Raw genomic sequence first — 115108 nt, 5'->3', positions numbered from 1 at the left:
TCATTCATCATAGGGCTCCCTTATTCATCTGCCGTTATTGTAGCGATTTATTGCTCACGGCATAAGGCTACGGTGTCCTCTATCAGGCGGCGCGCCACGGTGCCGGGTGGCGGCAACAGCGGCAACTGGTCATAACGGTACCAGCCGGCGTTCAGCAGCTCTTTCGGATCGTGACGAATCTCACCGCGGTGGTAATCGGCCATAAAGGCCATCATCAGCGAATGCGGGAACGGCCAAGGTTGAGAAGTCACATAACGCAGGTTTTTGATTTCAATGTTACTTTCTTCCATCACCTCGCGCGCGGCCGCCTGCTCCAGCGTTTCGCCGACCTCGACAAAACCGGCCAGCACAGTATGAATGCCGCCGCGATGACGCACATGCTGCGCCAGCAGGATCTCATCGTCGCGCCGAATAGCGACGATCACGCAAGGTGCAATCTGCGGGTAGTAACGCTCCCGACAGTGACCGCACAGACAGGCGCTCTCGGTACGGCTGAGGTGCATCTCATGGCCGCAATAACCGCAGAAGCGATGAGAGCGGTAAAAGTCGGCCAGTTGCACGCCGCGCCCGGCAAGCTGAAACAACCCGCGATCGAGCTCGAGCAGTTGGCGCACCGAGCCCATATCCTGCGGCATCGTCTGGCGCACCAGCCACACCGGCAGCCCTTCCCATTCACCAATGGTGCGCGCCATTCGCCCCAGCAGGGAAAACGACGCCGCCGAACCGAACGGCAATTCACCGTGCGGTAACCAAAGCTTGCTTTCATGGCTGACGATCCACCAGCCATTTTCATTACCCGTTAATGCAAGTTCCATATCGTTGTTGCACAACCTCAGCTTCACTGGCACTCTACAAATCGGCCTTGTTACATTTTAATAACTTACTGTTACTTTTTATTACTTACGGAGTCAAACATGCTCAACCGTTTGGAAAGCCTGACTCAGCGCGTTGGTGGTAGTAATGAATTAGTTGATCAATGGCTTCAGGCGCGCAAGCAGTTGCTCGTCGCCTATTGCACCCTCGTGGGCATCAAACCGAACAAAGAAAAGCATACGCCGCTGAATGAAAAAGCGCTGGAGAACTTTTGCCATAATTTGGTGGATTATCTCTCTGCCGGGCATTTTCATATCTATGACAGAATTATCAAACAAGTGGAAGCCGCACCGAGTCCGAAAATGGCGCTATCGGTGAACATCTATCCCAAACTTTGGGTCAATACCGAGCAGATCATGGCTTTCCACGATCGCTATACCGAAGTGGATATCGATCAGGACGTGTGCATCGAATTCCACCAGGCGCTGTCGGATATCGGTGAAACACTTGCGGCACGTTTTGCCCTGGAAGATAAGCTGATCCAACTGGCGACCGAAGCCTCGCAGCAACCGCTGCCGGATAAAGCGCTGGATCAGACGCGTTAGAATTTTGTAGTTTTTTTTATTATCCCTCCTATACTGGAGGGCATCTTGTCGGAGTGCCTAGCGCTGATTTGCTCATCAAATTGGCCAGGCTGAGACCGTTAATTCGGGATCCGCGGAACCTGATCGGGTTAATACCCGCGAAGGGAACAAGAGTAATCTATCGCCACTGGCAGGGCTTCCCGAACGGGGATACTCCGCCTTGCCGGCCAGTATCATTACTCCCTCCGAGCTCCAGACAAGCAATTTTCCCCACTCATTACACTGGTAGGAATTTGCTATGTCTAACGTTAAAAAACCGCGCGCCCGTAAAGAACAGCGCGAAGAAGCCCAGCAGTTTATCGACACTCTGCAAGGCGTATCCTTTCCCAATTCACACCGCATCTATCTGCAAGGCTCACGCAGCGATGTGCTGGTCCCGATGCGTGAAATCCAGCTCAGCCCGACGCTGATTGGCGGTGACAAAGACAACCCGCAATACGAGCAGAACGAAGCTATCCCGGTATATGACACCGCCGGCCCGTACGGCGATCCGCAATCCGAGCTCGATGTGCATCGCGGCCTGGCGAAACTGCGCGCCGGCTGGATCGAAGAACGTGGCGATACCGAAGCCCTCACAGGCGTCAGTTCCGGATTCACTCAGCAGCGCCTGGCGGACGAAGGGTTGGATCATCTGCGCTTCGAACATCTGCCGCTGCCGCGCAAGGCGCAACCGGGCAAATGCGTCACCCAGTTGCACTACGCTCGCGCCGGCATCGTCACCCCGGAAATGGAATTCATCGCCATCCGCGAAAACATGGGCCGTGAGCGTATCCGCGGCGAAGTACTGCGCCACCAGCATCCAGGTCAAAGCTGGGGCGCCAATCTGCCGCAAAACATCACGCCGGAATTCGTTCGCCAGGAAGTGGCCGCCGGCCGCGCCATCATTCCCGCTAACATCAACCACCCGGAATCCGAACCGATGATCATCGGCCGTAACTTCCTGGTGAAGGTCAACGCCAATATCGGTAATTCGGCAGTGACTTCGTCAATCGAAGAAGAAGTGGAGAAGCTGGTGTGGTCCACCCGCTGGGGTGCGGACACCGTGATGGATTTGTCCACCGGCCGTTATATCCACGAAACCCGTGAATGGATCCTGCGTAACAGCCCGGTGCCGATCGGCACGGTACCTATCTATCAGGCGCTGGAAAAAGTGAACGGCGTGGCCGAGAGTCTGACCTGGGAAATGTTCCGCGATACGCTGCTGGAGCAGGCGGAGCAAGGCGTCGACTACTTCACCATCCACGCCGGTGTGCTGCTGCGTTATGTGCCGATGACCGCCAAACGCCTGACCGGCATCGTCTCTCGTGGCGGTTCGATCATGGCCAAGTGGTGCCTGTCGCATCATCAGGAAAACTTCCTGTATCAACACTTCCGCGAAATTTGTGAAATCTGCGCCACCTACGACGTATCGCTGTCGCTGGGTGACGGCCTGCGGCCCGGCTCGATTCAGGACGCCAACGACGAAGCACAGTTCGCTGAGCTGCACACGCTGGGAGAACTGACAAAAATCGCTTGGGAATATGACGTGCAAGTGATGATCGAAGGCCCAGGCCACGTGCCGATGCAGATGATCCGCCGCAACATGACCGAAGAGCTGGAACACTGTCACGAAGCGCCGTTCTATACCTTAGGCCCGTTGACCACCGATATCGCACCCGGTTATGACCACTTCACCTCCGGCATAGGGGCCGCGATGATCGGCTGGTTCGGCTGCGCTATGCTGTGTTACGTCACACCGAAGGAACACCTCGGCCTGCCAAACAAAGAAGACGTGAAGCAGGGATTGATCACCTATAAGATCGCCGCCCATGCTGCTGACCTGGCCAAAGGCCACCCAGGTGCGCAAATCCGTGATAACGCCATGTCCAAAGCTCGCTTCGAATTCCGCTGGGAAGATCAGTTCAATCTGGCGCTCGATCCCGCCACCGCCCGTGCCTATCACGACGAAACCCTGCCGCAGGAGTCCGGCAAAATCGCCCATTTCTGCTCAATGTGCGGGCCGAAGTTCTGCTCGATGAAGATCTCGCAAGAGGTCCGCGACTACGCCGCCGCGCAGGAAGCGGCCAAGCCGATAGAGGTGCAGCTGACCGGTATGGAAAAGATGTCGGCCGAGTTCCGTTCACGGGGTAGCGAGCTGTACCACAGCGCCGGTAACCTTCAGGGGGAGATGAGCAATGAATGATATCATCACGCCTTTCCCCGCCACGCCGCACAGGCTGGGGTTATACCCGGTCGTCGACAGCGTTGAATGGATTGCCCGCCTGCTGGAGGCAGGCGTGACCACGATCCAACTGCGCATCAAGGATTTGCCGGATGAGCAAGTCGAGGATGATATCGCCGCCGCCATAGCCCTCGGCAAGCAATATCACGCCCGGCTGTTTATCAACGACTACTGGCAACTGGCGATTAAGCACGGCGCCTATGGCGTACACCTCGGTCAGGAAGATTTGGATACCACCGATCTGGCGGCGATCCATCGGGCAGGATTACGGCTTGGCGTTTCCACCCATGACGATGCCGAATTAGCCCGGGCAATCGCAGTCAAACCCTCTTATATCGCGCTGGGACATATCTTCCCAACCCAAACCAAAGAGATGCCTTCCGCACCTCAAGGCCTGGCTGAGCTGAAACGCCATGTCGCCGAACTGGATGACTATCCAACGGTGGCGATCGGCGGGATCGGGATTGATCGCGTGGCGGCAGTGCTGGATTGCGGCGTCGGTAGCGTAGCCGTAGTCAGCGCTATCACCAAAGCCCCGGACTGGCGTGTGGCCACCGTGCAGCTTTTGCAATTGATCGAAGGCAAGGAGTGATTCGATGCTTAACGATCAAGAATTTCTGCGCTACAGCCGCCAGCTGCTGCTGGAGGACGTAGGTCCGCAAGGCCAGGAAAAGCTTAAACAGGCATCGGTTTTGCTGGTCGGGCTGGGGGGATTAGGCTCCCCCGCAGCACTCTATCTGGCCGCTGCCGGCGTCGGCACGCTGCTGTTGGCCGATGACGATACGCTGCACATCACCAATCTGCAGCGTCAGATCCTCTACCGCAGTACCGACGTTTCCAAAAGCAAAGCCGCTCTGGCGCAGCGTCAATTGCAAGCGCTGAACCCGCAGGTGGAATCCATCGCGCTGGAACAACGTCTGCAAGGAAAAACCTTGCAAGACGCCGTGGAGCGCGCCGATCTTATCCTGGATTGCAGCGATAACATGACCACCCGCCATGAGGTGAACGCCGCCTGTATCGCCGCCGGCAAACCGCTGATAAGCGGCAGCGCGGTGGGCTTCAGCGGCCAGTTGCTGGTGATTGAACCGCCCTATGCCCACGGTTGCTATGCCTGTCTGTACCCTGAGCAAACCGAGCCGCAACGCAACTGCCGCACCGCAGGCGTGCTCGGCCCGGTAGTTGGCGTCATTGGCACCTTGCAGGCACTCGAGGCGATAAAAATGCTGGCGGGCATGCCCTCGTCACTCAGCGGCAAGTTGCGGCTATTCGACGGCAAACAGCAAAGCTGGAGTACGTTGCAGCTCAGCCAGGCCAGCACCTGCCCGGTATGCGGAGGCGCGGCATGAAAATCCGGCTGAATGACCAACCGCTGGAACTGGCGCAACCACTGAGCGTCACCGCCCTGCTTGAGCAGTTGGAACGCCACCAGCCAGGCACTGCACTGGCTATTAACCAAACTATCATCCCGCGCGCCGACTGGGCTAACCACCAGGTGCAGGACGGTGATGACATCCTGCTGTTTCAAGCGATTGCCGGAGGCTGACATGCTGCAAATCGCCGATACCACCTTTACTTCACGCCTGTTTACCGGCACCGGAAAATTCGCCACCCCTGGGCTGATGCTGGACGCGCTGCAAGCCTCCGGCTCACAGTTAGTGACCATGGCGATGAGACGCGTTGACCTGCGCGGCGGCAATGATGCCATTCTTGCGCCACTTCAACAGTTGGGCGTGCGCCTGTTACCCAATACCTCTGGCGCCAAAACCGCGGCTGAAGCCGTGTTTGCCGCCCGACTGGCGCGTGAGGCGCTTGGCACCCATTGGGTAAAACTGGAAATTCATCCCGACGTGAAATATCTGCTGCCGGACCCGATTGAAACCTTGAAAGCGGCTGAAACGCTGGTTAAAGAGGGCTTTGTGGTGTTGCCCTACTGCGGCGCCGATCCGGTGTTGTGTAAACGGCTGGAAGAGGTGGGCTGCGCAGCGGTGATGCCGCTCGGCGCACCGATAGGATCCAATCGCGGGCTGCGGACCCGCGACTTCCTGGAAATCATTATAGAACAGGCCAAAGTGCCGGTGGTGGTCGATGCCGGCATCGGTGCGCCAAGCCATGCACTGGAGGCGATGGAACTGGGTGCCGATGCGGTGCTGGTGAATACCGCAATCGCCGTGGCGCGCGACCCGGTACAAATGGCGCGTGCGTTTCGTTTGGCACTGGAAGCCGGTGAACTGGCTCGTCAGGCCGGGTTGGGTGGCCGCAGCCGCAATGCAGTAGCCTCCAGCCCACTGACCGCCTTCCTTAGCCAACCTGGGGAGGCGTTATGATGGCAGAGGATTTCAGTAGCCGCTGGCAACAGCTCGATTGGGACGATATCTCACTGCGCATCAACGGTAAAACTGCGCTGGATGTCGAACGGGCGCTCAATGCGGAAAAATTGACGCGTGAAGACTTTATGGCGTTGATCTCGCCCGCAGCTGCGCCCTACCTGGAGCCGCTGGCACAACGTGCACAACAGCTGACGCGCCAACGCTTTGGCAACGTGGTCGGCTTCTACGTGCCACTGTACCTGTCCAACCTGTGCGCCAACGATTGCACCTATTGCGGTTTCTCGATGAGTAACCACATCAAACGCAAAACGCTCAATGCTACCGAGATCGAGCGCGAGTGCCTGGCGATTAAGGCGTTGGGTTTCGAGCACCTGTTGCTGGTCACCGGCGAGCACCAGACCAAGGTCGGCATGAAGTATTTCCGCGAGCATATTCCGGCGATCCGCACCCACTTCAGTTCGCTGATGATGGAAGTGCAGCCGTTGGCGCAGGAGGAATATGCCGAGCTGAAAACGCTGGGGCTGGACGGGGTACTGGTGTACCAGGAAACCTATCACCCTTCCACTTACCAGCAACATCACCTGCGCGGCCAGAAACAGGACTTTCACTGGCGGCTGGCCACGCCGGATCGTCTCGGCCGAGCGGGGATCGACAAGATCGGCCTTGGCGCGCTAATCGGGCTTTCCAATAGCTGGCGCACCGATTGCTATATGCTGGCCGAACACCTGTTCTATCTCCAGCAAACTTACTGGCAGAGCCGCTACTCAATTTCATTCCCACGGCTGCGTCCCTGCGCCGGCGGCATCGAACCGGCATCAATCATGAGCGAACCGCAGCTCGTACAGTTAATCTGCGCCTTTCGCCTTTTCGCTCCTGACGTAGAGCTTTCTCTGTCGACACGCGAGTCACCGTTCTTCCGCGATCATATGATCCCGGTAGCGATCAACAGCGTCAGCGCCGGCTCCAAAACCCAACCCGGCGGCTATGCCGACGATGTGCCGCCTGAACTGGAACAGTTCGAACCACACGACGGCCGCACACCGCAGCAGGTGTCGCAAGCTATCAGCGACGCCGGTTTGCAGCCTGTGTGGAAAGACTGGGACGGATATCTGGGGCGTAGCGCGCAGTAATTTGCAATCTTTGCAGCACCTTTGGAAAAGCCATGGAAGCACAGCGCAAAGCCTGCAGAGGCTACTGGTATGGGAAATCAGCGCGACTATAGTGGCGATGCTGGCTTCCGAATCCGGCACCAGCCGGAGCCGCTATTTTCTCAACGGCTCTGCTTACCAACCCCCGGATCGCGCCGGACACCTTCCCGCGCGACTCCGGGACCTCCTAATGTTTGACTCCTCCCGCATTCATCTCGCCGGCCTTTTGACAAACCAAACTGGTTGGACCACAGTTAAAGTCCGATCGCTGAAGCGGTCTGATAACTCTGCGAGATAACCACTATGAATCTGTACCTGCGACTGATCTGGGTTTTACTCTCATCGTGCTGGAAGCCACGCATGTCGATGGATGCCTTGACCAACCAACTGACGACCCGAGTTTGGCTGAATGATATCGATCTCAATTTGCATATGAACAACGGCCGTTACATGACGGTATGCGACCTAAACCGGGTCGATTTGTTTATCCGCACCGGCCTGATGGCGTTAATGCTTAAACGACACTGGTCACCGATCATCAGCCAGCACACCATGGATTACAAAAAGGCGCTACAGCCGTTCCAGCGCTATCAGGTCAGCATGAGCATTACCCACTGGGACGAACGCTATTTCTATGCCACCCATACTTTCAGCGTTGGCGATCGGATCGTCGCTCAGGGCACATCGCGGGCGGTGATTTTAGGGCGGGAAGGTGTGGTCGCACCGGACGTGGTGATAGCAAGCGTTCGGCAATATCAGCAACGTCGCAGTGATGCAGTGAGTCCCTGATGCTGTAATGGCACTGGTGTTGGCCGTGTATCTTTTTACTGCCTGCACTCGTCTTGGAGGCGAGTGCAGGCAGCTTATTTTGTGAGACTGGCAGCCCCCCCAGGAACGCAAATCACACGTATGAGTGCTAATTAATCATATCAACGGTAAAATGTGAATGCTTTTTGAGTGTCTTTTAATGAAAAATTGAGTTCTTTTTGAGTTTAATTAATAAAATCAAACGGATATAGCCGCAGTCATCCTGACATCATCTATAATCGAGCCAACAGATAGCCTCGGGACACAAAATGCTCGTGGTCAACGTCAGGAAAATCGAGGTGATCATGAAGAAAACGCTAAATTACGCAGATGCAATCAGTACGCTGCTGGCCCAGAAAGGGGTTGGAGACAGAAAGCACGCATCAACGATGGCGAGCATACTGAACCTCCAGTACAACAGCGCCAAGCAGAAACTGGACGGTAAAAGAGGCATCACTCTCGACGAGATAAAGAAGATATTTCAATACTTCAACGAATCGTTTGGAGGGCGCAGAGCCCATAACTGCGTCTTTATCATGAACAACATACATAAACGATGCAATATTGAGGTTGACGACAAGCCGGTAGATCACATTGAGGATACGGAAACCTATGCGTTCAGAAAAAACGATCTTTTTATTATTAACACCGACAGAGATAAAAGCGTGGGTGCAGAGCTGTATAAGGTCAGAAAAATAGACTTTTTGCCCACACCAAGGATAGCCATACTCGACAACGATCAAGACATACTGGAGTTGCTGAAGAAAATCACCACCCGCTACGGGATTGAAACAGATACCTTCCCAACGGCGACGGCGATCATCGATGGCCTGGAGCAGCACACCTACGAGGCCTTTATCCTTGATTGGCTGTTAGACTTCGGCGAGACGTCCGAAAAGGTCGTAGAAAAGATAAAAGACCTGATGCTCCCTCCTGCGCAGATCATCATCCTGACCGGCCAGTTAAACCACTATGAGAAAAACATAGGCGATATGATATTAAACTACGACGTGCATTTGGTTGAGAAGCCGGCCAAGCCGCTCATTATCTCTTCGCTGTTGCTTTCCCATTTATTCTTCAACTGATTTTATTGGCAGGCAAATGAGGAATGACGACCCTTTGCCCACGGCTGATTTCACTCTGATGGTGCCTTTCATCCTGGTCACATAGTTCTTTATAATGGTTAGCCCCAAGCCCAGCCCCTGACGCGTCTCCCTTTCCAATCCCTGATTGAATGCCTTATATAATCTGTCAATATTTTTCACGTCAAAGCCGATGCCGTTATCCTTCACCAGAAGATAAAGGCGGCTATTACAGACCTTCACATTCACGATAACCAAGCCGCCATGCGTATATTTATCGGCATTGCCCAACAGGTTGACGAGTATTCGATATAGTTTGTACTTATCGGCATGGATTTTCCCTGCATAAGACGAATGTCGGATAATAAATTGATTGCGACCTTCCCCGCTCACCGCGGCGACGGCATCGTCAACCACTTCATTGAGTGAAAACAGGGAATCATTTACCTTTACCTCCCCCATTTCAAGCCGTGAGTAATCCATCACCTCGCGCGTTTGCTCTGCAATTTTATTGCCATGGTGCGAGATGAGCCTGGCTTCTTTCTTCAACTCATCCTGAACCAGCTCGTGCTCCATGATGTCTGCCGCAATCACGATAGCCTGCGTTGAGCCAGCGATCTCATGGTAGATGGAAGAAATAAATATGTTCTTATTCTTAACTATCTCCTTCAGTGAAAACGCGTTCTTCAAGATAAGAAACATCATCAAGAAAATCAGCACCAGCGAGAACATGGCAAATAGCTCGGCTTTACCTGAATTGTCTTTGATGATGTCTTTAACCTCGGTGAAGTTCCTTATCTGTATTTTGTAAATCATCTCTTGAATATCGACCAGGGTGATTTCCATCTCTTCCATAAAAGAGAGTATATCGGCTCTGGTTTTGGTGCCATTGCGCAGCTCGACGCCAAGTTGATCCAGCTCGGCATATTGGCGCTTCAAAACCGCCACTGTTTTTATAAATTCATCGTCATAATAAAAAGAGTCGCTGAACGTAGAACGGCTTTCAAGAATGGCAATCTTTGAGGCAAATATTTTCTTCTTGAGCATAAAACTATCGTAGTTATCCTCGTCGCCCAGCAGTAGTGCAGTTTTCGTCCGTTCGAAGGATAAAAAGAGAATTTCAGCAACAGAGTAGTTATCGAGATTGGGTTCAATCTGCTTGTATCGATCTTTCACATTACCGAAATTTACGGCAATCAATAAAATCAACAGCACCAGCACCGCAACCAGGGAGATAAGGGTCCCGATAAATTTCTTGCTCATTTCACTTAACCTCTAGCATTTTTATTTGCCAAACGGTTTTTGCGTTCACATCAATGTTGTTCAACTCTGGGTAGCTATCGCGAGGATAGATAATCGCAAACGGCCCCAACTCCGAAACATCCATGAGCTCACCATTTTTCTTATAAGCGATAATGACTTTATATTTAGATAGCTCGGCGGCTGGCATTGAATATGAATAATCATCCCATGCAAAAGCGCGAACATTGTTTCCCGTCAGCCCATATTCTTTTGCCAACGAGGTGAACTCAACACCGGTAAAAACGGCCTCAGGTGTGAAGTTGGTCGAGGTTTTAATCGAAGAGGATGGCATCGCCTCTAACGCCTGCAGCGTAATCTTGACCTTCTTGCCATCGCTCTTTTTAAGATAAAAATAGTCAACGCCCGCATAAAGCGGAACGCTAAAAAGAGAAGTCAGAAATAATGCTATCAGTCCTTTGATTTTCATTATTTATCGCCTTTATGTTTAACCAGCTCTGCCTGCCCAAATTCATCCTTGCCAATGGCAACCCAGCCACGCCGCTGATAAAACGCCTCAGCCTTGGAACCAGGATCTGTGGTTAGGTGGATTTCGTCTGCGCCATTATCGAACATCCACCCGGTCACAAAACTCAGCAACTGGGAGCCAATACCTTTCGACTGATATTCCGGTTTAACAAACAACCCACCTATCAGTGGATCCGGAATAAAAAGACCTAAACCAACACCAGCATAATCGCTACCGTACTTACAAATCCATCCTCCTCCCTGATTGATATCTTCCAACGCCTGTTTTCGCTGGAGGTATTGAATTTGGTGCGGGTGAAGAAGATTCTCTTCGACAGAGAATCTGATCTCATAAAGATAAGGCAGGTGTTTCTCGGTGAGTTTTTCGAAGGTGAGAAGGCTGTCCATATTTTCACTATCCTTAGCAGGTTAGACACATAAGCAATTTACTCATTATGTATACTTTTTCCATAGTTGCAAAACTTGTCAGCCTTTGTAGCAAGTAAAAAAAAACCGCCCCCGAAGGAGCGGTTTATCTGGCAAGGGTCCGGCATACCGGCCCCCAGGGCATATCAACGATTACTCGTCGTTACCGCCCAGGTTACCTGCGTTCAGCAATTCAGCCAGGTTAGCTGTCGCTTCTTCCGCGCTTACCTGCGGAACAACCGGCACTTCACCCTGTGCTTTACGGCGCATACGATCCTGGTGATAAGCGTAACCGGTACCGGCTGGGATCAGACGGCCCACGATGACGTTCTCTTTCAGGCCGCGCAGTTCATCACGCTTACCGGCAACAGCCGCTTCGGTCAGAACGCGCGTCGTTTCCTGGAACGATGCTGCGGAGATGAAGGACTCGGTCGCCAAGGAAGCCTTGGTGATACCCAGCAGATCGCGTGAGAAGGTTGCCTCGATTTTGCCTGCAGCAGCAAGTTGACGGTTGGCAATCTTAACGCGAGACACTTCAGCCTGCTCGCCTTCCAGGAACTCGGTGCTACCAGCACTAACGATGGTGCCTTTACGCAACATCTGACGAACGATAACTTCGATGTGTTTATCGTTAATCTTAACGCCTTGCAGACGGTAAACTTCCTGCACTTCGTTGGTGATGTAGCGGGTAACCGCATGCACACCACGCAGACGCAGAATGTCGTGCGGAGACTCTGGGCCGTCAGAAACAACGTCGCCACGCTCCACAATTTCGCCTTCAAACACGTTGAGCTGACGCCATTTTGGAATCATCTCTTCGTATGCGTCGCTGCCGTCCAGCGGAGAGATTACCAGGCGACGTTTGCCTTTGGTCTCTTTACCGAACGAGATAATCCCGCTGATTTCAGCCAGGATTGCCGGCTCTTTCGGACGACGAGCTTCGAACAGATCCGCAACGCGTGGCAGACCACCGGTAATATCCTTGGTACCGCCGGATTCCTGAGGAATACGCGCCAGGGTATCACCCGCACCGATCTGAATGCCGTCTTCCAACTGCACAATCGCTTTACCTGGCAGGAAGTATTGAGCAGGCATATCAGTACCTGGGATCAATACGTCGTCGCCTTTGGCATCAACGATTTTCAGTGCCGGACGCAGGTCTTTACCGCTACCGGTACGCTCTGCGCTGTCCAGAACTACCAGAGAAGACAAACCAGTCAGTTCGTCGGTCTGGCGAGTAATGGTCTGGCCGTCAACCATATCAGCGAAGCGGATGAAACCACTCACTTCGGTGATAACTGGCATGGTGTGCGGATCCCAGTTAGCAACGGTCTCGCCGCCGTTAACTTCTGCACCGTCACCTTTGCCCATGACAGAACCGTAAGGCACTTTATAGCGTTCTTTGGTACGGCCGAATTCGTCGATCAACTTCAGTTCGGTGTTACGAGAGGTAATCACCAGCTTGCCTGTGGCGTTCATAACGAACTTCACATTGCTCAGCTTCAGAGTACCCTTGTTTTTCACCTGGATGCTGGATTCAGCAGCCGCACGAGATGCCGCACCACCGATGTGGAACGTACGCATCGTCAGCTGTGTACCCGGCTCACCGATTGACTGTGCCGCGATAACGCCGATAGCTTCGCCTTTGTTGATGATGTGACCACGTGCCAGGTCGCGACCATAGCAGTTTGCACACACACCAAAGTCGGTTTCACAGCTAACTACGGAACGGACTTTAACGCTGTCGACAGAGTTCTCTTCCAACAGGTCACAGGTCTTCTCATGCAACAGCGTGTTGCGTGGAACCAGAATGTCCGCCGTACCCGGCTTGATGACATCTTCTGCAGTTACACGACCCAGAACGCGTTCACGCAGTGGCTCTTTAACGTCGCCACCTTCGATAACCGGAGTCATCGTGATGCCGTTGTGAGTACCACAGTCGTCTTCGGTAACCACCAGATCCTGCGCCACGTCAACCAGACGACGGGTCAGATAACCGGAGTTAGCCGTTTTCAGTGCGGTATCCGCCAAACCTTTACGAGCACCGTGAGTAGAGATGAAGTACTGGAGTACGTTCAGACCTTCACGGAAGTTCGCGGTGATTGGCGTTTCGATGATGGAACCGTCCGGCTTCGCCATCAGACCACGCATACCGGCCAACTGACGAATCTGAGCGGCGGAACCACGCGCACCGGAGTCGGCCATCATAAAGATGCTGTTGAAGGAAACTTGCTGTTCCACAACGCCGTCACGGTTAACCACGTCTTCAACCGACAGGTTTTCCATCATCGCTTTAGCAACACGTTCGTTTGCCGCAGCCCAGATATCGATCACTTTGTTGTAACGTTCACCGGCGGTGACCAGACCAGACTGGAACTGCTCCTGGATCTCGGCAACTTCGGTTTCCGCTTCTTCGATGATCTCCGCTTTCTTGGCCGGGATAACCATGTCATCGATACCTACTGAAGCGCCTGAACGGGCTGCATAGGCAAAACCGGTATACATGATCTGGTCAGCAAAGATAACGGTCGGCTTCAGGCCCAGGATGCGGTAACAAGTGTTCAGCATCTTGGAGATCGCTTTCTTGCCCAAAGGCTGGTTAACGATCGCGTACGGCAGACCTTTTGGCACGATCATCCACAGGATGGCGCGACCAACGGTAGTGTCGATGATCGAAGTCTGATGTACAGACTCACCTTCGGTGTTTTTGATCTCTTCAGTGATACGCACTTTGACACGCGCATGCAGAGAGGCCAGACCGGCGCGGTAAATACGTTCCGCTTCTTTCGGGCCGCTCAGCACCATGCCTTCGCCTTTGGCGTTAACACAGTCACGGGTCATGTAGTACAGACCCAGTACAACGTCCTGAGAAGGAACGATGATTGGCTCGCCGTTCGCAGGTGACAGGATGTTGTTGGTAGACATCATCAACGCACGCGCTTCCAACTGGGCTTCCAGTGTCAGCGGTACGTGTACAGCCATTTGGTCACCATCGAAGTCGGCGTTGTATGCCGCACAAACCAGCGGGTGCAGCTGGATTGCCTTGCCTTCGATCAGAACCGGTTCAAACGCCTGGATACCCAAACGGTGCAGAGTTGGTGCACGGTTCAGCAGTACCGGGTGTTCGCGGATAACTTCGTCCAGGATGTCCCAAACGACAGCTTCTTCGCGCTCAACCATTTTCTTGGCAGCTTTGATGGTCGTGGCCAGGCCACGCAGTTCCAGCTTGCCGTAGATGAACGGTTTGAACAGCTCCAGCGCCATTTTCTTAGGCAGACCGCACTGATGCAGACGCAGGTATGGACCTACGGTGATTACAGAACGACCGGAGTAGTCAACACGTTTACCCAACAGGTTCTGACGGAAACGACCCTGCTTACCTTTGATCATGTCGGCCAAAGATTTCAGAGGACGTTTGTTGGAACCGGTGATCGCACGACCGCGACGGCCGTTATCCAGCAGGGCATCTACCGCTTCTTGCAGCATACGCTTTTCGTTGCGCACGATGATGTCAGGCGCGGCCAGATCCAGCAGGCGTTTCAGACGGTTGTTACGGTTGATAACGCGGCGGTACAGATCGTTCAGATCTGAAGTCGCGAAACGACCACCATCCAGCGGAACCAGAGGACGCAGATCCGGCGGCAGTACCGGCAGCACGGTCAGGATCATCCACTCTGGCTTGTTGCCAGACTGCACGAACGCTTCCAGCAGCTTGATACGCTTGGTCAGCTTCTTACGCTTGGTTTCGGAGTTGGTTTCGTTCAGCTCTTCACGCAGCTGCTCGCATTCCGCTTCCAGATCCATGTTTTTCAACAGGGCCTGAATGGCTTCCGCACCCATCTTGGCGTCGAATTCGTCACCGAACTCTTCCAGCGCGTCCAGATACTGCTCTTCAGTCAGGATCTGACGACGCTCGAGGTTGGTCATACCGCCTTCAACAACCACATAGGATTCGAAGTACAGTACACGTTCGATGTCACGCAGCGGCATATCCAGCAGCAAACCGATGCGCGAAGGCAGCGATTTCAGGAACCAGATGTGCGCAGTCGGTGAAGCCAGCTCGATGTGGCCCATGCGCTCACGGCGCACTTTGGTCTGGGTCACTTCAACGCCGCACTTCTCACAGATCACGCCGCGGTGTTTTAAGCGCTTGTACTTACCGCACAGGCACTCATAGTCTTTTACCGGCCCAAAGATACGGGCGCAGAAAAGGCCGTCACGTTCAGGTTTGAACGTACGGTAGTTAATGGTTTCCGGCTTCTTAACTTCACCGAACGACCACGAACGGATCATATCTGGCGATGCCAGAGCAATCTTGATCGCATCAAACTCTTCGGTCTTAGTTTGCGCTTTCAGAAACTTCAATAAGTCTTTCACGGATTGGCTCCTGTCGGAGTTAAACCTGTTGGGCGCACGCTGACAAATCGCGCGCCCGTGTGACCTGAACAACCACCCTCAGGCTCCCTAAGGCCGGGAGCCTGAGCCGGAAAAACGATTACTCGTCTTCCAGTTCGATGTTGATACCGAGCGAGCGGATTTCTTTCAACAGTACGTTGAAGGACTCCGGCATGCCTGGTTCCATGCGGTGATCGCCATCCACGATGTTTTTGTACATCTTGGTACGGCCGTTAACGTCATCCGACTTAACGGTGAGCATTTCCTGCAGGGTATAAGCTGCGCCGTATGCTTCCAGTGCCCACACTTCCATCTCACCGAAGCGTTGACCACCGAACTGCGCCTTACCACCCAGCGGCTGCTGAGTAACCAAGCTGTACGAACCGGTTGAACGGGCGTGCATTTTATCGTCAACCAAGTGGTTCAGTTTCAGCATGTACATATAGCCAACGGTAACCTGGCGCTCGAACTGCTCACCGGTACGGCCATCGAACAGCGTAATCTGACCAGAAGTTGGGATTCCGCCCATTTCCAGCAGTTGCTTGATTTCACTCTCTTTCGCACCATCAAACACCGGCGTGGCGATTGGCATACCTTTTTTCAGGTTCTCTGCCAGACGCAGTACTTCGTCGTCGGTGAAAGTGTTCAGGTCAACTTTCTGGCAGACATCGTCGCCCAGATCGTAAGCCTTCTGAATGAACTCACGCAGCTTGGCCACTTCCTGATGCTGCTTCAGCATTTGGTTGATCTTCTCACCAATGCCTTTCGCAGCCATACCCAGGTGGGTTTCCAGGATCTGACCGATGTTCATACGTGATGGTACGCCCAGCGGGTTCAGTACGATGTCAACCGGCGTGCCGTTTTCATCGTAAGGCATATCTTCGATCGGGTTGATCTTGGAGATAACACCCTTGTTACCGTGGCGGCCTGCCATCTTGTCACCCGGTTGAATCTGACGCTTAACGGCCAGATAAACCTTAACGATTTTCAGCACGCCTGGTGCCAGATCGTCGCCTTGGGTGATCTTACGACGCTTGGCGTCCAGCTTCTTCTCGAAGTCGGATTTCAGCTCGTCGTACTGCTCTGCCAGCTGTTCCAGCTGGTTTTGCTTCTCTTCGTCGGTCAGGCCCAGTTCCAGCCAGCGATCGCGTGGCAGCTTGCTCAGCTTCTCAGCTTCAACGCCGCCGGCAACCAACACCGCATGGATACGTGCAAACAGGCCAGCTTCCAGGATCTGCAGTTCTTCAGTCAGGTCTTTCTTCGCCTGCTTCAGCTGCATTTCTTCGATTTCCAACGCACGCTTGTCTTTGTCCACGCCATCACGGGTGAAGACCTGCACGTCGATAACCGTACCGGAAACGCCGTTTGGTACACGCAGAGAAGAGTCTTTAACGTCAGACGCTTTCTCACCGAAGATCGCGCGCAGCAGCTTCTCTTCTGGCGTCAGCTGGGTTTCACCTTTCGGCGTTACCTTACCCACCAGAATGTCGCCACCGGTCACTTCAGCACCGATATATACGATACCGGATTCATCCAGTTTGGAGAGCGCAGCTTCACCCACGTTAGGGATATCGGCAGTGATCTCTTCAGGCCCCAACTTGGTGTCGCGAGACACGCACGCCAGTTCCTGAATGTGGATGGTCGTGAAGCGATCTTCCTGAACCACACGCTCGGACACCAAGATGGAGTCTTCGAAGTTGTAGCCGTTCCACGGCATGAACGCCACGCGCATGTTCTGGCCCAGCGCCAATTCACCCAGGTCCGTGGACGGGCCATCTGCCAGCACGTCGCCGCGCTCGATTGGCTCACCCAGGTTCACACACGGCATCTGGTTGATGCAGGTGTTCTGGTTAGAACGGGTGTACTTGGTCAGGTTATAAATATCGATACCTGCTTCGCCCGCGAGCATCTCGTCTTCGTTAACTTTGATAACGATACGGGAAGCATCCACGTACTGGATCACGCCGCCACGTTTGGCTACGGCAGTAACACCGGAGTCAACCGCAACCGCACGTTCCATACCGGTACCAACCAGCGGCTTGTCAGCACGCAGAGTCGGAACCGCCTGACGTTGCATGTTCGCACCCATCAATGCACGGTTGGCGTCATCGTGTTCCAGGAATGGAATCAGTGAAGCACCAACGGAGACAACCTGCTGGGTTGATACGTCCATATAGTCAACCTGATCGCGGCTAAACAGGCTCGATTCGCCTTTGCTACGACAGGTGACCAGGTCTTCTTCGAAGCGGCCGTCATCATCCAGGTTGGAGTTCGCCTGAGCGATAACGAAGTTGCCTTCTTCAATAGCAGACAGGTAGTTGATTTCATCGGTAACCAGACCGTCACGCACGCGGCGGTACGGGGTTTCCAGGAAGCCATACTCGTTGGTCTGTGCGTACACGGACAAGGAGTTGATCAGACCGATGTTTGGACCTTCCGGCGTTTCGATTGGACACACGCGACCATAGTGAGTCGGGTGTACGTCTCGAACTTCGAAGCCGGCGCGTTCACGGGTCAGACCGCCTGGGCCCAATGCAGAGATACGACGTTTGTGCGTAATCTCGGACAACGGGTTGTTCTGGTCCATAAATTGAGACAGCTGGCTGGAGCCGAAGAACTCTTTCACCGCAGCCGAAATCGGCTTGGCGTTGATCATGTCCTGAGGCATCAGGGTGTCCAGATCGCCCAGGGACAGACGTTCTTTAACCGCACGCTCAACACGCACCAGGCCTACACGGAACTGGTTCTCAGCCATTTCGCCGACGGAACGGATACGACGGTTGCCCAAATGGTCGATATCGTCCACTTCGCCTTTACCGTTACGGATATCGATGAGCTTCTTCATCACTTCAATGATGTCGTCTTTGCTCAGGATACCCGAACCTTCGATCTCGTCGCGCAGCAGGGAACGGTTGAACTTCATACGACCAACCGCAGACAAATCGTAGCGGTCTTCAGAGAAGAACAGGTTCTCGAACAGGCTTTCGGCAGCTTCGCGCGTTGGCGGCTCACCAGGGCGCATCATGCGGTAGATTTCTACCAGTGCGCTCAGACGATCGCTGGTTGGGTCGACACGTATAGTCTCAGAGATATACGCACCGTGATCCAGATCGTTGGTGAACAGCGTTTCGATACGCTTGTGGCCTGACTGGCTCAGTTTAGCCAGCAAATCCAGCGACAGCTCCATGTTGGCTGCGCAGATCAGCTCGCCGGTATTGGTATCGATATAGTCCTTCGCGACCACTTTGCCCGCAATGTACTCAACCGGTACTTCAATACTCTGAATTTCGTCTTTTTCGAGCTGACGGATATGACGAGCGGTGATACGACGGCCTTTCTCAATGTAGATCTTGCCGTTGGCTTCGATATCAAACGAAGCAGTTTCACCACGCAGACGCTCTGGAACCAGCTCCATCTGCAGCTTGTTATCACGGATCTCGAACACAACTTTCGCAAAGAACAGGTCAAGGATCTGCTCAGTGGTGAATTGCAGCGCGCGCAGAATGATGGTCGCAGGCAGTTTACGGCGACGGTCAATACGCACGAACAGGTTGTCTTTCGGGTCAAACTCGAAATCCAACCATGAACCGCGGTAAGGGATGATACGTGCGTTGTACAGCACTTTACCCGAGGAGTGGGTTTTACCCTTATCGCTGTCAAAGAATACGCCAGGACTACGGTGAAGCTGAGATACGATAACCCTCTCAGTACCGTTGATCACAAAGGTACCGTTTTCGGTCATGAGCGGAATTTCGCCCATATAGACTTCTTGTTCCTTGATGTCTTTGACCGTACCTTCCGGAGCTTCGCGCTCATAGATTACCAGGCGCAGTTTTACGCGCAGCGGTGCAGAATACGTCACACCACGGATCTGGCACTCTTTGACGTCGAACACCGGCTCACCAAGACGGTAGCTAACGTATTGCAGCTCCGAATTGCCACTGTAGCTCTGGATAGGGAAAACAGAACGGAATGCGGCTTCAAGGCCGTACTGCCCTTCTGGGTCTTGCTCGATAAACTTCTGGAACGAGTCAAGCTGGATAGAAAGGAGATATGGTATGTCCAGAACTTGTGGACGCTTACCAAAATCCTTACGAATACGTTTTTTCTCGGTATAGGAGTAAACCATAGGGTTCCTCAGCTCGCTGATCAGTGACCCAATCTGTCCGTCCGGATAGAGGACGGTTCATGCAACACCATTTTGTGGATCGGAAAGCGGGAACACTTTCCGCAATACTCGTTTCTATCACGCTTAAATCATTTCATCGCGCTATGCGGCAGATTCGGCTGCGGCAGGGAGGGCAATATATTAAGTCGTCGATAGAAAGAAATATTGGGGTTAGCCAGTAGCCAAACAGTGTGAAACTCTACTGACGCCCTACAGCGCAAAAAGGCTGGCGACCAAAAAGTCACCAGCCATCAGTCTGTTAAGTCAGACTGCACTCTGAGAAGTTAAACTTACTTAACTTCAACAGAAGCGCCAGCTTCTTCCAGAGCTTTTTTCAGTGCTTCAGCGTCGTCTTTGCTGATGCCTTCTTTCAGTACTGCTGGAGCAGATTCTACCAGGTCTTTGGCTTCTTTCAGGCCCAGACCGGTTGCGCCACGTACTGCTTTGATAACTGCAACCTTGTTGCCGCCGATAGCAGACAGAACAACGTCGAATTCAGTTTTTTCTTCAACAACTTCAGCAGCAGCAGCAGGACCTGCAGCTACAGCAGCAGCAGAAACACCGAACTTCTCTTCCATAGCGGCGATCAGTTCAACGATTTCCATTACAGACAGAGCTGCAACGCCTTCGATAATTTGGTCTTTAGTGATAGACATAACAAAAGTTCCTAAAATTCAGAAATAGTTTAAATACGTAAGCAACGGATAAGAGAGAGGGCTTATGCCGCTTCTTTCTGATCGCGCAGTGCAGCCAGAGTGCGAACCAATTTGCCAGCAGCGGCTTCTTTCATGGTTGCCATCAGGCGTGCGATTGCTTCATCGTAAGTAGGCAGAGTTGCCAAGCGGTCAATTTGTGCCGCAGGGATCAGCTCACCTTCAAAGGCCGCAGCTTTAATCTCGAACTTTGCATTCGCTTTCGCGAAATCTTTGAACAGACGAGCAGCAGCGCCCGGGTGTTCATGAGAAAATGCAATCAAGGTAGGACCGACAAACGTGTCTTTCAGGCATTCGAACGGAGTGCCTTCAACTACGCGACGCATCAGGGTGTTACGAACAACACGCATGTAAACGCCAGCTTCACGACCTGCTTTACGCAGTTCAGTCATTTTATCAACGGTAACGCCACGGGAATCCGCAACAACCGCAGACAGCGCGCCTTTGGCTACTTCGTTGACTTCAGCAACAATCGCTTGTTTGTCTTGAAGATTTAATGCCATTAGCTTTTTGCTCCTGGATTTAGCCGGGGGAAATCCCCGGCACTCACATCACTCAGCACCTGGTGATAAATCACGCGGTGAGAGCGTTCAAACACGGTGAGCAGAATCCAGCAAAGACAATTTAAAATTTTCTTTAGGCTCTGTCACCGTCTACGCAGGAAGGATTAAGTACCTTTCGATACACCTGCGGTCTTGGACGGAGGCCTGGATAGGCCAGGCTCCAACCGAAAAATCTTTGTTCCGCTGATGGCTATGACCAATAGCGAAACCTTGGGGGATAAGATTCTAGACAAATCTTAGCCCCAAGTCAAAGCGATAATCGCAAGGCGATTAGTTCGCTACAGCAGTCAGGCCGCTTTGATCGATAGCAACGCCAGCACCCATGGTGGTGGAGAGGCTAACTTTCTTGATGTACACGCCTTTAGCCTGAGATGGTTTTGCCTTTTTCAGCGCAACCAGCAGAGCTTCCAGGTTTTCTTTCAGCTTGTCTGACTCGAAATCAACCTTACCGATAGTGGTATGGATGATGCCGTTTTTGTCGTTACGGTAACGAACCTGGCCTGCTTTAGCGTTTTTCACTGCTTCAGCAACGTTCGGAGTAACGGTACCCACTTTCGGGTTTGGCATCAGGCCACGTGGACCCAGGATCTGGCCCAGTTGACCAACAACGCGCATTGCATCTGGAGATGCAATAACAACGTCGAAGTTCATTTCGCCTTTCTTGATCTGGTCTGCCAGATCTTCCATACCTACCAGCTCTGCGCCAGCAGCTTTAGCTGCTTCAGCGTTAGGGCCTTGGGCAAATACGGCAACGCGAACGGAACGACCGGTGCCGTTTGGCAGAACGGTAGCGCCACGAACGTTTTGGTCAGATTTACGAGCGTCGATGCCGAGGTTAACAGCAACGTCAACGCTTTCTACGAATTTAGCAGTGGCCAGCTCTTTCAGCAGAGCAACAGCTTCGGTGATGTCATACTGTTTAGTAGCATCAACTTTGTCACGGATCACGCGCATGCGCTTGGTCAGCTTAGCCATTTCTTAATCCTCCACTACCAGGCCCATGGAACGAGCAGTACCTTCGATGGAGCGAGTCATCGCTTCAACGTTAGAACCAGTCATGTCCGCAGCTTTGGTTTCTGCGATTTCACGTACCTGAGCACTAGTCACTTTACCTACTTTGTCTTTGTTCGGCTTGCCTGAACCAGACTTGATACCAGCCGCTTTTTTCAGCAGAACTGCTGCTGGCGGGGTTTTGGTAACGAAAGTGAAGGAGCGGTCAGAATAAACAGTAATAACAACCGGAATCGGCAGACCTTTCTCAACGCTGTCAGTCTTAGCATTGAACGCCTTACAGAATTCCATGATGTTAACGCCTTGCTGACCCAGAGCTGGACCAACTGGCGGACTTGGGTTCGCCATACCGGCTGCAACTTGCAGCTTAACGTAGGCTTGTACTTTCTTGGCCATTTACAATTCCTCGGTTTGGGTAATAACGCCTCAAAAGAGGCTCCCCGTGTTTCACCCCGCTCAACGAGCAAGGCCTATAAAAACAAAAGGCGCGAAATTATAGTTCAATTTCGCGCCTCTGACAAGCGGCAAAAGCCACTTATTGCTGATTAATTGATCAGCCTTTTTCAACCTGAGCAAAATCCAGTTCCACCGGCGTTGCACGCCCAAAGATGGAGACAGAAACTTTCAGGCGACTCTTCTCGTAATCCACTTCTTCGACAACACCGTTGAAGTCAGCGAATGGACCATCGTTAACGCGGACCAGTTCACCCGGTTCGAACAGCGTTTTAGGACGCGGCTTATCACCAACCTGCTGCAGGCGGTTCATAATCGCATCGACTTCTTTATCGCTGATCGGTGCCGGACGGTCAGAGGTACCGCCGATGAAACCCATTACGCGTGGAACGCTGCGCACCAAGTGCCAGCTAGCGTCATTCATCACCATCTGAACCAGCACATAGCCCGGGAAGAATTTGCGCTCGCTTTTACGGCGTTGGCCACCACGGATTTCAACAACTTCTTCCGTAGGAACCATCACTTCGCCGAACAGCTCTTCCATATCGTGCAGTTTGATATGTTCACGCAGCGATTGCGCAACGCGACCTTCAAAACCGGAAAACGCCTGAACGACGTACCAACGTTTTTTTGGAGCTTCAGACATTTTAGAACCTCAGGCCAGTAATAAACGATACCAGACGGACCAGAATACCATCCAGCCCCCACAGAATCAGCGACATCACGGCAGTTACCGCGGCAACGATCAACGTGGTATGTAGCGTTTCCTGACGAGTTGGCCAAATCACTTTGCGCACTTCAGTACGCGCTTCGCGCGCAAACGCAACGGTAGCTTTGCCTTTGGTGGTCATCAGCGCTACTGCGCCTGCAACGGCGATAACTACTACAACAGCCAGCGCACGTAATGGCAGGCTGAAATCACGGTAGTAATAATTACCGACAATAGCCACAACCAACAGAACGGCGACGATCAGCCACTTAGCCGCTTCCAGGCCGCGCCCGCTCCCTTGAGCCTCGGTATTCGCACTCATAAACCAACCTGTCACAATGAATTCAGAACAGACAACTTTGCCTCACACCGCGAGGCAAACCAAACCGATCAGATGCTGCTTCGGCAGCATTTCGGTGTTTTACGCTATGACGTATCTCAGTCAATACGGTTTAAGAGCCCATCTCACCAATGATTATGACTGCAAAATCGCTGATGAGATAGGTTCTAGTTCACAGCGTAGAAAAAGGGCATCAAATGATGCCCTTTTACCGCGTGTCGCGTCAAATGTTATCAGCGATTAAGCGATAACTTTAGCAACAACACCAGCGCCAACAGTACGGCCGCCTTCACGGATTGCGAAACGCAGGCCGTCGTCCATCGCGATTGGGTGGATCAGGGTAACAACCATGTTCACGTTGTCACCTGGCATTACCATCTCTACGCCTTCTGGCAGTTCGATGGTACCGGTCACGTCAGTTGTACGGAAGTAGAACTGTGGACGGTAGCCTTTGAAGAATGGAGTATGACGACCACCTTCTTCTTTGCTCAGGATGTACACTTCTGAGTCAAACTTGGTGTGTGGCTTGATTGAACCTGGTTTAGCCAGGACCTGACCACGTTCGATATCTTCGCGCTTGATACCACGCAGCAGAACACCCACGTTCTCACCAGCACGGCCTTCGTCCAGCAGTTTGCGGAACATTTCAACGCCGGTACAGGTAGACTTAACGGTGTCTTTGATACCCACGATTTCAACTTCTTCGCCAACTTTAACGATACCGCGCTCAACACGACCGGTAACAACGGTACCACGACCGGAGATGGAGAATACGTCTTCGATTGGCAGCAGGAACGGCTTGTCGATAGCACGCTCTGGTTCTGGGATGTAAGAATCCAGGAAACCGGCCAACTCGATGATTTTAGCTTCCCACTCAGGTTCGCCTTCCAGTGCTTTCAGCGCTGAACCACGAACAACCGGCAGGTCATCACCAGGGAAGTCGTAAGCAGACAGAAGTTCACGAACTTCCATTTCTACCAGTTCCAGCAGCTCTTCATCATCAACCATGTCGCATTTGTTCATGAATACGATGATGAAAGGAACGCCAACCTGACGACCCAGCAGGATGTGCTCACGGGTCTGAGGCATTGGGCCGTCAGTCGCAGCAACAACCAGGATTGCGCCGTCCATCTGAGCAGCACCGGTGATCATGTTTTTAACGTAGTCGGCGTGCCCTGGGCAGTCAACGTGCGCGTAGTGACGGCTTGGGGTGTCATATTCAACGTGAGAAGTGTTGATGGTGATACCACGAGCTTTTTCTTCTGGCGCGTTATCGATCTGGTCGAAAGCACGTGCAGAACCGCCGTAGGTTTTAGCCAGAACGGTGGTGATTGCTGCAGTCAGGGTAGTTTTACCGTGGTCAACGTGGCCGATAGTACCGACGTTAACGTGCGGTTTTGAACGTTCAAACTTTTCTTTAGACATCGATTGTCCCTCTAAGACACGGATAAATCGGTGGTATCACCACATCAACCAAGCATTTGCTTGTTGAATCCAGAACAGAAAGAAAATCAGGGGGCGAGATAATAAGAAGTGGTGCTGATAGGCAGATTCGAACTGCCGACCTCACCCTTACCAAGGGTGCGCTCTACCAACTGAGCTATATCAGCACATCTTGGAGCGGGCAGTGGGAATCGAACCCACATCATCAGCTTGGAAGGCTGAGGTAATAGCCATTATACGATGCCCGCATCCTGGAACTCGGCTACCTGACTTTTCTGTAGAATTTTTAGGTGGGAGAAGGATTGTTCGTCGCTTAACTCTCACCCTTCGAGCCTGCTGCGCTTTGCACTGCACAACTCGAACCTTGCTGAAGACTTTCGCCTTCCCCTTCCGCACATTAACTGTTGCGAGTTATCCGCTGGTCAGTCAACTGCCGAAGGCAAGATTTGGTGGTGGGGGAAGGATTCGAACCTTCGAAGTCTGTGACGGCAGATTTACAGTCTGCTCCCTTTGGCCACTCGGGAACCCCACCAGATTTTAACTACTGTGACTTGATTGGTGCCGGCTACCGGAATCGAACTGGTGACCTACTGATTACAAGTCAGTTGCTCTACCAACTGAGCTAAGCCGGCATCAAGTGCAGCGCATTCTAGGTAGAGCGAGCGACCTATGCAACAAAAAAATTGCGTTCCGCGCACTTTCGCTCACAAATCACCCAATTTTGCATACTACCGGGCAATTCGCACCGCACGACGTGCAAACATTCATCAATCGCAAGCATCATTCTGCAAAAATCTATTGGATTTTTACAAGTGTTGACTCGGTATTTCTCCGTACTGGCAATCTCAAACCGATCGTTCGAATTTTGGCAAACCCTGAGCCAAGCCGATGCACCACAAAGAGGATACTGCCCTATGCGGATGCATAAACTGCGCTCAGACTTCATCGGCCTAGCCATCAATGCGCCCTTACCGCTTTGGCGCAGTTATTGCTTCTTTTCATTACCCCCGCCCAGGAGGAATGACCAATGAAACTTGTTTTGATTAATGCAGCCACGTTACCTATTTACCGCGATGAGCTGGCCCGTCTATTAACCGATGCGGTCGCTCACGGCGCTTCTGTCGACTATGACACGTTGATTCCCCATGAAGATGCCGAGAGCTATTTCCATAGCCTGCGCCCGGCACTGGCCAAAGGAGAGCTGCTGCTGTGGATCGCCAGGGATGACAGTGGCGTCATCGGCACCGTGCAACTCGAGTTCTGCCAAAAACCGAATGGCCGCAATCGCGCTGAGGTACAAAAACTGTTGGTGCACAGCCGCGCACAGCGTAACGGTGTTGGGCACGCCTTAATGAAGGCATTAGAGAAGAGCGCCCTGCAGCAGCATCGAGGCTTGTTGTATCTAGATACTCAGACCGGCTCAGCTGCAGAAGCCTTGTATCGTTCTCTTGGTTATCGCTTCCTGGGTGAGCTGCCGGATTATGCCGCCGCGCCAGATGGCAGTTACCATCCCACGGTGATTTATTACAAACGCCTGTTTGCCGTAAATCAGCCTTTTCGCGCAATCGCCAGCTAGCATGAAAGCGGTATCATCACCGGGTGATACCGCTTTGCGGCCCCTATCAATCAACTGCGCGCCGCCTCGCACAATTGACATAAACTCCTACTAATCGCCAACTTTTGCGAAAAAAGTCTACGCCAAAAACCAAGCTGTCTATAATATGCAGCTTGTTTATTATCTGGACTTGGCGTCTGGCGCCTTTCCCAACCTGCGTTAACAGGCAGAATTTGGCTTATGATAAAAAGAGATCAATCTTTAGCGACGCCTTACCTTCAGTTCGATCGTACCCAGTGGGCTGCGTTGCGAGATTCGGTGCCGCTGACGCTGTCAGAAGAAGAGATCGTTAAACTAAAAGGGATTAACGAAGATCTCTCTTTGGAAGAGGTAGCACAGATTTATCTGCCGCTATCGCGTCTGCTGAATTTTTATATCAGTTCCAACCTTCGTCGTCAGGCCGTACTTGAACAATTTCTCGGTACCGATGGCCAGAAAATTCCCTATGTCATCGGCATTGCCGGCAGCGTTGCCGTAGGTAAAAGTACTACCGCACGTTTACTCCAGGCATTACTCAGCAGTTGGCCGGAGCATCGGAGTGTTGAACTGATCACCACCGACGGTTTCCTGCACCCTAATAAGGTGCTGAACGAACGGGGGTTGATGAAGAAAAAAGGATTCCCGCAGTCTTACGATATGCACAGCTTGGTGAAATTCGTTTCTGAGGTGAAATCCGGCGCCAAACGCGTGACGGCACCCGTATATTCCCACCTGATCTATGACGTCGTTCCGGATGGCAATAAAGTTATTGAGCAACCAGATATTCTTATTCTGGAAGGACTAAACGTATTACAGAGCGGAATGGATTACCCTCACGATCCACATCACGTATTTGTTTCTGACTTCGTTGATTTCTCAATATATGTCGATGCACCGGAGCAATTGCTGCAAACCTGGTATATCAATCGGTTCCTGAAATTTCGTCAGGGTGCATTTTCTAATCCTGACTCTTATTTCCATAACTACGCAAAGCTGCCAGAGCCGGAGGCCATTAACATTGCCACCCAACTATGGAACGAGATTAATGGATTGAATTTACAGCAAAATATTCTTCCAACCCGTGAGCGAGCCAGCCTGATAATGACGAAAAGCGCTAATCATGCGGTCGAACATGTGCGATTGAGGAAATAATGCTATAAAACAGATGGGGACAATCTTGGTCCCCTATCAATAATTGTTATTCGGCGCTACGTAGAGATATTTCCCCCCCGATAAATGGCTTTATCGCACCATTCTGTTCGAGCAGTAATGCCCCTTGCTGATCAATACCACGCGCAATACCAAAAATTTGTTGTTCGCCTATTAGCAGTTTAACAGGCCGATCAATAAAGTTATCCAAAGCACGCCATCGCGAAATAAAGGGTGCCAGTCCATCAATCTCAAACTGCTGCAAAGATTGGCGCAACTCATTCAGCAAGGTTGCTGCCAGCTCATTGCGATCTATGCTAATCCCTGCTTCCTGCAGATTTATCCAACCCTGATTGATAGCATTGGCATTGCTTTCACGCATCGCCAAATTGATACCAGCGCCCATCACCAACTGCGCAGCATCACCGGTTTTTCCTGTTAATTCAACCAAGATACCAGCCAGTTTACGATCGTTGAGGTATAAATCATTAGGCCATTTAACCCTGACCTCCTCAGCGCCAAGGCGTTGCAACACCTCCGCCATCACTATACCAATCACCAGGCTCAGACCCATTGCCGCTGCCGGTCCCTGCTCCAGACGCCAAAACATCGAAAGATACAGATTAGCACCAAACGGCGATATCCATTGCCGCCCGCGTCGGCCACGCCCCGCCTGCTGATACTCAGCGACACAGGCATCACCCGATTGTAACTCAGTGATGCGGTCCAGCAGATATTGGTTGGTGGAGTCTACTACCGATAACACAGTTACACGCTTATCTGCCAGTTGGCCAAGAATACGTTTTGAATCTAGCAGTTGGATGGGAGCAGGCAGACTGTATCCTTTTCCCGGCACGGTAAATACATCCAGACCCCACTCACGAATTGTCTGGATATGTTTATTAATCGCTGCGCGACTCATCCCGAGATACTCGCCCAGATGCTCTCCTGAATGGAAACTCCCATCAGCCAATAGCGCAATTATCTTTAGTGGGACTTTAGAGTCTTTCATGAGAGAACTTCCACAGCATTACGTTCACCCGTCGCACCGATAAAACGAACTTCAGGCTCCAACCACACATCGAACTTCTTCGCTACCGTATTACGTACATGGCGAGCCAAAGCGACTACGTCCTGGCTACAGGCATCACCCAGGTTAACCAGAACAAGCGCCTGTTGACGATGTACCGCTGCACCGCCAATTTGATAACCCTTCAGCTCACACTGGTCGATCAACCAGCCGGCAGCCAGCTTCACCTGGCCATCCTGTTGCGGATAATGTGGCATACCCGGATAAAGAGCAACCAGCTCAGCGCCCTTCTGCTCACTGACCAGCGGATTCTTGAAGAAACTACCTGCATTACCGGTAACCGCGGGATCAGGCAACTTGCTGCGGCGCATGGCGCATACCGACTCAAATATCTGACGTGGCGTCACCGTTTCCGGATCCAGTTTCGTCAGATCGCCATAATTCAGCATCGGGCTCCACTGTTTGCTCAATCGCAAGCCTACGCCGACAATGATATGGCCGGTCTGAAAATCATGCTTGAAAATGCTTTCACGATAACCGAATCCGCACTCTGATGTCGGGATACGATCGATGGCACCAGTATTAAAGTCCAGTAAATCAACGTAGTCGCATACACTTTTCAGTTCGATACCGTAGGCACCAATATTTTGAATAGGCGCAGAACCGACCAGACCCGGAATCAAAGCCAGGTTTTCCAGCCCAGGAATACCGTTATCCAACGTATTGCAGACCAAACCATGCCAGTTTTCGCCGGCACCAACATGAAGGTACCAGGCATCTGTCTCTTCTCTGATATCGATGCCTTTGAATTGATTGATCATAACCGTACCGGCAAAATCCTCAAGAAACAGGACATTACTTCCTTCACCGAGCACCAACAATGGCTCTTGACGCTTTTGCGTTTTCTGCCAAACCTTGATCATTAGTTCGATTCTATCTGCAATGACCAGCTGCGCTGCGTTAACCGGGAGCGCAAAGGTATTGTGTGTTTTTAAAGACGCACGTTCAGTAGACATAACGTTAAATACCTATACGGAAATAAACTTTTACCTAGTCTACTAGATTCGACGCGCTAGGCTAATATTTGTTTTTATTGTTTTTAATTTAGCCAAGTAATCATCCGCATGGAATATATTTCTAATTGTTTTATAAGGAAATATTTATATAAATAGATGAGGTAATGTAATGAAGATAATGAGCGGCGTGATTAATAAAGGTATTATCTTAATTTGACGCCTATGGTCACGCAGCACAATGCCTACTATTTATCGCTCTTTATATGTATGAAATTATTTATCATTTTTAAACATCGCTCCCACTTATGGTTATAAGTATAATTTAAGCAGTATTTTATTCGTGAAGTGGCGGTAAATTGAGCTGCGTCTGGTATTTCCTGACCGCAAAGCAAAAAGCCCCATGCTTTCGCATGAGGCTTTCGACTTTGTTTGATGCCTGGCAGTGTCCTACTCTCGCATGGGGAGACCCCACACTACCATCGGCGCTACGGCGTTTCACTTCTGAGTTCGGCATGGAGTCAGGTGGGACCACCGCGCTATTGCCGCCAGGCAAATTCTGTTTCATTCCAACCGCTTCACTCTCGTGTCGCCATTGAAACCAATCTCGGAACTTCGCTGAAAATCTACACTAATCTCTCTAAAACACCTTCGGTGTTGTAAGGTTAAGCCTCACGGATCATTAGTACTGGTTAGCTCAATGCATCGCTGCACTTACACACCCAGCCTATCAACGTCTTAGTCTTAAACGTTCCTTCAGGGGCCTTAAAGGCCCAGGGAAGACTCATCTCGAGGCAAGTTTCGCGCTTAGATGCTTTCAGCGCTTATCTTTTCCGCACTTAGCTACCGGGCAATGCCATTGGCATGACAACCCGAACACCAGTGGTGCGTTCACTCCGGTCCTCTCGTACTAGGAGCAACCCCTCTCAATCTTCCAACGCCCACGGCAGATAGGGACCGAACTGTCTCACGACGTTCTAAACCCAGCTCGCGTACCACTTTAAATGGCGAACAGCCATACCCTTGGGACCTACTTCAGCCCCAGGATGTGATGAGCCGACATCGAGGTGCCAAACACCGCCGTCGATATGAACTCTTGGGCGGTATCAGCCTGTTATCCCCGGAGTACCTTTTTATCCGTTGAGCGATGGCCCTTCCATTCAGAACCACCGGATCACTAAGACCTACTTTCGTACCTGCTCGAGCCGTCACTCTCGCAGTCAAGCTAGCTTATGCCTTTGCACTAACCTCACGATGTCCGACCGTGATTAGCTAACCTTCGTGCTCCTCCGTTACTCTTTGGGAGGAGACCGCCCCAGTCAAACTACCCACCAGACACTGTCCTCACCCCGGATTACGGGGCCGAGTTAGAACATCAAACATTAAAGGGTGGTATTTCAAGGTTGGCTCCACGCAGACTGGCGTCCACGCTTCAAAGCCTCCCACCTATCCTACACATCAAGGCTCAATGTTCAGTGTCAAGCTATAGTAAAGGTTCACGGGGTCTTTCCGTCTTGCCGCGGGTACACTGCATCTTCACAGCGAGTTCAATTTCACTGAGTCTCGGGTGGAGACAGCCTGGCCATCATTACGCCATTCGTGCAGGTCGGAACTTACCCGACAAGGAATTTCGCTACCTTAGGACCGTTATAGTTACGGCCGCCGTTTACTGGGGCTTCGATCAAGAGCTTCGCCTTGCGGCTGACCCCATCAATTAACCTTCCAGCACCGGGCAGGCGTCACACCGTATACGTCCACTTTCGTGTTTGCACAGTGCTGTGTTTTTATTAAACAGTTGCAGCCAGCTGGTATCTGCGACTGGCTTCGGCTCCGAGAGCAAGTCTCTTCACCTACGCGCCAGCGTGCCTTCTCCCGAAGTTACGGCACCATTTTGCCTAGTTCCTTCACCCGAGTTCTCTCAAGCGCCTTGGTATTCTCTACCTGACCACCTGTGTCGGTTTGGGGTACGATTCTGTGTTACCTGATGCTTAGAGGCTTTTCCTGGAAGCTTGGCATCAACTACTTCTGCACCGTAGTGCATCGTCATCACGCCTCAGGGTTGAATAAGAGAACGGATTTACCAATTCTCTCCCCCTACACGCTTAAACCGGGACAACCGTCGCCCGGCTAGCCTAGCCTTCTCCGTCCCCCCTTCGCAGTAACACCGAGTACAGGAATATTAACCTGTTTCCCATCGACTACGCCTTTCGGCCTCGCCTTAGGGGTCGACTCACCCTGCCCCGATTAACGTTGGACAGGAACCCTTGGTCTTCCGGCGAGCGGGTTTTTCACCCGCTTTATCGTTACTTATGTCAGCATTCGCACTTCTGATACCTCCAGCAACCCTCACAGGCCACCTTCAACGGCTTACAGAACGCTCCCCTACCCAACAACGCCTAAGCGTCGCTGCCGCAGCTTCGGTGCATGGTTTAGCCCCGTTACATCTTCCGCGCAGGCCGACTCGACCAGTGAGCTATTACGCTTTCTTTAAATGATGGCTGCTTCTAAGCCAACATCCTGGCTGTCTATGCCTTCCCACATCGTTTCCCACTTAACCATGACTTTGGGACCTTAGCTGGCGGTCTGGGTTGTTTCCCTCTTCACGACGGACGTTAGCACCCGCCGTGTGTCTCCCGTGATAACATTCTTCGGTATTCGGAGTTTGCATCGGTTTGGTAAGCCGGGATGGCCCCCTAGCCGAAACAGTGCTCTACCCCCGAAGATGAGTTCACGAGGCGCTACCTAAATAGCTTTCGGGGAGAACCAGCTATCTCCCGGTTTGATTGGCCTTTCACCCCCAGCCACAAGTCATCCGCTAATTTTTCAACATTAGTCGGTTCGGTCCTCCAGTTAGTGTTACCCAACCTTCAACCTGCCCATGGCTAGATCACCGGGTTTCGGGTCTATACCTTGCAACTATTCGCCCAGTTAAGACTCGGTTTCCCTACGGCTCCCCTATACGGTTAACCTTGCTACAAAATATAAGTCGCTGACCCATTATACAAAAGGTACGCAGTCACCCAACAAAGTAGGCTCCCACTGCTTGTACGTACACGGTTTCAGGTTCTATTTCACTCCCCTCGCCGGGGTTCTTTTCGCCTTTCCCTCACGGTACTGGTTCACTATCGGTCAGTCAGGAGTATTTAGCCTTGGAGGATGGTCCCCCCATATTCAGACAGGATGTCACGTGTCCCGCCCTACTCATCGAACTCACAGAATGTGCATTTTAGTGTACGGGACTATCACCCTTTACTGTGCGACTTTCCAGACGCTTCCACTAACACACAAACTGATTCAGGTTCTGGGCTGTTCCCCGTTCGCTCGCCGCTACTGGGGGAATCTCGGTTGATTTCTTTTCCTCGGGGTACTTAGATGTTTCAGTTCCCCCGGTTCGCCTCATACGACTATGTATTCATCGTATGATAGTGCAACGAATTGCACTGGGTTTCCCCATTCGGGTATTGCCGGTTATAACGGTTCATATCACCTTACCGACACTTTTCGCAGATTAGCACGCCCTTCATCGCCTCTGACTGCCTAGGCATCCACCGTGTACGCTTAGTCACTTAACCTCACAACCCGAAGATGTTTCTGTAAACAGAAAACACTGTCGTGCTGTTTATTTGAGAGACTCTATGACAGGTTAATCCTTACCCCAATACATCTACGGAGGGATAAGTTTCAGCTGTCATGTTTCAATTTTCAGCTTGTTCCAGATTGTTAAAGAGCAATATCTTAAACACGACTCGCAAGAGTCATCTTTAAGATTTTTTCGGTTATGACTAACCGGTGATAATGTCTTTCACTCATTATCGGATTGGCGTCCCCAAGGGGATTCGAACCCCTGTTACAGCCGTGAAAGGGCAGTGTCCTAGGCCTCTAGACGATGGGGACACGAAAATCCGATTAAACTGAACGTCTTAATCGGTTCGTATCAGCATGAGTCAGAGACTCATTACATCAACAGGTAGCGCTTTTGCTCATTACTTTTTCATCAGACAATCTGTGTGAGCACGCCACTCGAATCAATATCATTAGGTAAGGAGGTGATCCAACCGCAGGTTCCCCTACGGTTACCTTGTTACGACTTCACCCCAGTCATGAATCACAAAGTGGTAAGCGCCCTCCCGAAGGTTAAGCTACCTACTTCTTTTGCAACCCACTCCCATGGTGTGACGGGCGGTGTGTACAAGGCCCGGGAACGTATTCACCGTAGCATTCTGATCTACGATTACTAGCGATTCCGACTTCATGGAGTCGAGTTGCAGACTCCAATCCGGACTACGACGTACTTTATGAGGTCCGCTTGCTCTCGCGAGTTCGCTTCTCTTTGTATACGCCATTGTAGCACGTGTGTAGCCCTACTCGTAAGGGCCATGATGACTTGACGTCATCCCCACCTTCCTCCGGTTTATCACCGGCAGTCTCCTTTGAGTTCCCGACCGAATCGCTGGCAACAAAGGATAAGGGTTGCGCTCGTTGCGGGACTTAACCCAACATTTCACAACACGAGCTGACGACAGCCATGCAGCACCTGTCTCAGAGTTCCCGAAGGCACTAAGCTATCTCTAGCGAATTCTCTGGATGTCAAGAGTAGGTAAGGTTCTTCGCGTTGCATCGAATTAAACCACATGCTCCACCGCTTGTGCGGGCCCCCGTCAATTCATTTGAGTTTTAACCTTGCGGCCGTACTCCCCAGGCGGTCGATTTAACGCGTTAGCTCCGGAAGCCACGCCTCAAGGGCACAACCTCCAAATCGACATCGTTTACAGCGTGGACTACCAGGGTATCTAATCCTGTTTGCTCCCCACGCTTTCGCACCTGAGCGTCAGTCTTTGTCCAGGGGGCCGCCTTCGCCACCGGTATTCCTCCAGATCTCTACGCATTTCACCGCTACACCTGGAATTCTACCCCCCTCTACAAGACTCTAGCTTGCCAGTTTCAAATGCAGTTCCCACGTTAAGCGCGGGGATTTCACATCTGACTTAACAAACCGCCTGCGTGCGCTTTACGCCCAGTAATTCCGATTAACGCTTGCACCCTCCGTATTACCGCGGCTGCTGGCACGGAGTTAGCCGGTGCTTCTTCTGCGAGTAACGTCAATGTACAGTGCTATTAACACTGAACCCTTCCTCCTCGCTGAAAGTGCTTTACAACCCTAAGGCCTTCTTCACACACGCGGCATGGCTGCATCAGGCTTGCGCCCATTGTGCAATATTCCCCACTGCTGCCTCCCGTAGGAGTCTGGACCGTGTCTCAGTTCCAGTGTGGCTGGTCATCCTCTCAGACCAGCTAGGGATCGTCGCCTAGGTGAGCCATTACCCCACCTACTAGCTAATCCCATCTGGGCACATCTGATGGCGTGAGGCCCGAAGGTCCCCCACTTTGGTCCGTAGACGTTATGCGGTATTAGCTACCGTTTCCAGTAGTTATCCCCCTCCATCAGGCAGTTTCCCAGACATTACTCACCCGTCCGCCGCTCGTCACCCGGAGAGCAAGCTCTCCTGTGCTACCGCTCGACTTGCATGTGTTAGGCCTGCCGCCAGCGTTCAATCTGAGCCATGATCAAACTCTTCAATTTAAAAGTTCGATTTGCTTCAACTCGTGAAGCGATGCTCAAAGGTTACTAAATGAATTTTACTTCAGTAGTCACTCTTCAAGACTTGATATTTTTTCGTACCCGAAGGTACTGGATATCGTCTTGTGGAGTGCCCACACAGATTGTCTGATAAATTGTTAAAGAGCAGTGAGTTAGCCGCCGTAGCTTGCTATCTCGAGGTGGCGTATATTACGCTTTTCACCCGAAGAGTCAAGCGTTTATTTCGCTTTTCTCTTACCGACCTGGCGACTTGTTCTCGTTAGAGGAGTCGTTGTTCCCGGTCAGTGGAGGCGCATTATAGGGAGTTCTCAGAAGGCCGCAACCCCTAAATGCAAAAAACTTTTCAAGCGCGGATTTTTTCGGCAAAACGCTGCACAAGCCAGCGATTCCGTCACTTTTCATACTGAATTTGGCCAAACTCTTGGGTAAAACGGTCCACCTGCTGCCAATCGGTATACTCCACCTCTTTACTGGTATCCGTTTCTCCTCCCGTCATACGCATAATAAATTGAATCATGACGCGATCAAACCAACGATAACGCGGGTAGCGCAGCGCGCCGGCAAACACCACGCACTGTTTTGGCTGCCATGGCGAGGAAAGCAAGAACTTACGGGTATAGGCATTGGTCTGCGGCGAACGTTTGTCCGCCTTGCGGGCGGTCAAGTTAACGGAAAAGAACGCACTCGGTATCTGGTTCAACTGGTCGGCATGCTGCTTAACGAACTTTTCCAGCACCGGATGGAAATGGCCGTAACGCACCGAAGCGCCAATCAACACCTGTTGATACTGGCTGAGATCGACATTGTTTGCCTGCAACAAGTCAATCACGTCACAGCCCAATGTATCCTGCAATTTACTTGCTATATAAGAAGCGATAGAACGCGTTTGCCCATCACGGCTCGAATAAAGAATCAGTGCCTTCACGGCGTTACTCCTTCTATCAGGATCATTCACGCCAGAACGTTGGCGTAAAGAGAACCAGCAGCGTAAAGACCTCCAGTCGTCCGAACAGCATGGTCAGTACCAGAATCCACTTCGCCGCCGCAGGCATAGTAGTAAAGTTATCCGCTACCACGCCCAGCCCCGGCCCAAGGTTGTTCAGCGTTGCTGTTACGGCGGCAAAGGCGGAGAAATCATCAACGCCGGTGGCGATAATCGCCAACATGCTGACGATAAATACCAGGGCGTAAGCTGAGAAGAATCCCCACACCGCCTCCAGGATCCTTTCCGGCAGCGCACGGTGACCCAGCTTAATGGTATAAACCGCATTAGGATGCACCAACCTTTTCAGCTCACGCGAACCTTGCAGATACAGCAACAAAATACGGATAACCTTCAGACCGCCGCCGGTCGAGCCTGCACAGCCGCCAATAAAGGCAGAGCACAACAGCAACATGGGCAGGAATAGCGGCCACTTGGAAATACTGTCAGTGGTAAAACCCGCCGTCGTCGCCATAGACACCACCTGGAAGAAAGCCTGATTAAGTGTCTCCATGCCGGTTTTATAGACGCCATGGCCCCACAGTACCGCAGTACAGACCACTACCAACGTAAACTGCACGGCAATGAACATGCGGAACTCAGGATCGCGCCAGTACACTTTCAGGCTGCGGCCGCTTAGCAGAGCGAAGTGCAAGCCGTAGTTACAACCAGAGATCAACAGGAAAATAGCAATTATGGTGTTGATGGTCGGACTGGCGTAATAACCGATGCTGGCATCGTGGGTAGAGAAACCACCGATGGCGATGGTCGAGAAGCTGTGGCCGATAGCGTCAAAGACTGACATCCCCGCGCCCCATAACGCCAGCGCACAGGCAATCGTCAACAGAACATAGATCAGCCACAGGGTTTTGGCCGTTTCGGCGATACGCGGGCGCATTTTGTTATCTTTCAGCGGGCCGGGCATTTCCGCGCGATACAGCTGCATGCCGCCGACGCCGAGGATCGGCAATATTGCTACCGCCAATACGATGATCCCCATCCCACCCATCCACTGCAGCATCTGCCGGTAGAACAAAATGGCTTTAGGCAACGAATCCAACCCCACCAGCGTCGTCGCGCCGGTGGTAGTCAAGCCGGAAAACGACTCAAAGAAAGCATCAGTAAGCGACAGATTAGGTCGTTCCGAGAACAAAAATGGCAGTGCCCCCACGCTACCCAGTACCGTCCAGAACAGCACTACAATCAGGAAACCTTCGCGTGGCTTGAGCTCATGTTTTTGTTTACGATTAGGCCACCACAGGATCAGGCCAATCGTCACCGCCACAAAGAAGGTCTGGCTGAAAGCCCTGCCCGCCCCATCGCGATATATCAACGCCACCAGACCAGGAATAAACATCGTCCCGGAGAATAAGATGACCAGCAAACCTACGATACGGGTTATGGCGCGAAAATGCATTTCAGCACGATCCTTAGCAATTCAGTTGGGGGAATTATTGCGAAACAGGGGTCAATTGCAAATTACCGCGACTGAGATCACGTAATTTTTTCCCAAAGGTCTCAACGACGGTTACCGGCAAAGCCAGATGCAGCATGACGCAGGCGCCATATTCACCCTGAACGATCCGCCCTTCAGTTTGCTGTAACAGATTCTCGACCAGCGCCAGCTGCGCATAGTCACATAGCAAAGTATATTCGGCCTGCGGAACCTTGTGGATCACAATCAACTGCTTTAGCGCCTGCTGCACGCCGCTGCCATAGGCTCGCACCAGGCCACCGGTGCCCAACTTGATACCGCCGTAATAACGTACCACTACGGCGGTAATTTCACCTATGCCGCTGCCCATAAGCTGCGCGAGGATCGGTTTACCCGCGGTGCCGGAAGGCTCACCGTCGTCGGAGAAACCCAACTGCTGTGAATCATTCGGTGGCCCGGCGATAAACGCCCAACAATGATGCCTTGCCGCCGGGTGCTCATCACGGGTCTGTTGGATAAATGCCTTTGCTGCATCGGTCCCGCACGTCGGCGCCAGCAGGGTGATAAAACGACTCTTCTTTATCTCCTCGCTGACGCTGATGGGCCCTGCAGGGATCGGATAAGGCTGCATCAGGCCAGATTCAGATCGCGCGTCATGTTCTCGATACGCTTCTCGTGGATCACGATATTGTCTTCAATACGCATCCCCCCATAAGGTTTCAGCGCATCAATACGATCCCAGGCAAAGTGCTTGCTAAACTCACCGCTACGCCATGGCGCCAATAATGACTCAATAAAATACAGGCCAGGTTCGATAGTCAGCACCATGCCGGACTGTAACACTCGGGTACAGCGCAGGAACGGATATTTGGACGGCGCTGCCAGATGTGTACCCTGCTCGTCCTGCATAAAGCCGGCGGCGTCGTGCACCTGCAAGCCCAGAGGATGGCCAAGGCCATGCGGCAGGAATGGAGTGGTGATCCCCTGTTCCACCATGGCTTCTTCGCTGATACCGCTCACCAGCTTGTGATTCTTGAGCAGTTTGGCGATACGTTGATGCATCTGCACATGGTAGTCGGTGTAGCGCACTCCCGTTTTGATGGTACCCACCAGCGCCAACATCTCGGCATTGAGGTCCTTCACCAACTGCGCGAAATCACTGCCGCTCTGGCCTGCGTAAGTGCGCGTCAAATCGGCGGCATAGCCGTTGTATTCCGCACCGGCGTCAAGCAGGAAGCTCAGCGCTTCGGCTGGCGGCTGATGGTTCAGCTTGGTGTAATGCAACACTGCCGCATGTTCATTCAGCGCCACAATATTGTCATAAGGCACATCGGTATCGCGGTGACCTGTAGCAGTAAGGTAGGCCTGATTGATGTCAAACTCGCTCATGCCGGACAGGAAGGCTTCATGGGCTGCGCGGTGCCCCATAACGGCCGTCTTTTGCGCTTCGCGCATGCAGGCCTGCTCGTAACCGGTTTTGATTGAGCGATGGAAATCCAGGTAGTTCAGCACCGCTTTCGGGTTCACGTTTTCCGCTGGGATACCGAGATCGCGGGCGCGTTGCTGCCCGTAACCGATATAGCCCACGCGCTCACGCTGAGCAGGAAGCTGCTGAGCGATATCATCCGCATTGGCCAGCGGCAACAAATCAATGGACTTGGTCCAGAAGCTGTCCGGCAGCGGCTCAACGCTGTGCCAGTAATCAACCGGCGAATAGAACCACAGCTTCGGTTTGTTAACGCCATCCACCCATAACCAGCAGTTCGGTACCGATGTGACGGGCACCCAAGCCTTGAAGTGCGCATTCACTTTGAACGGATAGCTATGGTCGTCCAGAAAAACCCGTTGCAGTTCTCCGGAGTGAATCAACAAAGCATCCAGTTTGTTGCGCGCCAATACTTCGCGCGCCCGTTTTTGCAGCTCTGCCAGGTGGTCGTTATACAATGAAGCCAGCGTTTCCATCACAATACCCTTATACCCTTAAAACGGAATGCGCCATCTTAACACACCGCTCTGGCGCACCAACCCCATCACTTCCGGCATGCGGGGCAGTTCGCAAATCAGCGTAAACGTCGTTACATCCGCCGCTGAACAATCAGCCACCCAAGTAAACCAAGCAGTGCAATTGCCACCGTCCACAGACCACGATGCTCCAGCAAGACAGCACCGGCTGCGGCCACGCCCGCCAGGCATTGCTGCAGAAAACCGCATAGCGCCATGGCATAAGCCCCCTGTTCTTTAGCGTCGCTGACGGCCATCGCCATGCTATTCGGGAACAGCACCGCCTGGCCAAAAATCGTCAGGCAATACAAGGTGATGAATATCGTCATGCCGGAAACTCCCACCAACATCCCACTCCACCACAACAGCATGATCGCAGCGGTCGCCAATGCGACCAGGCTCGTTCCCACCTGCATCAGCCGTTTGCCGCCCAAGCGCGCCACCGTACGGTTCACCGCCATCGCTCCGGTAAAGTAAGCCACGCCGATCACCAGCCCCAGCGCACCAAAGGCGGTAACGTTGAGGCCAAAGCCCTGCTGCATCACAAACGGGCTGACTTCCTGCAAGGTTACTGTAGTAGCAAACCCCAACCCGCCCACGCAGGCCGGCCAGAAAAAACCCGGACGAAGCAGGATACGCCAATAGGTCGCCGCCATTGCAGGGCGTTGGCCCACCGCACGGCCCGCCTCCAACGGCAACGTCGCCATTAACAGCAGGATCGCCAGCCCGGTCAGCCCCATCAGCACAAAACCCATTTGCCAGTGCGAATACCGGCTGAGCAGCCCGCCAATAAACTGTCCGCCGCCCAGTGCAGTGATAAAGGCTATCGACAGCACCGAGAGACGCCGCGCCAGCTCATCCCCGCTCCAGTTGTCACGCACAATGATGCGCGCGATGATCGCCGCACCGCCGGCAGCAACGCCCTGCAAGGCGCGCAGCACCAACAGTTGGATGCCATTGTGACAAAACGCCAACAGCGCGCTGCAACCGATAAACAACACCAGGGAAAGCGTCAGCGGTAGACGGCGGCCAAAACGATCGGCCGCGGCCCCCCAAAACAGCACCGGCAGTGCGGCACCAATCACGAACAGGGATATGGAAAGCTCAGTGGCGCGGCGCGTCATCGCCAGTTCCTGCATCACCGTCGGCAAAGAAGGCAAATACACCGTTGTCGCCATCTGCGCCATAAAGACCAGCAAACACGACAGTGTCATGGTTCTGGCGGGAATACTCCAAAATCCGCTCTGTCTTGCACATACCGCTTTACTCATCCTGCCCCCTGCATGGATAGCGCTCTATCTTGGGCAAGTGTATTGGGCCTTTTGGTTCCCGGCAAATGACAAGAATATCTAAAATATAATTTTTATATTAAATCAATATATTAGATCATTGCCATGTGATCCGCTTTGCAAAAACGCAATCTCTGATTTGCATATTGTTAACATAAAAACCACACTCCTCATCATCTGGTCATACCAGATCAAACGCTGATTCAGGAGATAGACATGCTCTACCAAGGCGAAACATTACAACTGCACTGGCTCGATAACGGCATCGCCGAGTTGGTGTTCAATGCCCCGGGCTCGATAAACAAGCTGGATACCCGCACCGTTGCCAGCCTGGGCGAAGCGCTCGACGTACTGGAAAAACAGACCGAGCTGAAAGGGCTGCTGGTGCGTTCCAGCAAGGCCGCATTTATTGTCGGTGCCGATATCACCGAATTCCTTTCGCTGTTCGCGGCTCCGGCTGAAAAATTGCACCAATGGCTGGCCTTCGCCAACGCGACCTTTAACCGGCTGGAAGATCTGCCGGTACCGACCATTTCGGCCATTAACGGCTATGCGCTCGGTGGCGGCTGCGAATGCATTCTGGCAACCGACTTCAGGGTCGCCTCTCCCGATGCGCGCATTGGCCTGCCGGAAACCAAGCTGGGCATTATGCCGGGCTTCGGCGGTTCCGTTCGCTTGCCACGCCTGTTGGGTAACGACAGCGCACTGGAGATTATCGCCGCCGGTAAAGACGTCAGCGCCAAAGACGCGCTGAAGGTCGGTCTGGTGGATGCGGTGGTCGCACCGGAAAAACTGGTAGAAGCCGCGCTGAAAATGCTGCAACAGGCCATTGATGGCCAGTTGGACTGGCGCGCCTATCGTCAACCGAAACTCGATCCGTTGAAACTCAGCCCAATCGAAGCGGCCATGAGCTTCACCACTGCCAAAGGCATGGTGCTGCAAACCGCAGGAAAACATTATCCAGCGCCGATGACTGCGGTGAAAACCATCGAAGCCGCCGCCAAATTGGGCCGCGATGAAGCCTTGAAATTGGAAACCGCCAGCTTTGTGCCTTTGGCCCGTTCCAACGAAGCGCGCGCACTGGTCGGTATCTTCCTCAACGATCAGTTTGTGAAAAGCCAGGCGAAAAAGCTGGCCAAAAACGTGGAAGCGCCGACGCAGGCTGCGGTTCTGGGCGCCGGTATCATGGGAGGCGGCATCGCTTACCAGTCCGCGCTGAAAGGCGTGCCGGTGATAATGAAAGACATCAGCGACAAATCCCTGGCGCTTGGCATGAATGAAGCCGCCAAGCTGCTGAACAAACAGCTGGAGCGCGGCAAACTGGATGGCCTGAAGATGGCGCAGGTGCTGTCGACCATTCAACCGACGCTGGATTATGCCGGTATCGAACGCGCGCAGGTGATCGTTGAAGCTGTGGTCGAGAATCCGAAGATTAAAGCGGCAGTGTTGTCCGAGGTGGAAGGTCTGATCGGTGAAGACACAGTGCTGGCATCCAATACCTCGACCATTCCGATTAATCACCTGGCAAAATCGCTGAAGCGCCCGCAAAACTTCTGTGGCATGCACTTCTTTAACCCGGTGCACCGCATGCCGCTGGTGGAAATCATCCGCGGCGAGCAGACCAGCGACAACACCATCGCCGCCGTAGTGGCCTACGCCACCCGCATGGGCAAAACGCCGATCGTGGTCAACGACTGTCCGGGGTTCTTCGTCAACCGCGTACTGTTCCCCTATTTTGCCGGCTTCAGCATGCTGCTGCGTGATGGGGTGGATTTCCGCCAAATCGATAAGGTAATGGAAAAACAGTTTGGCTGGCCAATGGGCCCGGCTTACCTGCTCGACGTGGTGGGGATCGATACCGCGCACCATGCCCAGGCGGTAATGGCTGCCGGTTTCCCTGAGCGTATGGGCAAAGATTATCGCGACGCCATTGACGTGATGTTCGACAACCAACGTTTTGGTCAGAAAAACCAGTTGGGCTTCTACCGTTACAGTCAGGACAACAAAGGCAAGCCGCGTAAAGATAACGATGAGCAGACCGATGCGCTGTTGGCCGCAGTCTCCCAGCCACGCCAGACCATCAGTGATGAAGAAATTATCGCTCGAATGATGATCCCGATGATCAACGAAGTGGTGCGCTGCCTGGAAGAAAACATCATCGCCAGCCCGGCTGAAGCCGATATGGCATTGGTTTACGGCATCGGGTTCCCTCCGTTCCACGGTGGGGCATTCCGTTACCTGGATACGCTTGGTACCGCCAACTATGTCGAACTGGCCCAGCGTTACACGCATCTTGGCGCTCTGTATCAAGTGCCTGCCGGCCTGCGCACCAAAGCTGAACGTAATGAAAGCTACTACCCGGTGGCGACGCCATTGTCCGATATCGCCACTGGCCAACCGGCATGAGGTCATAAAGATGGAAAACGTAGTTATTGTTGACGCCGTACGCACGCCGATGGGCCGCTCCAAGGGCGGCGCTTTCCGCCAGGTACGCGCTGAAGATCTTTCCGCTCACCTGATGCGTGCCGTGCTGAGCCGTAACCCGGCTCTGGACGCGGCCGAAATTGACGATATTTACTGGGGCTGCGTGCAACAAACGCTGGAGCAGGGTTTTAACATTGCCCGTAACGCCTCGCTGCTGGCCGAAATCCCGCATAGCGTACCGGCCGTTACCGTCAACCGACTGTGCGGCTCGTCCATGCAGGCTCTGCACGACGCAGCACGCGCCATTATGGTCGGCGATGCGCAGGTTAGCCTGATTGGCGGCGTTGAGCACATGGGCCACGTGCCGATGAATCACGGCGTCGATTTCCACCCAGGCCTGAGCCGTAGCGTAGCGAAAGCCGCCGGTATGATGGGTCTGACCGCCGAAATGCTGGCCAAGATGCACAATATCAGCCGCCAGATGCAGGATGAATTCGCGGCACGCTCGCACCAACGCGCGCACGCCGCCACCCTGGCCGGTTACTTCAAAAATGAAATCATCCCCACCACCGGCCATGACGCCGATGGCGTGCTGACCCGTTATGACTACGACGAAGTCATTCGCCCGGAAACCACCGTTGCCAGCCTGGCTGCGCTGCGACCGGCGTTCGATCCGGTCAATGGTACTGTAACCGCCGGCACCTCTTCGGCCTTATCCGACGGTGCATCCGCCATGTTGCTGATGAGCGAATCACGCGCCAAAGCGCTCGGCCTGAAAGCCCGCGCCCGCATTCGTTCTATGGCGGTGGTCGGTTGCGATCCGTCCATTATGGGTTATGGCCCGGTACCGGCCAGCAAACTGGCGCTGAAGCGTGCCGGCCTGAGCATACAGGACATCGATCTGTTTGAATTGAATGAAGCCTTTGCCGCCCAGTCACTACCCTGCATCAAGGATCTAGGGCTGTTGGACAGCATCGACGATAAGATTAACCTGAACGGCGGTGCCATTGCCTTGGGCCACCCTCTGGGCTGCTCGGGCTCACGTATCTCCACCACGCTGTTGAACAACATGGAACGCCGTGACGTGCAATTTGGTCTGGCGACCATGTGTATCGGCCTGGGTCAGGGGATTGCCACCGTATTTGAACGCGTTTAGCTGTGTCTATCTTGGGATGACTGCGTAACTCATTCAAACCGCAGCATCCCGACAAGTTTAGTTGCCGTACTTCCCGCCTGTCAGGGGCGGGTTTTTTTATGCCTGAAATCTACAGGCGCCCCAATAAAAAAGGGCAGCCACCGGCTACCCCACTTTATACCAACCTTACGCCTCAGATGAACGAGAAGGCGTCGCCAAACATATGCGCTTCCTGCGCACCGCGTTCAGCGCAGAAACGCTCGCGGGCAATTTTGGCCATCTCGAACCGGCCGGCGATATAAATATCGTGCTCAGCCAGCGTGCCGAAATCCTGCAATACCGCACTGAGCACCGTGCCGCTGCGGCCACGCCACTCGTCTTCCGGCTGTTCGACCACCGGGATCACCTTCAGGTTCGGGTGTTGCAACGACAGCGCTTCCAGCTCACTCAAATCATACAGGTGCTTCAGCTCGCGCCCGCCCCAATAGATAGAGATATCGCGGTCAGGCTGTTGCTCCAGCGCAGTCAGCAGAATTGAACGCGCATAGGAGAAGCCGGTACCGCCGGCGATCAACACCAACGGACGGCTGCCTTCTTCTCGTAGCCAAGCGTCGCCGTGCGGGATATCGACGGTAATCGCCTGCTCTTTCAGAATGCGATCCATCACCGCCATAGCGTACAGATTCAGCTCCGAAGCGCCGATATGCAGCTCGATATATTCTTGCTGTGAAGGCGTCGATGCCAGCGAGAAAGGACGCTTGTCGCGCTCATCCATCACCACCATCAGATACTGTCCTGCCTTGAAAGAAAACGGCGCCTCTGGCACCAAACGTACCCGATAAACCGTATCGGTAATGGCCTCTACGGAGGTCACTTTACAGCTCAATATTGTCATGCGTTCCCTCTGTCGGGTCATCAATGCAAAACTGAGAACGGAGCCTGACGCTACAACGTCGGTTCTCTGTCACTGAAAATTGCGAGCTCATCCCAGATTTCATCGACGCGCGCGCGCACCTTTTCATCCATCTGAATTGGACGGCCCCATTCGCGCTGGGTTTCACCCGGCCATTTATTGGTGGCATCCAGCCCCATCTTCGAGCCCAATCCGGAAACCGGAGAGGCGAAGTCCAGATAATCGATCGGCGTGTTCTCCACCATAACGGTATCCCTTGCCGGATCCATTCTGGTGGTGATCGCCCAAATCACATCATTCCAGTCACGTGCGTTAATGTCATCATCACAGACGATAACAAACTTGGTGTACATGAACTGACGCAGGAACGACCAGACGCCCATCATCACGCGCTTGGCGTGACCGGCATACTGTTTCTTGATAGTCACCACCGCCAGGCGGTAAGAGCAGCCTTCTGGTGGCAGATAGAAATCTACGATTTCCGGGAACTGCTTTTGCAAGATGGGAACAAAGACTTCGTTCAGCGCCACACCCAAGACCGCCGGCTCATCCGGCGGACGACCTGTGTAGGTCGAGTGATAAATTGCATCGCGACGCTGGGTGATGTGGGTGATGGTGAATACCGGGAAGTGATCTATCTCGTTGTAGTAACCGGTGTGATCGCCATAAGGACCTTCTGGCGCCATTTCACCCGGCTCAATGTAGCCTTCCAATACGATTTCCGCACTGGCGGGTACTTCCAGATCGCAGGAAATGCATTTGACCACTTCGGTTTTATTGCCGCGCAACAGCCCGGCAAAGGCATATTCAGACAGGTTGTCCGGCACCGGCGTGACGGCACCGAGGATAGTGGCGGGATCCGCACCCAATGCGACCGCAACCGGGAAACGCTCACCGGGATGCGCCTGGCACCACTCCTGGTAATCCAACGCGCCGCCGCGGTGCGACAGCCAACGCATGATCACTTTATTCTTGCCCAGCACCTGCTGACGGTAAATGCCCAGGTTCTGCCGCTCTTTTTGCGGCCCGCGGGTAACGGTCAGCCCCCAGGTGATGAGCGGTGCGGCGTCTTCAGGCCAGCAGTGCATCACCGGAATACGGCCGAGATCGACGTCATCGCCCTGCCATACCTGCTCCTGGCAAGGCGCGGAGCCCAGTACCTTGGTCGGCATATTCAGCACTTGCTTGAACTTCGGCAGCTTGTCGAACAGATCGCGAAACCCCTTCGGCGGCTCCGGCTCTTTAAGAAACGCCAACAGTTTGCCGACCTCGCGCAATGAGCTGACATCCTCCTGGCCCATGCCCATCGCCACGCGATTGGCCGTGCCGAACAGATTGCACAGCACCGGCATGTCATACCCTTTCGGGTTTTCGAACAGCAACGCCGGGCCGCCCGCACGTAAAGTACGATCGGCAATTTCTGTCATTTCCAGATAGGGATCAATCGGCTGGCTGATGCGTTTTAGTTCCCCTCTCTTTTCCAGCAACGAGAGGAAATCGCGTAAGTCACGGTATTTCATGCTGATCATTATAACGGCCAGTGAGGAGGGCATTATAAGCCCTCTTCACGGTTGTTGCTGCACTTTTGTTAAACACCGGTAAAGACATCGCCGGTTCTCAGTGGCACGTGAATGGCACCAGCGGGCGTAGCGCCTGCGTATTGTCATACTCCTGGGCCTCCACACCGTGGCGGAATACCTTGAAGCCCTGAGCTCTGGCGCTGAAATAGCGTAAATCATTGCCCTCAACGTGCAGCAGGCTGCCCTCGCGCAGCGCCACAACCGATTCGCTCGGATTGACCGCGCAGAACTCCGCCAAACGTTCATCGCGGGTTTCGCCCATGTGGCCACTGATATGAGCATCAATATAGTGCGGGTTAATCTGTACCGGGAACAAACCCAATGCCGGCAACACTACGCTGTTGCGCACCGGCATATCATTAGTGGTGCGAATGCTTGGCGTCGCGACATTGCAGCCGGCGCTCCAACCAACATAGGGTACACCACGTTCACGAACCGCCCGCTGGATGGGGACGATAAGGCCCTTTTCATGCAGCATCTGGTTCAGCATCCAGGTGTTGCCGCCACTGACCAAAATGCATTGCGCCTGATCAATCGCCGCCGCCGGAGATTCGGCGTGATGAATGCTGGTCACCTGGATACCCAGGGTCTGTGCCAGTTCCTGCGCGCGTTGATCGTAGTCAGTACGGATCAAGGCATAAGGGACGAATACGGCAGACGTAATCCCGCGGCGCTCGATCATCGCCAGCAGTCGGCTTTTGGCATAACCCAACAATTCATCCTCGCCGGACAGCTTGCCGTTGCTCAACAGAAATAACTCCATGTCTTCCCCTCAATCAAAAACGATGAATAGCGTCACATCAGGCCACATCAGGCCAAGGCATACTTGCGACGGTAACAAATTTTTAGCCCTCTGTTATACCCAAGCCGTGCGAATAAGTGTGTGACTCTCCGCTAATTGCCAACGATTCATGCAGATAACAGCTGTTACAGGCTAAAACCTGCATCACTATGTATCCGTACCGGCTTTTGATATGCTTACCGGCTGACAGAAAGGCATGTGAAATTATGGAATCTTGGTACTTACTGTATTGCAAACGCGGCCAACTTTTACGGGCGCAGGAACATCTGGTGCGACAGGAAGTGAACTGCCTGAGCCCGATCATCACACTGGAAAAAGTCGTGCGCGGCAAACGCATTGCGGTCAGCGAGCCTCTGTTCCCCAACTACCTGTTTGTGGAGTTCGATCCGGAGCGTATTCACACCACGACCATCAGTGCAACGCGTGGTGTCAGCCATTTCGTGCGCTTTGGTTCGCTGCCGACGACCATCCCGCAGAAGGTTATCGAAGAGCTGCAGACTCATGCCTGTGAAACCTACTTCGACCCGGAAACCCCTCAGCCGGGCGATACCGTGCTGATCGTCGACGGCATGTTCGAAGGGCTGAAAGCGATTTACACCGAGCCGGACGGGGAAGCGCGCTCAATGCTGCTGCTGAACCTGATTAACAAGCAGGTCAGCCAAAGCGTTGATAATCGGCAGTTCCAAAAGCTATAAAGCGAAAAGGCGCCCAAAAGGCGCCTTTGTTATTGGATACTCACGCCTTAGCGCTGCATCGCTTCATCATGCATCCACTGAGCTACCCGCTTGGCGAAGTAGGTCAGCACGCCATCAGCCCCGGCGCGCTTAAAGCACATCAGCGACTCCATCACCGCCGGTTGCTCCTGCAACCAACCGTTCTGAATCGCCGCCATGTGCATCGCATATTCACCTGAAACCTGATAGGCAAAGGTCGGCACGCCAAAGGTGTCTTTCACCCGACGCACCACATCCAGATAAGGCATACCGGGTTTCACCATCACCATATCCGCGCCTTCCTGGAGATCTTGCGCAATTTCCTGCAGCGCTTCGTCACTGTTGGCAGGGTCCATCTGATAGGTTTTCTTATTGCCGCCTTTCAGATTGCTGCTGGAACCGAGCGCATCGCGGAACGGGCCATAGTAGCAGGAGGCATATTTGGCGGAGTACGCCATGATCTGGGTATTAACCAGCCCCTGATGCTCCAGACGATCGCGGATAGCGCCGATACGGCCGTCCATCATATCGCTCGGCGCCACGATTTCCGCTCCGGCTTCCGCATGGGATAATGCCTGACGCACCAGTATATCTTTGCTGATATCGTTAATGACGTAGCCGTGCTCATCAATCACGCCATCCTGGCCGTGAGTGGTGTAAGGATCCAGTGCCACGTCAGTCAGAATACCCAACTCTGGCACCGCGTCTTTCAACGCACGCACCGTACGTTGCACCAAACCGTCCGGATTATAAGCTTCTTCCGCATGCAATGACTTCAGACTCGGTTCAATCACCGGGAACAGGGAGATCACCGGCACGCCAAGTTTGGCGATGGCTTCCGCTTCCTTAATCAGCAGATCGATACTCATGCGCGATACGCCTGGCATGGATGCTACCGCTTCCTGACGGTTACTGCCTTCCATGACAAATACCGGATAAATCAGGTCGTTAACCGTCAGTTGATTCTCCGCCACCAGACGACGGCTGAAATCATGACGGCGCACACGGCGCATACGGCGGCCTGGAAAGACGCCCGGAAATGCATAGCTCATAGTTTTCTCCTAACTCATACCAGCCGGAACAGCCGGCGGGCGTTCTCATCGGTTTTCTGCCCCAACCATTCAGGATCTTCTTGCCGCCAGGCAGCCACCTGCCGGACGATATGAGGCAAAAAACAGGGTTCGTTGCGGCGAGATGCGGGTTTAGGGTGTAAATCCCGGGGCAACAGATAGGGTGCGTCGGTTTCCAGCAATAAACGGTCCGCCGGGATCTGCGGCAACAGCGCTCGCAGCTCCAGGCCACGCCGCTCATCACAGACCCAACCGGTAATGCCGATCGAAAGACCCAGCGACAGACAGCTGTCTAATTCCTGGGCGGTGCCGGTAAAGCAGTGCACCACAGCCGCAGGCAGTTTATCCAACCACGGCACCAACAGCGCGGCAAAACGTGCGTGCGCATCGCGGCAATGAAGAAATACCGGCACCCTCAGCTCTGCGGCCAACGCCAACTGGGCGCTGAAAGCCTCTTCTTGCTGCTCCGGGGTGGAGAAATTGCGGTTGAAATCCAACCCGCATTCACCGATAGCTACCACCTCTGGCCGGGAGGCCAAGGCGCGAACTTGCTCCTCAACCCGGTCGTTCCAACTGCTCGCCTGATGTGGATGCACACCGGCAGTAGACCAACAGTAGCCGGCATGGGGCTGCGCCAGTTCACTGGCGGCCTGGCTCTCCTGCAGGTCGGTACCGGTAATCAGCAACCCCTTCACCCCTGCGGCGCGTGCGCGATCCACCACCGCTGGGCGGTCTTTGGCAAACTGCGAGCTGGTAAGATTAACACCGATATCAAACATGGTTTTTCCAAAGCAAAAGCCGCCCATTGGGCGGCTTGATACGGCCGACAAAGTCCTCTGCGCTTAAAAGTAATGATCTTCGTGCGATTAAAAACAAAGGATTATGTTTACGGGTTACCCCAAACACCCGAAAACCACGCTTTTCGGGTGTTTGTCATCAATCTAAAGCCGCCCATCGGGCAGCTTTAGAGACAAAACGCGGATTAAGCTGCCGGGGGGTCGTCACCCTCGTCTTCTTCTTCCGGTCGCGGGCGGCGTTTGCCGGTGTAGAAACGGGCAAAGAATACGCCCACTTCAAACAGCAGATACATCGGGATCGCCAGCAAGGTCTGCGAGAAGACATCCGGCGGCGTTAACAACATGCCAACCACAAAAGCCCCGACCAGGACGTAAGGTCGTTTCTTTTTCAGGTCTTCCGGCGAAGTGACGCCACTCCAGCACAGCAGAATAATGGCAACCGGCACCTCAAACGCCACGCCAAACGCCATAAACAGCGCCATGACGAAATCGAGGTAGTTATTGATGTCGGTGGCTATCATGACCCCAGCCGGCGCGGTCTTGGCAAAAAAACCGAACGCCAGCGGGAACACGATAAAATAGGCAAACGCCATGCCGAGATAAAACAGCAAGCTGCTGGAGACCAGCAAAGGCATCATCAGGCGGCGTTCATGCTTGTACAGCGCCGGGGCAATAAAGGCCCAGACCTGATACAGGATCACCGGCGCAGAAACAAACACCGAGACGATCATGGTCAGCTTGATGGGGGTAAAGAACGGTGACGCCACGTCGGTGGCGATCATGCTAGCCCCGGCAGGCAGCTGTTTGATCAGCGGCGCAGACACCAGTTGATAAATGTCGTTGGCGAAATAAACCAGCACCAGGAAGATCACCAGCACGCTGATAATCGAGTTTAACAACCGCTTACGCAGTTCTATCAGATGACTGATAAGGGGTTGGGTATCTTCAACAGCCATGTTTTAACGATCGCCACTAGGTTGGTGAGACGCTGGGGTTTTATCCGCAACAGGTTCTGGGGTTGCCTCCACGGTCGCCGCAGCAGGCTGCTTAACCGGCTGCGCGGCCGGCGCTTGCACTGCCTGCGGCGTTGCCGCAACGACAGGCTCCGGCGCTACCGGTTTCGGTACGGCAGCCGGTGAGGCGGCGGTGGTCGCAGCCTCCGCCGGGGTCACGCCGTCATGAATGGCTTCCGGGTCGGTGACCAGAGGGTTGTGGATGGTGTGCGCCGGTTCGTCTTTGTCTTCGCCATGATGATAAGAGCGCTTCAGCGATTCCGCAGCGTCTTTCAGTTCATCCATTGACGCCTTCAGCTCTGGTGACAAATTCTGCAGGCCCGCCTTCTCAACCTTTTTCAGGCTGTCTTGCAGTTCCTGCAGCTTCAGTTCCTGAGAAAGTTCATTCTGTACCGAAGCCGCCAACGAACGCAGGGCGCGGATCCAACCCGAAACTGTTCTAACCGCTACCGGCAACCGTTCTGGCCCGAGTACCACCAGGCCAATGACCAAAACCAGCAGCAGTTCACTAAACCCTATGTCAAACACGGTTTATACCTGCTCTTTGTTCTTCGACTCTTCCGTTTTCACTTCCGGCTGCTTATCGGTAATAGGCTTTGCCGTGAAGTCAGCGTCATCCAGGCTGCTTTTCTCAGCCGTGTTGGTCGGAGGCGTGTTGTCGTCGCCGATCGCCTTTTTAAAACCCTTGATGGATGCGCCGAGATCGGAACCCAGCGTACGGAGTTTTTTGGTACCAAACAGCAGCACCACGATCACCGCGATGATCAACAATTGCGTAATACTAATACCGCCCATTGCAGTTACCTCTATTTTTACAGGGTTTTTTCAAAATCTACCGCATTATACGGCCGTTTTTACCAGAGTTTTGAATCAATTCAGGTGGTTCGCTTCCAGCCAATCACCCAGGATACGATGCCGGCAGCCATCAGCCACGCGGGAAAAATCTCGACCTTCCCTAACAGCAAAATCGTACCGCTTACTAACAGTGTAGCGCCAACGCCGAACAAATAACGCGATTGCCCCTGACGAACGCGCTGGCCCTGCATCTGATGGGTCAGCTTATCAACGCTTTGTTGCAACCGTTTATGCTGCTGCAGGCTATCGTAAAATAATTCAGGCAATTCAGGCAGCTTCTCCGCCCAAAACGGCGCTTTTTCCTTCAGGGCGCGAATCACCGCCGGTATGCCGACCTGATCGCGCATCCAGCTCTCAAGGAACGGCTTGGCGGTAGTCCATAAATCCAGCTTCGGATAGAGCTGCCGCCCCAGGCCTTCAACATACAGCAAGGTCTTCTGCAATAACACCAGTTGCGGCTGCACTTCCATATTGAAGCGGCGTGCGGTATTGAACAGGTTCAACAGCACGTTGCCGAACGAAATCTCCTCCAACGGCTTCTCGAAGATCGGCTCGCACACGGTGCGGATGGCGAACTCGAAGTCCTCTACGTTGGTATCACGCGGTACCCAGCCCGAATCGACGTGCAGCTCCGCCACTTTGCGGTAATCGCGGTTGAAGAAGGCGATAAAGTTTTCCGCCAGATAGCGTTTGTCGTCCTTGTTCAGCGAGCCGACGATGCCGCAGTCAATGCCGATATAACAGGGATCTTCAGGGTGCTCGTAGCTGACAAAAATATTACCAGGATGCATGTCCGCATGGAAAAAGCTGTCACGGAATACCTGGGTAAAGAACACCTGCACCCCACGCTCGGCCAACAACTTCATGTTGGTGCCCTGTTTTTCCAGCGTAGCGATATCCGATACCGGGATACCGTAGATGCGCTCCATCACCAGCACGCTTTCACGGCAGTAATCAGAGTAAACCTCCGGTACGTACAGCATCGGGCTACCATCAAAATTACGGCGCAGCTGGATGGCATTTGCCGCTTCACGCAGCAGATTCAACTCGTCCAGCAGGGTCTTTTCGTACTCGCGCACCACTTCACGCGGCCGCAAGCGACGCCCATCCGGCATCAGCTTCGGCACCCAGCCGGCCAAACGATACATCAGGCGAACATCGGCCTTGATGATAGGCCCAATATCCGGCCGAATGACCTTCAGCACAATTTCTTGCCCGGTAGTTTTCAGGCGCGCAGTATGCACCTGCGCTATCGATGCAGATGCCAGCGCCTGCTGGTCAAAATCATCGAACCAGGTTTCCAGCGGGCCACCCATCGCCAATTCGATGTGCTTGCGCGCCAACGCGCCGTCGAACGGCGCAACCCGATCCTGCAACAAGGTCAGTTGATCGGCAATCTGCGGTGGGAACAGGTCGCGGCGAGTGGACATCATCTGACCGAACTTGATCCATACCGGCCCCAGTTCTTGCAGAGCCAGGCGCAAACGCTCGCCCAGAGGCTTGTCTGCATGGCGGTTTGGCATCCAAAACAGCAGGCGGCGGCCAAAACGCAACGGCAACGTCAGGCGCATCTTGGGGATCAGTTCATCCAGGCCATAGCTGAGAAAAACGCGGACGATCAAATACAGGCGGCGTAGTTCGCCAGGGGTCATCGTTTACCCTCCAACTTGTCCATGCGGGCAATCAGCGCTTCGGCACTGCGAACGGTGGCGTCAACTTCCTCGTTGAACCACACCACTTCCAGCGGCCCCGGCGCCACGCGCCACTCTTCCGTCAGGGTTTCCGCCACGTAATGCTGCTGACGCTGCAACCCCGATCTCAACAGGCTTGCGCCTTTACCGAGCACCTGGGTAATACCCTGCGCGGCGATATCACCGATATAGGGTGCCAGCCATTCCGCCGGATCCCACTCTGCCAGATCAAGCAGCCCCACCAGTTGTTGCACCACCTGAATATCGCCCTCGACGATCAACTCGCCGCTGCGCATCAATGGCGAAAGCTGCTGACGATCGCGCAACTTCAACAACACCGATACCCGGCTGCGCACCGTGCAATCGGCGGTATCTTCAGACTGGCCAAGCACGTCCACCCGCTGTTCGCTGAAGATCAGCACCAGCGGCGAAGCAAGTTCCTGCAACTCAATACGCAGTATTTTGCCGGCCAACCGCAGACGGGCGGCCTTCATACTGCGATCGCGGAACAGCAGGCTATTGAGCGATGTCTCCAGCGCGCCGGTCAACAAGGGGGTTAGCAGCATCGGCATGTCCATATCAGAACTTGAAGCCACGATGCAGGGCCACAATACCGCCGGTAAGATTGAAATAGGTCACGTTGTCGAAACCGGCCGACCCCATCATGCCCTTCAGCGTTTCCTGGTCGGGATGCATGCGGATCGACTCGGCCAGATAACGGTAGCTTTCCGGATCCTTCACCACCAGCTCGCCGATTTTCGGCAGCACGTGGAACGAATAGGCATCATAGGCTTTGCTCAGCGGCGCCAGCAGCGGTTTGGAGAACTCCAGCACCAGCAGGCGGCCGCCTGGCTTCAGCACACGGAACATCGAACGCAGCGCTTTGTCTTTGTCGGTGACGTTGCGCAGGCCGAAGGAAATGGTGATGCAGTCAAAATAGTTATCCGGGAACGGCAGCGCTTCAGCATTAGCCTGCACATAGCTGATGTTGCCGATAATGCCGCGATCGCGCAGCTTCTCGCGGCCCATCTTCAGCATGGAGTCGTTAATGTCCGCCAGCACTACCTGCCCTTGCTCACCGACCATGCGGGAGAACTTGGCGGCCAGATCGCCGGTGCCGCCGGCCAGATCCAGCACACGCTGTCCACGGCGCACGCCGCTGCAGTCAATGGTAAACCGCTTCCAGATACGGTGGATGCCAAACGACATCAGGTCGTTCATCACGTCATACTTTGCCGCTACCGAATGAAAAACGTCTGCCACCATGGCCTGCTTTTCGTCTCTAGCTACGGTGCGAAAACCGAAATCTGTGGTTTCCTGCGATTGATCTGCCATTGTCCTGCCTGCTATTCAGTCAATTTTGTGTGGTCGAGTGTACCAGAACCCCACGGAATACCCCACCTCGAGGCGGCTGTCATGCCTGCGAAGCGGAGCGTGGTTCTTCGGCGGAATCGTCGTCTTCCGCCTGCGGCAGCGCGTTGACGTCATCGTCATCCGCTGCCTCATCGTCTTCATCATGCTGCGCGCCGGCTTGCTGTGCCAGCAACGGATTGATCGGTCGTTTCACCTCAACCCCCAGCGCGCGGAACCCTTCGGTTTGGCCGATAAGATTACCACGGCCTTCGCTCAGTTTGTTCATCGCCTGGCGATAACTCCCCTGGGCCTTGTCCAGGCTCTGCCCCAGCGCCGACATGTCGTCGACAAACAGCCGCATCTTGTCATACAGCCGCGCCGCCCGGTCGGCAATGCGCTGAGCATTCTGGCTCTGGTGCTCATAGCGCCACAGGTTGGTAATGGTGCGAAGCGCCACCAATAGCGTGGTCGGGCTGACCAGCATAATATTGTGTTTAAGCGCTTCGCTTATCAATTCCGGCTCCCGGTCGATGGCCAGCAGGAAAGCCGGCTCCACCGGAATAAACATCAACACATAGTCCAGTGAACGCAGACCGGGCAACTGTTGATAATCTTTGCGCCCCAGCAAGCGAATGTGGCCGCGCAGCGAGGCAATATGCTCGCTCAGCGCCGCCTCGCGTTCCTCTTCATCTTCACTGTTGAAATAACGTTCGTAGGCGACCAGCGACATTTTCGCATCGATCACAACGTCCTTACCCTGCGGCAGACGCACAATAACGTCAGGCTGCATACGGCTCTGATGATCCAACCGCACATTAACCTGAGTTTCATACTCGTGCCCCTCGCGCAAACCCGAGGCTTCCAGCACCCGACTCAGCACCACCTCACCCCAATTGCCCTGGGTTTTATTGTCGCCTTTCAGCGCCTTGGTGAGGTTAATCGCCTCGCGCGCCATTTGTGCGTTGAGTTGCTGCAGGTTACGTATTTCATGGGTCAGAGTATGGCGTTCGCGGGCTTCCTGGCCAAAGCTGTCCTGCACCTGCCGGCGGAAACCATCCAGTTGCTCGCGCAACGGCAGCAACAGGCGATCCAGGCTTTGCTGGTTCTGTTCGTTCACCTTGCGCCCGCTGTGTTCGAAGATGCGGTTGGCCAGGTTTTCAAACTGGGTGGTGAGCCGCTGTTCGCTGTTGATCAACAGGCGCTGCTTCTCTTCCGCCGCCATGCGGGTCTCTTCCAGACGGATGGTCACTTCGCGCAGTTCAGCTTCCTGAGCACTGTTGACCTCACGCTGGGCGCGCAGCTCCTGATTGAGCAGTTCACATTCGTTGCGCCAGTGATTGAGCTGCTGCAATTTTTCATGCCCGGCCGCCAATTGGCTGTGCAAATTGCGCAGTTCCAAATCGGTTTGCCGCATTTGCTGTTCATTTCTCTGTAGAATTTCCTGCCGGGCCGCCGTTTCCTGCTGTGCCTGCTGCAATGACTGTTCCAGCAGCCGCAGCTCGGTTTCATGCTGCGCATGGGCCTGCTGCACGCGCAGGCTGGCGATCAACCACCCCAGCAGCATGCCGACCACGACTCCGCCCACACCGTAAACCAAACTGGTATCCACCCCTGCCTCCTGTTACGCCTTGCCGTTCCTGCGTTTATGCGCCCGTTGCCCGTCACGTTAAGGGGATGCTGTATGGATGTCCAGTTTGATTTTGCCCCGGCAACGCAATATTGCGAAACGCCGCGCAAGTCAGGCAAAAACTAGCCAAACCACTGGCTTAACCACTTGATGCCAAACGCCCCCGGCGCAAGAATGCCGAACGCCCAGATCATCGCTGAAGTGATATTCGCCAGTTGGAAGTAACGTTGGGGCATGCCGCAGATACCGCCGACCAGCGGCACCACCGCGCGCAGCGGGCCGAAGAAACGGCCGATAAAAATACCCAACACTCCCCAGCGTTCAAAAAACGCATGGCCGCGGTCCAGCAACTGCGGATTACGCGATAGCGGCCACATGTGCGCCACGCGGTCTTGATAGTGGTAACCGATCCAGTAAGAAAGCCAGTCGCCGAAAAATGCCCCTATGGCGGCGGCGGCCCAGATAGGCCAAAAAGCGATGCCGCTCTCGCCAATCAACGCGCCCAACGCCAGCAGGATCACCGTGGCCGGCAACAGCAGGGACAGGAACGCCAGCGATTCGCCGAATGCCAGGAAGAAAATAATGGGGATGGCCCAACCTTCGTGCTGACGCACGGCGTCGCTGACCCAGTTGATAATGTCGTTGAGGCTCAATACGGGCTCCTGATGCGGGGTTTTCTGTGCCAAGGATACGCAATGCCGGCCGGGGCAGGTTAAACCCCGACTAAACATGTAGCGGTTTACTCGAGGTAGAACGCCTGCAGCGTTTCACGCTGACTTGGGCCCAGGCCGTATTCTGCCTCCAGCCAGCGATCGGTGGAACCATATTGAGCGCGAATACAGCTCAGCGCTGTCATCAGGAACTCTTCGCGAACGCTTAGCACGTAGGTGAACTGCCCCAGCGCCGAGGCGTTCAGGCGAATCGACAGTTGATCCAGCATGTGCTCGCGGAAAGTCGCCAGCGTGGTTTCGGTCAGCAGGTAATCTTCAACTACCGTCGCCTCGTCGGCCCCCAGGGCAAACAACACCAGCGCCGCCCCCACCCCGGTGCGATCCTTGCCCACCGCGCAATGCTGGACGATCGCGCCGCTATCGGGGGCCTTCAGCAGTTGGGTCAGCCGTTTATATGCAGGATTGCCGAACGGCAGCCGGCGATACAGCTCCTGCATAAACGCCTGCGCGTCGAAACCGGCCAGCGTCTGACTGGTCAGCTTTTCCAGGTTAGCATTAACCTTACTGCTCAATGGGTTGGCCGGAACATGATGGTAATCGGCGCCACGCCACAGAATATCAGGCTTGCCCTGCACTTCATCGGCGTCGCGGTAGTCCAGCACCGAACGCACCGGCACGCCGGCCAGGAAGGCGCAGTCGTTTTCCGTCAGGCAATCCAGCGAGCCGGAACGGAACAACAGACCGCGTTTGATACGGCGACCATCGACGACGCTGTTGCCGCCTAGATCGCGGAAGTTAATGCCGCCATCAAGCGGAGCAAGTGAAGGATGAAGCAGAATTTGGGCGGTCATAGACGTCCTCGTGGTTATTGTCTAAAAGGCGCAACCTGAAAAATCAACGGATAAAGAGACGGCCGAAAGGAGGGCGCTGAGGGCTATATACACCCAGGCTTTCACGTTGCGGCCAACCGCAGTTTGCAAGGCGTGGGTATAACCGTAACAGATTAAGGCTGAATGGAAAAACGGGCCGCGTTGGCGGCCCGTTGAAGGTGGGAAGCAACTACAGCAGGCGGCGCGCCGCTTCAACCACAATCTGTACCGCTTTGCTTTCGGTGTTTTTCATGGTTTCTGCGTTTGGAATTTCCTGCTGGGTGCGGTTGACGATCACGCCGGCAACCATACCTGCACGCAGGCCCTGGCTTGCACACATGGTCAGCAGAGTGGCGGATTCCATTTCATAGTTCATCACGCCCATCGCCTGCCATTCTTCCATCGAGCCCTTAAAGCGGCTGACGACGCGGCCGGAATAGGTATCGTAACGTTCCTGGCCCGGATAGAAGGTGTCAGAAGACGCGGTCACGCCAATATGCGTGGTGGCACCGCTGGCCTTGGCGGCCTCGACCAGTGCGGTGGTGCAGGCGAAGTCGGCCACGGCCGGGAATTCCATCGGCGCAAAGTGCAGGCTGGCGCCGTCAAGGCGAACCGCCGCGGTAGTGACCAGCACGTCACCGACGTTGATGTTCGACTGAATAGCCCCGGTGGTGCCGATACGCAGGAAGGTACGGATCCCCAGTTGCGCCAGTTCTTCAACGGCGATCGAGGTAGACGGGCCGCCGATGCCGGTGGAGCAGACGATCACCGCCTTGCCGTCCAGCTCTGCGCGCCAGGTAGTAAATTCACGATGGGAAGCCAGGTGCACCGGATTTTCCATCAGCTTGGCAATTTTCTCTACGCGCTGCGGATCGCCCGGAACGATGGCAAGCTGGGCCCCTTGTAAATCGTTTTTAGTGAGGCCAAGATGAAAAACATCAGATTGAGACATACGAGACTCCTCATAGATCATGTTTATTGGGAGGAACAAAAAAGTACTCTACTGAAAATCGCCATCCAATTTCGTGATGGCCATCACCATGAATAAAGAAACAAAGATCAATCTACATATTTTTTGTGATTTAAGTCACAAAAAATAACCCAAAGACGCTATAAACGTCGCACCTGCCACAAGTCTAGCCGACAAAACAGCCCGCCGTTTACCGCCTTTCCTCTTGGCGACAAGCCCCCTTTTCCACCACGAGGCCACTTATGTCGCTACCGAAAAATAGCCTTATTTTATCGGTGACTTAGCAACAAAAAATGGGGCTAACGTACCTTATGGCGCTAATACAGGCCAAAATGCACAATATCCTGATAAAAAGATAACAAAAGTGCGTTAAAACCAGATAATTAATCGTTTTTTACAGACTTGACCGAAAATGCTCAACCGGGTGCCAATAACGGGTAATCTTTCCTATAGTTATTCTCAGCGCTTTTTTCTATTGCACGGAGACCGCAATGAAAACCGACCATGTGATGACATTAAAACAGGCTCAGGGGGGATTCGCCCCGGCCGTAACGCCGTTGGCCGCCTCTACTGTGCTTACCGACGAACAGGGCATTCATGCCGGGGAAACCACCATTCCCTCGCAAGGTGACAACCTGCCGGCCTATATTGCCAAGCCGGCGAACCACAACGGCCCCTTCCCCGTGGTGCTGGTGGTACAAGAGATTTTTGGCGTTCACGAGCATATTCAGGATCTGTGCCGCCGCCTGGCGAAACAGGGCTACCTGGCGATAGCGCCAGAGTTGTACTTCCGCCAGGGGGATGCCAGGGATTACACCGACATAAGCGAATTGTTCCAGAAACTGGTGGGCAAGGTGCCGGACAGCCAGGTGCTGGCCGATCTCGACCACGCAGCCCATTGGGCCAGCCGCCACGGCGGCGACGCCGGCAAGCTGGCGATTACCGGTTTCTGCTGGGGCGGCCGTATTACCTGGCTGTATGCCGCGCATAACCCGCAACTGAAGGCAGCGGTAGCCTGGTACGGCAAGTTAGTGGGCGAAAAAACGCTGAACTCGCCAAAACACCCGGTCGATGTGGCTACGCAGCTTTCTGCACCAGTGCTGGGATTATACGGCGGCCAGGACAGCGGAATTCCACTGGAAACGGTGGAAACCATGCGCCAGGCGATTCGCGCAGCTAACGCCGATGCCGAGATCGTGGTCTACCCCGAAGCGGGTCATGCTTTCAATGCCGATTATCGCCCAAGTTACGATGCCGAAGCGGCGACGGACGGCTGGCAACGCATGCTGGCATGGTTCGCTCAACACGGCGTGGTCGGCGTCAAATAACCCCTCCCCTCACGGCTGCCTTCACCGGTGGCCGCCTGCAATGTAAAAAAGGGCGCCGAAGCGCCCAAAATAATCACACCAGAACCTTATTGATTGCACGCCGGCCTTCAATGGCCGGGCAACGCACTCCGATCAGGCTTGCTGCTGGCGCAGGCGCTGAGCCGCCAACACCATGTTGGCCAGCGACTGACGGGTTTCCGGCCAGCCACGGGTTTTCAGGCCACAATCCGGGTTAACCCACAGGCGTTCCGCCGGGATGTTCTGCGCCGCTTTACGCAGCAGCGCTTCGATCCATTCCACGCTTGGCACGTTTGGCGAGTGGATGTCGTACACGCCTGGGCCAATTTCGTTTGGATACTCGAACTCTTTGAAGGCTTCCAGCAGATCCATATCGGAACGCGAGGTTTCGATAGTGATCACGTCGGCATCCAGCGCCGCGATGGAATCCATGATGTCGTTGAATTCGCAGTAACACATGTGCGTGTGGATCTGCGTGTCATCCTGCGCCACGGCAGCGTTCAGTTTGAAGGCATCCACTGCCCAGTCCAGATAAGCGGCCCAGTCGGATTGACGCAGCGGCAACCCTTCACGCAGTGCCGGTTCGTCAATCTGGATGATGCCGATACCGGCTTTTTCCAGATCTTCTACTTCGTCGCGCAGCGCCAGGGCGATCTGCTTGGCGATCACTTCACGGGTTACGTCTTCACGCGGGAATGACCAGCAAAGGATGGTCACCGGGCCGGTCAACATGCCTTTTACCGGCTTGTCGGTCAGCGATTGCGCATACCTCGCCCACTCAACGGTGATGGCTTCAGGACGGCTGATGTCGCCAATGATCACCGGCGGTTTTACGCAGCGGGAACCGTAGCTCTGTACCCAGCCATTTTGGGTGAAGACGAAGCCGTCAAGGTTCTCGCCGAAATATTCCACCATGTCATTACGCTCGGCTTCGCCGTGCACCAGCACGTCCAGGCCCAGACGTTCTTGTTCAACGATCGCCTGTTTGATGTGCTCGCTAATGCTGGTGCGGTAATTGTTGCCGTCCAGACGCCCCTGTTTGAAGTCCAGGCGCAGGCTGCGGATTTCGGTGGTCTGCGGGAATGAGCCGATAGTGGTGGTCGGCCAGGCCGGCAGGTTGAAGCGTTCACGTTGCGCCTGAGCGCGCTGAGAGTAAGGGCTGTGGCGCTCGCTGTCTTGTGCGGTAACGGCGGTCAGACGTTGGCCTACCTGCGCATTATGTACGCGGCTGGACTGACGACGAGCGCGGATTGGTGCGCTGTACGCGTCCAGTTCTGCCCGCTTTTCTGCACCTGGCGCGTTCAGCGCCGCGCTTAGCAAAGCCACTTCAGCGCATTTTTGCAGAGCGAAGGCGAACCAGCTCTTCACTTCTTCATCCAGGCGGGTTTCCACGCTCAGATCGATGGGACTGTGCAACAGGGAGCAAGAGGTGCCAATCCACAGCGGACGGCTGTTAACCAGCGGTTGCAGACGGTCGAACCAGCTGCTCAGGTCGGCACGCCAGACGTTACGGCCATTGATGACGCCCAGCGACAGCAGCCACTCTTTTGGCAATGCCTTGTGCAATACGGCGATATCGTCGTGACCGGCCACCAGATCGACATGCAGGCCCTGTACCGGCAATGCGCGGATAGTGTCGAGGTTATGACCAACGCTGTCGAAATAGGTGGTCAACAGCAGTTTTACCTGCCCCTGCAACGCGTCGTAAGCCGGTTTGAAAGCGTCGAGCCATGCCTGCGGCAGCTCCAGCACCAGTGCAGGTTCGTCGATCTGCACCCACTCTACGCCGCGCTTCGCCAGTTCACCCAGAACCTGCCGGTAAACCGGCAGAATGTCCTTCAGCAACGACAGTCGATCAAACGGCTCACCCTTCACTTTGCCCAACCACAGGTAAGTGACCGGCCCCAGCAGCACAGGCTTGATTTTGTGGCCCAGCGCCAGCGCTTCGTCAACTTCATCCAGCAATTGAGTCCAACCCAGTTTGAACTGCTGGCCCTTCTGAAATTCAGGCACCATGTAGTGGTAGTTGGTGTTAAACCACTTGGTCATTTCCGCCGCCGCCGCCGGTTCACCGGTCGGTGCACGGCCACGGCCCAGACGAAACAGCTGATCCAGATCGATTGAGCCATCCGCATTTTGATGACGTGCCGGCACGTTGCCCAACAGCAAGCTGGTGGTCAATACATGATCGTACCAGGCGAAATCGCCGACCGGCACCAAATCCACCCCGGCCTGCTGTTGCTGTTGCCAATGGCGAGCGCGCAGCTCGCGGCCAACCGCCAGCAGTTCTTCCTGCGTTGAGTTGCCTGCCCAGTAACTTTCCTGAGCTTTTTTCAGTTCACGTCGCAGCCCAACGCGTGGAAAACCCAGAGTGTGATTTAGAATTGCCATCGTCATATTCCTCATTTAGCCGTCCAGATGTTTACACATCCATAATCCGCAGGTACTGTATTAACCACAAGCGCAATTTATTCACTGTCACTGTGAAGGACTCTCATGATCGAACTGAAACATTTACGGACGCTGCAGGCTCTGCGCAACACCGGCTCTCTGGCGGCCGCCGCGGCCCAACTCCATCAGACGCAATCGGCCCTGTCGCACCAGTTCAGCGATCTGGAGCAGCGTCTGGGCTTCAAACTGTTCGTTCGAAAAAGCCAACCGCTGCGCTTTACCGTGCAGGGAGAAATCCTGTTACAGCTGGCGGAACAGGTACTGCCGCAAATCCAGCAGGCGTTGCAGGCGTGCCACGAGCCGCATCAAACCACGCTGCGCATCGCCATCGAATGCCACAGCTGCATTCAGTGGCTGACGCCCGCGTTGGACAACTTCCGCCAGAGCTTCCCGCAGGTGGTGATGGACTTTAAGTCCGGCGTCACTTTTGATCCGCAACCGGCGCTGCAACAGGGGGAGTTGGATCTGGTGCTGACCTCAGACATCCTGCCGCGCAGCGGCCTGCACTATTCGCCGATGTTTGATTTCGAGGTGCGTCTGGTGCTGGCGCCGGATCACCCGCTGGCCGGCAAACTGCAGATTGAGCCGGAAGATTTGAGCGATGAGACGCTGATGATTTATCCGGTGCAGCGCCAGCGGCTGGATATATGGCGTCATTTCCTGCAACCGGCCGGCATCAGCCCGGCGCTGAAAAACGTCGATAACACCTTGCTGCTGATCCAGATGGTGTCGGCACGGATGGGGATTGCGGCGCTGCCGCATTGGGTAGTCGAAAGTTTTGAACGCCAGGGGCTGGTGGTGACAAAAACCCTGGGCGATGGCCTGTGGAGCCGCCTGTATGCCGCGGTACGCGACGGCGAGCAGCGCCAGGCGGTGACGGAAGCCTTTATCCGCTCAGCGCGTCAACACGCCTGCAATCACCTGCCGTTCGTACGCGACGCTGCGCGCCCGGGCACCCTCGCCGCCAGCATCAAGCCGCTGTCTTCACAAGCCTGATTTTGCGGGCTGCCTGCGCTTGGGTAGCCCGTGGTTTCAATTCACCTGCTTTGGCGCCACCCAGCGGCGGTGCACCCACAGCGAAGCAACAATCACCGCCCCGCCGATAATAAAACTCGGCCAGTGCGGTTGCTGCTGCCAGATAGCCAAATTCACCAGCAACCCGGCGGGCACGTGCATGTTATTCATAATGCCGAGCGTCCCGGCATCCACCTGCGTTGCACCGTAGTTCCACATGAAATAGCCCAACCCGGAAGCCACCACGCCCAGCCACACCAGAATGCCCCATTGCAGGTTAGTGGTCGGCAACTGTTGCGGATTACCCCACAGACACCAGGCGACCACCGCGACCACCAAGGCTCCGAGGTAGAACCAGGAAAACGCCGTATGTTGCGGCAGCGGGTGCACTTCCATCAGGCGCTTGTAACCGACCATGCCGATGGCGAAGCTGATATTCGCCGCCTGCACCAGCAACAGCCCCCACCAGAAATGCTCGCTCAATTGATGGTAACGGATGATCGCCGCGCCCAGTACCGCCAGCAACGCGCTGAACACATAGGCCCAGCGCAGGCGTTGACCGCTGATCAGGTCGTAAATCAGCGTGACGTACAGCGGCGTAAGCACGGTAAACAGCAGGAATTCCGGTACCGTCAGGTACATGTAGGCACGGAAGCTGAACAGGTACATGATACCCAATTGGCAGGCGCCCACCAGCATGTACATCAGGATCACTTTCGGTTTGATATTGCGCCAGCGCAGGAAAGGCAGGAAGACCAACGCCGCCAGCCCGATACGCATCAGCACCGAGAACCAGCTGTCGACCTGGCCCGCCAGATATTCGCCAATCAGGCTGAAAGAGAACGCCCATAAGACGGTAGTAATTACCAGAAGCAGCACGTCGGGTTCACCCTAAACAATCAGAAAAGGCGATTGTAACGGAAGGCGAAATGCTGCGTGATGAAAAGGCGGTTTACGGTTGTGCAAAATATAAACTTTTCGGCAATTTTTCGCCGGTGGGTTAGGCTTAATTAAAAGCGAGGATAAATATCATGAAAAGTTATCGTATTCTGTATGGCCTGCTGTTGCTGTCCGGGCTGGCAACGGCGGCCAATGGCGTAACCGAGCTCAGTTCGCAACAGCAGTTCCTTAACCAGCGCAATCAGCAGATGCAGCAGCAACGCATGCTGAATAACCAACAGTTGGATCAACGCCGCCGGCAACAACAGCAACAATTCGACGACAATCAGCAAAAGTTGCTGCGAAATGCGCCAAACGGCGGGCAATTGCTGCCAAACGGCAACCAACCGCGCAATCCGTTTAACCGCACGTCACCGACGGTGCCGCAAACGCAGATGCCCGTTACACCCGCACGCCCATAATGGTGAGTATCAGCGGCGTAGTGACCGCCGCCAGCGCGGTGGACATCACCAGACTGGTGGCGGCCGGGCCGGTAAGCACGTTGAACTGGCGTGACATCAGGTACACATTGACCCCGACCGCCATTGAACCCAGCAGCACCACCACGCGGGTTTCCATTGGCGGCAGGTCCATCATCCAGGCCAGCAGCCAGATGATCAGCGGCTGGACGATCAGCTTGAAGAAACACATGGCGCTGCTCAGTTGCCACCCTTCGCTGATACGATATTCCGCCAACCCCATTCCCAGCACCACCAGCGACAGAGGTGCCGCCACCTGGCCGAGCATACTGACCGGCTGATCGACAAACGTCGGCAACGGCAGCCCGGTCAGGCTAAACAGCGTACCTGAGAGAATGCCGATAATCAGGGGATTGGTGAGCACGCTGCGCGCGGTTTTGATAAAGCCGTGCAGGGTGGGCGAGCCGTTGCGCGCCCATTCGATCGAGAGGGTTACCAGCGTCCAGAGGATCAGCCCGTTAAATACCAGCACCAGAGCAACCGAAGGGATCGCTGCCTCACCCAACATCACGCTGGCGATCGGCAGGCCCAGCATCACGTTATTGGAGAAAATCCCCCCCAGCGCGAACACCGAACCGGATACCCCATCCAGTTTAAACATCCGGCGCGCGGTGATACGGCCCATAACGAACACGATCAGGCAACTGCCGAAAAAAGCGATCAGCAAGCGGGCATCCACCACCGGGCGTTGCGAGAAATCGCACATCATGCGAAATAACATGGCGGGCAGCGCCAGGGAGAAGACGAAACGGGTCAAACCATCGGTGATGGTGGCCGGCCACTTACCCCAGCGGATAAGGCCATACCCCAGCACGATCAGAACAAATAGCGGCAAAGACAGCGCTATCTGGTGCCACAGAGAAACAATAAAGACAGACATCACATCCCTTCCGTTAGCGCGGCGGCAAGGGGCTGACGTCGCAAGAATCAACAGGCGCCGGCAAATTCACGGGCGCAGCAGACTGCGCCCGTAGCAACAGAGGTTTATTCGTTGGGAAAATCCGGGCCGATTAAATCTATCCGGTCGGTACAAATACAGTCAACGCCCCAGTTCAACAACAGGCGCGCACGCGCCGGCTGGTTAACGGTATACACCAGAATGCGCAGGCCGGCCGCCTTCAGCGCCGCGACCCGCTCAGCGGTCAGCTCTTTATGGTTGATATGCAGCGACACGCAACCCAGCCGCTCTGTCAGCGCCTGCCAGTTGTCATCCCATTCATCCAGCAACAGGCCGCGCGGCAGGTCCGGCACCGTACGCTGTGCCGCCTCAAGCGCCTCAACCGAGAACGAAGAAAGCAGCGGCTCGGTCTGGCCTTGCCACAACAGCCGTGCTGCCAGCGCCACTACGCGGCCGGTTTCATCGTCAGCGCCGGTGGTGGGTTTGATTTCGATATTCGCCATCATGCCGTGCTGCTGACAGCGTTCTGCTACTTCCAACAGCAACGGCAGACGCTCGCCCTTGTAGGCGGAGTTGTACCAGTTGCCGGCATCCAGTTGCACCAGCTTGTCCCAGGGCAGCTCGCCCGCCACGCCCCAACCGTCGCTGGTGCGATCGAGGGTATCGTCATGCAACAAAAAGATCTGCCCGTCCTGCGCCAGCTTGACGTCGAACTCAATCATTTTGTGGCCGTGCCGCGCGCCAACGTCGATCGCCGCCAGGGTATTCTCCGGTGCCAGGGAACCGCCGCCGCGGTGGGCGACGATATGAGGATAAGGCCAGGCTGTGGTCATTGTTCCATCCGTAATCCGCTGTTTGAATCAAAAAAGTGCAGCGCCTGTGCAGGCAGTTGCAAATATAGCGTGCTGCCCGCCGTCGGCATAGTTTCATGCGACAACCGCGCAATCACGCCGTGGCCGCCCCATTGCCCGTGCGCCAGATTATCTGCGCCCAGCAGCTCCAGCGTTTGCAGCTCCAGCGGCACGCCGCCTTGTTCAAGGGTGGTCAGTTGAATATGCTCCGGACGGATGCCAAGCGTCAACGGGCGGCCACCCCACTGTGTTTGGGCCTGAGGTAAATTCAGCGTCATCCCGCCGGCCAGCAACAGTTGGCTGCCGTCGGCGCTCAACGTGCCGGGCAGCAGGTTCATCGCCGGAGAGCCGATAAAGCTGGCGACAAATAGCGACGCCGGGCGCTGGTAAACCTCGCTCGGGGTGCCAATCTGTTCCGCTACGCCCTTGTTCATCACAATCACCCGCTGCGCCAACGTCATCGCCTCAACCTGATCGTGCGTGACGTACAGGCTGGTGGTTTTCAGCCGGCGATGCAGCTGCTGCAATTCCAGGCGCATCTGCACGCGCAGCTTGGCATCCAGGTTGGACAAAGGTTCATCGAACAGGAATACCGCCGGTTCACGCACAATGGCGCGCCCCATCGCCACCCGCTGGCGTTGCCCGCCGGAAAGCTCGCGCGGCTTGCGCTGCAACAGCGGCTCCAGCTCCAGAATGCGCGCGGCTTCTTCCACCCGCTGCTGGATATGCTGTTTACCGAAGCCGCGAATTTTCAGGCCATAGGCCATGTTGTCGTACACGCTCATGTGCGGATACAGTGCGTAGTTCTGAAACACCATCGCGATGCCGCGATCTTTCGGCTCCATATCAGTCACGCGCTGGCTGTCGATATAAATATCGCCGCTGGTGGTGCGTTCCAGCCCGGCGACCATGCGCAGCAGCGTCGATTTTCCGCAGCCTGAAGGGCCGACCATCACGATAAACTCGCCGTCCGCCACGTCGAGATCGATTTGCTTAATCACCGGCGTTTTACCGTCGTAGGATTTGGTGACTGCCTGTAGTTTTAAACCTGCCATGTGAACATTTCTCTCGTTACTTCTCGCTGTCGACGAGACCGCGCACAAACCAGCGCTGCATCAGAAGAACCACCGTCAGCGGTGGAATTAAGGTCAGAATCATCGCCGCCATTACCTGATTCCACTGGGTCGGCGCGCCGGAGGTGGAGATCATGCTCTTGATGCCCGCCACCGCGGTCCCCATCGAGGCGTCGCTGGTGATCAGGATCGGCCACAGGTACTGGTTCCAGCCGTAGATAAAGGTGATGACAAACAGCGCCGCCAGATTGGTTTTCGACAGCGGCAGCACGATGTCCCAGAAAAAGCGCATCGGCCCGGCACCATCGATACGCGCCGCTTCCAGCAGCTCATCCGGCAGCGTCATGAAGAACTGGCGCAGCAGAAAGGTCGCGGTCGCCGAGGCCATCAGCGGCAACGTCAGGCCGGTGTAGCTGTCCAGCAGGTTCAGGTTGGAGATCACCTCCACCGTCGGGAAAATACGCACTTCTACCGGCAGCATCAGGGTGAGGAAAATCAGCCAGAAAAACAGGCTGCGCAGCGGAAAACGGAAATACACGATGGCGTAGGCCGACAGCACCGACACCAGGATTTTGCCGAAGGTAATCGCCAGCGCCATGATCACGCTGTTCAGCAACAACAGCGAGAACGGCACCTTGAGGTTGCCCACGCCGCCCTGCCAGATATTGCGGATGTTTTCCCACAGATGGCCGCCCGGTATCAGGGTCATCGGCACCTGAAACACCTGCTTATCGTCCAGCGTAGCGGCGACAAAGGCCACGTACAGCGGGAACAGCACCACCAGCACGCCGATAATCAGCATTACGTGGCTGAAGATATCCAGCCCGCGTCGGTTCTCAATCATTGGTAGCGCACCTTACGTTCGACAAAGCGGAACTGGATCACCGTCAGACCAATCACCAGCAGCATCAGGATCACCGACTGCGCCGCTGAGCTGGACAGATCCAGACCGGCAAAACCTTCGCGGTAGATCTTGTAGATCAGCGTGGTGGTGGACTGTACCGGGCCACCGCCGGTGGCGGCATCAATCACCGGGAAAGTATCGAAGAAGGCGTACACCAGATTAACCACCAGCAGGAAGAAGCTCACCGGGGTGATCAACGGCAACACCAGGTTGAAGAAACGCCGCACCGGGCCGGCGCCGTCGATAGCCGCCGCTTCCACCAGCGAACGCGGGATCGATTGCAGCGCCGCCAGGAAAAACAGGAAGTTATAGCTGATTTGCTGCCACACCGAAGCCAGCACCACCAGGAACATCGCCTGCCCGCTGTTCTGCGCGTGGTTCCAGTTGTAACCCAGTCCGCCAAGGAAATGGGTAATCAGCCCCAGGCCGGGGTTAAACAGGAAGATCCACAATACCGCCGCCACAGCGGGGGCCACGGCGTAGGGCAAGATCATCAGCGTCTGGTAAATCCGGCTACCACGCAGCACGTAATCCACCAACGCGGCGAAGAACAGCGACACCACCAGCCCGATACCGGCCACCAGGAAGCTGAAAATCAACGTGGTGTAAAAAGAATCGAGGTAGTACGGATCCTGGAACAGTTGGCTAAAGTTATCCAACCCGACGAACTGGCTGGACAGGCCGAAAGGATCGAGGCTCTGCACCGAATACCACAGCGCCTCGCCGGCGGGCCACAGGAAGAATATTGCGGTTATCAGCAACTGCGGCAGCACCAGCGCATAGGGCAGCCAGCTGCAGCCAAAACCGGGACGATCTGAGCTCATAATCAGGGACTCATGAAGGCAAAAACGGGTGACTCAAAGCAAGGCGTCGCGAGCAAAGCCAGCCTGGGTGCGGACAGCGCACGGCTCCCGGAACGGACACAAAGTCCATGAGGAGAGCGAACACTGTCCAATCCCAGGCTGGCGAAGCGCAGTAGCCGTTATTACTTGGTCTGGGACTCGAAGCGACGCAGCAACACGTCACCGCGTTGTACGGCAGCGTCCAGCGCCTGCTGTGGCGTTTTCTTGCCGGTCCACACGCCTTCCAATTCTTCATCCACCACGCTGCGGATCTGCGGCATATTGCCCAGACGCAGGCCCTTGGTGAACGGCAATGGCGGCTTGTTCAGCATCTGACGCGTCGCAACGTCGGCGCCCGGGTTCTTGTCATAGAAGCCCTGCTGCTTGGTCAGATCGTATGCGGCGGTGGTAATAGGCAGGTAACCGGTTTTCTGGTGCCATTCGGCGGCAATTGCCGGCTGCGCCAGATACTGCAGGAACTCGGCTACGCCCTTGTAGGTGGCGGTATCTTTGCCGTTCATCACCCACAGGCTGGCGCCGCCGATGATGGCGTTCTGCGGCGCATTCTTGGCGTCGGCGTCGTAAGGCATCATGCCCACGCCATAGTTGAATTTGGCATAGTGTTTAATGTCCGCCAGCGAACCGGAAGAAGCGGTAGTGATGGCACAGTCGCCGCTGTAGAACTTCTCGGTCGATTCGTCCTTACGACCGAAATAGGTGAAATCACCCTTCTTGTTCATGTCCGCCAGCAGTTGGATATGCTTGACCTGCAACGCTTTGTTGAACTCCAGCTTGGCATTCGCACCGCCGAAGCCGTTGTTTTCGGTAGCGAACGGCACACCGTGCCAGGCGCTGAAGTTCTCGAGCTGGATCCAGCCCTGCCAGCCGCTGGCGTAGCCGCACTTCATGCCGGCCTCACGCAGTTTGGCGGTGTCCGCCGCCAGCTCTTGCCAGGTTTTTGGCGGCTGATCCGGGTTCAGGCCGGCTTTTTTGAAGGCATCTTTGTTGTAATACAGCACCGGGGTGGAGCTGTTGAACGGCTGGGACAGCAGATGGCCGCTCTTGTTGTCGGTGTAGTAACCGGCCACCGTCGGCACGAACACCGATTCGTCAAAGTTGATGCCGGCGTCTTTAAACACCTGGTATACCGGTTTGATCGCTTTGCTCGCCATCATGGTGGCGGTGCCCACTTCGTAAACTTGCAAAATCGCTGGCGCCTTGCCGGAACGGTAAGCCGCGATACCCGCCGCCAGGCTCTGTTCGTAGTTGCCCTTATAAACCGGAACGATTTTGACGTCGCTGTGCGACTGGTTAAAGCGGTCCGCCAGGGAATCCACTTCTTTCCCCAGTTCACCTTCCATCGAATGCCAGAACGGGATCTCGGTCGCCGCCAGTGCCTGAGTGCTGACCGCCAGGGTCAACGCGACGCACAGCGTAGTTTTGCGAATAGCGTAGGTGAGCATGCCTAACTCCTGAAAAAGCTGGTGTAATAAGCGCGTGAGCGAAAAGAAACAGTTTTTTGTTCGGAAGTTAACATGCCATGCTCGGATGACAGAAAAATAACTAAAAAATGACAGCGAAGTGACAGAGAGGTGAAGTGCAGGTTGCGGTTTGATGTCGGCGACGAGGCATTTTCCCCCGCCGCCGCGGGGATTACAGTGAACGACGCAGGCGGGCGACCGCTTCTTGCATCTGTTGCTCAGTGGCGGTGGCGAACGACAGGCGGAAGGTTGAACGATCCGGGTTATCGGAGAAGAAATATTCCCCCGGCACGAACACCACACCCTGTTGCAGGGTGGTTTTCAGCCATTCTGTGGCGTTGAACGGCTGACGGAAACGCGCCCACAGGAACATACCGCCCTTCGGCATATCAAAGGTGATGTGTTCGCCCAGCTCTTTCTCCACCAGCGCAGCCAGGATCTCGCCCTTTTGCTTGTAAGCGGCGCGGATCTTTTCGATCTGCCCCGGCAGACGATCCAGCCCCAGGTAGCATTCGACGATGCTCTGCGACAGCGCGCTGGCGTGCAGATCCGCCGCCTGCTTGATGATCGCCACTTTATGCAGCAGGAACTCAGGCAGAATAGCCCAGCCCAGGCGCAAGCCCGGCGCCAGGATCTTGGAGAAGGTCGAGGTGTAGATAATGTTATCGGTATGACCCAGCACCTGCTGCGAAACCTGATGCAGCGTGGCGTTGCGCTCTTCGGTAAAACGCAGCTCGCCGTACGGATCATCTTCGATAATCAGGAAATTGTGCTCGGCCGCCAGTTTCACCAGCAGTTCGCGGCGCGGTGCGCTCAGCGTGAGGCCGCTGGGGTTGCCAAAGTTCGGCACCACGTACACGCCCTTGATGCGCTGGGTTTTCAGCAGTTCGGCAAGCTCTTCAACCACCATGCCGTCGCTGTCGGATGACACCGACATGATGTTGGCTTCCGCCAGTTCCAGCGTCTGCAGTGCCGCCAGATAGGTCGGACGCTCCACCACAAACACGTCGCCTGGATTGACGATAGCGCGCATCACCAGATCCAGCGCCTGCTGGGAACCGGCGGTCACCATCACTTCTTCTGCCGTGGCGACGACGCCGCGCTCGGCGCACAGCTCGCAAATGCGTTCACGCAGCAACGGGCTGCCTTCGGTCAGGCCGTACTGGAAGGCGCTTTTCGGCTGTTCGGTGATCGCCTGATGGGTAGCAATACTCAGCCCTTCAAAATCAAACAGGGCATCAGAGGGGATGCCGCCCGCCAGCGAAATGACGTTTTCCATCTTACTGTGCTTGAGCAATTCGCGGATTGCCGAGCTTTTTACGTTGACGATGCGCTGCGCGAGTAACCCTTCTGTCTTCATTTCTTATTCTCGTAATCGTTATAAATTTTGTAGGGGCAGGGTACACGGCGACCAAGTGACTCGGGCGACCCTATTCGCCCCCACAGGGAAGTGAGTGCAGCCAACAACGCTGTAGCCTGAAAGACGACGGGTATTTAGCCGCCCAGATACGCCGACCTTACTGCTTCGTTTGCTAACAATGCGGCTCCCGTATCTTCCAACACCACGCGCCCGTTTTCCAGTACATAACCGCGATCCGCCAATTTCAGCGCCTGATTGGCGTTTTGCTCCACCAGGAAGATGGTCATGCCCTCTTCGCGCAGCTGCTGAATAATGTCGAAAATCTGCTGGATGATGATCGGCGCCAGCCCGAGAGACGGCTCGTCGAGCAACAACAGCTTCGGCTGGCTCATCAGCGCACGGCCGATCGCCAGCATCTGCTGTTCACCACCGGACATGGTGCCGGAGCGCTGGTTGCGGCGTTCCAGCAGGCGTGGAAACAGGCCGAACACCCGCTCGATACGTTCCTGGTACTGATGACGATCGGCAAAAAAGCCGCCCATCGCCAGGTTCTCTTCCACCGTCATGCGCGAGAACACCCGACGCCCTTCCGGCACTATCGCCACCGCCTCACGCATAATGCGCGAGGTCTGCCACTGGGTAATATCCTGGTCGAGGAAGGTAACGCTGCCTTCGGTGGCGCGCGGCTCACCGCACAACGTGCCGAGCAGCGTGGTTTTACCGGCACCGTTGGCGCCGATCAGGGTGACTATCTCGCCCTGCTTGATGTTCAGGCTAACCTGATGCAGCGCCTGGATTTTGCCGTAATGGGCGGAAACCTGATTAAATGACAACATAATTATTCGCCCAGATAGGCCCGGATAACGTCCGGGTTGTTACGAATTTCTGCCGGGGAGCCCTGCGCCAACGGCGTGCCCTGATTCACCACGTAGATACGATCGGAAATGCCCATCACCAGCTTCATGTCGTGCTCGATCAGCAACACCGACACTTTATGCTGGTTGCGCAGCTCGACGATCAAGTGGTCCAGCTCGTCGGTTTCCTTTGGGTTCAGGCCCGCGGCGGGTTCGTCCAGCATCAGCAGTTCCGGGCGGGTCACCATGCAGCGCGCAATCTCCAGCCGCCGCTGCTGGCCGTAGGCCAGATTGCCCGCCGAACGGTTAGCCATCTCGAGCAGGCCAACCCGTTGCAGCCACACGGATGCACGTTCCAGCGCATCGGCTTCGGCACGGCGGAAGGCTGGGGTTTTCAGCAGCCCGGCGAATACGCCGCTTTTCAGGTGCTGATGCTGGGCGACCAGCAGGTTCTCGATCACCGTCATTTCGCGGAATAGCCGCACATGCTGGAAAGTACGCACTACGCCCATACGGGCAATCGTCTGTCCAGGCAGCCCTTCCAGATGGCGATCGCGCAGTTTGATGGTACCGCCAGTGGGGCGGTAGAAGCCGGTCAGGCAGTTGAACACCGTGGTTTTTCCCGCGCCGTTCGGGCCGATCAGCGAAACAATTTCGCCTTCGTTCAGCTCGAGCGCCACATTATTCACCGCCAGCAGGCCGCCGAAACGCATCGACAGCCCTTCAACTTTCAACAGAGGTTGCGTGCTCATGCCTGTTCCTCCTTGCCGGCCGTTTTCAACTTCAGCTGCGGGCGCTTCATCGGCAGCAGTCCTTGCGGCCGCCAAATCATCATCAACACCATCAATGCACCCAGCAGCAGCATGCTGTATTCGTTCAGATCACGCATCAGTTCGCGCGACACTACCAGCAGGATAGCCGCCAGGATCACCGCGAACTGCGATCCCATGCCGCCCAACACCACAATCGCCAGCACGAAGGCCGACTCGACGAAGGTGAAGGACTCCGGGCTGACAAAGCCCTGACGCGCGGCGAACAGCGTGCCGGCAAAACCGGCGAAGGCGGCGCTGATGGTAAAAGCGGTCAGTTTGATTTTGGTCGGACTCAGGCCCAGCGAGCGGCAGGCGATTTCATCTTCACGCAGCGCTTCCCAGGCGCGACCCAATGGCATACGCAGCAAGCGGTTGATCACAAATAGCGTCAGTACCACCAGCAGCAGCGCCACCAGATACAGGAATACGATGCGATCGCTCGGATCGTATTTCAGGCCGAAGAAATTATGGAAGGTATCCCAGCCGCCGTCACGCGCGCTGCGGTTGAACTCCAGCCCGAAAAAGGTCGGTTTCGGGATTTGGCTGATGCCGTTCGGCCCGCCGGTGATCTCGGTGTTGTTCAGCAACAGGATACGTACGATCTCACCGAAGCCCAGCGTCACAATCGCCAGGTAGTCTCCGCGTAAACGCAGCACCGGGAAACCGAGCAGGAAACCGAAGATGGCGGTGACGATGCCTGCCAGCGGCAGGCTTTCCCAGAAGCCGAGGCCATAATAGTGATTCAGCAACGCATAGGTGTAGGCGCCGATGGCGTAGAAGCCGCCGTAACCCAGCACCAGCAGGCCGGACAGCCCTACTACCACGTTCAGGCCCAGGCCGAGCATCACGTAGATCAACGTCAGGGTGGCGATATCCACCGAGCCGCGCGACACCAGAAATGGCCAGGCGATCGCAGCGACAATCATCGCCGCCGCCAACAGCTTCTGGCGTGAGGTAGTGCCGTCAAAGCTCGGCAATACAAAAGAGGGGCCGGAGAGTTTTTTCAGCCCCTGCTGCATCAGCGGGCGCAACAGTTGGAAGAAGAAAACGATGACGCAGCCGATGCCGATCCACATCCAGCGCACTTCCGCCGCACCGTGAACCACCAGCTTGGTACCGTCCAGACTCAGTTGCATCCCCATCAGGAACGACGCCATCACAAACAGCACCACCGAGGCTATCAGCGCGTTAAGCAGATTGAGTTTCATACCTTCTCAACCTCCGGGCGCCCAAGAATGCCGGTTGGCATGATCAGCAACACCACGATCAGCAGCGCGAAGGACACCACATCCTTATATTCGGTGCTCAGGTAGGCTGAGGTCAGGGCTTCTGCCACCCCCAGCACCAAGCCGCCGATCATCGCGCCGGGAATGCTGCCGATGCCGCCCAGCACCGCCGCAGTAAAGGCTTTCATCCCGGCCATAAAGCCGATGTACGGGTTGATTACGCCGTAGAACTGACCAAGCAGCACGCCGGCCACCGCCGCCATCACGGCGCCGATCACGAAGGTCAGTGAAATCACCCGGTCGGTATTGATGCCCAACAGGCTGGCCATCTTCAAATCTTCCGCGCAGGCGCGACAAGCGCGGCCCATGCGGGAATAACGGATAAACAACGTCAATGCCAGCATCGCCAGGAAGGTGACGACCCAGATAATCAGCTGCATGGTGCTGATGGTGGCGGCAAAGCCATTGCTTTCACCCAGCACCCACTGGCCGGTTACCAGGCTTGGCAACGCCAGATCGCGCGAGCCCTGCGTCAGGCTGACGTAGTTTTGCAGGAATATCGACATGCCGATGGCGGAAATCAGCGCTATCAGGCGCTTGGAGTTGCGCACCGGCTTGTAGGCCACCCGCTCGATGCTCCAGCCGTAGGCGCTGGCGATCACGATCGACACCAAAAACGCGGCGCCAATCAGCAGCCAGCCGACGTCGATACCGAGCATCATCAGGGCGGCGATAACAATAAAGGAGACATAGCTGCCGATCATATACACCTCGCCGTGGGCGAAGTTGATCATGCCGATAATGCCGTAGACCATGGTGTAACCGATGGCGATCAATGCATAGGTGCTGCCCAACGTGACGCCGTTGAACATCTGCTGCAGAAAATAGAGAACCTGCTCTGACATACTCTGACCCTTGGCTGCGAAACCTGAACGCGAAGATCGTTCAGGTAAAGGGATACGGGGCCGGCAAGCCGGCCCGCGGGCGCAGCATGCTGCACCCTACCCTGATTATTATGGCTTATTTAATCGGTGTTGATGTGCCGTCTGCATGCCACTCAAACACGCCGAACTCGAAACCTTTCAGATCACCCTTCTCATCCCAGCTCAGCGGCCCCATCACGGTGTCCACCGGCTTGCCGGTTTTCAGATCCTTGACGATGTCGGCCGGCTCCTGGCTGCCGCTGCGCTCCATCCCGGTAGTCAGAGATTGCAACGCTGCGTAAGTGGTCCAGACGAACGGCCCGGTAGGATCCAGCTTCTTGGCTTTCAGTGCATCCACAACAGGTTTGTTGGCAGGTACCTGATCGTAACGTTTAGGCAGGGTCACAAGCATGCCTTCTGAGGCGGCACCGGCAATGTTGGACAGCGAGGAGTTGCCCACGCCCTCTGGCCCCATAAAGCGGGTGGTCAGGCCTGCCTGTTTCGCCTGGCGCAGGATCTGCCCCATTTCCGGGTAGTAGCCGCCGAAGTATACGAAATCGACGTTTTCTTTCTTCAGGCGCGCCACCAGAGTGGAGAAATCTTTATCACCGGCGGTGATGCCTTCAAACATCACCACGTCGGTACCCTGTTTTTTCAGGCTGTCGCGCACCGAGCGCGCCAGGCCTTCGCCATACTGCTGCTTGTCGTGGACCACGGCAATACGCTTGGGTTTGATCTCGCTGAGGATGTATTTCGCCGCGGTCGGGCCCTGATCGGAATCCAGCCCGGTGGTGCGCATGATCATCTTGTAACCACGGGTGGTCAGATCGGCGTTGGTGGCCGCCGGGGTAATCATGATCACGCCTTCGTCTTCATAGATATCGGAGGCCGGTTGAGTCGAGGACGAGCACAGGTGGCCGATCACATAGCGAATACCGTCGTTAATCACCTTGTTGGCAACCGCAACGGCCTGTTTTGGATCGCAGGCGTCATCGTATTCTACGCCGACCAGCTTATCGCCCTTGATACCGCCCTTGGCGTTGATATCGGCAATCGCCTGACGGGCACCGGTAAACTCCATATCGCCATACTGCGCGACCGGGCCGGACATCGCGCCCACGATCGCCACCTTGATGTCTTTCGCCATTGCCGAATGACCGATAGCCATCGCAATACAACCCGCCAACAGCGCCTTACCTTTTGTTAATTTCATTCGCAAATCCCCATCTGTCGTTGTGAACGTACCTGTTGTGTTTGCCTGCACCTGACCCTTATTTACTGCTTTTATTCATAAGTAATAATGATTTAGGTGATTTTATGGCAATATTTTCTAATAAGACTTTATTTTTCATACCATTAAACAGGAATTTTCTGCTGCAAATCAACTTGAACAATCAGAAACAAGCGGTGTAAACAGGATAAAATCCGGATTAAATCTGCGCTGTTTTGCATCAGGCACAGCGCGTTATGCTGGTTATTGATCCATTAACAATTCATTTACTCGGAAAATGAGTGCTGCAAAAAACATTTTGCGCAGTAATCGTACAGAAAAACTTACACAACGCTCTGTGCAAGATCTATTACACTGTCGGCATCGATTAGCCGTTCGGAAATTCTGCATGAAACTGACTATTGAGCGATTAACCACGCTGTCCCCGCAAGACCTTATCGACCTCGGTAAAATCTGGCCGCAACAGCAGCCACAGCAATGGCAGAGCTGGCTGGACGACGATCGGGCCCTGTTCGCCGCGCGCTTCAACGAACGGCTGCTGGGTGCAGTGAAAATTGCGCTGGATGGCGATAACGCCCAACTGCAGGATTTGCTGGTGCGTGAAGTCACGCGCCGTCGTGGCGTCGGGTTGTATCTGGTGCAGGATGCGCAGCGCCAGCTACCGCAAGTCGCTCACTGGCAGCTTTCTACCGCCGGCCTGACGCCGCGCGAACGCGGTGAAGTGGATAACTTTATGCGCGCCTGCGGTTTCACCCAGCAAGGCGACCTCTGGCAAAAATGAAACGCGGGCTGATGGCGTTGCTGCTGTTGGCGCTGGCGTTAACGGCCTGGTTCGGCGGCCGTCACCAGGCGTTACGGCTACCACAGCCCCGGGACAACCAGGTTTATATCTGGCAGCGGGTCTGGACGCCGCAACACGCCACTGCGCTGGCGCAAAGCCGTGACCTGTTCTCTACCCTGCGTGTATTGGGTGCGCAAGCGCATCCGCGTGAAGGCTGGCGCGAAATCCCGGTCAATCTACCGCAGTTGCAACAGGATGGCCGCCCGCTGTGGCTGGTGGTCCGTTTGGATGGGCAACTGGCGCAACTCGATGCACCGGTTATTCGCCAGCGCCTGGTAAAACAGGCTCAGCAATGGCAGGCCGCCGGGTTGCAGGTGATAGGTGTCGAAATAGATCATGACGCCGCCACCGCTCGCCTGCCTGACTATCGCTATTTCTTGCAACAGCTGCGCCGACAGCTGCCTTCCTCCTTACAACTCGGCATTACCGCATTACCGGCCTGGATCGGCTCACCGGCACTGCCCGGCGTGTTGCAACAGGCAGACAGCTCGGTGTTGCAGGTACATGCGGTGCTCTCGCCGCAGCAGGGGCTGTTCGCTGCCCCACTGGCGCTGCGCTGGGTAAAACAGTATGCAAACATCACGTCCAAACCGTTCAGAGTGGCGCTGCCGGCCTACGGTATGGGCCTGCTGGGCGTTGATGCGCAGGGCGCACAGGTTGAGAGCGAAGCCTCACTGCGCGTGGCGGGCAATCCCCGTGAGCTGACGGTAGCGCCGCAACAAGTGGCCGATTTTCTGCAACAATTAAACGCCCAGGCCACACCGCATCTGCGCGGCATTATCTGGTTCCGGCTGCCGCTGACGGGCGATCGCCGCGCCTGGTCGCTCAATACGCTGCGGGCGGTGATCGAGCAACAGCCGCTCAGCGTCAGTTGGCAGGTAAAATTTAGCCCTCAGCCACAGCAAAATGGGCTGTATGATCTGATAATTCATAATAACGGGCCGGTTGATGCCCCGCTGCCTCGTGAAATTACCGTCGCCGCCACGGACTGTCTGGCGGCGGACGCGGCGGGCAACTATCGGCTGGAAAGCGAGTCTCAGCGGCAACGCTTTGTCCTCATCAGCGGCGATCAGCTGCGCGCCGGGCAATCCCGGCCGCTGGGCTGGTTACGCTGCCAACAATTGACGCCAGGAGGCACTCTTGTCATACCCTGATGCACACGCGGTACGCAACCGCCACGGCCGGTATCTCCCACTCGCCGCCCTGATCGGCTCAGCGCTGGCGATGCCCATTAACGGTTTCGCCTGCGGGCCGGATTTTCCCAACCGCTTGCTGACCGATCGCAACGGTACCCTGTTGTATATGCCGGAAGGTAATTTTGCCTTTGAGGCCAGCCGCCTGGTCGCGGTAGATAATCAACTGCCGCGGTGGAAAGCGCCTCCACCGGCGACACCGCCGAAACCGATGCCGCTTTCACCGGAAACAATCATTATCGGCAAAATGCGCGCCGCCAAGACCGTCGAGGAGGCCGATGCGGTCAATTCTCAGGGGTTGTCAGACGCCGCACGCCTTTATCAACTCGGTGCCGTGGCCTTTGCCGGAGCGGATCCGCGTGCCGCAGAGTATTTCCAGCAGGTCTTGGCCCTGCCCACAGCACAACAGGGCGACTGGGGACTTCGGGCGCAGTATTCGCTCGGACGGGTTCTGATGGATGACCACGGCACGCCGGAAAATGAGTCCGATACGCCGGCTCCGGCGGTTAAACGCCCGGCTAAGCCACAGTTAGAGCAGGCGCAGGCGGCTTTTCAGCAGGTGATTGACCGGGTTAAAGCCGGCGCTGCCGATCCTGATCAACTGGCGCTGAGCAGCCTGGGGCAGCAAGCGCGCATCCAACTGTGGCTGGGCAATATCGCCCCGGCGGCGCAACTGTACGCCCAGCAGGCGGCGCAGGGCGATCAAAACGGTGGGTTGTCGTTGCAGTACGTCTCCAGCTATCTGGTCAATCCTGACCACTTTGACGCGCTGAAACAGGCCATTAGCGATCCGGTGATCCAACAGCTGGTGACCATCGAACTCTTTGCGCGCGGCAGCAATTTGCAAATGTCGGATACCGATGCCACCGGCACCCGTTCGAAACAGATAGTCAGCCAAATTCTGACGCTGCTGAACGCCTCGGTGAAAAGCGGTTTCAGCGGCAGTGACCGGCTAGCGGCACTGGCTTATCGCGCCGGGCAATATCCCATGGCGGCCAGCCTGTTAAAACATGCCGGTGACAGCGGGCTGGCGTGGTGGCTGCGCGCCAAAATGGCGCTGCGCGACGGGGATGTTAAAACCGCTACCGCCGCCTATGCCAAAGCGGCGGCAGCCTTCCCCTCCAGTGAAAGCTGGGGCGAGCAGCGCAATGCGGACTTTACGCCGGAAACCATCGTGCCCGAATGCCGGGTAGCCGGGGAGCAGGCGATCCTTGCCTTGGATCGCGGCGACTATCTGCAGGCGATGGATTTTCTGTATCGCGGCAAAGAGATTTATTGGGCAGATGTCGCCGACGTGGCCGAGCGGGTGCTGACGATCGACGAACTTAAAGGCTTCGTTGATAAACATGCGCCGGCGCCGGCAACGCCGCTGAAACCCGTCAATCCCGATGAGTACAGCGGCCAGCCACTGACGCCAGAGGTACAGCTGCGCGAGCTGCTGGCACGGCGATTGATGCGCGCCGGACGTCCTCAAGAGGCCATGGGCTATTTCGACATCCCTAACTATCGTCAGGTGGCGCAGCAGTACGCCGATACGCTGAAAACCGCGCAGGACAAAACCGCCGACAAACTGGCGCGCGCCAAAGCCTATTACCAGGCGGCCACGCTACTGCGCACACAAGGGCTAACCTTCACCGGTTACGAGATGACGCCAGATTACGCGATTTATGACGCGGGTTATTCCTATCTGGGGGATGCCTTTGATACCCGCGAACTCAAACATAAGAGTTGGATCAGCAGCGCGGAAGCGGCACGGGCCAAAGCAGCGCTACCGCCACAGGACAACCGCTTCCTGCATTATCGCTGGCAGGCGGTCGACCTTGCCCAGCAAGCCGCCGATTTGTTGCCACCAAAAAGCCAGGCGTATGCTGCCGTGCTATGCAATGCCGCCGGTTGGGTTATTAAACGCGACGCGAAAACCGGCCAGGCGCTGTATCAGCGCTATATCAACACCGGCACCCGTTATTCCTGGGCCAACAAGTTTGGCTATAGCTGCCCGGTGCCAGACTTCGCTGCCGTTACGCCATAGCGCCGAATTTCAGGTACAAAAAAGCCCGGCTAGCCGGGCTTTTTAACGCTTACGCGGGATTAGGCTTCGATCGCCATTTTCAGTTTCTTCATGGCATTTTTTTCCAACTGGCGAACACGCTCAGCGGAAACGCCGTACTGATCGGCCAGTTCTTGCAGCGTGGACTTGTTATCGTCGTCCAGCCAACGGGCACGAATAATATGCTGGCTGCGCTCGTCCAGACCTTCCAGCGCATAGGCCAGTTTGTCTGCGGCGTTGCTTTCCCAGTTATCTTCCTCGATGCCTTCGGCGAAGTCCGAGCTTTTGTCTTGCAGGTACAGAACCGGCGCCATCGACTGACCGTCGCGCGCATCGTCGTCCGGCGTGGGATCGAAGGTCATATCCTGCGCCGCCATACGCGACTCCATCTCACGCACGTCTTTGCTGGTCACACCCAGCTCGCGGGCCACCAGCTCCACCTCGTCCTGATTGAACCAGCCCAGACGCTGCTTGGTTTTACGCAGGTTAAAGAACAGCTTGCGCTGTGCTTTGGTGGTGGCAACCTTGACGATACGCCAGTTGCGCAGCACGTATTCGTGAATTTCTGCCTTGATCCAATGCACCGCAAAGGACACCAGACGCACACCAACTTCCGGGTTGAAGCGGCGTACAGCTTTCATCAGGCCGATATTACCTTCCTGAATCAGGTCTGCCTGCGGCAGGCCGTAACCAGAGTAATTACGGGCAATATGAGCGACAAAGCGCAGGTGAGACAGGATCAGCTGCTTAGCGGCTTCCAGATCGCCCTGATAATGCAGCCGTTCAGCCAGCTCCCGCTCTTCCTCTGCCGTCAGCATCGGATAGGTGTTGGCGGCCCGGATATAGGCTTCCAAACTGCCCTGGGGCACTAAAGCTAAAGTTTGCATTTCTTTGGTCATTCAAACCCTCTCTTGAGAAAACAGGTCATGCAGGTGATGATTCACGGCGGGGAAAAGATTGATTTTACGGCAGTTGCTGTTGCAAAAGCGGTCCACACGCCGGGCACCCTAACATTTTGCTGCAAATTTTGACCGTGTTCCGCCCTATAAGTTCACTGTTTTTCGACAGCATTGCACATGACAATACGTGACGAAAGTTGAGACCGATAGGGAATTTGTGCGCTAAGAAGAGACTGGATGGTGCTTGCTTTACTGCCGGTAACTCTTCTCCCGCAACACGCTCGGAGCAGCAAAAGAAGAGTATACCAAAAAAACTTTATTGTGGTGTAAATCGACGTAAATGTTGCACCGTCGCCAGCCAGGCGGCGATCCAGCCGATCATCGCGGAGATAATCAGCAGCAACAGCGCCTCATCCCACCCCAGCCCATGCAGGGTAAAGGTGGTGCCGAACACTTTCGCCACGCCGGTCACCACCGACTCCAGTTTCCACACCAGCGCCCCGGAGAGAAGCAGCGACAGCAGCGCGCCGAAAAAGCCCAGCATCGCTCCGCCGTTCAGGAATGGCCGCAGGATGAAGCCGTCGGTCGCGCCGATCAGCTTCATCACATTGATGGTGTCACGGCGGCTGAAGATGCTCAGACGCACGCTGTTGCCGATCACCAGGAAGACCGCCACAATCATCAGAACACCGATCATCGCCGCCACCTGGCCAACCAGCCCGGTGAGCGCCGCCAGGCGGGCAAACCAACTGTCATCCATCCGCACTTCGTCCACCCCCTGAACCGCCGCCACGCGATCGCGCAGGGTATTGAGGGTTTCCGAACTCTGGAAGCTCATCTTCGGCGTGATGATGGCCACGGCCGGCAACGGGTTCTCTTCCAGCATATCCAGCGCACCGCCGAAGCCGGACCAGTTGCGGAATTCGCCCCGGGCCTCTTCGCGCGACAGGTAATTCACCTTCTCTACGCCGGCTTCCGCCTTGATGGCGTCAAGCACTTTCACTGCGGCGTCATCATCGAGAGATTTATCCAGATACACCGTCAGCTGCGGCGTCGGATACCACTGGGTGGCTGCAGTGCTGACGTTTTTCCAGACGATATAACACACGCTCGGCAGCGTCAGGGAGATGGCGATCACCATCACCGTCAGCAGCGTCGCCAACGGTTGACGCAGCATGTCCTTGATGGCGTTCATCCAGGCATAGCGCCACTGTTCACGCCAGCCGCCACGCAGCGCCTTGCTCTTGGCGTTTTTTGCATTATTCGCCATGATGCGCTCCTCCAGCCATACGGCCCTGGCTCAGGCTCAGAATGCGGTAATTGCGACGGGCGATAAGCCCGGTGTCGTGAGTGGCCATCAGCACGGTAACGCCAACACGGTTAAATTCTTCAAACAGGCGCAGAATGCCCTCCGACAACGCATCATCCAGGTTACCGGTGGGTTCGTCCGCCAGCAGCACCGCCGGTTTGTTCACCACCGCACGGGCGATGCCCACGCGCTGCTGCTCACCGCCGGACAGCTGAATCGGGAAGTTTTTCGCTTTATCCAGCAACCCGACCTTGTCCAGCGCGGCGGATACGCGGCGGCGGATGTCTTCAGTGCTGGCACCGGCGATGATCAGCGGCATCGCCACGTTGTCATAGACCGTGCGATCCAGCAGCAGATGGTGATCCTGGAAAATCATGCCGATCTGACGACGCAGGAACGGCACCTCACTGTTTCTCAACCGGCTGATGTCGTGGCCACCAAACCAGATATGGCCGGCGCTTGGTCGTTCGATACCACAAATCAGTTTCAGCAGGGTACTCTTCCCCGCGCCGGAATGGCCGGTCAGAAACGCCATCTCCGCCGGGCGCAGATGGAAATCTACCCCCTGCAGCGCTTGCCGTCCGCCCAGATAAGCTTTACTGACCTGTTCAAAGCGAATCATCCGTATTAATCCTCTCGGGCAAAAAGTGCCTCAATAAAATCGTCAGCCTTAAATGGCCGCAAATCTTCGATACCTTCCCCAACGCCAATATAGCGAATCGGGATTTCGAACTGATCGGCAATGGCGAAGATCACCCCACCCTTGGCGGTACCGTCCAGTTTAGTCAGCGTGATACCGGTTAAGCCCACGGCTTCATTAAATAATTTCGCCTGGCTGACAGCATTCTGTCCGGTGCTGGCATCCAGAGTCAGCATAACCTCATGGGGGGCCTGGTCGTCCAGTTTTTTCATGACGCGGACGATCTTCTTCAGCTCTTCCATCAGGTGCGCCTTGTTTTGCAAGCGGCCGGCGGTATCTGCGAGCAGCACGTCAATGCCACGCGCCTTGGCGGCCTGCACCGCGTCGTAGATCACCGAAGCGGAGTCTGCGCCGGTATGCTGCGCCACCACCGGAATACGGTTGCGTTCGCCCCACACCTGCAATTGCTCCACCGCCGCCGCACGGAAGGTATCCCCCGCCGCCAGCATCACCGATTTGCCTTCCGCCTGGAACTGACGAGCCAGCTTGCCGATGGTGGTGGTTTTACCCACGCCGTTCACCCCAACCATCAGAATGACATAGGGGTTTTTACCGCCAACATCCAGAGGTTGTTCAACTTTAGTCAGAATTTCAGACATTTCCTCCTTCAGCTTGCCGTACAGCGCCTCGGCGTCTTTCAACTGCTTACGGCTGGCGTGCTGGGTCAGGGAGGTAATGATTTTACTGGTGGTTTCCACGCCGACGTCGGCAATCAGCAGCTGTTCTTCCAGCTCTTCAAACAGATCGTCGTCGATTTTCTTGCCACGGAACAGGCCGATAAAACCGGAACCCAGGTTCTGCTTGGTTTTCACCAGGCTGCGTTTCAGACGGGCGAAGAAGCCTTCTTTGGTCGGGCGTTCCTGCTCTTGAGTTACCGCCGGGGCCAGCAGGTCCGCTTCCGCCGATTCAGGCTCTCGTTCTTCTATTGTTTCAGCCACGGCAGGGGCGATGATAACCGGCGCCAGCGCAACGCTGGCCGGCAGAGGCTCTGGCTCTGGCTCTGGCTCAACCGCAGTTTCAACCACTTCCGGCTCAGGTTCAACGATCGGCTCAGGCTCGACAGCAGGCGCAGATGCGATGAGTTCAGGTTCAACGGCAGGCTCAGGGGCAATGATCGCAACCGGCTCGGCGATCTCTTCATTAACCGGCTGCTGCTGCGCCGCCACCTGCTCGGTGAGGGTAACCACCTCTTCCGCCAACGCTTGCGCCGGGGTGAAATGTTCAGCGACGACAGGTACGCTTTCGGCGATATGCTCGCCGGTCAGGCTGCCGTCCCATTCCCCTGGGGTATCAACGGAGGCGGCAGGTTCAGATTCCTGGGCGGGGAGCTTGTCGTCCAGCGGGGTGGTTACCGGTTCAACCGGTGTCTCCACGGCCTGATTTTCCGTCTGCTCTACCGACGGCTCAGGTTGCTGTTGCTCTTCTTCCTTCTGGCCGAAGCCCAGCCAGGAGAAAAACCCACGTTTCTTATCTTTTGCCATGTTATGACTCTACTCCGTACCGAAGGCTTGCTTATGCTGACAATAATCCGCCGAGTCTATCACTTTCCCTCGCGCAGCAACACGCATCCGGTATGCTTTCCACTGTGAAATCAGGCAACAAAGTTTTACCGTTCCCCCCGGAGCGTCTCACCGGTAGAATAGGTGCAACTTTTCGTTAACTCGTGCGGCCTCACGGCCAGAGAAAGAAATAAAGCAAACCTATGACAAGACTAACGCCACGGGCGTCGGCAAAAAAATCGCCCCAGGCCGCGGCCGGGCAGATCCGCATTATCGGTGGCCAATGGCGCGGGCGTAAACTGCCGGTGCCTAACAGCCCAGGGCTGCGCCCGACCACCGACCGCGTCCGAGAAACCCTGTTCAACTGGCTGGCGCCGGTCATTCAGGGCGCGCGCTGCCTGGACTGTTTTGCCGGCAGCGGCGCATTGGGGCTGGAGGCGCTGTCACGCTATGCCGGCAGCGCCACGCTGCTGGAGTTTGAACGCCCGGTAGCGCAGCAACTGGAGAAAAACCTGGCACTGCTGCAGGGTAAAGGCACGGTGGTCAACACCAACACGCTGAGCTGGTTGGCAGGCAACGGCCAGCCGTTTGACGTGGTGTTTCTCGATCCGCCGTTCCGCAAAGGGCTGCTGGCAGAAACCGTCACCCTGCTGGAACAGCAAGGTTGGCTGGCCGATGAGGCTTGGATTTACGTAGAGGCCGAGGCGGAAAGCGCTGCGGCTGACGTGCCGGCCAACTGGCAATTACACCGGGAAAAAGTCGCCGGTCAGGTGGCTTACCGGCTTTATGTTCGTTCGCAAGAGAAAACCAACAATGCTGATTAATCTGGGCCGCCTGCTGATGCTGTGCGTATGGGGCTTTCTGCTCTCCAATCTGTTCCACCCTTTTCCCAAGCCGCTGAAATATTTCATCGACGTGGCGCTGTTCTTTATGGTGGTGATGCACGGGCTGCAACTGGTGTTGCTGAAGTCTACCCAGCCGAAAGATCAGCCGATAAGCTACTGGCAGGAAGCCAAGATCTTCGTCTTTGGCGTCTTCGAGCTGCTGGCATGGCAGAAAAAACAGCCACCGATCAAAAGGAAATAGGTTATTGGGCGATAAAGGAGACGAAGCGCGTGCCCTGCATGCTCAACGTGCCCTGCGCGCCCTTTTCGATCGGGTTGTACTGCCACTGTTTCAGCCGTAGCCGAATGTCCTCGCCGCCGCGCAACGGACTGAACACCACCTCATAATGCATCGGCTCATTGACCCTCTGTTCGCGCTGGCGCGAACGGGTGGCAGCCACGGGAAATTCGCGCTTGTCGCTAACCTCGACCTCTAAACTGCGCACCGGCGCGCGGTCATTTTCCGCCTCAACGCGGCGCTGGTTGAAGTAACGGTGCGTCGCCAGCACGGCGATCAACGCAATGACAGCGACAAAAAACAGCGGCGGCTTACTCATCTTTCTTCCCATTCCCTTCGCGGCTAAATCAGCGTAAACATAGCATTCTCAAGAAAGCATTGTCGATTGCAGGCGCGCTGCCTACACTGCACGTAGGAAGTGACACTGGTGACAATTTGGAGCCGAACTCTGCGGTTCCCATAATGAATAAGGAAGACACAATGAGTTGGCCGTTCCTTGCCGTATTCTTTTCCGGTTGGTTGTTCGTAGACGCCTCCTATCGCGGGCCACGCTGGCAGCGTTGGGTGTTTAAACCGCTTACTCTGCTGCTGCTGTTGCTGCTGGCCTGGCAAGCGCCGGTGCTGGGCGCCGCAGGGTATCTGATCGTCCTCGGCCTGGTGGCGACGCTGATCGCCGACGCCCTGCTGCTGCTGCCGCGTGAGCGCGTGTTGTACGCCATCGGCGCATTTTTCCTTTCGCACCTGCTTTATACCCTGAGCTTCGCCAGCCAGATGAGCTTCAGCCTGTTTTGGCCGCTGCCGCTGGCGCTGCTGATTATCGGCGCGTTGCTGCTAGCGACTATCTGGACCCGGCTGGAAGAGATGCGCTGGCCAATTGCCACCTACGTAGCGATGACATTGCTGATGGTGTGGCTGGCGGGCGAGCATTACTTTATGCGCAGCACCGATTTCAGTTTCTCGCTGTTGGCGGGTACCTCATTGCTGCTGCTGGCCAACGTGGTATGGCTGATTAACCGCTACCGTTTTAGTTTCCGGGCGGCGGATGCGCTGGTGGCGTTCTGCTACTTCTCCGGCCATTTCCTGATCGTACGTTCGTTGTACCTGTAAATGTCCAAGGCGGGTTCGGGCGACCGAACCCGTTTTATTACGCCAGCGCTTTCAGAGTCAGGCCGTCATCCGCCCCGAGTTGATTGCGGTAACTCTCGCCGTCGCGCGAAAAGAACGCCAGCGTACTGCCATCGGCCTGCAACAGGGCGATGCCATCCGGCGCCGGGCGCCAGCCGGCCACCTCCGCCGTAAACACCTTTTTCAGACAGTGCTGACTGTCCACCAACTGATAACCGTTGATTTCGCTTTGTTCGCCAGCCAAAAATTCAATCTGACACTGTTGTTCGGCATCGGCGATCAGCCACTGCCCCGCCAGCGACTTCGCGGAGGGAAGAACCAAACTGCTGGCCATAACTGCCCCCGTAACCATTATGTTCCCCGCCATGACGGCGGCACGCGCTAAGCTGCCTTTCATGTTAACTCCTGCATAACGTCCGGCCAGGCTGCACCGGACGTTACCCTCACTGTTAAACGATAAAATCAGTGGCGACGTCTACCTGTCCCACGATCTTCACCAGGAAGTCCGGTGCCTGCTGGCCTCCGATATTCAGTGCCAAATCGCTGACGTTGTTTGACGCATTGTAAGACAGCAAGGCTTCGCCCGCTGCACCGCTGAAGTGATCGACGAAGTGGATCTGATCGCCGCCCTGCGCTCCTTGATTAAAGAACGACAGGTCGATTTTATCGGTACCTTTCTGGAAATCGCGGATCCAGTCAGCAGCGCCCGGCTTGGAATCGCTGACGGCGGCGAAGACAAAGGTATCTTTTCCGACGCCGCCCCACAGTTCATCGGCACCTGCGCCGCCGAACAGAATGTCGCTGCCCGCGCCACCCTTCAGCACGTTATTGGCCGCATTACCGACGATAACGTCGTTGCCCGAACCGCCAATGGCGTTCTCAATGGTGACGCCCGCCGCGATCGACACGTTACCTTTCAGCCCACCTACGTCCGAGAAGGATTTCTCGTTCAGATTGATGCGCTGGTTGGCCGTGTAGCCGGAGAAATCGAAGGTATCATTGCCGCCCGCATCCCAGGCCGCAAAGATCACTTTCTGCGCGTTGCCGGTGGTGCTGAGGAAATCGCGGCCGGTATTGGAGTTGAAGCCGTACACAGTGTCACCGGTACGGGTCGACAAGTTGGCACCGTACAGGTGCTGGATGGCGGTAATGTCATCCAGCAACGGTGCCGCCGCGTAGTGGCCGCCGTTGTCACCGCCGGTATTGGTTTCACTCCAATAGCTCATCAGGCTGAACTCGCGGGAATCCTCGCCGTATACAGCATCGCGGCTATAGCTTGGCACGCCTTCCCCGGCGTTGTATGGGCCCGGATGGCTCAGGCCCAACGCATGGCCAATCTCATGAGTGAACGTCTGGCGACCGTAATCTTCGCTTGCCGGATGTTGAATATTGGACTGATTAACGTTGTACCAGGTCTGGCCACCTACGTTCTGGCCCTGATAGACGGTATTCGGCAGGAGAGCGTAGGCCTGTGTTTCATAATCATATTGGCCAGTGTAATCCTTGCTGTAATTACCGAAGGTGATATTGGCCTTCTGATTGGCGGCCACTTCGGTGAAAGTGATATTCGCCACGTCAGACCAGGATTGCAGCGACAGTTTGGCCTGCTGCTGTTGCTCCGCGCTGAACTTGCTCAGCCCGGTATCGCCGCCAACGTTGCTGGAAGAAAACTTATAGTCCGGGAATGAGAACGTTAATTTGGCCGGTTGACCAAAAACCTTATAACCGTTCCAGGTTTGGTTCTCACGGGTAATAAACAGCCCAGCCTGTTCGGTAGAAAATGAATCCTTACCATTAACCTGAATCCCGTTGCCACGCTCGTGGTAATGCAACAGATCTTCTACAGCATTATAGCCGGAGCCGGTAGCGGCAAGACTGGATTCAGTAACTTCAATTGCCTTTTTAGTTGATTGCATTGGTTCGATTCCACTCATTAGTTGATTGTTATCAATCAGACAGATAGACATAACCTGCCAGCAAGCCACGGCAGACGAATCACCGGCTTGCTGGAAGGGGCTTATGCGCCGTTACCGGCAGTGTGTTAGATAGAATTAATGCATATATATCAGTAAATAATATTACCAACAGAAATGGTAATCGATTCCAATTATAGGCAGACACTTAAAACTGAACACAAAATAATCAACTATATATTTTTATAACGAAAGATATTTATGCTATTTTTTGATCATATTTACAAATCAAAGGCAATCAATGACGCATAAGTTAGTCACAAACTTCAATAAGAATGCGGCCTGCAGACACAAGAGAATCATGCTGGCTGTTTTTAGAAAAATAATTAAATTTAACTACACCGTTATAGATTAATAACTCTTTATTATTAGCGGGTGAGCCTTTTTAGTTCCTGCGGGAATAACATTTTCTTTTTTTGTCTAATGGCCCCTGCGTCGCCCCACCTATTAACACTTGCCGGCAACGCCGATAAAGTGAAATCGGCATGATTGGCAGAAAGAAACGGCCGATTTCCCCTCAGCCTTACAGTTAACAATAATTCTCATCCGGCGCTTGACTCTGGAGTTGACTCCAGGGTGTAGAGTCAGCGCAATGTAGATCATTAACTGCCCGGAGGGGGACGTTATGCATACCCATAAAAACCATAATCATCATGAACATAACCATGCAGAAGGTGCCTGCGGCTGCAATCACAGCCACGGTAAAACCCAGCACGGTTGCAGCAGCGAACAAAAAAACGGAACCGTTGAAACCGGTCATGCTCATTCGCACGATCATGGCGCCAGCTGTTGCAGCACGGACGATCATGAGGATCCGGATGAGGAAAGCCACAGTCTGGCTGCCGTCCCTCCTTCCGGCAGCCAGCGTTACAGTTGGAAAGTCACCGGCATGGACTGCCCAAGCTGCGCAAAAAAAATAGAGAACGCCGTTACGAGCATTCCCGGCGTAGAAAACGCACGCGTGCTGTTCGCCACTGAAAAACTGGTGGTCGACGCCCAATCCGATATCAGTCTGCGCATCCAGGACGCGGTGAAACAAGCCGGCTTTACCCTGCTCGGCACCCAGGCAACCAAAGCCGAGTCGCCCAAGGCATCGCTCCTGAAGGAATTCGGCCCGCTGCTGTTGCTCACCACGCTGATGGTAGTCAGTTGGGTGCTCAATATGGTCAATCCCGAACTGGGCCGCATTGCGTTTATCGCCACCACGCTGGTCGGCCTGGCGCCGGTCGCTACCAAGGCGCTGCGGCTGATCCGCTCCGGTACGCCGTTTGCCATTGAAACGCTGATGAGCGTGGCGGCAATAGGCGCGCTGTTTATCGGTGCCACCGCCGAGGCGGCCATGGTGCTGCTGCTGTTTATGGTTGGCGAGTTGTTGGAATCCTACGCCGCCAACCGCGCCCGCCGTGGCGTGACGGCATTGATGGAGCTGGTGCCTGAAGATGCGCTACTGCTGCAAGGCTCGGAGCGTAAACGCGTGCCGGTCGCCAGCCTGCGCCCCGGCGATGTGATTGAAATTGCCCCCGGCGGCCGCCTTCCGGCCGATGCCGAACTGCTCAACCCGTTCGCCAGTTTCGACGAAAGCGCCCTGACCGGCGAATCGGTGCCGGTCGAACGTCAGCAGGGCCAGAAAGTCGCGGCGGGTAGCCTGTCGGTCGATCAGGCTGCGCAGATGAAGGTGATTTCCGAGCCGGGCAAAAACGCCATCGACCGCATTCTGCAGTTGATCGAAGAGGCCGAAGAACGCCGTGCGCCTATCGAACGTTTCCTTGACCGGTTCAGCAGTTATTACACGCCAGCGATTATGCTGCTGGCCGTTGCGGTGATCCTGGTGCCGCCGCTGCTGCTGTCACAGCCCTGGGATATCTGGATTTACCGCGGCCTGACCCTGCTGCTTATCGGCTGTCCTTGTGCGCTGGTCATCTCCACCCCGGCGGCGATTACCTCCGGGCTGGCGGCGGCCACTCGGCGCGGCGCCCTGATTAAAGGCGGCGCGGCGCTGGAACAGCTGGGCCAGGTGCAAACCATCGCCTTCGATAAAACCGGCACGCTGACGGAAGGCAAACCCAGGGTCACGGATGTACTTCCGATCAACGGCATCAGCGAACAGCAGTTGCTAACCCTGGCTGCCGCGGTAGAAACCGGCTCTCATCATCCGCTGGCGCAGGCGATTATCAAACGGGCCGAGCAATATGGTGCGCCACTGCCGCCGGCTCAGGCGCGTCGCGCTCTGGCGGGGGTTGGGGTGGAAGGCGTGGTTGACGGTAAAACTCTGTTGATCAGCGCGCCGAGTAAACTGGCGGCAGGCCAGCTCGACGCCTTGTTGCAAAGCCAGGTAGAAAAACTGGAAAACGCCGGCAAAACGGCGGTGGTGGTGTTGGAAAGCGGTGTAGCGATCGGCCTGCTGGCACTGCGTGATACGTTGCGTAGCGACGCCAAACAGGCCATTGCCGAACTGAACGCACTGGGGATTCACGGGGTGATGTTGACCGGCGATAACCCGCGTGCGGCAGCGGCGATTGCCGCGGAACTGGGGATCGATTACCGAGCCGGGCTGCTGCCGGAAGATAAAGTGAAGGCGGTGACCGAACTGAGCGAACTGCGCCCGACGGCGATGATCGGTGACGGCATCAACGATGCGCCGGCGATGAAAGCCTCCAGCATCGGCATCGCCATGGGCAGCGGCACCGACGTGGCGCTGGAAACAGCGGACGCGGCGCTGACCCATAATCGGCTGGTCGGTGTGGCAGAAATGATCCGCATCTCACGCGCTACCCATGCCAATATCCGGCAAAACATCACCATTGCGCTGGGGCTGAAAGGGATATTCCTGATCACCACACTGCTGGGGATGACCGGGTTGTGGCTGGCGGTGCTGGCGGACTCTGGCGCTACCGCACTGGTCACCGCCAACGCACTGCGCTTGCTGAAGAAACGCAACTAGGCAACGGCATACCTCAGGGGTGAATCAATTCCCCCTGAGGTGCAACTCACATCGATCAGACGCCCTTGCGTAACAGGTAGCGGTACGGCGCCTTGTCGGTTTCCTGCGCCACCAGCGTGTGCTCCATAAAGCGGCAGAAGCCCGGAATGTCGCGGGTGGTGGCCGGATCATCGGCAATAATCAACAGGGTTTGACCGTCATCCATATGACGTACGGTCTTGCGCACCATCATCACCGGTTCCGGACAGCGCAGCCCCAGCGCATCAAGCGTCTGGTCTGCCAGGGCAAATAAGTCAGTCATGCAATTTTTCTCGATCAAAAGCGATCGGCGAACGCCCGCCGCATCTCATTGGCGCCTAGTTTACGCCGGTAGTTTTTCTGCGCAAGATACGTTAACGTTTGCGTTAAATTTAGCCATTGCATTGGTTGCGCAAACACGTATCATGCCGCCGCGCAGCGCATTTTGCTGTTGCGACAAGAAACTCTGGGTTCCCTCACCCCACGACTAAAAAGGCTACAACATGTATTCGTTTACCGCTCAGCAGCGCCTCACCGCGTTGGTCTGGCTATCGCTGTTCCATATTGTCATCATTACCTCCAGTAACTACCTGGTGCAGTTGCCGATTACCGTTTTCGGTTTCCATACCACCTGGGGGGCCTTTACCTTTCCGTTCATCTTCCTGGCAACCGATCTGACGGTGCGTATTTTCGGTGCCCCGCTGGCACGGCGTATCATTCTTTCGGTAATGGTCCCGGCGCTGTTCATCTCGTACGTGATTTCTACCGTCACCTATCAGGGCGAATGGCAGGGCTTTGCCGCGTTGGGCAGCTTTAACCTGTTTGTGGCACGTATCGCCATCGCCAGCTTTATGGCTTACGTGCTCGGTCAGATCCTCGACGTACACGTTTTCAACCGGCTGCGCCAACGCAGCGCCTGGTGGGTTGCTCCTGCTGCGGCAATGTTCCTCGGCAATATCAGCGATACCCTGTCGTTCTTCTTTATTGCGTTTTATAAGAGCAGCGATGCCTTTATGGCCAATAACTGGGTGGAGATCGCGCTGGTGGATTACAGCTTCAAGGTTCTGATCTGCCTGCTGTTCTTCCTGCCGATGTACGGCGTACTCCTGAATATGCTGCTTAAGCGCATTGCCGTTCGCCGCAATGACGGCGACCTGCAAGCGAACTGAGCCGTGTTATCATTGGCGGCCTGCACCCTAAGGAGGCCGCCAATGACAGTAATCACCCGCCACGCTACCTTCGAAGAAATCCACGCCCTGTATCAACAAATCCCCGAATTCGGTGGCCTGCATAACCTGGCCGATTTACAGCAACGCGTCGGGCCGTCCGCCTGCCATCTGCTGATCGCCGAGATTGGCGGCCAACCCGCCGGTTTCAAACTGGGCTATCAGACGCAAGAAAAGGTATTTTACAGCTGGCTGGGCGGCGTGCTGCCGGCGTTTCGCCGCCACGGCGTGGCGCGGGCCTTATTGGCCGAACAGGAACGCTGGGCGCAGGCTCAGGGCTATCGCCAGATGAGGGTGAAAACACGCAATAGGTTCCAGGCGATGCTGATGATGCTCATCGGCCATCACTATCAGATTGTTCAGCTGGAAAAGAAAGGCGAAGTGGCTGATTATCGGCTATTACTTGAAAAAACCTTGTGACAACATCTGCCTTGCATTTCAACGTGGAATAGGTTGCGATACGGCAGTAAAAACCTACCTGAAAGGAAGAAGGAAGCCCAATGCGTAAAGTAGCAAAATTGATGGGTATCAGCCTGTTAGTGCTTGGCCTGGCGGCCTGTGACGGCGACACCAAAGACACCAAGGCGCCGGCGGGCGGTGCTGCAGCCAGCGCACCGGCCGGGCAACAGGTGAGTTTACTGGACGGTAAACTGGCGTTCACTCTGCCGGCCGGCATGGCGGACCAGAGCGGCAAGCTGGGCAACCAGGCGAACAACATGCACGTTTACGCCGACAGCACCGGCCAGCGCGCGGTGATCGTGATCCTCGGCGACAAGACCGCCGACAACCTGGAAACCCTGGCCAAGCGTCTGGAAGACACCCAGCGCTCGCGTGACGCTAATCTGCAGGTGATTACCAACAAAGCCATCGACGTTAACGGTGTCCCTCTGCGTCAACTGGACAGCATCATCACCAGCGGCGGCGAGAAAGCCTACTCTTCAATCCTGATCGGCACGCTGGATAACAAGATGCTGACCATTCAGGTCACGCTGCCGGCAGATAACCAACAGCAGGCGCAAAGTGAAGCCGAAGGCATCATCAGCACCTTGAAACTGAAGCAGTAACCTTAGGGGGTCGGCATGCCGGCCCCGTTTCGCCACCTCATCACCGATTATGCCAATGCCCGCGCCAGCAGGGTGATCGGATGTTCACAGCCTTTGCCGGTCGACATCTCGATTTGCCACTTGCAGGTTTCGCAGTCGGTCACCACCATATCCACACCGCTTTCCTCTATCTGGCGAAACAGCGAAGCGCCAATCCCCTGCGAAGTCGCATAGTTCTCCGATTTAAACCCGTAAGTACCGGCAATACCGCAACACTGCGAATCCAGCACCACCAGCTCCAAGCCCGGAATTTGCCGCAACAGCTCCAGCGTATAGGCAGTCCAGCCCATTTTCTCCATATGGCACGGCGTATGATACGCCACCCGTAACGGCGTGCGCTTCAGCGGCAGAGTGCGGCCCTGGTTGATCAGTCGATACAAATAGCGCGTCGCCAGCTCTACCCGCTCGCGCACCGCCGAGGTATCCACCTCCAACAGATGCGGATATTCATCGCGCAAGGTAAAGGTACAGCTCGACGAGGTCGCCACTACAGGAACTCCGCGTTCCAGCACCGCCTCATGCAGCGACTCGGCATTCACTTTGGCCTGCTTTTTGGCCTGGGCGATAAAGCCGTTGGCGATCAAAGGCACGCCGCAACATTTCTCGCGCTTGAGCAGCTGCACGCCGATATTCATCGCGTTAAAGACCTTGATCAGATCCTTGCCCAGCTGCGGATGGTTGTAATTGACGAAACAGCCGTGAAAAAACGCCACCTGTTCGGCATAGCGCTGCTGGGCCTGCGCCTGCCGGCGATACCAGTGGCGGAAGGTGCCGAACGAGTATTTTGGCAACTCGCGGCGATGGTCAATTTTCAACGCTTTGTCCAGCAGCGCGCGCACCGGTTTCAGACCGGTGGCGGCATTGACTATGGGCGCAAAGGGAGTCGACAGCGCCCCCATGATGTCGGTATGGCTGAGGATGGCGTCGCGCAGCGTCGGTTTGCTCTGGGCGTGATCGGCGCGGGCGCGCTGAATGATATCGCCGATTTTGACGTCGGACGGGCAGGCGACCTCACAGCGCTTGCAGTTGGTGCAATACTTCAGCGCTTCATCGTACAACGCCGGATCTTTCAGCCGCAGGCGTTCGCCGTCCGGCCCCGCCTGTTTTGGCCCCGGATAGAGCGGGTTGACCTTGGCGACCGGACAATAGGTGGTGCAGACGGTGCATTTGATGCAGTTTTCAAAGCTGTTGTCTTTCTGCAGACTCATGGTTGCTCCTTCTCTGCGGTAATCTGTTGCGCAACGTGCAGCGCCCCGATCAGCGAAACGCCGGCGCCGCAGCCCTGCTGTAGCGGATCGTATCCGCCGGTTACCGCGCCAATGGCATACAGGTTGGTCAGCGCCTTCCCGTGCCTTAACGCACGCAGCCGGCGATCGGTGCGCACGCCGAACTGCAAATAGGGCTGCGGAGCAAACAGATCGCTGCGGCTCCAGTCGGCGCGATCCGCCTGGCTGTCTACATCCAGCCCAAACACCGGCTCGCGTACACCGTCGAAGTCCGCCGCCAATCCATTGCTAAAGAAGCTGCCGCTGGCCAGCACCACCTGCTGCGCCTGCAACGGAATATCGCCGTGATTGCGGGTATACAGGCCGGTAACACGCCCGGCGTCGATATCCGCCCGCAGCACGCTGTCCCCCGGCATAAAAACACCGCCCAACTGTTGCAAGCGCTGGCGCAATGCCTGGTGCAAGCGCATGCCCAGCACCGAAGGCGGTAACGTCGGCAACAGACGCACCGGTTTGCCCACCGCCGCCTGTAACGCCACCAGCGGGGCATCTTCCTCCAGCCCCAGACAGGCCGGCAGGAAAATCGCTTCGGCATCACCGGCCAGCCGGCGCAGCTCGTCCGCCATCGGCATCCGATTTTCCGGCAAATCCAGCACTCTGGCGATATTCACCGCCCGGAACTCGCTGGGATTGTTGCGCAACCGGTCCAGCGCAGGTAAATGTAACCAACCGACCCCGGCGCGCACTCCCAGCGCCTGCATGAGTGAATCGGCGGCCAGCTGCGGCTGAAAATCCAAAAATCCCTCAATGCCAATCACCGCAACGCTTTCCCACGGCAGCGCACCGGCCAGCGGCGTCACCGGAATGGCCTGTGGGCTGAGCCAGGTGGCCCGGCGCGTACCGAGCGGCGTAATGCGCAGATGATTCCTTTCATTGCTGCCTTGCAGACTCAGGCCGCAACGCTGCAACAGCGAGGCCGCCTCATCAGATAACAGCGCCACCCGTTCTGCGCCAATCAAGGAATAAGGGTGCTGCGGCGCCTGTCGCGCCAGTTCTGGCAACGCTGCCAGCGGCGCGTCGACCGACGTGCCATCGGGCAGTTGCGCCAGCAAATCAAGCGAGCCGGAGGAGAAATAAAGCGCGCTCTGGCCTGAGCTGACCACGGCACAGCGCTTGCCCTGTTCCGCCAACCCGATGGCACAAACCATACCCGCCAAGCCGCCGCCAATCACCACCACGTCAAATCGCATCATCCGCCTCCTGTTTCTCCCGTGCATCCAGCCCGCACAATCCCTGATAAACCCAACTGGTGAACTCGCTCTCGCGCAGCGCGTCGCCCCAGGCGATCGGGCGTACGCCCTTCCAGCGTTCATTGAGGAAATGCGACAACTGATCGATCGACTGCTGCGGGGTGGCGACGTTAAAGCGCGTCAGCAGCCCGGCAGCGCGACAGGCGCACAGTTCCCCCTGGCAGGTGCCCATGCCAACACGGGTGCGGCGACGGAGATCCACCAGATTATTGACGGCGAGAGAGTTCACCGCATAGCGCACCTCGCCGGCGGTGACCGCCTCGCATTCACAGACCAGACTGTTGTCCAGCCGATTACCGGCCGGCACCAGGCTGGCGCGATCGCCGTGGCGATACACCGCCGAGCCACGAATACTGGCCGGCAACGCCACCACGCTGCGCACCGTTTCCTCCGCCGTCTGCCGGGAGCCGGGCAGCGGTTCCACCGCGGTAGTGCATGGGCTATCCAGCCCAAGCTTTTCACACACTTTGTCGGTCGCCCACTGCGCCATCAGGCGATAGGTCATCAACTTGCCGCCGGTGATGGTGATAAATCCTTCCAGCCCATCGCGGCTGGCGTGATCGAGCAGCACGATGCCACGGCTGACGTTACGGCCGCTGGGGTCGTCGTCACTGGCCACCAACGGCCGTACCCCGGCATAGGCACGCAAAATGCGGGTTTGCGCCAGTTCAGGCGCCAGCAGCGCACCTTCGCGGATCAGAATGTCCACTTCCTGCGGCGTCACCACCATGTCGTCGATCTGGTCGTAGTCGATGTGGGTGGAGGTGGTGCCAATCAGCGAGATGGTGTCGCCCGGCACCAGAATGTCGGCGTCTGCCGGTTTGCGGCAACGGTTGATTACCATGTTGTTGATGCGGTGGCCGAGGATCAGCAATGCGCCCTTGGCCGGGAACATGCGAATGCGCAGATCAGCGTATTCCGCAATCTGCTGGCCCCAGATGCCGGCGGCGTTGACCACCACCTCGGCGTAGATGTCGTAGCGGCGCGCAGTTTGATGGTCGAAAACGCGCACGCCGGTCACGCGATCGCCCACGCGCAACAAACCGACCACCTGATGATAGGTCAGGATCTGCGCGCCGTGCTCGCGGGCATCGAGCATATTGGCGGCGGTCAGGCGGAACGGGTCGACGGTGCCATCCGGCACCCGCACGGCGCCGATCAGCGCCGGGTTAGCCGCCGGCTCCAGGCGCAACGCCAATTGCGGATCAATGGCTTCGGCGTTGATGCCGGCACTGTGGCAGGCAGCAATAAACTGTTGTTGGTAGGCCAGCGAATCCTGCGGCAGGGTAATGAACAACCCATCGGTACGCTCGATGCAGTGATGCGCGATGCGCTTGAGGATGCGGTTCTCTTCTATGCACTCACGCGCCGACTCGCCGTCGGTCACCGCATAACGCGCTCCGCTGTGCAACAAACCGTGGTTACGGCCGGTGGCGCCGGTGGCAATATCATGGCGCTCCAGCAGTATGCAACGCAGGCCACGGCGCGCGCAGTCACGGGCAATGCCCGCTCCGGTCGCACCGCCGCCAATGACTATCACATCCGTTTCACTGTCCGGTGAATGGCTGCTCATGACGCTTCCTCAGGATCCGTGGTGATTACCCTATTGGGCCACAGTTACTGGGGTCTTTGTTTGATAAGGAACAATAACGAACTTAAAACGAAAACAAAATGTCCATAAAAAACCATGAATGTGATCGGAATCACGATTTTTAGCCGTTTTTCTATTTCATATCGTTAACGAATCGCTCAAAATCCGCCGTAGTTTCATAAAAGTGTAACATTTGCGCCATTCATCACAGTGACACCAGGCTGTTTTGACTAGGATGACGCTCGTTATGGAACAAAAAAACACCACATTCTCTATCCGCTCAATCATCAAATGAACGTAGACGATCATATTGATGTGATAACTAAAAGCCATCGGAGGCGCTCATGTTGAGTATCTTTAAGCCGGCAGCACACATTTCCCGTGTGCCGGTCGACAAAGTCGACCCGCTCTACCGTAAATTGCGCTGGCAAATTTTTATGGGGATTTTCTTCGGTTACGCCGCCTACTATCTGGTGCGTAAGAACTTCACCCTGGCAATGCCTTACCTGATCGATCAGGGCTTCAGCCGCGGCGACCTCGGTTTCGCGCTGTCGGGTATTTCCATCGCCTACGGTTTTTCCAAATTCATCATGGGGTCGGTTTCTGACCGCTCCAACCCACGCGTATTCCTGCCTGCCGGCCTGATACTGGCCGCCGCGGTGATGCTGTTCATGGGCTTTGTGCCGTGGGCGACATCGAGCATCGCAGTCATGTTCGTGCTGCTGTTCCTGTGCGGTTGGTTCCAGGGCATGGGCTGGCCGCCTTGTGGCCGCACCATGGTGCACTGGTGGTCGCAGAAAGAACGCGGCGGTATCGTTTCGGTCTGGAACTGCGCGCATAACGTGGGTGGCGGCCTGCCGCCGCTGTTGTTCCTGCTGGGTATGGCCTGGTTCAACGACTGGCACGCGGCGCTGTATATGCCGGCCTTCGGCGCCATTCTGGTAGCCCTGATCGCCTTTGCACTGATGCGCGATACGCCGCAATCCTGTGGCCTGCCGCCGATCGAAGAATATAAAAACGATTACCCGGACGACTACAGCGAGAAAGCGGAACAAGAGCTGACCGCCAAGCAGATTTTCATGCAGTACATTCTGCCGAACAAGCTGCTGTGGTACATCGCGGTAGCCAACGTGTTCGTTTACCTGCTGCGTTACGGCATTCTGGACTGGTCACCGACCTACCTGAAAGAAGTGAAGCATTTCACGCTGGATAAGTCTTCCTGGGCCTACTTCCTGTACGAATACGCCGGCATTCCGGGCACCCTGCTGTGCGGCTGGATGTCGGACAAAGTGTTCAAAGGCAATCGCGGCGCCACCGGCGTGTTCTTTATGACGCTGGTGACCATCGCTACCGTCGTTTACTGGCTCAACCCGGTCGGTAATCCTGGCATCGACATGGCCTGCATGATCACCATCGGCTTCCTGATTTACGGCCCGGTGATGTTGATCGGCCTGCACGCGCTGGAACTGGCACCGAAGAAAGCGGCCGGCACCGCAGCGGGCTTCACCGGTCTGTTCGGTTACCTGGGCGGCTCCGTTGCGGCCAGCGCCATCGTCGGTTACACCGTGGACTACTTCGGTTGGGACGGCGGCTTTATGGTGATGATTGGCGGCAGTATCGGTGCGGTAGTGCTGCTGTTGCTGACCATGCTGAGCGAGAAAAAGCACCACGCAGAAATCGCAGCCAACAAACGCGGCTAAGCGTCATACAAACTTCGCATTATTTAAAGGCCGCGCTGCGGCCTTTTTACTACTTTATTACCCTGCACCTACAATATGGAGAATTACAAAATGCGGACTCAAGTCAAAGCCCTGCTGGCAGGGATCATCCTGGCCACCTCAATGGTCAGCGCCGTACAGGCGGCGGACAAGGTGGTGATCGCCCACCGTGGCGCCAGCGGCTATCTGCCGGAACACACGCTGCCGGCGAAGGCGATGGCCTACGCGCAGGGTGCGGACTTCCTCGAGCAGGATCTGGTGATGACCAAGGACAACGAGCTGGTGGTGCTGCATGACCATTACCTCGATCGCGTTACCGACGTGGCCGAGCGCTTCCCGAACCGAGCACGCAAAGACGGCCGTTATTACGCCATCGACTTTACCCTGGCGGAAATCAAGTCGCTGAAGTTCACGGAAGGCTTTGAGATCGAAAACGGTAAAAAGGTGCAGGGCTACCCTGGCCGCTTCCCGATGGGCAAGTCGGATTTCCGCGTCCATACCTTCCAGGAAGAGATCGAGTTTGTGCAGGGGCTGAACCATTCGACCGGCAAAAACATCGGTATTTACCCGGAAATCAAAGCGCCGTGGTTCCACAAGCAGGAAGGCAAGGATATCTCCAGCAAAGTGCTGGCGGTGCTGAAGCAGTATGGTTACACCGGCAAGGGTGACAACGTTTATCTGCAATGCTTCGACGCCAACGAACTGAAGCGGATTAAAACCGAACTGGAACCGAAGATGGGCATGGATCTGAAGCTGATCCAACTGATCGCCTACAACAAATGGCAGGAAACCTATGAGCAGAAAGCCGACGGCAAATGGGTGGAATACGACTATGACTGGATGTTCAAGCCGGGCGCGATGAAGCAGATTGCCCAGTACGCCGACGGTATTGGCCCGGACTACCACATGCTGGTGGAAGCGGAGAAATCCAAACCGGGCCACGTGGTGTTGACCGATATGGTGAAGGAGGCCCATGCCAACAAGCTGGCGGTGCATCCATTCACCATCCGCGCCGATGCGCTGCCAAACTACGTGACCGACGTGAATCAGCTGTACGACGTGATTTACAACCAGGCGGGCGTTGACGGCGTGTTCACCGACTTCCCTGACAAGGGCGTGCAGTTCCTGCAAAAGCAGGGCCAGCACAAGTAACCCGGACAAGGGCGCCGCAAGGCGCCCTTGTTATTTCAGAGGTACATCTTGCGCAGGTAATGCGGCACCGCGTCGTCGGCATTGGAGCCAATCACTTCCAGCTCCGGCAACTTGTCTTTCAGGCGCTGGTGCGCGTCGCGCATAATGCAGCCCTTGCCGGCCATCGCCAGCATTTCCAGGTCATTCATGCCGTCACCGAAGGCGATGCACTCTTTCAGCGAATAGCCGATGATTTTGGCCACTTCTTCCAGCGCATGGCCTTTGGATACGCCGCCCGCCATCACTTCCAGACAGGTCGGGAACGAGAAACTGACGTTAACCCGATCGCCCCAGCGCGCATTGATGGCATCTTCCAGCGGCAGCAGCTTTTCATGGTCGTCACAGGTGAAGTACACCTTGCACACGCCGTCGGTTTCCAGCAGGCCCGGCTCAAACAGCTGATACTGGAAGATCGATTCCCGGAAGAACTCTTCCTGCTCCGGGCTTTCCCGGTTGATGAACCAGTCGTCGTTGCGATAGACATTGGTGGTGATGTCCGCATCGCCATGCAGCATGCCGTAGAGATCGCGGGCAATGTCTTCCGCCAGGTTGTGGCTGAAAATCAGCTCGCCGGCGGTGTTATGCACGCGGGCACCGTTGGAGGTGATCATAAAAGCGCTGATATCGAGGTTATCGCGGATCTGCGAAACGTCGATGTGATGCCGGCCAGTGGCAAACACAAAGTGCACGTCACGCTGGGTCAGCAGCTTCAACGTCTCTTTGGCATAAGGCGACAGGGTGTGGTCAGGTGATAGCAGCGTGCCATCTAAATCGGAAGCGACGACGTGATACATAAGGATATGTTCTAACCTCTGATGGAGTGGTCGGCGGCAGGGGCGCCACCTAAGTGTTGAGCAAAGAAACGCAGGATTGCGTTCAATGCTTCGGCGCGCATCGCGTCCCGCTCGAACAGGATCTCATGGCGTGCGCCTTGGATAACCCGCGGTTTCCCCCCTTCGCAAGGGTGCCCCGCGTCTGACAGTGCCTGACAAAAAGCCTGCTGAGAACGGTTGTCGACCACCCGTTCCTCACCGGCCTGCAATAATAACAGCGGTGTGGTGATTTTAGCCGCCTGCGCGACAATCTGCCGCCCGGCCTGAATGCTTTCTCTTACCCAGTGGTAGGTAGGGCCACCCACCTGCAACTCGGGATAATCGGCGTAATAACGCAAACAGCGGCGATAGCGTTCACGGCTGTGGGTCAATACGTTGACCACATAGGGCAGCGGCCTCCACTGGCCGGTGCCTATCGCATAGTAATTGCGCACCGCCGGGTGTTTCTCCACCCAGTTAAGGATGCGGTCCGCCATCCAGCCCGGCATCGGCAGATGAATGCCGAACATCGGCGCGCAAAACGCAGCGGCATCAAACGCCTGCGGCTGACGCGCCAGAAACTGCGCCAGTATCGCGCCGCCCATCGAATGCGACAGCGCAAAGTGCTGCCGGTAGCCGCGCGGCGCCACTTGCTGCCGATAAAACTGGGCGAAATCGTCAATATAATCGGCAAAGTTTACCACATGACCGCGGTGCGTATCAGCCAGCAAGCGGCCAGAACGGCCTTGCCCGCGATGATCGATAATCATCACATCAAAACCGCAATGGAACAGATCGTAGGCAACTTCTGGATATTTAACGTAACTTTCGATACGGCCGGGGCTGATCACCACCACCCGCTGGTGACGTGCAGAGCTGAAACGCACGAAGCGGATCGGCACGCCGCCCACGCCACTGAACTCGCCCTCCTCCCGCAACCGCCAAAAGTCCAGCAGCGGGCCGGTAGCGAAAGCAGCGAACTGCGTTTCACGCATTAACCAGTCATCGGTGCCTTGAGTGAACGACGTCATTGAGAGCTTTTCCCTGAGCCGCCAGCGGCAAAAATGTGGCCTCTGGCACAAGAAATAATACTAGCGTATTGTGATTCAATTCTTACAAGAACCGAGCCTATTTTGGCACAAATTGGTACTTTCCGGGAGCCTTACGATGACCTTGGACTGGTGGTTAACCTATCTGCTGACAACCCTTATCCTCAGCCTCTCACCCGGCTCAGGCGCAATCAACACCATGAGCACCGGTATCAGCCACGGGTATCGCGGCGCGGCGGCATCGATCGCCGGCCTGCAGGTCGGGTTGAGTCTGCATATCGTGCTGGTGGGCATTGGCCTGGGTGCGTTGGTCTCACAGTCGCTGATGGCGTTTGAATTGCTGAAATGGCTCGGCGCCGCTTATCTGGTGTGGCTCGGAATTCAGCAGTGGCGCGCCGCCGGTTCGTTGGATCTGCATACGCTGGCGGGCACCCTGCCGCGCCGCCGCCTGTTCCGCCGCGCGGTGCTGGTCAATTTGACCAACCCGAAGAGCATCGTGTTTCTGGCCGCGCTGTTCCCGCAGTTTATTTTACCTAACCAGCCGCAGGCCGAGCAGTATCTGATACTCGGCGTGACCACCGTGGCGGTGGATATTGTGGTGATGATTGGCTACGCCACACTGGCGACCCGCATTGCCGGCTGGCTGAAAACGCCGCGCCAGATGCAGTTGCTGAACCGCATCTTCGGTTCGCTGTTTATTCTGGTGGCCGGGTTATTGGCTACGGCCAGAAAGGCCTAATGCAAAAGGGCCGAACATCACTGTTCGGCCCTCGCGATATCTTCCTGCGATTAACGGGTAAAGATCAGGTGCAACCCGAAACCGGTGAACAATACGCCCGCCAGCCCGTCGATCCATTTCGCCAAACGCTGATAGCCGCGGCGCATTGCCGGTAACGCAAACACGACCGCCACCAGGCTGAACCAGACAAAGGTCTCGGCGATAATCAGCAGGAACAAGCCCCAGCGCGCGCCGGCGCCCACGTCATCACCGACAAACAGCGAGAACACGCTGCCGAAATAGATAACCGCTTTCGGGTTTGAAAGGTTGGTCAGGAAACCGCGGATAAAGCTGCGTCCGGCCTTTGGCAACGCCACTTTCACTTCTTCCGCCGGCGCTGATTGGGCGTTCTGGGAGCGTGCGGAACGCAGCAGTTGCCAGCCCATCCAGCATAAGTAAATCCCACCGCCGACCATGATGATCTGGTGCAGCCAGGCCATTTTCTGCAAGATCAGATGCAGGCCCATCAGCGCAACCCCCGCCCATACCACGATACCCAGTGAAATGCCCACTACGCCCATCATCGCCTCGCGGCGCGAACGGCTGGCGGCGGTTTGCGAAACAAAAAAGAAGTCCGGCCCCGGGCTCATCAGCGCGATCAGGTGCACCAGCGCCACGGTCAGAAACAGCATCAACATGATTTATTGCCCTTATTCTTCGTCATTATCGAGGTGATCGCGGATCATCGCCATAAACGGGGCGCCGAAACGCTCCAGTTTGCGCTGGCCAACGCCGTTAACGCTAAGCAGGTCGCCGGCCTTGATCGGCATTTGCTCCGCCATTTCCAATAGCGTGGCATCGTTAAACACCACGTAAGGCGGGATATTTTCTTCGTCGGCAATCGATTTACGCAGCTTGCGCAGTTTGGCAAACAGTTTGCGATCGTAATTGCCGCCGTAGGATTTCTGATTGGCGCTGCCACGCGACTTCAGACTTTGGATGCGCGGCACCGCCAGTTGCAGCTCCAGTTCACCACGCAGTACCGGGCGCGCGGCCTCGGTCAATTGCAGCGCCGAATGCATGGCGATGTTCTGGGTAATAAACCCCAGGTGGATCAGTTGACGCAGCACGCTGGTCCAGTGTTCGGTCGTTTGCTCGCGACCGATGCCGTACACCGGCAACTTGTCGTGCCCGTATTCGCGGATGCGTTGGTTATTGGAACCGCGCAGCACTTCGACAATATAACCCAGGCCGAACCGCTGGCCGACGCGATACACGCAGGAGAGCGCCTTGCGCGCGTCTTCCAGCCCGTCATAGCGCTTGGGGGGATCGAGGCAGATATCGCAGTTACCGCAATTTTGCTGCTTGCCCTCGCCAAAGTAATTGAGCAACACCAAACGACGGCAGGTTTGCGCTTCGGCGAAAGCCCCCATGGCGTTCAGCTTGTGGCGTTCGATATCCAGCTGTTGCCCGGCCGGTTTCTCTTCCAGACAACGGCGCAGCCAGGCCATGTCGGCCGGGTCATACAACAGGATCGCTTCTGCCGGCAGGCCATCACGCCCGGCGCGGCCGGTTTCCTGATAGTAGGACTCGATATTGCGCGGGATATCAAAGTGCACCACGAAACGCACGTTGGGTTTGTTGATGCCCATGCCGAAGGCGACGGTGGCTACCACCACCTGTAAATCGTCACGCTGGAACGCTTCCTGCACCTGTGAGCGGCGATCGTTGTCCAGCCCGGCATGATAGGCACCTACGCTCAGACCGCGGCTCTGCAAACGCGCCGTGGTGTCTTCCACCTTGGCGCGGCTGTTGCAGTAAATGATACCGCTCTTGCCACGTTGGTCCTGCACGAAGCGCCACAGCTGATCGAGCGGTTTGAACTTCTCCACCAACGTATAGCGAATGTTTGGGCGGTCAAAGCTGCTGATCTGCACCAGCGGATCGTGCAGCGCCAACAGGCGTACGATGTCGCCCCGGGTAGACTCGTCGGCGGTAGCGGTCAGGGCAATCACCGGCATCGTCGGGAAGCGCTGCTTCAACTGACCCAACGCGCGGTATTCAGGACGGAAATCATGGCCCCACTGCGAAATACAGTGCGCCTCGTCCACCGCCAATAGCGCCGGCGGACAGTGGTCGAGCAGATCGAGGAAGCTGTCCATCATCAGCCGTTCGGGGGCGATATACAGCATTTTGATCTGCCCGCTGCGGCAACCCGCCATGACCTCCAGTTGCTGCTCGCGCGTCTGCGTCGAGTTATAGCAGGCGGCGGAAACGCCATAAGCCAGCAGTTGATCGACCTGATCTTTCATCAGGGAGATCAGCGGGGAAACCACTAACGTCAGGCCATCCATCACCAGCGCCGGGATTTGATAGCACAACGATTTACCGCCGCCGGTCGGCATGACCACCAGACAATCCAGCCCGCCGATCGCCGCGTTGATAATCGTTTGTTGACCCGGTCGGAATTGCTGGTAGCCAAAGGTATCGCGCAATACCTGCTCTGCCAGCAACTCTTTGTTTATCACTGCTGCGGTTGACACACACTTCCCCACTTTTTGCTGCATTGCGCCGCCATCATGACGGCCGTATTACATAATATCGTTAAGCATGACACCAACGCCAACCCGTGTCTGCCGGAAGTTGTAATCAATCAGCGATTCGCCGTAGCCGCTGAACACCTGAGTGTAGAAACGCACGTGTTTGGAGATCGGGTAGCTCCAGCCCAGTTCCGCACCGCCGTAGCCGCTGTTCCAGTTGTAATGGCTGTCGACGCTGAACACGCTGTCGCCCCAGGCGTAACCGACTTTCAGACGGTAATACCCCATGTATTTGGTGATATCCGGGTTGTCATCGCTGCTGTCGCTTTCCGAGAAGCGGAACCAGGGTTTCAGATCCACCTGCCAGTTACCGTTCTGCGCCATAAAACGCGCGTAGCCGCGGTTCCAGCTGCGGGAGGTTGGATCCGAACGCCCGTTGGACTGGTGGTTGAGGCCCACTTCAACGTCGCGCAGCGTCCAGCCGGCAAAGCGGTAATCTGTCGCCCAGCCGAGGAATACTTGCGGCTCGTAGTTGGTTTCGCGAAACGGCGACGACTCACCGTGATTGGAAAGCTGCCACCAGGAACGCTGAGTATAAGAGGCGCCGAGCACCGAGTTGTCGCCCAGAATGCCGCGCCACAGCGGGAAGGCCAGGCTGAGCTGGTATTTCACTTCATCCTTGCGCGCCTTCTCGGCCCAGTTGTAGGTCTTGATGGCCTCTTTGTTGATATTGCTGGTATCGGTATACAGCACATAGTTGGTGTCGTACGGATATAGCGTAAACGGGTTGTCGTGATCCTGCAGCATGTTGGCGATAATGCTGCCGCGCACTGCGGGTTTATCATGAATTTGCTGCTCTTTGGCCTCTTCCGCCTGCACCAGCAGTGGCACTGCCAACATGGCCAAAACGATCCCTGACAAAATGCGCATAACGTTCCCCACTCCAACAAAAATGACAAACTCTGAATTAAAAACAGGCCATTTTACACACAAAGGCGGTTTTGCAGCAGTGCGGTGTGCATTTATTGGATTAGTCTGGCAAGCAACAAAATATAGGCATAAAATCAACAAACGATTAACCTGGACTGACCAGTTAATAACCTCCTCACTCTCTTGAATTAAGAACGGGTATTTATGTCCACTACACCACTGACACTCGATGCTGCACGCCAGAAAATCGGCGAAATCTTTGTTTATCACATGCCGTTTAACCGCGAGCTGGGCCTTGAACTGCGCCGTTTTGAAGATGACTACGTTGAACTGAGCTTCACCAATCAGCCCAAACTGGTGGGCAACGCCGCCCAGAAGATCCTGCATGGCGGCGTGATCGCTTCAGTGCTGGACGTTGCCGCCGGGTTGGCCTGCGCCGGGAGCGTGCTGATGCGTATGGATCCGCTGATCGAAGAGGAAGTGGCCTCGCGCCTGTCGCGCATGGGAACCATAGATCTGCGCGTCGATTATCTGCGCCCCGGCCGCGGCGAGCATTTTGTCGCCTCCGCCAGCGTATTGCGCAGCGGCAACAAAGTGGCCGTCGCCCGCGCCGAGCTGCATAACCACGACGGCCTGCATATCGCCAGCGCCACCGCCACCTATCTGGTCGGGTGATTGTGTGCGGTGAGCGTCTTAAGTACACTCACCGCATCTCCGTTTTACCCATCCGAGTATCGTCATGGACGCACAGCAAACGCGGCAGGGCATCTTCTTTGCTCTCGCCGCCTATTTTATTTGGGGCATCGCCCCGGCCTATTTCAAACTGATTCAACAGGTACCCGCCGATGAAATCCTCACTCATCGGGTCATTTGGTCCTTCTTCTTTATGCTGGCGCTGATCACGCTGGGCTGCAACTGGTCGCAGGTTCGCGCCGCCTGCCGCAACCGCAAACGGCTGCTGCTGCTGGCGGTGACCGCTGTGTTGATCGGCGGCAACTGGCTGCTGTTTATCTGGGCGGTGAATAACCACCATATGCTGGAAGCCAGCCTGGGCTATTTCATTAATCCGCTGGTCAACGTGCTGTTGGGGATGCTGTTCCTGGGCGAGCGTTTCCGCCGCATGCAGTGGTTGGCGGTGATGTTGGCATTTGCCGGCGTGTTGATTCAGCTATGGCAATTCGGGTCACTGCCGATTATCGGCCTGGGGCTGGCGTTCAGCTTTGCCTTCTACGGCCTGCTGCGCAAGAAGATCGCCATCGACGCACAGACCGGCATGCTGATTGAAACCCTGTGGTTATTGCCGGTAGCGGCGGCGTACCTGTTCCTGTTCGCCGACAGCCCGACCAGCCATCTGAGCGCCAACCCGTGGTCGCTGAACCTGCTGCTGGTCGCAGCCGGCATCGTCACCACCATACCGCTGCTGTTCTTTACCGCCGCGGCGACCCGCCTGCGCCTGTCGACACTCGGCTTTTTCCAGTACCTCGGCCCGACGCTGATGTTTCTGCTGGCCGTCACTTTTTACGGAGAGACCATCGGCCAGGATAAACTGGTGACCTTCGGCTTTATCTGGGCGGCACTGCTGCTGTTTATCCTCGACGCACTTTACACTCAACGCAAATTACGTTGACGCAGGCGAGGCCCGATTGGAAATGAAGCGGGCCATCGCCGGGCCGGTCAGCAGAATGGTGAACAACCGCAGCGTCTGCATCGCCATCACAAAGGACATATCCACCCGGCTGCCCGCCGCAATGATCGCCACGGTGTCCAGCCCGCCCGGGCTGGTCGCCAGATAGGCGGTCATCAGATCCACCGGCAGAAAGCGGGTCAGCATCCACGCCAGCAGCCCGCAAAACAGCATCAGCGCCACTATCGACGCCACCATCTGCGGCAAGGTACGCAACGCCAGCAAAAATATCGGCCGGGTAAAACGCAATCCAACGCTCCAGCCAATCAGGGTATAAGCCAGCGCCAGCAACCATTCCGGTACCTGCAACGCCATCGCGCCGCTGGAGTGAAGCGTTGCGCCGATAACCATCGGTAAAAGCAGCGCACCGGAAGGGATGCGCAGCCGGGGCCCCAGCCAGGCGCCGACAACGGCGATACCCAGCGTCGCGAGAAAACGCCAATCCAGCGGCGGAAACCATTCCAGCGCAACGCTGCCGTGGCCCGCCTCATCGCCCAGCCCAATCCGCGCCACCATGGCCGCCGCCGTGGCGACGAACAGCACCCGCAGGTACTGCATGAAAGCCACTAATCGGACATCTGCACCGAAATCTCCCGCCATCGCCACCATCGCCGAAGCGCCGCCAGGCGATGAACCCCAGGCACCGGTCGGCCCCGGCAGCCCGCTGAAACGCACCAGACACCAGCCGGAAACGCCGCTGGCCGCCAGCGTGGCAAAGAGTACCAGCAGCACCAGTGGCCAGTCGTCGAGTAACGGCGTGAGGATAGCGGGGGAAAGACTTTGCGCAATCATGCAGCCCAGCACCGCCTGCGCGACGATAAACAGGCGAGCGGGAATGCGCACCGTGGCACCCAGCAGCCCCATCGCCACGCCGACGATCATCGGTCCCAGCAACAGCGCAGCGGGAATATGAAATGTTTGCAGGCCAAACCCCAGCGCCAGCGAAGCCAGCAGCAGGAGCAGCCATTGAGACCAGCGGGGCAACTTCTCCATCAACACTCACGCCTTACGGGCAGATGAGACGAGGCGTCATTGTACCCCTATTTAGCAGGCTAAGCGTTGAGGTAACGCAGAAATAACGGGCGACCGGGTCGCCCGCCGGCTTACAGCCAGTTCTTGCGCTTGAAGTACAGGTAAGGGGCCAGCCCCGCGAGGATCATCAGGCTGATGGCGCCCGGATAACCGAACGACCACTTCAGCTCCGGCATGAACTCAAAGTTCATCCCGTAGCTGGAAGCCACCAGCGTGGGCGGCAGGAACACCACCGAGACCACCGAGAAAATCTTGATGATGCGGTTTTGTTCGATATTGATAAAGCCCATCGCCGCTTGCATCAGGAAGTTCACCTTCTGGAACAGCGATTCGTTATGCGGCAGCAGGGATTCGATGTCGCGCAGCACTTCACGCGCCTGTTCCAACTGGCCGGTCGGCAGGCGCGCCTTGCGCACCAGGAAGTTAAGCGCGCGTTGAGTATCCATCAGACACAGACGCACTTTCCAGCCGATATCTTCCAGTTCCGCCAAGGTTGACAGCGCTTCATCGTATTCGTCGCCCTGATGGCCTTCCATGATCACCCGGCTGAGCTTTTCCAGATCGCTATAGATGTTTTCGATCTCGTCCGCCAACTGCTCAATCTTGGTTTCGAACAGATCCAGCAACAGCTCATAGGCATTGCCGTCAACCATCGTCAGATTGCGGGCGCGCATGCGATACAAACGAAACGCCGGCAGTTCGCGTTCGCGCAGGGTATACAGCCGACCGTCGCGAATGGTGAAGGCCACGGTCGAGTTGCCGGCGTGATCTTCCGCATCTTCAAAATAGAAGAAGGAGTGAATATGCAGGCCATCTTCATCTTCGAAGAAACGCGCGGAGGCTTCGATGTCGTCCAGCTCCGGGCGTGTCGCCAGGCTTTGGCCCAGCTCGTTTTGCACGCGCTCACGCTCGCCCTCTTCCGGTTCAACCAGATCAACCCACAATGACGAGGTGAGATCATCCGAGTCATCCAACTCCAAACGGGACAGGCGACTGTTATCTAATTTAAACGCGCTTAGCATGTGCCAAAACTCCCTATCGGTGACAGGTGCAGACAACGCGTGGAAGCACAGAAACAGAGGGGTGTTGCATCACCAGCTTGTTTCAGACCATGAAGGATCTGACTCGTAGCGACGCTTTGCGGGGCCGCCGACAACCACGAAGGCCATCAGCTCAATGGGATAGCCTTAGAAGTTGTACCTGTTGTTGTCCAGGTCAGTGAGCCAGTATCTACTGGGTGTGTCCAAGGCGTATGTCCTCATTGATAATCGTGCGCGCATGTTACGCCGAGAAGAAAAAGCCTGTCAACACGTTAGACAGGATAATTGCGCAACAACTCATCACCATGACAAATGACGAAAAGCGCGCTTAACCCGAAGTAAAGCGTGCAGAAAAAGTCTGCGGCGATCTCTGACCGCATCCGGGAAAGTTGCTAAGATTAGGCCACTATTAGCCTGCGGATTTAGCCGATGAAACAGATTACCGCCCACGACCTGACCGCGATGAGCGAACAGGCTGCCAAAGTGGCGCGCCTGCGCGCGCACCGTACATTACACGAAGAGTTAAGCGATCCGGTACAGCGCTTGGCGATTGCCATGGAGCCGGGCACCTATATCCGCCCGCACCGTCATCCGCAAACCTGGGAGCTGCTGACGCCGCTGCGCGGCCGTTTTGTCGTGCTGCAATTCAACGATGACGGCGTCGTCACCCATCGCACGCTGCTCGGCGAAGAAACCAAAGTGCTGGAGATGCCGGCATTTACCTGGCATGCGGTGCTGTCGGTCGATGCGGGCGGCGTGGTGTTTGAAGTGAAACAGGGGCCATATCAGCCGCTGTCGGAAGAAGACTGCATGTCATGGGCGCCGGCGGAAGGCGGTGAGGGCACCGAAGCGGTGATGCGTTGGTATGCGACCGCACAAATCGGCGACAGTTACGCTCACTGATTTGGCTGATTGCAGGGGACTTTCCCCTGCAACTCGCCGGCCTTATACCGTCTCCAGCCGGGCGTAGGCCGCCACCAGCCACTTGATGCCTTCGCCCGGAAACGCAATTTGCAACCGGCTGTGTTCGCCGCTGCCTTCCAGATTGACGATGGTACCCTCGCCAAACTTGGGATGGCGCACCCGCTGGCCAAGCTTGTAGCCGGTGTCGTTTTCGCTGATCGGCGTGCCCATGCGGCGGTGATTCACTGGCCGCGATACGCTGGCGCGCAGCCGCACTTCTTCCACACAGTCTTCCGGCAGTTCGCCGATAAAACGTGAAGGCCGGTGATAAACCTCTTTGCCGTACAAACGGCGCGTTTCGGCATAGGTCAGCGTCAATTTCTGCATGGCGCGCGTCAGGCCAACGTAGGCCAGCCGGCGCTCTTCTTCCAATCGCCCGCCTTCGTCCAGCGACATCTGGCTCGGGAACATCCCCTCTTCCATACCGACGATAAACACCAGCGGAAACTCCAGCCCCTTGGCGGAGTGCAGGGTCATCAGTTGCACCGCATCCTGGTAAGCATCTGCCTGCCCCTCGCCCGCCTCCAGCGCGGCATGCGACAGAAACGCCTGTAGCGGCATCAGATCCTGATCTTCATCCTGATAGCTGTACTGCCGCGTCGCCGTCACCAGTTCCTCGAGGTTTTCTATACGCGCCTGACCTTTTTCACCCTTCTCCTGCTCGTACATGATGAACAGCCCCGAATCGCGGATCACCCGGTCGGTCTGCACATGCAGCGGCATATCTGCGGTTTCGTGCGCCAGGGAATCCACCAATTCGGTAAAACGTTGCAGCGCGGACGCCGCACGCCCGGCCAGCACTTTGTCCTGCAACAGCGCACGGGTGGCCTGCCACAGCGTCAGTTGGCGATCGCGCGCCGTGCGGCGCACTTCGTCCAGCGTTCGGTCACCAATACCGCGCGTCGGGGTATTCACCACGCGCTCAAACGCCGCGTCGTCGTTACGGTTGGCGATCAGCCGTAAATAGGCCAGCGCATCCTTGATTTCCTGACGTTCGAAGAAGCGCTGCCCGCCATAAA

Annotated in this window: 102 protein-coding genes, 5 tRNA genes, 3 rRNA genes, 1 other RNA gene and 1 riboswitch (2 of these 112 running past the window's edge); of the genes, 33 read left to right on the top strand and 78 right to left on the bottom strand. The window is 55.8% G+C overall.

Going from position 1 to position 115108, the window contains the following annotated elements; translation table 11 throughout:
* Together hemE and nudC are read right to left on the bottom strand one after the other, a co-directional pair.
* A protein-coding gene (gene hemE / locus SERAS12_RS01295; protein WP_006323156.1) for a uroporphyrinogen decarboxylase crosses the window boundary here: on the bottom strand, positions 1–8 show its 5' portion. Its footprint begins 1057 nt before the window's first position; only the first 8 of its 1065 coding nucleotides appear in the window; the start codon lies at positions 6–8; the stop codon falls past the left edge of the window.
* A 39-nt stretch (positions 9–47) separates the two neighbouring features.
* The gene (nudC, locus tag SERAS12_RS01290) at positions 48–815 is read right to left on the bottom strand and encodes an NAD(+) diphosphatase (RefSeq protein WP_041415830.1); all 768 of its coding nucleotides are present in this window, start codon (positions 813–815) and stop codon (positions 48–50) included.
* Positions 816–914: 99 nt separating this feature from the next.
* Between nudC and SERAS12_RS01285 the strand changes: the two genes are divergently transcribed.
* The 9 genes from SERAS12_RS01285 (at position 915) to SERAS12_RS01245 (ending at position 9045) form a co-directional block, all read left to right on the top strand.
* Positions 915–1418, top strand: coding sequence for an Rsd/AlgQ family anti-sigma factor (locus tag SERAS12_RS01285; protein ID WP_013811137.1), 504 nt, complete (start codon positions 915–917; stop codon positions 1416–1418).
* A 39-nt stretch (positions 1419–1457) separates the two neighbouring features.
* A riboswitch (TPP riboswitch) is annotated at positions 1458–1581 on the top strand.
* 114 nt (positions 1582–1695) lie between these two features.
* Entirely contained in the window at positions 1696–3639 is a 1944-nt protein-coding gene (thiC, locus tag SERAS12_RS01280; RefSeq protein WP_013811136.1) for a phosphomethylpyrimidine synthase ThiC, read from the top strand.
* On the top strand, positions 3632–4270 hold the full coding sequence (gene thiE / locus SERAS12_RS01275) for a thiamine phosphate synthase (protein ID WP_013811135.1): 639 nt from the start codon (positions 3632–3634) through the stop codon (positions 4268–4270). The genes thiC and thiE overlap by 8 nt, the downstream gene beginning before the upstream one ends.
* A gap of 4 nt (positions 4271–4274) precedes the next feature.
* Positions 4275–5024 carry a HesA/MoeB/ThiF family protein gene (locus SERAS12_RS01270; protein WP_006323151.1) on the top strand — a complete coding sequence of 250 codons (750 nt, stop codon included), beginning with the start codon at positions 4275–4277 and terminating at the stop codon, positions 5022–5024.
* Positions 5021–5221 (top strand): sulfur carrier protein ThiS, encoded by a 201-nt coding sequence (thiS, locus tag SERAS12_RS01265; RefSeq protein ID WP_004953956.1) that lies wholly within the window; start codon positions 5021–5023, stop codon positions 5219–5221. The genes SERAS12_RS01270 and thiS overlap by 4 nt, the downstream gene beginning before the upstream one ends.
* A 1-nt stretch (position 5222) precedes the next feature.
* The gene (locus SERAS12_RS01260; RefSeq protein ID WP_013811134.1) at positions 5223–6002 is read left to right on the top strand and encodes a thiazole synthase; all 780 of its coding nucleotides are present in this window, start codon (positions 5223–5225) and stop codon (positions 6000–6002) included.
* A complete protein-coding gene (gene thiH, locus SERAS12_RS01255; RefSeq protein WP_041416525.1) occupies positions 6002–7135 on the top strand; it encodes a 2-iminoacetate synthase ThiH in 1134 nt (377 codons plus the stop codon). Before SERAS12_RS01260 ends, thiH begins: the two co-directional genes overlap by 1 nt.
* A 378-nt stretch (positions 7136–7513) precedes the next feature.
* Positions 7514–7942: a thioesterase family protein gene (locus SERAS12_RS01250; RefSeq protein WP_041415828.1), complete on the top strand. Its 429-nt coding sequence runs from the start codon at positions 7514–7516 to the stop codon at positions 7940–7942.
* A gap of 287 nt (positions 7943–8229) precedes the next feature.
* Entirely contained in the window at positions 8230–9045 is an 816-nt protein-coding gene (locus SERAS12_RS01245; RefSeq protein WP_013811131.1) for a helix-turn-helix domain-containing protein, read from the top strand.
* Here the strand turns inward: SERAS12_RS01245 and SERAS12_RS01240 are convergent.
* From SERAS12_RS01240 to SERAS12_RS01165, 17 genes are all read right to left on the bottom strand, one after another.
* A complete protein-coding gene (locus SERAS12_RS01240) occupies positions 9031–10305 on the bottom strand; it encodes a HAMP domain-containing sensor histidine kinase (RefSeq protein ID WP_013811130.1) in 1275 nt (424 codons plus the stop codon). The two genes, SERAS12_RS01245 and SERAS12_RS01240, sit on opposite strands and share 15 nt — an antisense overlap.
* 1 nt (position 10306) lies before the next feature.
* The gene (locus SERAS12_RS01235; RefSeq protein WP_013811129.1) at positions 10307–10771 is read right to left on the bottom strand and encodes an oxidoreductase; all 465 of its coding nucleotides are present in this window, start codon (positions 10769–10771) and stop codon (positions 10307–10309) included.
* A complete protein-coding gene (locus SERAS12_RS01230; protein ID WP_013811128.1) occupies positions 10771–11217 on the bottom strand; it encodes a GNAT family N-acetyltransferase in 447 nt (148 codons plus the stop codon). Before SERAS12_RS01230 ends, SERAS12_RS01235 begins: the two co-directional genes overlap by 1 nt.
* 171 nt (positions 11218–11388) lie before the next feature.
* Positions 11389–15612, bottom strand: coding sequence for a DNA-directed RNA polymerase subunit beta' (gene rpoC, locus SERAS12_RS01225; RefSeq protein ID WP_013811127.1), 4224 nt, complete (start codon positions 15610–15612; stop codon positions 11389–11391).
* A gap of 118 nt (positions 15613–15730) precedes the next feature.
* Positions 15731–19759: a DNA-directed RNA polymerase subunit beta gene (gene rpoB / locus SERAS12_RS01220; protein WP_013811126.1), complete on the bottom strand. Its 4029-nt coding sequence runs from the start codon at positions 19757–19759 to the stop codon at positions 15731–15733.
* Positions 19760–20088: 329 nt separating this feature from the next.
* Positions 20089–20454, bottom strand: a complete 366-nt coding sequence (gene rplL / locus SERAS12_RS01215) for a 50S ribosomal protein L7/L12 (RefSeq protein ID WP_006323137.1) — start codon at positions 20452–20454, stop codon at positions 20089–20091.
* Between the two features lie 62 nt (positions 20455–20516).
* Positions 20517–21014, bottom strand: a complete 498-nt coding sequence (rplJ, locus tag SERAS12_RS01210; protein ID WP_006323136.1) for a 50S ribosomal protein L10 — start codon at positions 21012–21014, stop codon at positions 20517–20519.
* A 330-nt stretch (positions 21015–21344) separates the two neighbouring features.
* Positions 21345–22049 (bottom strand): 50S ribosomal protein L1, encoded by a 705-nt coding sequence (rplA, locus tag SERAS12_RS01205; RefSeq protein ID WP_012004742.1) that lies wholly within the window; start codon positions 22047–22049, stop codon positions 21345–21347.
* Between the two features lie 3 nt (positions 22050–22052).
* Positions 22053–22481, bottom strand: coding sequence for a 50S ribosomal protein L11 (rplK, locus tag SERAS12_RS01200; RefSeq protein ID WP_006323135.1), 429 nt, complete (start codon positions 22479–22481; stop codon positions 22053–22055).
* A gap of 157 nt (positions 22482–22638) precedes the next feature.
* On the bottom strand, positions 22639–23184 hold the full coding sequence (gene nusG / locus SERAS12_RS01195) for a transcription termination/antitermination protein NusG (RefSeq protein ID WP_004953928.1): 546 nt from the start codon (positions 23182–23184) through the stop codon (positions 22639–22641).
* 1 nt (position 23185) lies between these two features.
* Positions 23186–23569 (bottom strand): preprotein translocase subunit SecE, encoded by a 384-nt coding sequence (gene secE, locus SERAS12_RS01190; protein WP_013811125.1) that lies wholly within the window; start codon positions 23567–23569, stop codon positions 23186–23188.
* Positions 23570–23827: 258 nt separating this feature from the next.
* Positions 23828–25012 carry an elongation factor Tu gene (gene tuf / locus SERAS12_RS01185; protein WP_013811124.1) on the bottom strand — a complete coding sequence of 395 codons (1185 nt, stop codon included), beginning with the start codon at positions 25010–25012 and terminating at the stop codon, positions 23828–23830.
* A gap of 109 nt (positions 25013–25121) precedes the next feature.
* Positions 25122–25197 (bottom strand) — tRNA-Thr (locus tag SERAS12_RS01180).
* A gap of 6 nt (positions 25198–25203) precedes the next feature.
* Positions 25204–25278 (bottom strand) — tRNA-Gly (locus tag SERAS12_RS01175).
* Between the two features lie 37 nt (positions 25279–25315).
* Positions 25316–25431, bottom strand: a non-coding RNA gene (locus tag SERAS12_RS25210) — RtT sRNA.
* A gap of 46 nt (positions 25432–25477) precedes the next feature.
* Positions 25478–25562: transfer RNA gene (locus tag SERAS12_RS01170), tRNA-Tyr, on the bottom strand.
* Between the two features lie 24 nt (positions 25563–25586).
* Positions 25587–25662, bottom strand: a tRNA-Thr gene (locus SERAS12_RS01165).
* Positions 25663–26057: 395 nt separating this feature from the next.
* On the opposite strand from SERAS12_RS01165, the gene SERAS12_RS01160 reads away from it, so the two are divergent.
* Both SERAS12_RS01160 and coaA read left to right on the top strand, forming a co-directional pair.
* Positions 26058–26606, top strand: coding sequence for a GNAT family N-acetyltransferase (locus SERAS12_RS01160; RefSeq protein ID WP_013811123.1), 549 nt, complete (start codon positions 26058–26060; stop codon positions 26604–26606).
* 219 nt (positions 26607–26825) lie between these two features.
* A complete protein-coding gene (coaA, locus tag SERAS12_RS01155; RefSeq protein WP_004954043.1) occupies positions 26826–27776 on the top strand; it encodes a type I pantothenate kinase in 951 nt (316 codons plus the stop codon).
* A 46-nt stretch (positions 27777–27822) separates the two neighbouring features.
* Here the strand turns inward: coaA and birA are convergent, their stop codons facing one another.
* The 11 genes from birA to SERAS12_RS01100 form a co-directional block, all read right to left on the bottom strand.
* Entirely contained in the window at positions 27823–28785 is a 963-nt protein-coding gene (birA, locus tag SERAS12_RS01150) for a bifunctional biotin--[acetyl-CoA-carboxylase] ligase/biotin operon repressor BirA (RefSeq protein WP_013811122.1), read from the bottom strand.
* The gene (murB, locus tag SERAS12_RS01145) at positions 28782–29819 is read right to left on the bottom strand and encodes a UDP-N-acetylmuramate dehydrogenase (RefSeq protein ID WP_013811121.1); all 1038 of its coding nucleotides are present in this window, start codon (positions 29817–29819) and stop codon (positions 28782–28784) included. Before murB ends, birA begins: the two co-directional genes overlap by 4 nt.
* A gap of 434 nt (positions 29820–30253) precedes the next feature.
* Positions 30254–30369: ribosomal RNA gene (gene rrf / locus SERAS12_RS01140) — 5S ribosomal RNA — on the bottom strand.
* A gap of 108 nt (positions 30370–30477) precedes the next feature.
* Positions 30478–33388, bottom strand: a 23S ribosomal RNA gene (locus SERAS12_RS01135).
* Positions 33389–33634: 246 nt separating this feature from the next.
* Positions 33635–33710 (bottom strand) — tRNA-Glu (locus SERAS12_RS01130).
* A gap of 145 nt (positions 33711–33855) precedes the next feature.
* A 16S ribosomal RNA gene (locus SERAS12_RS01125) occupies positions 33856–35397 on the bottom strand.
* Together the 16S, 23S and 5S rRNA genes with 1 tRNA gene alongside form the textbook arrangement of a ribosomal RNA operon.
* Positions 35398–35806: 409 nt before the next feature.
* On the bottom strand, positions 35807–36340 hold the full coding sequence (gene hemG, locus SERAS12_RS01120; RefSeq protein ID WP_013811120.1) for a menaquinone-dependent protoporphyrinogen IX dehydrogenase: 534 nt from the start codon (positions 36338–36340) through the stop codon (positions 35807–35809).
* Positions 36341–36362: 22 nt separating this feature from the next.
* On the bottom strand, positions 36363–37814 hold the full coding sequence (gene trkH, locus SERAS12_RS01115) for a Trk system potassium transporter TrkH (protein WP_013811119.1): 1452 nt from the start codon (positions 37812–37814) through the stop codon (positions 36363–36365).
* Positions 37815–37848: 34 nt separating this feature from the next.
* Positions 37849–38463 (bottom strand): IMPACT family protein, encoded by a 615-nt coding sequence (locus SERAS12_RS01110; RefSeq protein ID WP_013811118.1) that lies wholly within the window; start codon positions 38461–38463, stop codon positions 37849–37851.
* Positions 38463–39794, bottom strand: coding sequence for a Xaa-Pro dipeptidase (pepQ, locus tag SERAS12_RS01105; RefSeq protein WP_013811117.1), 1332 nt, complete (start codon positions 39792–39794; stop codon positions 38463–38465). The genes SERAS12_RS01110 and pepQ overlap by 1 nt, the downstream gene beginning before the upstream one ends.
* 113 nt (positions 39795–39907) lie before the next feature.
* Positions 39908–41104, bottom strand: coding sequence for an MFS transporter (locus tag SERAS12_RS01100; RefSeq protein ID WP_013811116.1), 1197 nt, complete (start codon positions 41102–41104; stop codon positions 39908–39910).
* A gap of 234 nt (positions 41105–41338) precedes the next feature.
* On the opposite strand from SERAS12_RS01100, the gene fadB reads away from it, so the two are divergent.
* Positions 41339–43528, top strand: a complete 2190-nt coding sequence (gene fadB / locus SERAS12_RS01095; RefSeq protein WP_013811115.1) for a fatty acid oxidation complex subunit alpha FadB — start codon at positions 41339–41341, stop codon at positions 43526–43528.
* Between the two features lie 10 nt (positions 43529–43538).
* Positions 43539–44702, top strand: a complete 1164-nt coding sequence (gene fadA / locus SERAS12_RS01090; RefSeq protein ID WP_004951042.1) for an acetyl-CoA C-acyltransferase FadA — start codon at positions 43539–43541, stop codon at positions 44700–44702.
* Positions 44703–44874: 172 nt separating this feature from the next.
* Here fadA and fre read toward each other — a convergent pair whose 3' ends face one another.
* The 3 genes from fre to pepE all read right to left on the bottom strand — a co-directional run bounded on the left by fre (position 44875) and on the right by pepE (position 47937).
* The gene (fre, locus tag SERAS12_RS01085; protein ID WP_013811114.1) at positions 44875–45576 is read right to left on the bottom strand and encodes an NAD(P)H-flavin reductase; all 702 of its coding nucleotides are present in this window, start codon (positions 45574–45576) and stop codon (positions 44875–44877) included.
* Between the two features lie 50 nt (positions 45577–45626).
* Positions 45627–47123 (bottom strand): 4-hydroxy-3-polyprenylbenzoate decarboxylase, encoded by a 1497-nt coding sequence (gene ubiD / locus SERAS12_RS01080; RefSeq protein ID WP_111738389.1) that lies wholly within the window; start codon positions 47121–47123, stop codon positions 45627–45629.
* Positions 47124–47211: 88 nt separating this feature from the next.
* Complete coding sequence (pepE, locus tag SERAS12_RS01075; RefSeq protein WP_013811112.1) at positions 47212–47937, bottom strand: dipeptidase PepE; 726 nt, start codon at positions 47935–47937, stop codon at positions 47212–47214.
* A 245-nt stretch (positions 47938–48182) separates the two neighbouring features.
* Here pepE and rfaH point away from each other — a divergent pair, with 245 nt between their 5' ends.
* The gene (rfaH, locus tag SERAS12_RS01070; RefSeq protein ID WP_013811111.1) at positions 48183–48671 is read left to right on the top strand and encodes a transcription/translation regulatory transformer protein RfaH; all 489 of its coding nucleotides are present in this window, start codon (positions 48183–48185) and stop codon (positions 48669–48671) included.
* 47 nt (positions 48672–48718) lie between these two features.
* Here the strand turns inward: rfaH and hemB are convergent, their stop codons facing one another.
* From hemB to udp, 12 genes are all read right to left on the bottom strand, one after another.
* Positions 48719–49741: a porphobilinogen synthase gene (gene hemB, locus SERAS12_RS01065; RefSeq protein ID WP_013811110.1), complete on the bottom strand. Its 1023-nt coding sequence runs from the start codon at positions 49739–49741 to the stop codon at positions 48719–48721.
* Between the two features lie 14 nt (positions 49742–49755).
* Positions 49756–50538: a 3'-5' ssDNA/RNA exonuclease TatD gene (gene tatD, locus SERAS12_RS01060; RefSeq protein ID WP_013811109.1), complete on the bottom strand. Its 783-nt coding sequence runs from the start codon at positions 50536–50538 to the stop codon at positions 49756–49758.
* A gap of 203 nt (positions 50539–50741) precedes the next feature.
* Positions 50742–51512, bottom strand: a complete 771-nt coding sequence (tatC, locus tag SERAS12_RS01055) for a Sec-independent protein translocase subunit TatC (protein ID WP_013811108.1) — start codon at positions 51510–51512, stop codon at positions 50742–50744.
* Positions 51513–51515: 3 nt separating this feature from the next.
* Positions 51516–52097 (bottom strand): Sec-independent protein translocase protein TatB, encoded by a 582-nt coding sequence (gene tatB, locus SERAS12_RS01050; protein WP_013811107.1) that lies wholly within the window; start codon positions 52095–52097, stop codon positions 51516–51518.
* Positions 52098–52100: 3 nt separating this feature from the next.
* Positions 52101–52364: a Sec-independent protein translocase subunit TatA gene (tatA, locus tag SERAS12_RS01045; RefSeq protein ID WP_006323098.1), complete on the bottom strand. Its 264-nt coding sequence runs from the start codon at positions 52362–52364 to the stop codon at positions 52101–52103.
* 80 nt (positions 52365–52444) lie between these two features.
* Positions 52445–54076 carry a ubiquinone biosynthesis regulatory protein kinase UbiB gene (gene ubiB / locus SERAS12_RS01040; protein ID WP_013811106.1) on the bottom strand — a complete coding sequence of 544 codons (1632 nt, stop codon included), beginning with the start codon at positions 54074–54076 and terminating at the stop codon, positions 52445–52447.
* On the bottom strand, positions 54073–54681 hold the full coding sequence (locus tag SERAS12_RS01035) for an SCP2 domain-containing protein (RefSeq protein WP_013811105.1): 609 nt from the start codon (positions 54679–54681) through the stop codon (positions 54073–54075). The genes ubiB and SERAS12_RS01035 overlap by 4 nt, the downstream gene beginning before the upstream one ends.
* A 13-nt stretch (positions 54682–54694) precedes the next feature.
* A complete protein-coding gene (gene ubiE, locus SERAS12_RS01030; protein ID WP_013811104.1) occupies positions 54695–55450 on the bottom strand; it encodes a bifunctional demethylmenaquinone methyltransferase/2-methoxy-6-polyprenyl-1,4-benzoquinol methylase UbiE in 756 nt (251 codons plus the stop codon).
* Between the two features lie 79 nt (positions 55451–55529).
* Positions 55530–57077, bottom strand: a complete 1548-nt coding sequence (gene rmuC, locus SERAS12_RS01025; protein WP_013811103.1) for a DNA recombination protein RmuC — start codon at positions 57075–57077, stop codon at positions 55530–55532.
* 140 nt (positions 57078–57217) lie between these two features.
* On the bottom strand, positions 57218–57748 hold the full coding sequence (locus SERAS12_RS01020; RefSeq protein ID WP_041415824.1) for a DedA family protein: 531 nt from the start codon (positions 57746–57748) through the stop codon (positions 57218–57220).
* An 86-nt stretch (positions 57749–57834) separates the two neighbouring features.
* Positions 57835–58617, bottom strand: a complete 783-nt coding sequence (locus SERAS12_RS01015) for a tyrosine-protein phosphatase (protein WP_013811101.1) — start codon at positions 58615–58617, stop codon at positions 57835–57837.
* Positions 58618–58825: 208 nt separating this feature from the next.
* Positions 58826–59587, bottom strand: a complete 762-nt coding sequence (gene udp / locus SERAS12_RS01010) for a uridine phosphorylase (RefSeq protein ID WP_013811100.1) — start codon at positions 59585–59587, stop codon at positions 58826–58828.
* Positions 59588–60096: 509 nt separating this feature from the next.
* On the opposite strand from udp, the gene SERAS12_RS01005 reads away from it, so the two are divergent.
* Positions 60097–60933, top strand: coding sequence for a dienelactone hydrolase family protein (locus SERAS12_RS01005; RefSeq protein WP_013811099.1), 837 nt, complete (start codon positions 60097–60099; stop codon positions 60931–60933).
* A gap of 132 nt (positions 60934–61065) precedes the next feature.
* Here SERAS12_RS01005 and metE read toward each other — a convergent pair whose 3' ends face one another.
* The gene (gene metE / locus SERAS12_RS01000) at positions 61066–63342 is read right to left on the bottom strand and encodes a 5-methyltetrahydropteroyltriglutamate--homocysteine S-methyltransferase (protein WP_013811098.1); all 2277 of its coding nucleotides are present in this window, start codon (positions 63340–63342) and stop codon (positions 61066–61068) included.
* 105 nt (positions 63343–63447) lie between these two features.
* Between metE and metR the strand changes: the two genes are divergently transcribed.
* Complete coding sequence (gene metR, locus SERAS12_RS00995; RefSeq protein WP_013811097.1) at positions 63448–64398, top strand: HTH-type transcriptional regulator MetR; 951 nt, start codon at positions 63448–63450, stop codon at positions 64396–64398.
* A 36-nt stretch (positions 64399–64434) separates the two neighbouring features.
* Here metR and SERAS12_RS00990 read toward each other — a convergent pair whose 3' ends face one another.
* On the bottom strand, positions 64435–65295 hold the full coding sequence (locus tag SERAS12_RS00990) for a carboxylate/amino acid/amine transporter (RefSeq protein WP_013811096.1): 861 nt from the start codon (positions 65293–65295) through the stop codon (positions 64435–64437).
* A 152-nt stretch (positions 65296–65447) separates the two neighbouring features.
* Between SERAS12_RS00990 and SERAS12_RS00985 the strand changes: the two genes are divergently transcribed.
* Positions 65448–65777: a hypothetical protein gene (locus tag SERAS12_RS00985; protein WP_013811095.1), complete on the top strand. Its 330-nt coding sequence runs from the start codon at positions 65448–65450 to the stop codon at positions 65775–65777.
* Here SERAS12_RS00985 and SERAS12_RS00980 read toward each other — a convergent pair.
* The 12 genes from SERAS12_RS00980 to SERAS12_RS00925 form a co-directional block, all read right to left on the bottom strand.
* The gene (locus SERAS12_RS00980) at positions 65758–66714 is read right to left on the bottom strand and encodes an AEC family transporter (RefSeq protein ID WP_013811094.1); all 957 of its coding nucleotides are present in this window, start codon (positions 66712–66714) and stop codon (positions 65758–65760) included. The genes SERAS12_RS00985 and SERAS12_RS00980 overlap by 20 nt on opposite strands.
* A 104-nt stretch (positions 66715–66818) precedes the next feature.
* Entirely contained in the window at positions 66819–67565 is a 747-nt protein-coding gene (gene ugpQ / locus SERAS12_RS00975) for a glycerophosphodiester phosphodiesterase (protein ID WP_013811093.1), read from the bottom strand.
* Entirely contained in the window at positions 67562–68638 is a 1077-nt protein-coding gene (locus SERAS12_RS00970; RefSeq protein WP_013811092.1) for a sn-glycerol-3-phosphate import ATP-binding protein UgpC, read from the bottom strand. The genes ugpQ and SERAS12_RS00970 overlap by 4 nt, the downstream gene beginning before the upstream one ends.
* A gap of 16 nt (positions 68639–68654) precedes the next feature.
* Positions 68655–69500, bottom strand: a complete 846-nt coding sequence (ugpE, locus tag SERAS12_RS00965; protein WP_013811091.1) for a sn-glycerol-3-phosphate ABC transporter permease UgpE — start codon at positions 69498–69500, stop codon at positions 68655–68657.
* The gene (gene ugpA, locus SERAS12_RS00960) at positions 69497–70384 is read right to left on the bottom strand and encodes a sn-glycerol-3-phosphate ABC transporter permease UgpA (RefSeq protein WP_013811090.1); all 888 of its coding nucleotides are present in this window, start codon (positions 70382–70384) and stop codon (positions 69497–69499) included. Before ugpA ends, ugpE begins: the two co-directional genes overlap by 4 nt.
* A 161-nt stretch (positions 70385–70545) precedes the next feature.
* Complete coding sequence (ugpB, locus tag SERAS12_RS00955) at positions 70546–71865, bottom strand: sn-glycerol-3-phosphate ABC transporter substrate-binding protein UgpB (RefSeq protein WP_013811089.1); 1320 nt, start codon at positions 71863–71865, stop codon at positions 70546–70548.
* Between the two features lie 190 nt (positions 71866–72055).
* Positions 72056–73243 carry a PLP-dependent aminotransferase family protein gene (locus tag SERAS12_RS00950; RefSeq protein ID WP_013811088.1) on the bottom strand — a complete coding sequence of 396 codons (1188 nt, stop codon included), beginning with the start codon at positions 73241–73243 and terminating at the stop codon, positions 72056–72058.
* A 134-nt stretch (positions 73244–73377) separates the two neighbouring features.
* On the bottom strand, positions 73378–74079 hold the full coding sequence (gene livF / locus SERAS12_RS00945; protein WP_013811087.1) for a high-affinity branched-chain amino acid ABC transporter ATP-binding protein LivF: 702 nt from the start codon (positions 74077–74079) through the stop codon (positions 73378–73380).
* Positions 74080–74081: 2 nt separating this feature from the next.
* Positions 74082–74849 carry a high-affinity branched-chain amino acid ABC transporter ATP-binding protein LivG gene (gene livG, locus SERAS12_RS00940; protein WP_013811086.1) on the bottom strand — a complete coding sequence of 256 codons (768 nt, stop codon included), beginning with the start codon at positions 74847–74849 and terminating at the stop codon, positions 74082–74084.
* Positions 74846–76117 (bottom strand): high-affinity branched-chain amino acid ABC transporter permease LivM, encoded by a 1272-nt coding sequence (locus tag SERAS12_RS00935; protein ID WP_013811085.1) that lies wholly within the window; start codon positions 76115–76117, stop codon positions 74846–74848. The genes livG and SERAS12_RS00935 overlap by 4 nt, the downstream gene beginning before the upstream one ends.
* Positions 76114–77040, bottom strand: a complete 927-nt coding sequence (gene livH / locus SERAS12_RS00930) for a high-affinity branched-chain amino acid ABC transporter permease LivH (protein ID WP_004950984.1) — start codon at positions 77038–77040, stop codon at positions 76114–76116. The genes SERAS12_RS00935 and livH overlap by 4 nt, the downstream gene beginning before the upstream one ends.
* Before the next feature lie 115 nt (positions 77041–77155).
* Positions 77156–78271 (bottom strand): branched-chain amino acid ABC transporter substrate-binding protein, encoded by a 1116-nt coding sequence (locus tag SERAS12_RS00925; RefSeq protein ID WP_013811084.1) that lies wholly within the window; start codon positions 78269–78271, stop codon positions 77156–77158.
* Between the two features lie 406 nt (positions 78272–78677).
* On the opposite strand from SERAS12_RS00925, the gene panM reads away from it, so the two are divergent.
* From panM to SERAS12_RS00910, 3 genes are read left to right on the top strand one after another with little or no spacing between them, the layout of a single operon-like run.
* Complete coding sequence (gene panM, locus SERAS12_RS00920) at positions 78678–79070, top strand: aspartate 1-decarboxylase autocleavage activator PanM (protein WP_013811083.1); 393 nt, start codon at positions 78678–78680, stop codon at positions 79068–79070.
* Positions 79067–80284 carry a DUF3142 domain-containing protein gene (locus tag SERAS12_RS00915; RefSeq protein WP_013811082.1) on the top strand — a complete coding sequence of 406 codons (1218 nt, stop codon included), beginning with the start codon at positions 79067–79069 and terminating at the stop codon, positions 80282–80284. Before panM ends, SERAS12_RS00915 begins: the two co-directional genes overlap by 4 nt.
* A complete protein-coding gene (locus SERAS12_RS00910; protein WP_013811081.1) occupies positions 80271–82352 on the top strand; it encodes a hypothetical protein in 2082 nt (693 codons plus the stop codon). The genes SERAS12_RS00915 and SERAS12_RS00910 overlap by 14 nt, the downstream gene beginning before the upstream one ends.
* Before the next feature lie 59 nt (positions 82353–82411).
* Here SERAS12_RS00910 and rpoH read toward each other — a convergent pair whose 3' ends face one another.
* From rpoH to ftsY, 4 genes are all read right to left on the bottom strand, one after another.
* Positions 82412–83269, bottom strand: a complete 858-nt coding sequence (gene rpoH / locus SERAS12_RS00905) for an RNA polymerase sigma factor RpoH (RefSeq protein ID WP_004950979.1) — start codon at positions 83267–83269, stop codon at positions 82412–82414.
* A gap of 316 nt (positions 83270–83585) precedes the next feature.
* Positions 83586–84539 carry a permease-like cell division protein FtsX gene (gene ftsX, locus SERAS12_RS00900; RefSeq protein ID WP_006323072.1) on the bottom strand — a complete coding sequence of 318 codons (954 nt, stop codon included), beginning with the start codon at positions 84537–84539 and terminating at the stop codon, positions 83586–83588.
* Positions 84529–85200, bottom strand: coding sequence for a cell division ATP-binding protein FtsE (ftsE, locus tag SERAS12_RS00895; RefSeq protein ID WP_013811080.1), 672 nt, complete (start codon positions 85198–85200; stop codon positions 84529–84531). Before ftsE ends, ftsX begins: the two co-directional genes overlap by 11 nt.
* Before the next feature lie 5 nt (positions 85201–85205).
* Positions 85206–86759 (bottom strand): signal recognition particle-docking protein FtsY, encoded by a 1554-nt coding sequence (gene ftsY / locus SERAS12_RS00890; protein ID WP_013811079.1) that lies wholly within the window; start codon positions 86757–86759, stop codon positions 85206–85208.
* A 221-nt stretch (positions 86760–86980) separates the two neighbouring features.
* Between ftsY and rsmD the strand changes: the two genes are divergently transcribed.
* Complete coding sequence (gene rsmD, locus SERAS12_RS00885) at positions 86981–87601, top strand: 16S rRNA (guanine(966)-N(2))-methyltransferase (RefSeq protein WP_013811078.1); 621 nt, start codon at positions 86981–86983, stop codon at positions 87599–87601.
* A complete protein-coding gene (locus SERAS12_RS00880) occupies positions 87591–87863 on the top strand; it encodes a DUF1145 family protein (RefSeq protein ID WP_006323063.1) in 273 nt (90 codons plus the stop codon). Before rsmD ends, SERAS12_RS00880 begins: the two co-directional genes overlap by 11 nt.
* A gap of 1 nt (position 87864) precedes the next feature.
* Here SERAS12_RS00880 and SERAS12_RS00875 read toward each other — a convergent pair whose 3' ends face one another.
* Positions 87865–88218 (bottom strand): DUF2500 domain-containing protein, encoded by a 354-nt coding sequence (locus tag SERAS12_RS00875; RefSeq protein ID WP_013811077.1) that lies wholly within the window; start codon positions 88216–88218, stop codon positions 87865–87867.
* Positions 88219–88379: 161 nt separating this feature from the next.
* Between SERAS12_RS00875 and SERAS12_RS00870 the strand changes: the two genes are divergently transcribed.
* Entirely contained in the window at positions 88380–89006 is a 627-nt protein-coding gene (locus SERAS12_RS00870; RefSeq protein ID WP_004950964.1) for a lysoplasmalogenase, read from the top strand.
* 37 nt (positions 89007–89043) lie between these two features.
* Here SERAS12_RS00870 and SERAS12_RS00865 read toward each other — a convergent pair whose 3' ends face one another.
* Entirely contained in the window at positions 89044–89421 is a 378-nt protein-coding gene (locus SERAS12_RS00865) for an AprI/Inh family metalloprotease inhibitor (protein ID WP_013811076.1), read from the bottom strand.
* Positions 89422–89473: 52 nt separating this feature from the next.
* Positions 89474–90940 (bottom strand): serralysin family metalloprotease, encoded by a 1467-nt coding sequence (locus SERAS12_RS00860; protein ID WP_013811075.1) that lies wholly within the window; start codon positions 90938–90940, stop codon positions 89474–89476.
* Between the two features lie 682 nt (positions 90941–91622).
* On the opposite strand from SERAS12_RS00860, the gene SERAS12_RS00855 reads away from it, so the two are divergent.
* Entirely contained in the window at positions 91623–93938 is a 2316-nt protein-coding gene (locus SERAS12_RS00855; protein ID WP_013811074.1) for a zinc/cadmium/mercury/lead-transporting ATPase, read from the top strand.
* A 55-nt stretch (positions 93939–93993) separates the two neighbouring features.
* Here SERAS12_RS00855 and tusA read toward each other — a convergent pair whose 3' ends face one another.
* A complete protein-coding gene (gene tusA / locus SERAS12_RS00850) occupies positions 93994–94239 on the bottom strand; it encodes a sulfurtransferase TusA (protein WP_013811073.1) in 246 nt (81 codons plus the stop codon).
* 220 nt (positions 94240–94459) lie between these two features.
* On the opposite strand from tusA, the gene SERAS12_RS00845 reads away from it, so the two are divergent.
* The 3 genes from SERAS12_RS00845 to SERAS12_RS00835 all read left to right on the top strand — a co-directional run bounded on the left by SERAS12_RS00845 (position 94460) and on the right by SERAS12_RS00835 (position 96246).
* The gene (locus tag SERAS12_RS00845; RefSeq protein WP_013811072.1) at positions 94460–95125 is read left to right on the top strand and encodes a 7-cyano-7-deazaguanine/7-aminomethyl-7-deazaguanine transporter; all 666 of its coding nucleotides are present in this window, start codon (positions 94460–94462) and stop codon (positions 95123–95125) included.
* Positions 95126–95167: 42 nt separating this feature from the next.
* Positions 95168–95602 (top strand): GNAT family N-acetyltransferase, encoded by a 435-nt coding sequence (locus SERAS12_RS00840; protein WP_013811071.1) that lies wholly within the window; start codon positions 95168–95170, stop codon positions 95600–95602.
* An 80-nt stretch (positions 95603–95682) separates the two neighbouring features.
* Entirely contained in the window at positions 95683–96246 is a 564-nt protein-coding gene (locus SERAS12_RS00835) for a DcrB family lipoprotein (RefSeq protein ID WP_013811070.1), read from the top strand.
* A 47-nt stretch (positions 96247–96293) separates the two neighbouring features.
* Here SERAS12_RS00835 and glpC read toward each other — a convergent pair whose 3' ends face one another.
* From glpC to glpA, 3 genes are read right to left on the bottom strand one after another with little or no spacing between them, the layout of a single operon-like run.
* Complete coding sequence (gene glpC / locus SERAS12_RS00830) at positions 96294–97493, bottom strand: anaerobic glycerol-3-phosphate dehydrogenase subunit GlpC (RefSeq protein ID WP_013811069.1); 1200 nt, start codon at positions 97491–97493, stop codon at positions 96294–96296.
* Positions 97490–98761: a glycerol-3-phosphate dehydrogenase subunit GlpB gene (gene glpB, locus SERAS12_RS00825; protein WP_013811068.1), complete on the bottom strand. Its 1272-nt coding sequence runs from the start codon at positions 98759–98761 to the stop codon at positions 97490–97492. Before glpB ends, glpC begins: the two co-directional genes overlap by 4 nt.
* Positions 98751–100394 (bottom strand): anaerobic glycerol-3-phosphate dehydrogenase subunit A, encoded by a 1644-nt coding sequence (glpA, locus tag SERAS12_RS00820; RefSeq protein WP_013811067.1) that lies wholly within the window; start codon positions 100392–100394, stop codon positions 98751–98753. Before glpA ends, glpB begins: the two co-directional genes overlap by 11 nt.
* Before the next feature lie 362 nt (positions 100395–100756).
* Between glpA and glpT the strand changes: the two genes are divergently transcribed.
* Both glpT and glpQ read left to right on the top strand, forming a co-directional pair.
* A complete protein-coding gene (gene glpT, locus SERAS12_RS00815; protein WP_013811065.1) occupies positions 100757–102112 on the top strand; it encodes a glycerol-3-phosphate transporter in 1356 nt (451 codons plus the stop codon).
* A gap of 90 nt (positions 102113–102202) precedes the next feature.
* Positions 102203–103282, top strand: a complete 1080-nt coding sequence (gene glpQ / locus SERAS12_RS00810) for a glycerophosphodiester phosphodiesterase (protein ID WP_013811064.1) — start codon at positions 102203–102205, stop codon at positions 103280–103282.
* A 35-nt stretch (positions 103283–103317) separates the two neighbouring features.
* Here glpQ and yigL read toward each other — a convergent pair whose 3' ends face one another.
* Positions 103318–104115 carry a sugar/pyridoxal phosphate phosphatase YigL gene (gene yigL, locus SERAS12_RS00805; RefSeq protein WP_013811063.1) on the bottom strand — a complete coding sequence of 266 codons (798 nt, stop codon included), beginning with the start codon at positions 104113–104115 and terminating at the stop codon, positions 103318–103320.
* 11 nt (positions 104116–104126) lie between these two features.
* A complete protein-coding gene (pldB, locus tag SERAS12_RS00800; RefSeq protein WP_013811062.1) occupies positions 104127–105164 on the bottom strand; it encodes a lysophospholipase L2 in 1038 nt (345 codons plus the stop codon).
* A gap of 136 nt (positions 105165–105300) precedes the next feature.
* Between pldB and rhtB the strand changes: the two genes are divergently transcribed.
* Positions 105301–105921, top strand: a complete 621-nt coding sequence (rhtB, locus tag SERAS12_RS00795; RefSeq protein ID WP_013811061.1) for a homoserine/homoserine lactone efflux protein — start codon at positions 105301–105303, stop codon at positions 105919–105921.
* A 50-nt stretch (positions 105922–105971) separates the two neighbouring features.
* On the opposite strand, the gene rhtC is transcribed toward rhtB, so the two are convergent.
* From rhtC to pldA, 3 genes are read right to left on the bottom strand one after another with little or no spacing between them, the layout of a single operon-like run.
* Complete coding sequence (gene rhtC / locus SERAS12_RS00790; RefSeq protein WP_013811060.1) at positions 105972–106598, bottom strand: threonine export protein RhtC; 627 nt, start codon at positions 106596–106598, stop codon at positions 105972–105974.
* A gap of 12 nt (positions 106599–106610) precedes the next feature.
* Positions 106611–108443, bottom strand: coding sequence for an ATP-dependent DNA helicase RecQ (gene recQ, locus SERAS12_RS00785; protein WP_041416523.1), 1833 nt, complete (start codon positions 108441–108443; stop codon positions 106611–106613).
* Positions 108444–108491: 48 nt separating this feature from the next.
* The gene (gene pldA, locus SERAS12_RS00780) at positions 108492–109370 is read right to left on the bottom strand and encodes a phospholipase A (protein ID WP_013811058.1); all 879 of its coding nucleotides are present in this window, start codon (positions 109368–109370) and stop codon (positions 108492–108494) included.
* A gap of 204 nt (positions 109371–109574) precedes the next feature.
* On the opposite strand from pldA, the gene SERAS12_RS00775 reads away from it, so the two are divergent.
* Positions 109575–110045 carry a thioesterase family protein gene (locus SERAS12_RS00775; protein ID WP_013811057.1) on the top strand — a complete coding sequence of 157 codons (471 nt, stop codon included), beginning with the start codon at positions 109575–109577 and terminating at the stop codon, positions 110043–110045.
* A 64-nt stretch (positions 110046–110109) separates the two neighbouring features.
* A complete protein-coding gene (gene rarD / locus SERAS12_RS00770; RefSeq protein ID WP_013811056.1) occupies positions 110110–110997 on the top strand; it encodes an EamA family transporter RarD in 888 nt (295 codons plus the stop codon).
* On the opposite strand, the gene SERAS12_RS00765 is transcribed toward rarD, so the two are convergent.
* Entirely contained in the window at positions 110989–112047 is a 1059-nt protein-coding gene (locus SERAS12_RS00765; protein WP_013811055.1) for an AbrB family transcriptional regulator, read from the bottom strand. The two genes, rarD and SERAS12_RS00765, sit on opposite strands and share 9 nt — an antisense overlap.
* Before the next feature lie 110 nt (positions 112048–112157).
* Positions 112158–113108: a magnesium/cobalt transporter CorA gene (gene corA, locus SERAS12_RS00760; RefSeq protein WP_004950926.1), complete on the bottom strand. Its 951-nt coding sequence runs from the start codon at positions 113106–113108 to the stop codon at positions 112158–112160.
* 447 nt (positions 113109–113555) lie between these two features.
* On the opposite strand from corA, the gene SERAS12_RS00755 reads away from it, so the two are divergent.
* A complete protein-coding gene (locus SERAS12_RS00755; RefSeq protein ID WP_013811054.1) occupies positions 113556–114029 on the top strand; it encodes a WbuC family cupin fold metalloprotein in 474 nt (157 codons plus the stop codon).
* Positions 114030–114071: 42 nt separating this feature from the next.
* On the opposite strand, the gene uvrD is transcribed toward SERAS12_RS00755, so the two are convergent.
* Positions 114072–115108, bottom strand: partial view of a DNA helicase II gene (gene uvrD / locus SERAS12_RS00750; RefSeq protein WP_006318315.1) — the end only. Its footprint extends 1126 nt past the window's final position; 1037 of the gene's 2163 nt are visible here — the last part of the coding sequence; its start codon lies beyond the right edge, outside the window; it ends in the stop codon at positions 114072–114074.

It is taken from the genome of Serratia sp. AS12 (genome assembly GCF_000214195.1).
Lineage (GTDB): Bacteria > Pseudomonadota > Gammaproteobacteria > Enterobacterales > Enterobacteriaceae > Serratia > Serratia plymuthica.
Note: the sequence above shows the minus strand (reverse complement) of the source record. Positions and strands in the feature narration are given on the sequence as shown.

What these genes read in the sequence shown, in the direction of transcription:
- nudC (WP_041415830.1), bottom strand. Translation starts at nt 815, where the DNA reads ATGGAACTTGCATTAACGGGTAATGAAAATGGCTGGTGGATCGTCAGC.
- SERAS12_RS01285 (WP_013811137.1), top strand. Translation starts at nt 915, where the DNA reads ATGCTCAACCGTTTGGAAAGCCTGACTCAGCGCGTTGGTGGTAGTAAT.
- thiC (WP_013811136.1), top strand. Translation starts at nt 1,696, where the DNA reads ATGTCTAACGTTAAAAAACCGCGCGCCCGTAAAGAACAGCGCGAAGAA.
- thiE (WP_013811135.1), top strand. Translation starts at nt 3,632, where the DNA reads ATGAATGATATCATCACGCCTTTCCCCGCCACGCCGCACAGGCTGGGG.
- SERAS12_RS01270 (WP_006323151.1), top strand. Translation starts at nt 4,275, where the DNA reads ATGCTTAACGATCAAGAATTTCTGCGCTACAGCCGCCAGCTGCTGCTG.
- thiS (WP_004953956.1), top strand. Translation starts at nt 5,021, where the DNA reads ATGAAAATCCGGCTGAATGACCAACCGCTGGAACTGGCGCAACCACTG.
- SERAS12_RS01260 (WP_013811134.1), top strand. Translation starts at nt 5,223, where the DNA reads ATGCTGCAAATCGCCGATACCACCTTTACTTCACGCCTGTTTACCGGC.
- thiH (WP_041416525.1), top strand. Translation starts at nt 6,002, where the DNA reads ATGGCAGAGGATTTCAGTAGCCGCTGGCAACAGCTCGATTGGGACGAT.
- SERAS12_RS01250 (WP_041415828.1), top strand. Translation starts at nt 7,514, where the DNA reads ATGTCGATGGATGCCTTGACCAACCAACTGACGACCCGAGTTTGGCTG.
- SERAS12_RS01245 (WP_013811131.1), top strand. Translation starts at nt 8,230, where the DNA reads ATGCTCGTGGTCAACGTCAGGAAAATCGAGGTGATCATGAAGAAAACG.
- SERAS12_RS01240 (WP_013811130.1), bottom strand. Translation starts at nt 10,305, where the DNA reads ATGAGCAAGAAATTTATCGGGACCCTTATCTCCCTGGTTGCGGTGCTG.
- SERAS12_RS01235 (WP_013811129.1), bottom strand. Translation starts at nt 10,771, where the DNA reads ATGAAAATCAAAGGACTGATAGCATTATTTCTGACTTCTCTTTTTAGC.
- SERAS12_RS01230 (WP_013811128.1), bottom strand. Translation starts at nt 11,217, where the DNA reads ATGGACAGCCTTCTCACCTTCGAAAAACTCACCGAGAAACACCTGCCT.
- rpoB (WP_013811126.1), bottom strand. Translation starts at nt 19,759, where the DNA reads ATGGTTTACTCCTATACCGAGAAAAAACGTATTCGTAAGGATTTTGGT.
- rplL (WP_006323137.1), bottom strand. Translation starts at nt 20,454, where the DNA reads ATGTCTATCACTAAAGACCAAATTATCGAAGGCGTTGCAGCTCTGTCT.
- rplJ (WP_006323136.1), bottom strand. Translation starts at nt 21,014, where the DNA reads ATGGCATTAAATCTTCAAGACAAACAAGCGATTGTTGCTGAAGTCAAC.
- rplA (WP_012004742.1), bottom strand. Translation starts at nt 22,049, where the DNA reads ATGGCTAAGCTGACCAAGCGCATGCGCGTGATCCGTGACAAAGTTGAT.
- rplK (WP_006323135.1), bottom strand. Translation starts at nt 22,481, where the DNA reads ATGGCCAAGAAAGTACAAGCCTACGTTAAGCTGCAAGTTGCAGCCGGT.
- nusG (WP_004953928.1), bottom strand. Translation starts at nt 23,184, where the DNA reads ATGTCTGAAGCTCCAAAAAAACGTTGGTACGTCGTTCAGGCGTTTTCC.
- secE (WP_013811125.1), bottom strand. Translation starts at nt 23,569, where the DNA reads ATGAGTGCGAATACCGAGGCTCAAGGGAGCGGGCGCGGCCTGGAAGCG.
- tuf (WP_013811124.1), bottom strand. Translation starts at nt 25,012, where the DNA reads ATGTCTAAAGAAAAGTTTGAACGTTCAAAACCGCACGTTAACGTCGGT.
- SERAS12_RS01160 (WP_013811123.1), top strand. Translation starts at nt 26,058, where the DNA reads ATGAAACTTGTTTTGATTAATGCAGCCACGTTACCTATTTACCGCGAT.
- coaA (WP_004954043.1), top strand. Translation starts at nt 26,826, where the DNA reads ATGATAAAAAGAGATCAATCTTTAGCGACGCCTTACCTTCAGTTCGAT.
- birA (WP_013811122.1), bottom strand. Translation starts at nt 28,785, where the DNA reads ATGAAAGACTCTAAAGTCCCACTAAAGATAATTGCGCTATTGGCTGAT.
- murB (WP_013811121.1), bottom strand. Translation starts at nt 29,819, where the DNA reads ATGTCTACTGAACGTGCGTCTTTAAAAACACACAATACCTTTGCGCTC.
- trkH (WP_013811119.1), bottom strand. Translation starts at nt 37,814, where the DNA reads ATGCATTTTCGCGCCATAACCCGTATCGTAGGTTTGCTGGTCATCTTA.
- SERAS12_RS01110 (WP_013811118.1), bottom strand. Translation starts at nt 38,463, where the DNA reads ATGCAGCCTTATCCGATCCCTGCAGGGCCCATCAGCGTCAGCGAGGAG.
- pepQ (WP_013811117.1), bottom strand. Translation starts at nt 39,794, where the DNA reads ATGGAAACGCTGGCTTCATTGTATAACGACCACCTGGCAGAGCTGCAA.
- SERAS12_RS01100 (WP_013811116.1), bottom strand. Translation starts at nt 41,104, where the DNA reads ATGAGTAAAGCGGTATGTGCAAGACAGAGCGGATTTTGGAGTATTCCC.
- fadB (WP_013811115.1), top strand. Translation starts at nt 41,339, where the DNA reads ATGCTCTACCAAGGCGAAACATTACAACTGCACTGGCTCGATAACGGC.
- fadA (WP_004951042.1), top strand. Translation starts at nt 43,539, where the DNA reads ATGGAAAACGTAGTTATTGTTGACGCCGTACGCACGCCGATGGGCCGC.
- fre (WP_013811114.1), bottom strand. Translation starts at nt 45,576, where the DNA reads ATGACAATATTGAGCTGTAAAGTGACCTCCGTAGAGGCCATTACCGAT.
- ubiD (WP_111738389.1), bottom strand. Translation starts at nt 47,123, where the DNA reads ATGATCAGCATGAAATACCGTGACTTACGCGATTTCCTCTCGTTGCTG.
- pepE (WP_013811112.1), bottom strand. Translation starts at nt 47,937, where the DNA reads ATGGAGTTATTTCTGTTGAGCAACGGCAAGCTGTCCGGCGAGGATGAA.
- rfaH (WP_013811111.1), top strand. Translation starts at nt 48,183, where the DNA reads ATGGAATCTTGGTACTTACTGTATTGCAAACGCGGCCAACTTTTACGG.
- hemB (WP_013811110.1), bottom strand. Translation starts at nt 49,741, where the DNA reads ATGAGCTATGCATTTCCGGGCGTCTTTCCAGGCCGCCGTATGCGCCGT.
- tatD (WP_013811109.1), bottom strand. Translation starts at nt 50,538, where the DNA reads ATGTTTGATATCGGTGTTAATCTTACCAGCTCGCAGTTTGCCAAAGAC.
- tatC (WP_013811108.1), bottom strand. Translation starts at nt 51,512, where the DNA reads ATGGCTGTTGAAGATACCCAACCCCTTATCAGTCATCTGATAGAACTG.
- tatA (WP_006323098.1), bottom strand. Translation starts at nt 52,364, where the DNA reads ATGGGCGGTATTAGTATTACGCAATTGTTGATCATCGCGGTGATCGTG.
- ubiB (WP_013811106.1), bottom strand. Translation starts at nt 54,076, where the DNA reads ATGACCCCTGGCGAACTACGCCGCCTGTATTTGATCGTCCGCGTTTTT.
- SERAS12_RS01035 (WP_013811105.1), bottom strand. Translation starts at nt 54,681, where the DNA reads ATGCTGCTAACCCCCTTGTTGACCGGCGCGCTGGAGACATCGCTCAAT.
- ubiE (WP_013811104.1), bottom strand. Translation starts at nt 55,450, where the DNA reads ATGGCAGATCAATCGCAGGAAACCACAGATTTCGGTTTTCGCACCGTA.
- SERAS12_RS01015 (WP_013811101.1), bottom strand. Translation starts at nt 58,617, where the DNA reads ATGACCGCCCAAATTCTGCTTCATCCTTCACTTGCTCCGCTTGATGGC.
- udp (WP_013811100.1), bottom strand. Translation starts at nt 59,587, where the DNA reads ATGTCTCAATCTGATGTTTTTCATCTTGGCCTCACTAAAAACGATTTA.
- SERAS12_RS01005 (WP_013811099.1), top strand. Translation starts at nt 60,097, where the DNA reads ATGAAAACCGACCATGTGATGACATTAAAACAGGCTCAGGGGGGATTC.
- metE (WP_013811098.1), bottom strand. Translation starts at nt 63,342, where the DNA reads ATGGCAATTCTAAATCACACTCTGGGTTTTCCACGCGTTGGGCTGCGA.
- metR (WP_013811097.1), top strand. Translation starts at nt 63,448, where the DNA reads ATGATCGAACTGAAACATTTACGGACGCTGCAGGCTCTGCGCAACACC.
- SERAS12_RS00985 (WP_013811095.1), top strand. Translation starts at nt 65,448, where the DNA reads ATGAAAAGTTATCGTATTCTGTATGGCCTGCTGTTGCTGTCCGGGCTG.
- SERAS12_RS00980 (WP_013811094.1), bottom strand. Translation starts at nt 66,714, where the DNA reads ATGTCTGTCTTTATTGTTTCTCTGTGGCACCAGATAGCGCTGTCTTTG.
- ugpQ (WP_013811093.1), bottom strand. Translation starts at nt 67,565, where the DNA reads ATGACCACAGCCTGGCCTTATCCTCATATCGTCGCCCACCGCGGCGGC.
- SERAS12_RS00970 (WP_013811092.1), bottom strand. Translation starts at nt 68,638, where the DNA reads ATGGCAGGTTTAAAACTACAGGCAGTCACCAAATCCTACGACGGTAAA.
- ugpE (WP_013811091.1), bottom strand. Translation starts at nt 69,500, where the DNA reads ATGATTGAGAACCGACGCGGGCTGGATATCTTCAGCCACGTAATGCTG.
- ugpA (WP_013811090.1), bottom strand. Translation starts at nt 70,384, where the DNA reads ATGAGCTCAGATCGTCCCGGTTTTGGCTGCAGCTGGCTGCCCTATGCG.
- ugpB (WP_013811089.1), bottom strand. Translation starts at nt 71,865, where the DNA reads ATGCTCACCTACGCTATTCGCAAAACTACGCTGTGCGTCGCGTTGACC.
- SERAS12_RS00950 (WP_013811088.1), bottom strand. Translation starts at nt 73,243, where the DNA reads ATGAAGACAGAAGGGTTACTCGCGCAGCGCATCGTCAACGTAAAAAGC.
- livF (WP_013811087.1), bottom strand. Translation starts at nt 74,079, where the DNA reads ATGTTGTCATTTAATCAGGTTTCCGCCCATTACGGCAAAATCCAGGCG.
- livG (WP_013811086.1), bottom strand. Translation starts at nt 74,849, where the DNA reads ATGAGCACGCAACCTCTGTTGAAAGTTGAAGGGCTGTCGATGCGTTTC.
- SERAS12_RS00935 (WP_013811085.1), bottom strand. Translation starts at nt 76,117, where the DNA reads ATGAAACTCAATCTGCTTAACGCGCTGATAGCCTCGGTGGTGCTGTTT.
- livH (WP_004950984.1), bottom strand. Translation starts at nt 77,040, where the DNA reads ATGTCAGAGCAGGTTCTCTATTTTCTGCAGCAGATGTTCAACGGCGTC.
- SERAS12_RS00925 (WP_013811084.1), bottom strand. Translation starts at nt 78,271, where the DNA reads ATGAAATTAACAAAAGGTAAGGCGCTGTTGGCGGGTTGTATTGCGATG.
- panM (WP_013811083.1), top strand. Translation starts at nt 78,678, where the DNA reads ATGAAACTGACTATTGAGCGATTAACCACGCTGTCCCCGCAAGACCTT.
- SERAS12_RS00915 (WP_013811082.1), top strand. Translation starts at nt 79,067, where the DNA reads ATGAAACGCGGGCTGATGGCGTTGCTGCTGTTGGCGCTGGCGTTAACG.
- rpoH (WP_004950979.1), bottom strand. Translation starts at nt 83,269, where the DNA reads ATGACCAAAGAAATGCAAACTTTAGCTTTAGTGCCCCAGGGCAGTTTG.
- ftsX (WP_006323072.1), bottom strand. Translation starts at nt 84,539, where the DNA reads ATGGCGAATAATGCAAAAAACGCCAAGAGCAAGGCGCTGCGTGGCGGC.
- ftsE (WP_013811080.1), bottom strand. Translation starts at nt 85,200, where the DNA reads ATGATTCGCTTTGAACAGGTCAGTAAAGCTTATCTGGGCGGACGGCAA.
- ftsY (WP_013811079.1), bottom strand. Translation starts at nt 86,759, where the DNA reads ATGGCAAAAGATAAGAAACGTGGGTTTTTCTCCTGGCTGGGCTTCGGC.
- rsmD (WP_013811078.1), top strand. Translation starts at nt 86,981, where the DNA reads ATGACAAGACTAACGCCACGGGCGTCGGCAAAAAAATCGCCCCAGGCC.
- SERAS12_RS00880 (WP_006323063.1), top strand. Translation starts at nt 87,591, where the DNA reads ATGCTGATTAATCTGGGCCGCCTGCTGATGCTGTGCGTATGGGGCTTT.
- SERAS12_RS00875 (WP_013811077.1), bottom strand. Translation starts at nt 88,218, where the DNA reads ATGAGTAAGCCGCCGCTGTTTTTTGTCGCTGTCATTGCGTTGATCGCC.
- SERAS12_RS00870 (WP_004950964.1), top strand. Translation starts at nt 88,380, where the DNA reads ATGAGTTGGCCGTTCCTTGCCGTATTCTTTTCCGGTTGGTTGTTCGTA.
- SERAS12_RS00865 (WP_013811076.1), bottom strand. Translation starts at nt 89,421, where the DNA reads ATGAAAGGCAGCTTAGCGCGTGCCGCCGTCATGGCGGGGAACATAATG.
- SERAS12_RS00860 (WP_013811075.1), bottom strand. Translation starts at nt 90,940, where the DNA reads ATGCAATCAACTAAAAAGGCAATTGAAGTTACTGAATCCAGTCTTGCC.
- SERAS12_RS00855 (WP_013811074.1), top strand. Translation starts at nt 91,623, where the DNA reads ATGCATACCCATAAAAACCATAATCATCATGAACATAACCATGCAGAA.
- tusA (WP_013811073.1), bottom strand. Translation starts at nt 94,239, where the DNA reads ATGACTGACTTATTTGCCCTGGCAGACCAGACGCTTGATGCGCTGGGG.
- SERAS12_RS00845 (WP_013811072.1), top strand. Translation starts at nt 94,460, where the DNA reads ATGTATTCGTTTACCGCTCAGCAGCGCCTCACCGCGTTGGTCTGGCTA.
- SERAS12_RS00840 (WP_013811071.1), top strand. Translation starts at nt 95,168, where the DNA reads ATGACAGTAATCACCCGCCACGCTACCTTCGAAGAAATCCACGCCCTG.
- SERAS12_RS00835 (WP_013811070.1), top strand. Translation starts at nt 95,683, where the DNA reads ATGCGTAAAGTAGCAAAATTGATGGGTATCAGCCTGTTAGTGCTTGGC.
- glpC (WP_013811069.1), bottom strand. Translation starts at nt 97,493, where the DNA reads ATGAGTCTGCAGAAAGACAACAGCTTTGAAAACTGCATCAAATGCACC.
- glpB (WP_013811068.1), bottom strand. Translation starts at nt 98,761, where the DNA reads ATGCGATTTGACGTGGTGGTGATTGGCGGCGGCTTGGCGGGTATGGTT.
- glpA (WP_013811067.1), bottom strand. Translation starts at nt 100,394, where the DNA reads ATGAGCAGCCATTCACCGGACAGTGAAACGGATGTGATAGTCATTGGC.
- glpT (WP_013811065.1), top strand. Translation starts at nt 100,757, where the DNA reads ATGTTGAGTATCTTTAAGCCGGCAGCACACATTTCCCGTGTGCCGGTC.
- glpQ (WP_013811064.1), top strand. Translation starts at nt 102,203, where the DNA reads ATGCGGACTCAAGTCAAAGCCCTGCTGGCAGGGATCATCCTGGCCACC.
- yigL (WP_013811063.1), bottom strand. Translation starts at nt 104,115, where the DNA reads ATGTATCACGTCGTCGCTTCCGATTTAGATGGCACGCTGCTATCACCT.
- pldB (WP_013811062.1), bottom strand. Translation starts at nt 105,164, where the DNA reads ATGACGTCGTTCACTCAAGGCACCGATGACTGGTTAATGCGTGAAACG.
- rhtB (WP_013811061.1), top strand. Translation starts at nt 105,301, where the DNA reads ATGACCTTGGACTGGTGGTTAACCTATCTGCTGACAACCCTTATCCTC.
- rhtC (WP_013811060.1), bottom strand. Translation starts at nt 106,598, where the DNA reads ATGTTGATGCTGTTTCTGACCGTGGCGCTGGTGCACCTGATCGCGCTG.
- pldA (WP_013811058.1), bottom strand. Translation starts at nt 109,370, where the DNA reads ATGCGCATTTTGTCAGGGATCGTTTTGGCCATGTTGGCAGTGCCACTG.
- SERAS12_RS00775 (WP_013811057.1), top strand. Translation starts at nt 109,575, where the DNA reads ATGTCCACTACACCACTGACACTCGATGCTGCACGCCAGAAAATCGGC.
- rarD (WP_013811056.1), top strand. Translation starts at nt 110,110, where the DNA reads ATGGACGCACAGCAAACGCGGCAGGGCATCTTCTTTGCTCTCGCCGCC.
- SERAS12_RS00765 (WP_013811055.1), bottom strand. Translation starts at nt 112,047, where the DNA reads ATGGAGAAGTTGCCCCGCTGGTCTCAATGGCTGCTCCTGCTGCTGGCT.
- corA (WP_004950926.1), bottom strand. Translation starts at nt 113,108, where the DNA reads ATGCTAAGCGCGTTTAAATTAGATAACAGTCGCCTGTCCCGTTTGGAG.
- SERAS12_RS00755 (WP_013811054.1), top strand. Translation starts at nt 113,556, where the DNA reads ATGAAACAGATTACCGCCCACGACCTGACCGCGATGAGCGAACAGGCT.